At 71.1% G+C, this 115343-nt stretch carries 101 protein-coding genes and 1 pseudogene (2 of these 102 only partly in view); 56 read left to right on the top strand and 46 right to left on the bottom strand.

Annotated elements, in window-relative coordinates; translation table 11 throughout:
• Positions 1 to 327: the final stretch of a TetR/AcrR family transcriptional regulator gene (locus Q0Z83_RS07305; protein WP_317793038.1), read on the top strand. Its footprint begins 390 nt before the window's first position; the window shows 327 of its 717 coding nt (coding positions 391-717); its start codon lies off the left edge, out of view; it ends in the stop codon at positions 325 to 327.
• A gap of 296 nt (positions 328 to 623) precedes the next feature.
• Positions 624 to 1577, top strand: a complete 954-nt coding sequence (locus Q0Z83_RS07300) for a GNAT family N-acetyltransferase (protein ID WP_317793037.1) — start codon at positions 624 to 626, stop codon at positions 1575 to 1577.
• Between the two features lie 134 nt (positions 1578 to 1711).
• On the opposite strand, the gene Q0Z83_RS07295 is transcribed toward Q0Z83_RS07300, so the two are convergent.
• Positions 1712 to 2011: a hypothetical protein gene (locus tag Q0Z83_RS07295; protein WP_317793036.1), complete on the bottom strand. Its 300-nt coding sequence runs from the start codon at positions 2009 to 2011 to the stop codon at positions 1712 to 1714.
• Here Q0Z83_RS07295 and Q0Z83_RS07290 point away from each other — a divergent pair.
• On the top strand, positions 1995 to 3146 hold the full coding sequence (locus tag Q0Z83_RS07290) for a DedA family protein (RefSeq protein WP_317793035.1): 1152 nt from the start codon (positions 1995 to 1997) through the stop codon (positions 3144 to 3146). The genes Q0Z83_RS07295 and Q0Z83_RS07290 overlap by 17 nt on opposite strands.
• Positions 3147 to 3215: 69 nt before the next feature.
• The gene (locus Q0Z83_RS07285) at positions 3216 to 4877 is read left to right on the top strand and encodes a polysaccharide deacetylase family protein (protein ID WP_317793034.1); all 1662 of its coding nucleotides are present in this window, start codon (positions 3216 to 3218) and stop codon (positions 4875 to 4877) included.
• A 1-nt stretch (position 4878) separates the two neighbouring features.
• Here the strand turns inward: Q0Z83_RS07285 and Q0Z83_RS07280 are convergent, their stop codons facing one another.
• A complete protein-coding gene (locus Q0Z83_RS07280) occupies positions 4879 to 5436 on the bottom strand; it encodes a TetR/AcrR family transcriptional regulator (protein ID WP_317793033.1) in 558 nt (185 codons plus the stop codon).
• Between the two features lie 101 nt (positions 5437 to 5537).
• Between Q0Z83_RS07280 and Q0Z83_RS07275 the strand changes: the two genes are divergently transcribed.
• Together Q0Z83_RS07275 and Q0Z83_RS07270 are read left to right on the top strand one after the other, a co-directional pair.
• Complete coding sequence (locus Q0Z83_RS07275) at positions 5538 to 6707, top strand: MFS transporter (protein ID WP_317793032.1); 1170 nt, start codon at positions 5538 to 5540, stop codon at positions 6705 to 6707.
• Positions 6708 to 7073: 366 nt separating this feature from the next.
• Positions 7074 to 8228: an oxygenase MpaB family protein gene (locus Q0Z83_RS07270; RefSeq protein WP_317793031.1), complete on the top strand. Its 1155-nt coding sequence runs from the start codon at positions 7074 to 7076 to the stop codon at positions 8226 to 8228.
• A gap of 123 nt (positions 8229 to 8351) precedes the next feature.
• Here Q0Z83_RS07270 and Q0Z83_RS07265 read toward each other — a convergent pair whose 3' ends face one another.
• The 3 genes from Q0Z83_RS07265 to Q0Z83_RS07255 all read right to left on the bottom strand — a co-directional run bounded on the left by Q0Z83_RS07265 (position 8352) and on the right by Q0Z83_RS07255 (position 12422).
• Positions 8352 to 9515: a TetR/AcrR family transcriptional regulator gene (locus tag Q0Z83_RS07265; RefSeq protein WP_317793030.1), complete on the bottom strand. Its 1164-nt coding sequence runs from the start codon at positions 9513 to 9515 to the stop codon at positions 8352 to 8354.
• 82 nt (positions 9516 to 9597) lie between these two features.
• Positions 9598 to 11217, bottom strand: a complete 1620-nt coding sequence (locus tag Q0Z83_RS07260) for a YncE family protein (protein ID WP_317793029.1) — start codon at positions 11215 to 11217, stop codon at positions 9598 to 9600.
• 26 nt (positions 11218 to 11243) lie between these two features.
• On the bottom strand, positions 11244 to 12422 hold the full coding sequence (locus tag Q0Z83_RS07255) for a cytochrome P450 (RefSeq protein ID WP_317793028.1): 1179 nt from the start codon (positions 12420 to 12422) through the stop codon (positions 11244 to 11246).
• A 197-nt stretch (positions 12423 to 12619) separates the two neighbouring features.
• On the opposite strand from Q0Z83_RS07255, the gene Q0Z83_RS07250 reads away from it, so the two are divergent.
• The 5 genes from Q0Z83_RS07250 to Q0Z83_RS07230 all read left to right on the top strand — a co-directional run bounded on the left by Q0Z83_RS07250 (position 12620) and on the right by Q0Z83_RS07230 (position 17942).
• Positions 12620 to 13240, top strand: a complete 621-nt coding sequence (locus Q0Z83_RS07250) for a permease-like cell division protein FtsX (protein ID WP_317793027.1) — start codon at positions 12620 to 12622, stop codon at positions 13238 to 13240.
• A 14-nt stretch (positions 13241 to 13254) separates the two neighbouring features.
• Positions 13255 to 13797, top strand: a complete 543-nt coding sequence (locus tag Q0Z83_RS07245; RefSeq protein WP_317793026.1) for a SigE family RNA polymerase sigma factor — start codon at positions 13255 to 13257, stop codon at positions 13795 to 13797.
• Positions 13798 to 14020: 223 nt separating this feature from the next.
• On the top strand, positions 14021 to 15535 hold the full coding sequence (gene mmsA / locus Q0Z83_RS07240; protein ID WP_317797048.1) for a multiple monosaccharide ABC transporter ATP-binding protein: 1515 nt from the start codon (positions 14021 to 14023) through the stop codon (positions 15533 to 15535).
• On the top strand, positions 15532 to 16827 hold the full coding sequence (gene mmsB, locus Q0Z83_RS07235; RefSeq protein ID WP_317793025.1) for a multiple monosaccharide ABC transporter permease: 1296 nt from the start codon (positions 15532 to 15534) through the stop codon (positions 16825 to 16827). The genes mmsA and mmsB overlap by 4 nt, the downstream gene beginning before the upstream one ends.
• Before the next feature lie 8 nt (positions 16828 to 16835).
• Positions 16836 to 17942, top strand: coding sequence for a sugar-binding protein (locus tag Q0Z83_RS07230; protein WP_317793024.1), 1107 nt, complete (start codon positions 16836 to 16838; stop codon positions 17940 to 17942).
• Positions 17943 to 18015: 73 nt separating this feature from the next.
• On the opposite strand, the gene Q0Z83_RS07225 is transcribed toward Q0Z83_RS07230, so the two are convergent.
• Positions 18016 to 18300: a hypothetical protein gene (locus Q0Z83_RS07225; RefSeq protein WP_317793023.1), complete on the bottom strand. Its 285-nt coding sequence runs from the start codon at positions 18298 to 18300 to the stop codon at positions 18016 to 18018.
• 376 nt (positions 18301 to 18676) lie between these two features.
• Here Q0Z83_RS07225 and Q0Z83_RS07220 point away from each other — a divergent pair, with 376 nt between their 5' ends.
• On the top strand, positions 18677 to 18880 hold the full coding sequence (locus tag Q0Z83_RS07220; protein ID WP_317793022.1) for a cold-shock protein: 204 nt from the start codon (positions 18677 to 18679) through the stop codon (positions 18878 to 18880).
• Positions 18881 to 18972: 92 nt separating this feature from the next.
• On the opposite strand, the gene Q0Z83_RS07215 is transcribed toward Q0Z83_RS07220, so the two are convergent.
• Positions 18973 to 19533 (bottom strand): TetR/AcrR family transcriptional regulator, encoded by a 561-nt coding sequence (locus Q0Z83_RS07215; protein WP_317793021.1) that lies wholly within the window; start codon positions 19531 to 19533, stop codon positions 18973 to 18975.
• 48 nt (positions 19534 to 19581) lie between these two features.
• On the opposite strand from Q0Z83_RS07215, the gene Q0Z83_RS07210 reads away from it, so the two are divergent.
• On the top strand, positions 19582 to 21009 hold the full coding sequence (locus Q0Z83_RS07210) for an MFS transporter (protein WP_317793020.1): 1428 nt from the start codon (positions 19582 to 19584) through the stop codon (positions 21007 to 21009).
• Here the strand turns inward: Q0Z83_RS07210 and Q0Z83_RS07205 are convergent.
• Positions 20978 to 23224, bottom strand: a complete 2247-nt coding sequence (locus tag Q0Z83_RS07205; protein ID WP_317793019.1) for an alpha/beta hydrolase — start codon at positions 23222 to 23224, stop codon at positions 20978 to 20980. The genes Q0Z83_RS07210 and Q0Z83_RS07205 overlap by 32 nt on opposite strands.
• A 9-nt stretch (positions 23225 to 23233) precedes the next feature.
• Positions 23234 to 26047: an AfsR/SARP family transcriptional regulator gene (locus tag Q0Z83_RS07200; RefSeq protein ID WP_317793018.1), complete on the bottom strand. Its 2814-nt coding sequence runs from the start codon at positions 26045 to 26047 to the stop codon at positions 23234 to 23236.
• 288 nt (positions 26048 to 26335) lie between these two features.
• On the opposite strand from Q0Z83_RS07200, the gene Q0Z83_RS07195 reads away from it, so the two are divergent.
• Entirely contained in the window at positions 26336 to 26989 is a 654-nt protein-coding gene (locus Q0Z83_RS07195) for a ThuA domain-containing protein (RefSeq protein ID WP_317793017.1), read from the top strand.
• Here the strand turns inward: Q0Z83_RS07195 and Q0Z83_RS07190 are convergent.
• The 3 genes from Q0Z83_RS07190 to Q0Z83_RS07180 all read right to left on the bottom strand — a co-directional run bounded on the left by Q0Z83_RS07190 (position 26986) and on the right by Q0Z83_RS07180 (position 29774).
• Entirely contained in the window at positions 26986 to 27978 is a 993-nt protein-coding gene (locus Q0Z83_RS07190; RefSeq protein ID WP_317793016.1) for a LacI family DNA-binding transcriptional regulator, read from the bottom strand. The two genes, Q0Z83_RS07195 and Q0Z83_RS07190, sit on opposite strands and share 4 nt — an antisense overlap.
• Before the next feature lie 177 nt (positions 27979 to 28155).
• Positions 28156 to 29346, bottom strand: coding sequence for an MFS transporter (locus tag Q0Z83_RS07185; protein ID WP_317793015.1), 1191 nt, complete (start codon positions 29344 to 29346; stop codon positions 28156 to 28158).
• Positions 29343 to 29774: a MarR family winged helix-turn-helix transcriptional regulator gene (locus Q0Z83_RS07180; protein WP_317793014.1), complete on the bottom strand. Its 432-nt coding sequence runs from the start codon at positions 29772 to 29774 to the stop codon at positions 29343 to 29345. Before Q0Z83_RS07180 ends, Q0Z83_RS07185 begins: the two co-directional genes overlap by 4 nt.
• 90 nt (positions 29775 to 29864) lie before the next feature.
• Between Q0Z83_RS07180 and Q0Z83_RS07175 the strand changes: the two genes are divergently transcribed.
• From Q0Z83_RS07175 to Q0Z83_RS07165, 3 genes are all read left to right on the top strand, one after another.
• Positions 29865 to 30500 carry an FMN-dependent NADH-azoreductase gene (locus Q0Z83_RS07175; RefSeq protein ID WP_317793013.1) on the top strand — a complete coding sequence of 212 codons (636 nt, stop codon included), beginning with the start codon at positions 29865 to 29867 and terminating at the stop codon, positions 30498 to 30500.
• 76 nt (positions 30501 to 30576) lie between these two features.
• A complete protein-coding gene (locus tag Q0Z83_RS07170; protein WP_317793012.1) occupies positions 30577 to 31917 on the top strand; it encodes a hemolysin family protein in 1341 nt (446 codons plus the stop codon).
• Complete coding sequence (locus Q0Z83_RS07165; RefSeq protein ID WP_317793011.1) at positions 31914 to 33038, top strand: hemolysin family protein; 1125 nt, start codon at positions 31914 to 31916, stop codon at positions 33036 to 33038. The genes Q0Z83_RS07170 and Q0Z83_RS07165 overlap by 4 nt, the downstream gene beginning before the upstream one ends.
• Here Q0Z83_RS07165 and Q0Z83_RS07160 read toward each other — a convergent pair.
• From Q0Z83_RS07160 to Q0Z83_RS07135, 6 genes are all read right to left on the bottom strand, one after another.
• Positions 33027 to 33347, bottom strand: a complete 321-nt coding sequence (locus tag Q0Z83_RS07160) for a hypothetical protein (RefSeq protein WP_317793010.1) — start codon at positions 33345 to 33347, stop codon at positions 33027 to 33029. The two genes, Q0Z83_RS07165 and Q0Z83_RS07160, sit on opposite strands and share 12 nt — an antisense overlap.
• Positions 33348 to 33394: 47 nt before the next feature.
• Positions 33395 to 34036: a TetR/AcrR family transcriptional regulator gene (locus Q0Z83_RS07155; protein WP_317793009.1), complete on the bottom strand. Its 642-nt coding sequence runs from the start codon at positions 34034 to 34036 to the stop codon at positions 33395 to 33397.
• A 175-nt stretch (positions 34037 to 34211) separates the two neighbouring features.
• Entirely contained in the window at positions 34212 to 35285 is a 1074-nt protein-coding gene (locus Q0Z83_RS07150; RefSeq protein WP_317793008.1) for a HEAT repeat domain-containing protein, read from the bottom strand.
• A gap of 92 nt (positions 35286 to 35377) precedes the next feature.
• Complete coding sequence (locus tag Q0Z83_RS07145) at positions 35378 to 36730, bottom strand: flavin monoamine oxidase family protein (RefSeq protein ID WP_317793007.1); 1353 nt, start codon at positions 36728 to 36730, stop codon at positions 35378 to 35380.
• A complete protein-coding gene (locus tag Q0Z83_RS07140) occupies positions 36727 to 37734 on the bottom strand; it encodes an agmatine deiminase family protein (protein ID WP_317793006.1) in 1008 nt (335 codons plus the stop codon). The genes Q0Z83_RS07145 and Q0Z83_RS07140 overlap by 4 nt, the downstream gene beginning before the upstream one ends.
• Positions 37731 to 38645 carry a nitrilase-related carbon-nitrogen hydrolase gene (locus Q0Z83_RS07135; protein WP_317793005.1) on the bottom strand — a complete coding sequence of 305 codons (915 nt, stop codon included), beginning with the start codon at positions 38643 to 38645 and terminating at the stop codon, positions 37731 to 37733. Before Q0Z83_RS07135 ends, Q0Z83_RS07140 begins: the two co-directional genes overlap by 4 nt.
• 95 nt (positions 38646 to 38740) lie before the next feature.
• On the opposite strand from Q0Z83_RS07135, the gene Q0Z83_RS07130 reads away from it, so the two are divergent.
• Positions 38741 to 39358 carry a TetR/AcrR family transcriptional regulator gene (locus tag Q0Z83_RS07130; RefSeq protein ID WP_317793004.1) on the top strand — a complete coding sequence of 206 codons (618 nt, stop codon included), beginning with the start codon at positions 38741 to 38743 and terminating at the stop codon, positions 39356 to 39358.
• Here Q0Z83_RS07130 and Q0Z83_RS07125 read toward each other — a convergent pair.
• Genes Q0Z83_RS07125 through Q0Z83_RS07115 form a run of 3 tightly spaced genes read right to left on the bottom strand, consistent with a single transcriptional unit; the run spans position 39343 to position 41867 of the window.
• Positions 39343 to 40587, bottom strand: coding sequence for an exo-beta-N-acetylmuramidase NamZ family protein (locus tag Q0Z83_RS07125; protein ID WP_317793003.1), 1245 nt, complete (start codon positions 40585 to 40587; stop codon positions 39343 to 39345). The two genes, Q0Z83_RS07130 and Q0Z83_RS07125, sit on opposite strands and share 16 nt — an antisense overlap.
• A gap of 34 nt (positions 40588 to 40621) precedes the next feature.
• Positions 40622 to 41584, bottom strand: a complete 963-nt coding sequence (locus Q0Z83_RS07120) for a hypothetical protein (protein ID WP_317793002.1) — start codon at positions 41582 to 41584, stop codon at positions 40622 to 40624.
• A gap of 28 nt (positions 41585 to 41612) precedes the next feature.
• On the bottom strand, positions 41613 to 41867 hold the full coding sequence (locus Q0Z83_RS07115; protein WP_317793001.1) for a hypothetical protein: 255 nt from the start codon (positions 41865 to 41867) through the stop codon (positions 41613 to 41615).
• Positions 41868 to 41926: 59 nt separating this feature from the next.
• On the opposite strand from Q0Z83_RS07115, the gene Q0Z83_RS07110 reads away from it, so the two are divergent.
• Complete coding sequence (locus tag Q0Z83_RS07110; RefSeq protein ID WP_317793000.1) at positions 41927 to 42559, top strand: TetR/AcrR family transcriptional regulator; 633 nt, start codon at positions 41927 to 41929, stop codon at positions 42557 to 42559.
• A 4-nt stretch (positions 42560 to 42563) separates the two neighbouring features.
• On the opposite strand, the gene Q0Z83_RS07105 is transcribed toward Q0Z83_RS07110, so the two are convergent.
• Positions 42564 to 43163: a M23 family metallopeptidase gene (locus tag Q0Z83_RS07105; protein ID WP_317792999.1), complete on the bottom strand. Its 600-nt coding sequence runs from the start codon at positions 43161 to 43163 to the stop codon at positions 42564 to 42566.
• Positions 43164 to 43316: 153 nt separating this feature from the next.
• On the opposite strand from Q0Z83_RS07105, the gene Q0Z83_RS07100 reads away from it, so the two are divergent.
• Complete coding sequence (locus Q0Z83_RS07100) at positions 43317 to 44876, top strand: FMN-binding glutamate synthase family protein (protein WP_317792998.1); 1560 nt, start codon at positions 43317 to 43319, stop codon at positions 44874 to 44876.
• Positions 44877 to 44981: 105 nt separating this feature from the next.
• Entirely contained in the window at positions 44982 to 46430 is a 1449-nt protein-coding gene (locus Q0Z83_RS07095) for a GGDEF domain-containing protein (protein ID WP_317792997.1), read from the top strand.
• On the opposite strand, the gene Q0Z83_RS07090 is transcribed toward Q0Z83_RS07095, so the two are convergent.
• Complete coding sequence (locus Q0Z83_RS07090) at positions 46382 to 47197, bottom strand: alpha/beta fold hydrolase (protein WP_317792996.1); 816 nt, start codon at positions 47195 to 47197, stop codon at positions 46382 to 46384. The two genes, Q0Z83_RS07095 and Q0Z83_RS07090, sit on opposite strands and share 49 nt — an antisense overlap.
• A gap of 56 nt (positions 47198 to 47253) precedes the next feature.
• Here Q0Z83_RS07090 and Q0Z83_RS07085 point away from each other — a divergent pair, with 56 nt between their 5' ends.
• Positions 47254 to 47664, top strand: coding sequence for a MarR family winged helix-turn-helix transcriptional regulator (locus Q0Z83_RS07085; protein WP_317792995.1), 411 nt, complete (start codon positions 47254 to 47256; stop codon positions 47662 to 47664).
• Between the two features lie 174 nt (positions 47665 to 47838).
• Entirely contained in the window at positions 47839 to 49086 is a 1248-nt protein-coding gene (locus Q0Z83_RS07080; protein ID WP_317792994.1) for an IS256 family transposase, read from the top strand.
• 207 nt (positions 49087 to 49293) lie between these two features.
• On the opposite strand, the gene Q0Z83_RS07075 is transcribed toward Q0Z83_RS07080, so the two are convergent.
• Complete coding sequence (locus Q0Z83_RS07075) at positions 49294 to 50160, bottom strand: hypothetical protein (protein WP_317792993.1); 867 nt, start codon at positions 50158 to 50160, stop codon at positions 49294 to 49296.
• Positions 50161 to 50178: 18 nt separating this feature from the next.
• On the bottom strand, positions 50179 to 50727 hold the full coding sequence (locus Q0Z83_RS07070; protein WP_317792992.1) for a TetR/AcrR family transcriptional regulator: 549 nt from the start codon (positions 50725 to 50727) through the stop codon (positions 50179 to 50181).
• A gap of 52 nt (positions 50728 to 50779) precedes the next feature.
• On the opposite strand from Q0Z83_RS07070, the gene Q0Z83_RS07065 reads away from it, so the two are divergent.
• Entirely contained in the window at positions 50780 to 52522 is a 1743-nt protein-coding gene (locus Q0Z83_RS07065) for an ABC transporter ATP-binding protein (protein ID WP_317792991.1), read from the top strand.
• Between the two features lie 769 nt (positions 52523 to 53291).
• Here the strand turns inward: Q0Z83_RS07065 and Q0Z83_RS07060 are convergent.
• The 3 genes from Q0Z83_RS07060 to Q0Z83_RS07050 all read right to left on the bottom strand — a co-directional run bounded on the left by Q0Z83_RS07060 (position 53292) and on the right by Q0Z83_RS07050 (position 60517).
• Positions 53292 to 54326, bottom strand: coding sequence for a WD40 repeat domain-containing protein (locus Q0Z83_RS07060; protein ID WP_317792990.1), 1035 nt, complete (start codon positions 54324 to 54326; stop codon positions 53292 to 53294).
• Positions 54327 to 54504: 178 nt separating this feature from the next.
• Positions 54505 to 59382: a diguanylate cyclase domain-containing protein gene (locus Q0Z83_RS07055; protein ID WP_317792989.1), complete on the bottom strand. Its 4878-nt coding sequence runs from the start codon at positions 59380 to 59382 to the stop codon at positions 54505 to 54507.
• Positions 59383 to 59476: 94 nt separating this feature from the next.
• Complete coding sequence (locus tag Q0Z83_RS07050) at positions 59477 to 60517, bottom strand: DMT family transporter (RefSeq protein ID WP_317792987.1); 1041 nt, start codon at positions 60515 to 60517, stop codon at positions 59477 to 59479.
• Positions 60518 to 60590: 73 nt separating this feature from the next.
• Here Q0Z83_RS07050 and Q0Z83_RS07045 point away from each other — a divergent pair, with 73 nt between their 5' ends.
• Complete coding sequence (locus Q0Z83_RS07045; RefSeq protein ID WP_317792986.1) at positions 60591 to 61574, top strand: LysR family transcriptional regulator; 984 nt, start codon at positions 60591 to 60593, stop codon at positions 61572 to 61574.
• Here the strand turns inward: Q0Z83_RS07045 and Q0Z83_RS07040 are convergent.
• Positions 61554 to 62438, bottom strand: a complete 885-nt coding sequence (locus tag Q0Z83_RS07040; protein ID WP_378078479.1) for a dihydrodipicolinate synthase family protein — start codon at positions 62436 to 62438, stop codon at positions 61554 to 61556. The two genes, Q0Z83_RS07045 and Q0Z83_RS07040, sit on opposite strands and share 21 nt — an antisense overlap.
• A 43-nt stretch (positions 62439 to 62481) precedes the next feature.
• On the opposite strand from Q0Z83_RS07040, the gene Q0Z83_RS07035 reads away from it, so the two are divergent.
• Entirely contained in the window at positions 62482 to 63351 is an 870-nt protein-coding gene (locus tag Q0Z83_RS07035) for a LysR family transcriptional regulator (protein ID WP_317792985.1), read from the top strand.
• A 5-nt stretch (positions 63352 to 63356) separates the two neighbouring features.
• Positions 63357 to 64904, top strand: a complete 1548-nt coding sequence (locus Q0Z83_RS07030; RefSeq protein ID WP_317792984.1) for a cation:proton antiporter — start codon at positions 63357 to 63359, stop codon at positions 64902 to 64904.
• Between the two features lie 105 nt (positions 64905 to 65009).
• Here the strand turns inward: Q0Z83_RS07030 and Q0Z83_RS07025 are convergent, their stop codons facing one another.
• Entirely contained in the window at positions 65010 to 65633 is a 624-nt protein-coding gene (locus Q0Z83_RS07025; RefSeq protein ID WP_317792983.1) for an FMN-dependent NADH-azoreductase, read from the bottom strand.
• Positions 65634 to 65748: 115 nt separating this feature from the next.
• On the opposite strand from Q0Z83_RS07025, the gene Q0Z83_RS07020 reads away from it, so the two are divergent.
• Positions 65749 to 66267 carry a MarR family winged helix-turn-helix transcriptional regulator gene (locus Q0Z83_RS07020; RefSeq protein ID WP_317792982.1) on the top strand — a complete coding sequence of 173 codons (519 nt, stop codon included), beginning with the start codon at positions 65749 to 65751 and terminating at the stop codon, positions 66265 to 66267.
• A gap of 169 nt (positions 66268 to 66436) precedes the next feature.
• Here the strand turns inward: Q0Z83_RS07020 and Q0Z83_RS07015 are convergent, their stop codons facing one another.
• The gene (locus tag Q0Z83_RS07015) at positions 66437 to 67324 is read right to left on the bottom strand and encodes a LysR family transcriptional regulator (protein ID WP_317792981.1); all 888 of its coding nucleotides are present in this window, start codon (positions 67322 to 67324) and stop codon (positions 66437 to 66439) included.
• 73 nt (positions 67325 to 67397) lie between these two features.
• Here Q0Z83_RS07015 and Q0Z83_RS07010 point away from each other — a divergent pair.
• A pseudogene (locus tag Q0Z83_RS07010) lies at positions 67398 to 68180 on the top strand (DMT family transporter); the annotation flags it as partial.
• Between the two features lie 59 nt (positions 68181 to 68239).
• On the opposite strand, the gene Q0Z83_RS07005 reads toward Q0Z83_RS07010, so the two are convergent.
• The 4 genes from Q0Z83_RS07005 to Q0Z83_RS06990 form a co-directional block, all read right to left on the bottom strand.
• A complete protein-coding gene (locus Q0Z83_RS07005) occupies positions 68240 to 69094 on the bottom strand; it encodes an NAD(P)-dependent oxidoreductase (protein WP_317792980.1) in 855 nt (284 codons plus the stop codon).
• A gap of 87 nt (positions 69095 to 69181) precedes the next feature.
• The gene (locus tag Q0Z83_RS07000; RefSeq protein WP_317792979.1) at positions 69182 to 70537 is read right to left on the bottom strand and encodes a CotH kinase family protein; all 1356 of its coding nucleotides are present in this window, start codon (positions 70535 to 70537) and stop codon (positions 69182 to 69184) included.
• Positions 70538 to 70573: 36 nt separating this feature from the next.
• Complete coding sequence (mptB, locus tag Q0Z83_RS06995; protein WP_317797046.1) at positions 70574 to 72094, bottom strand: polyprenol phosphomannose-dependent alpha 1,6 mannosyltransferase MptB; 1521 nt, start codon at positions 72092 to 72094, stop codon at positions 70574 to 70576.
• On the bottom strand, positions 72091 to 72687 hold the full coding sequence (locus Q0Z83_RS06990; protein ID WP_317792978.1) for a dihydrofolate reductase family protein: 597 nt from the start codon (positions 72685 to 72687) through the stop codon (positions 72091 to 72093). Before Q0Z83_RS06990 ends, mptB begins: the two co-directional genes overlap by 4 nt.
• 78 nt (positions 72688 to 72765) lie before the next feature.
• Between Q0Z83_RS06990 and Q0Z83_RS06985 the strand changes: the two genes are divergently transcribed.
• Positions 72766 to 73275 (top strand): winged helix-turn-helix transcriptional regulator, encoded by a 510-nt coding sequence (locus Q0Z83_RS06985; RefSeq protein ID WP_317792977.1) that lies wholly within the window; start codon positions 72766 to 72768, stop codon positions 73273 to 73275.
• A 4-nt stretch (positions 73276 to 73279) separates the two neighbouring features.
• Here the strand turns inward: Q0Z83_RS06985 and Q0Z83_RS06980 are convergent, their stop codons facing one another.
• Positions 73280 to 74077: a DUF6807 domain-containing protein gene (locus Q0Z83_RS06980; protein WP_317792976.1), complete on the bottom strand. Its 798-nt coding sequence runs from the start codon at positions 74075 to 74077 to the stop codon at positions 73280 to 73282.
• A gap of 153 nt (positions 74078 to 74230) precedes the next feature.
• Between Q0Z83_RS06980 and Q0Z83_RS06975 the strand changes: the two genes are divergently transcribed.
• Entirely contained in the window at positions 74231 to 74569 is a 339-nt protein-coding gene (locus Q0Z83_RS06975) for an STAS domain-containing protein (RefSeq protein ID WP_317792975.1), read from the top strand.
• Here Q0Z83_RS06975 and Q0Z83_RS06970 read toward each other — a convergent pair.
• Complete coding sequence (locus Q0Z83_RS06970; RefSeq protein ID WP_317792974.1) at positions 74453 to 75907, bottom strand: MFS transporter; 1455 nt, start codon at positions 75905 to 75907, stop codon at positions 74453 to 74455. The genes Q0Z83_RS06975 and Q0Z83_RS06970 overlap by 117 nt on opposite strands.
• Positions 75908 to 75980: 73 nt before the next feature.
• On the opposite strand from Q0Z83_RS06970, the gene Q0Z83_RS06965 reads away from it, so the two are divergent.
• The gene (locus Q0Z83_RS06965; RefSeq protein WP_317792973.1) at positions 75981 to 76823 is read left to right on the top strand and encodes a LysR family transcriptional regulator; all 843 of its coding nucleotides are present in this window, start codon (positions 75981 to 75983) and stop codon (positions 76821 to 76823) included.
• 64 nt (positions 76824 to 76887) lie between these two features.
• Here the strand turns inward: Q0Z83_RS06965 and Q0Z83_RS06960 are convergent, their stop codons facing one another.
• From Q0Z83_RS06960 to Q0Z83_RS06950, 3 genes are all read right to left on the bottom strand, one after another.
• Positions 76888 to 77889: a LacI family DNA-binding transcriptional regulator gene (locus tag Q0Z83_RS06960; RefSeq protein ID WP_317792972.1), complete on the bottom strand. Its 1002-nt coding sequence runs from the start codon at positions 77887 to 77889 to the stop codon at positions 76888 to 76890.
• 210 nt (positions 77890 to 78099) lie between these two features.
• A complete protein-coding gene (locus Q0Z83_RS06955) occupies positions 78100 to 78768 on the bottom strand; it encodes an enhanced serine sensitivity protein SseB C-terminal domain-containing protein (protein WP_317792971.1) in 669 nt (222 codons plus the stop codon).
• Between the two features lie 67 nt (positions 78769 to 78835).
• Positions 78836 to 79879, bottom strand: coding sequence for a hypothetical protein (locus tag Q0Z83_RS06950; protein WP_317792970.1), 1044 nt, complete (start codon positions 79877 to 79879; stop codon positions 78836 to 78838).
• Positions 79880 to 80039: 160 nt separating this feature from the next.
• Here Q0Z83_RS06950 and Q0Z83_RS06945 point away from each other — a divergent pair, with 160 nt between their 5' ends.
• From Q0Z83_RS06945 to Q0Z83_RS06930, 4 genes are all read left to right on the top strand, one after another.
• Entirely contained in the window at positions 80040 to 81215 is a 1176-nt protein-coding gene (locus Q0Z83_RS06945; RefSeq protein ID WP_317792969.1) for a calcium-binding protein, read from the top strand.
• Positions 81216 to 81290: 75 nt separating this feature from the next.
• Positions 81291 to 83147 carry an alpha-amylase family glycosyl hydrolase gene (locus Q0Z83_RS06940; RefSeq protein ID WP_317792968.1) on the top strand — a complete coding sequence of 619 codons (1857 nt, stop codon included), beginning with the start codon at positions 81291 to 81293 and terminating at the stop codon, positions 83145 to 83147.
• A gap of 94 nt (positions 83148 to 83241) precedes the next feature.
• On the top strand, positions 83242 to 83898 hold the full coding sequence (locus Q0Z83_RS06935; protein WP_317792967.1) for a TetR/AcrR family transcriptional regulator: 657 nt from the start codon (positions 83242 to 83244) through the stop codon (positions 83896 to 83898).
• On the top strand, positions 83837 to 85456 hold the full coding sequence (locus tag Q0Z83_RS06930) for a CocE/NonD family hydrolase (RefSeq protein WP_317792966.1): 1620 nt from the start codon (positions 83837 to 83839) through the stop codon (positions 85454 to 85456). The genes Q0Z83_RS06935 and Q0Z83_RS06930 overlap by 62 nt, the downstream gene beginning before the upstream one ends.
• Positions 85457 to 85601: 145 nt before the next feature.
• On the opposite strand, the gene Q0Z83_RS06925 is transcribed toward Q0Z83_RS06930, so the two are convergent.
• The 3 genes from Q0Z83_RS06925 to Q0Z83_RS06915 form a co-directional block, all read right to left on the bottom strand.
• Entirely contained in the window at positions 85602 to 85985 is a 384-nt protein-coding gene (locus Q0Z83_RS06925; protein ID WP_317792965.1) for a hypothetical protein, read from the bottom strand.
• 97 nt (positions 85986 to 86082) lie between these two features.
• Positions 86083 to 88926, bottom strand: coding sequence for a helix-turn-helix transcriptional regulator (locus Q0Z83_RS06920; protein WP_317792964.1), 2844 nt, complete (start codon positions 88924 to 88926; stop codon positions 86083 to 86085).
• A 146-nt stretch (positions 88927 to 89072) separates the two neighbouring features.
• On the bottom strand, positions 89073 to 90161 hold the full coding sequence (locus tag Q0Z83_RS06915) for a calcium-binding protein (protein WP_317792962.1): 1089 nt from the start codon (positions 90159 to 90161) through the stop codon (positions 89073 to 89075).
• A gap of 392 nt (positions 90162 to 90553) precedes the next feature.
• Here Q0Z83_RS06915 and Q0Z83_RS06910 point away from each other — a divergent pair, with 392 nt between their 5' ends.
• The gene (locus Q0Z83_RS06910) at positions 90554 to 91174 is read left to right on the top strand and encodes a PilZ domain-containing protein (protein WP_317792961.1); all 621 of its coding nucleotides are present in this window, start codon (positions 90554 to 90556) and stop codon (positions 91172 to 91174) included.
• Between the two features lie 38 nt (positions 91175 to 91212).
• Here Q0Z83_RS06910 and Q0Z83_RS06905 read toward each other — a convergent pair whose 3' ends face one another.
• Positions 91213 to 94914, bottom strand: a complete 3702-nt coding sequence (locus Q0Z83_RS06905) for a GH92 family glycosyl hydrolase (RefSeq protein WP_317797045.1) — start codon at positions 94912 to 94914, stop codon at positions 91213 to 91215.
• Between the two features lie 206 nt (positions 94915 to 95120).
• Between Q0Z83_RS06905 and Q0Z83_RS06900 the strand changes: the two genes are divergently transcribed.
• Genes Q0Z83_RS06900 through Q0Z83_RS06885 form a run of 4 tightly spaced genes read left to right on the top strand, consistent with a single transcriptional unit; the run spans position 95121 to position 98350 of the window.
• A complete protein-coding gene (locus Q0Z83_RS06900; protein ID WP_317792960.1) occupies positions 95121 to 95582 on the top strand; it encodes a (2Fe-2S)-binding protein in 462 nt (153 codons plus the stop codon).
• Positions 95579 to 97555, top strand: a complete 1977-nt coding sequence (locus Q0Z83_RS06895) for a xanthine dehydrogenase family protein molybdopterin-binding subunit (protein WP_317792959.1) — start codon at positions 95579 to 95581, stop codon at positions 97553 to 97555. The genes Q0Z83_RS06900 and Q0Z83_RS06895 overlap by 4 nt, the downstream gene beginning before the upstream one ends.
• Before the next feature lie 5 nt (positions 97556 to 97560).
• Positions 97561 to 97974, top strand: coding sequence for a MarR family winged helix-turn-helix transcriptional regulator (locus Q0Z83_RS06890; protein ID WP_317792958.1), 414 nt, complete (start codon positions 97561 to 97563; stop codon positions 97972 to 97974).
• Positions 97975 to 97981: 7 nt separating this feature from the next.
• A complete protein-coding gene (locus Q0Z83_RS06885; protein WP_317792957.1) occupies positions 97982 to 98350 on the top strand; it encodes a hypothetical protein in 369 nt (122 codons plus the stop codon).
• Positions 98351 to 98374: 24 nt separating this feature from the next.
• Here Q0Z83_RS06885 and Q0Z83_RS06880 read toward each other — a convergent pair whose 3' ends face one another.
• Entirely contained in the window at positions 98375 to 99319 is a 945-nt protein-coding gene (locus Q0Z83_RS06880) for a saccharopine dehydrogenase family protein (protein WP_317792956.1), read from the bottom strand.
• A 71-nt stretch (positions 99320 to 99390) separates the two neighbouring features.
• Here Q0Z83_RS06880 and Q0Z83_RS06875 point away from each other — a divergent pair, with 71 nt between their 5' ends.
• The 15 genes from Q0Z83_RS06875 to Q0Z83_RS06805 all read left to right on the top strand — a co-directional run bounded on the left by Q0Z83_RS06875 (position 99391) and on the right by Q0Z83_RS06805 (position 114973).
• Positions 99391 to 100341: a GlxA family transcriptional regulator gene (locus Q0Z83_RS06875; protein WP_317792955.1), complete on the top strand. Its 951-nt coding sequence runs from the start codon at positions 99391 to 99393 to the stop codon at positions 100339 to 100341.
• Positions 100342 to 100615: 274 nt separating this feature from the next.
• Entirely contained in the window at positions 100616 to 101485 is an 870-nt protein-coding gene (locus Q0Z83_RS06870) for a sulfotransferase domain-containing protein (protein ID WP_317792954.1), read from the top strand.
• Between the two features lie 327 nt (positions 101486 to 101812).
• Positions 101813 to 102634, top strand: a complete 822-nt coding sequence (locus tag Q0Z83_RS06865; RefSeq protein ID WP_317792953.1) for a transglutaminase-like domain-containing protein — start codon at positions 101813 to 101815, stop codon at positions 102632 to 102634.
• 194 nt (positions 102635 to 102828) lie between these two features.
• On the top strand, positions 102829 to 104286 hold the full coding sequence (locus tag Q0Z83_RS06860; RefSeq protein ID WP_317792952.1) for an FAD/NAD(P)-binding protein: 1458 nt from the start codon (positions 102829 to 102831) through the stop codon (positions 104284 to 104286).
• Entirely contained in the window at positions 104283 to 105512 is a 1230-nt protein-coding gene (locus tag Q0Z83_RS06855; RefSeq protein WP_317792951.1) for an ATP-grasp domain-containing protein, read from the top strand. Before Q0Z83_RS06860 ends, Q0Z83_RS06855 begins: the two co-directional genes overlap by 4 nt.
• Positions 105509 to 106429 carry an EamA family transporter gene (locus Q0Z83_RS06850; protein WP_317792950.1) on the top strand — a complete coding sequence of 307 codons (921 nt, stop codon included), beginning with the start codon at positions 105509 to 105511 and terminating at the stop codon, positions 106427 to 106429. Before Q0Z83_RS06855 ends, Q0Z83_RS06850 begins: the two co-directional genes overlap by 4 nt.
• Positions 106426 to 107259: a class II fructose-bisphosphate aldolase gene (locus tag Q0Z83_RS06845; RefSeq protein WP_317792949.1), complete on the top strand. Its 834-nt coding sequence runs from the start codon at positions 106426 to 106428 to the stop codon at positions 107257 to 107259. Before Q0Z83_RS06850 ends, Q0Z83_RS06845 begins: the two co-directional genes overlap by 4 nt.
• On the top strand, positions 107256 to 108071 hold the full coding sequence (locus Q0Z83_RS06840) for an HAD-IA family hydrolase (RefSeq protein WP_317792948.1): 816 nt from the start codon (positions 107256 to 107258) through the stop codon (positions 108069 to 108071). The genes Q0Z83_RS06845 and Q0Z83_RS06840 overlap by 4 nt, the downstream gene beginning before the upstream one ends.
• 13 nt (positions 108072 to 108084) lie before the next feature.
• Positions 108085 to 109047, top strand: coding sequence for a pyridoxal-phosphate dependent enzyme (locus Q0Z83_RS06835; protein ID WP_317792947.1), 963 nt, complete (start codon positions 108085 to 108087; stop codon positions 109045 to 109047).
• Complete coding sequence (locus Q0Z83_RS06830) at positions 109044 to 110192, top strand: hypothetical protein (RefSeq protein ID WP_317792946.1); 1149 nt, start codon at positions 109044 to 109046, stop codon at positions 110190 to 110192. Before Q0Z83_RS06835 ends, Q0Z83_RS06830 begins: the two co-directional genes overlap by 4 nt.
• Before the next feature lie 95 nt (positions 110193 to 110287).
• Complete coding sequence (locus Q0Z83_RS06825) at positions 110288 to 111256, top strand: chlorinating enzyme (protein ID WP_317792945.1); 969 nt, start codon at positions 110288 to 110290, stop codon at positions 111254 to 111256.
• Complete coding sequence (locus tag Q0Z83_RS06820) at positions 111253 to 111537, top strand: acyl carrier protein (RefSeq protein WP_317792944.1); 285 nt, start codon at positions 111253 to 111255, stop codon at positions 111535 to 111537. The genes Q0Z83_RS06825 and Q0Z83_RS06820 overlap by 4 nt, the downstream gene beginning before the upstream one ends.
• A gap of 4 nt (positions 111538 to 111541) precedes the next feature.
• Positions 111542 to 112297: a thioesterase II family protein gene (locus tag Q0Z83_RS06815; protein ID WP_317792943.1), complete on the top strand. Its 756-nt coding sequence runs from the start codon at positions 111542 to 111544 to the stop codon at positions 112295 to 112297.
• Positions 112290 to 113861 carry an amino acid adenylation domain-containing protein gene (locus Q0Z83_RS06810; RefSeq protein ID WP_317792942.1) on the top strand — a complete coding sequence of 524 codons (1572 nt, stop codon included), beginning with the start codon at positions 112290 to 112292 and terminating at the stop codon, positions 113859 to 113861. The genes Q0Z83_RS06815 and Q0Z83_RS06810 overlap by 8 nt, the downstream gene beginning before the upstream one ends.
• Positions 113858 to 114973 (top strand): acyl-CoA dehydrogenase family protein, encoded by a 1116-nt coding sequence (locus Q0Z83_RS06805; protein ID WP_317792941.1) that lies wholly within the window; start codon positions 113858 to 113860, stop codon positions 114971 to 114973. The genes Q0Z83_RS06810 and Q0Z83_RS06805 overlap by 4 nt, the downstream gene beginning before the upstream one ends.
• A gap of 17 nt (positions 114974 to 114990) precedes the next feature.
• Here Q0Z83_RS06805 and Q0Z83_RS06800 read toward each other — a convergent pair whose 3' ends face one another.
• Positions 114991 to 115343: the 3' end of a benzoate/H(+) symporter BenE family transporter gene (locus tag Q0Z83_RS06800; protein WP_317792940.1), read on the bottom strand. It continues 883 nt past the right edge of the window; 353 of the gene's 1236 nt are visible here — the last part of the coding sequence; the start codon falls outside the window, past its right edge — the gene reads right to left on this strand; it ends in the stop codon at positions 114991 to 114993.

The following is a 115343-nucleotide window of genomic DNA, read 5'->3' as shown; positions in this document are numbered from 1 at the left end:
GTGGCGGCTGAGCAGGTCTGGGCCTGGCTGCGCGAGCCGCGGCATAGGCCGTTGCTTCGGCTCTGGGCGGAGGCCTATGCACGGTCGCTGATCGAGCCGGACGGGGCCTGGGCCGGGTTCGCTGCGGCGACCGTCAGCGACTGGCTCGATCTGCTCGCGTCGCGCCAGCCCGATGCGCAACGGGATACCGCCGACGGTGTGGCACGGCGGACTGCGGTCCTTGCCGCCCTTCGGGGCTGCCTGCTCGACCTGCTGGCCACGGGTGATCAGGATCGGGTCGACGCCGCGCTTCACCTCCAGCTCGACCTGATCAGAAAGGACAGGTGAGGACGACCGTCACGGCACCATCTCGGGGCTCCTTGGGACGGGCGTAGACGGATGGAAGCGTTCTGGTGGTTTGATACGTCGGTTTCCGTACCCGATGGTCCGTAGTCTCCACGACGGCGCCGGTGTCGCCGATCGAACCTGTACGCCCGCGGCGAAGCCTCGCGGCAGGCGCATCGAAGGATTCCGTACTGATCGATGGGGCCGGGCGAGACGGTCGTGACCGGCGTCGAGAAGAGTGGAACGGGTCCAATATCGACTCGACGGCCCGGCCGACTTCTGACACAGTGGCGCACACCATGACGAACCTCGAGCTTCTGACGGCCGCGGACGTGCAGCTCATGCAGGGTCTGGCGCAGCGCGTCACAGCGACGAATCCGGAGATGATCAACTCCGAGGCCACCTACGGCGAGCTGGCCTGGAACTGGGGCAAGAGCCACGCGGCGCACGGTTCGACCTGGCCGCGCCGACTCTGGTTCGCGGGTGGCCGGCTGGTGGCCTGGGGATGGGCGCAGCTCCCCCATCGGGTGGTCCGCAGCGACGGCCAAATCAAGGAGATCACCAACGCGAATCTGGTCTACCAGGTCCACCCGGATCACGCCGACCTGATCGACGAGGTCATCGACTGGTACGACCGGATCGCCGCCCACGTGGAGCGCACGGTCGTCCCGACGGCCTCGGACGGGTTCGCTTTGAAGGAGTGGGCGGCGCGCGGTTACGAGACCGATCCGGTGTCGCTCGGTGACACCGGGTTCTGGACCCAACTCAATCAGCGTGACCTCGGCGATGTCGAGGAGCCGGTGCTGCCGGTGGGGTTCCGGTTCCGCAGTGCCGACGAGGCCGGCGCGGAGGCGGCGGTTCGTGCGCATGTGGACGCGTGGACGCCGTCGACATACTCGGCCGAGGCCTACCAGGGTGTCCGTCAGACCGCCGGATATCGCGGTGACCTGCATCTGCTGGTCGAGGCGCCGGACGGGACGATGGCCGCGTCGACGATCATGTGGCTGGACGAGGTGAACCGTACGGCGGAGTTCGAGCCGGTCGGTACCCATCCGGATTTCCGGCGGCTGGGGCTGGCGCGGGCGATGATGCTGTACGGCATGCGGCGGGTCCGGGCGATGAAGGCCACGCGCGCGACAGTCGCCTGTCTCGGTGCGCCGGGTCATCCGCGGGCCCGTGGCCTCTACTTCGGCCTCGGTTTCCGAGAGATCTCCCGGGACGCCCCCCTGATCCGGACACTCCCTCAGGAGTAGCCGACGCGGCTTCAGGGCTACCTGCCTCGGGATCAGGGCTACCTGCCTCGGGCTCAGGGCCACCTGCCTCGGGCTCAGGGCCACCTGCCTCGGGCTCAGAGATACCCCCTGACTCAGGGATACCTGCCTCTGACTCAGGAGTACCTGACGCGGACGATCACGTCGCCGTTCCGGATCTCGGCGCTGCGGCTCACGTATCCGGGATCGGTCAGTGTCGGCAGCAACTCCTCCGCCTTCTCCAAGCCCAGCTGTCGTTTCAGTTCCTCCGGCGACATCCCGGTCGGCGGTCGCAGGGTGAGCCGCCACCAGCAGCCACCAGACCCGCAGTCCTTGTCGTTCTCGAGGATGCCGACGCGGGGCGGCACCTCGGGGATGCGCCACTCCGGAGGCAGCAGTCCTTCCTCCTTGAAGAGCAGGATGAAGACGAAGCTCAAGCTCCACAGACAGCCGCCCACGATCACCGATGCGGCGGCCGCGCGGGTCAGCCATCGGGTGGTCCTGGTCGTCATTGCGGCGAGGCTACCGAAGACGATCAACCACGGAGAGTGTCGAACCGACACCATGCTCCTGGCGTATCTCCACGGCAGAGGTAGTGCTAACCCCACCACTAGCGGCGAGGTGGCACCATTCAATGGCTTCGCCGGGACCCGTACGGTCAAGGACAGGCGCAACGGGGAGGACGACGAACGCATGATGGATCACCTGATGCCACTGATCTGCTCGCCGTGGCTCTATGTGATCGTCTTCGTGGCCGTGACGGTGGACGGGTTCTTTCCGATCGTGCCGTCCGAGACGGTGGTGATCAGCCTGGGCGCCCTGTCGGCGACCGGGTCGCCCCATCTGCCGGCTCTCGTGGCGGTCGTCGTGGCCGGTGGCATCGCCGGTGATCGGGTGTCCTGTGTGCTCGGCCGAAAGGCGGGCAACCGCATGAACACGGGCCGTCGACCAGGCGGCCGAATGGACGGCGGCGGCCAGAAGACCGCGGGCGGCCGAATGGACGGCGGCGGCCAGAAGACCGCGGGCGGCCAGACAAACGCGCGCGGGCAGAGGACCGCGGGCCACAGGAGAAGCGCGACCGGCCAGCGAAGTGCAGGCTGGAGAAGCGCGACCGGCCGGCGAGGCGCAGGCTGGAGAAGTGCGGGCGGCTGGATGCGCGAGGGCCGACTGACGGGCGCGGGAGCGGGCAAGCTGGCGGCGGCCCGGAGGCGGGCGGAGGGCGCGTTCCGGCGCTATGGGGCGGTGACCATCCTGGTGGGACGGTTCCTGCCGTATGGGCGGACGGCGACCGGCATGATGTCCGGCTCGGTGGGGATGCCGATCGGCCGGTTCTCGCTCTACAGCACGTTCGCGAGCGTGGGCTGGGCGATCTATGTGATCGGACTGGGCCGGCTCGGTGGCATGGCGTTCTCCGATTCGCCGCTGTTGGGGACGGCGTTCGGACTGATGATCGGGATGAGCCTGGCGGGGGTTTGCGCGCTCGTCGAGAAGCGGTGGACCGCGGCACGGCAGCGCAGGCGGCTCCCCACCGTGGAGCCGGTGCAGCGCCCCGTTCCCGCCGCCACGCGATAGCATCGACATTCATCAACGGATGAGCCTCCCTCCGCCACCGACATGGGAGCGCTCCCAGAAGGGATGCCGATGAAGCACCTCGCCGCCCTCATCGCCGCCACCGCCCTGGTGATCGTCGCCCCCGCGCCCGCCGACGCCGGCCGTTCCTGCTCCGGATACGTCGGGCTCACCTTCGACGACGGTCCCACGCCCGGCAACACCCAGGCCCTGCTCGACGCGCTGCGCAAGGCCCGGCTGCGGGCCACCATGTTCAACACCGGCCAGAACGTCGAGGCCGACCCGGCGCTTGCCAAGGCCCAGGTCGCGGCCGGCATGTGGATCGGCAACCACAGCTGGGACCACCCGTTCATGACCCAACTCCCGGAGGCCGAGCAGGCCGCCCAGATCTCCCGCACCCAGGCGATCGTCCGGCAGGTGACCGGCGTGACGCCGACCCTGTTCCGGCCGCCCTACCTGGACACGAACGACGCGCTGCGAACGGTCGAGAAACGGTTCGGCCTCACCGAGATCAACGCCGACGTCGACGCGAAGGACTGGGACAACGCCTCGGTCGAGCAGATCGTGGCGGCCGTCGCCCGACTCCGCGACGGCGACGTGATCCTGCTGCACGACTGGCCACCGAACACGGTGGCGGCGATCCCGCAGATCGCTACCACGCTTCGCGAGAACGGCCTCTGCTCGGGCAAGATCTCGCCGGTCACCGGCCGGGCCGTCGCACCGCACGCGCGGGCGCTGGCCGGTGTGCACACCGTCGGGCGGGTCGACGACCGTGACTCGGGCGTGCGTTACACATGGCCCGGTGTCTACTTCGAGAGCCGGTTCCGCGGGACGAGCGTCGGGATCGTGCTCGACGACGCGATCAACGACTACGAGGTGCAGATCGACGGCCGGACCGCGGCCACCCTGGTCACGCCGGGGCGGACCACCCATTGGATCCGCGACCTGAAACCGGGCGTGCACACCGTCCGGCTGGCCAAGCGGACCGAGAGCCCCTGGACGCCGGGGCAGTTCGGCGGGTTCACCGGTGACCTGCTCGGCAAACCGACGGCCCGCAGCCGACAGATCGAATTCATCGGCGACTCGTGGACCGCCGGCTACGGCAACGTGTCGGCCGGGCGCGACTGCAGCGCGACGGGCATCGACCGCAACTCCAACGCCGACCAGACGTTCGGCGCTCTCACCGCCAGCGCGCTCGGCGCCGACTACCAGCTCAACGCCTGGTCCGGTATGGGCATGGTCCGCAACTACGACGGCGGCAACCCCACCGTCGACTACCGCACCTATTACGACCGGGTCCTGCAGGCGGCCGACGAGGCGAGTTGGGTCCGCCCGGCGACATGGAAACCACAGACCGTGGTGATCGGCCTGGGTATCAACGATTTCTCCACGCCGGTGCACGCGGGCGAGAAATGGCCCGACGAGGCTGCCCTCGCCGCCGATTTCCGGGCCGCCTACCTCGATTTCCTGCAAAAACTCAGGCAGCGGTACGGCCAGCGCACCCAATTCGTGCTGACGTATCCGTCGATGTGGAACACCACGGCGCTGGCCGACTCGGTGCAGGCCGTGGTCGCCGAGCGTAACGCCGCGGGCGATCGCCGGGTGAGTTCGCTGCACTACGACAACGCGGCCCTGGGCCTGGACCTGCTCGGCTGCGACTGGCACCCGTCGGCTCGTGACCACCAGCTACTGGCCGGTGCGCTGACCACCTACCTGAAAGGACTCGGACGCTAGCTCAGCGGAGCCGCTCGGCCACGGCCGTGACCGTCTCGCGGACCAGGTCCCGGTCGAGCGGCTCACCCTCCCATGCCTGGTGCATGGGCCAGCCCTCGATCAGCGCGTCGACGGCGCGGCACGCCCGCTCGGAGAAGTGTCGGGCCAGACTGGCCCGGCTGCGGCGCAGCCACTGCCGCAGCGTCTCGGCGACGGTGCCGTTGTGGTTGGCGTAGGCGTACATCTCGTGAAGGAGGGTCAGCTCGCGGGGTGTCGCGTATTCCTCGCCGCAGATCAGGTCGGTGACCGCCGCGCAGGCGGCGGCCTGGTCGGGCGCCGCGGTGAGGGCCGCGTGGTAGCGCTCGGACATCGACTCGGCCATCCGCGCAAACGCCTGCTCGATGATGTCGCCGAGCGAGTCGAAGTGGTAGGTGAGCGAGCCGAGCGGCACCCCCGCCTCCCCGGCGATCCGGCGGTGAGTGGTGCCGTGCACCCCGTGCTGGGCGATGACGTTCAGAGTCGCGTCGAGGATGCGCTGCTTACGCAACGGATCGTTGGCGACCCGGCGTGCTCCGCCCATGTGATCCTCCTCGCGGCCCACGGCAGAAGCACTGCCGGTTCGGCCCATTCTAGGGATCCTTGAAAAGTGTGTACGTTCGTACGCACTTAGAGAGGGTAACCATGGAACACAGCATCACCCACCGCCGAATCGCGCTGTTCGCGCTCTTCTTCCTGCCCGGCCTCGGCATCTCGTCGTGGGTGACCCGCACCCCGGACATCCGTGACCTGCTCGGCGCCTCGACCGCCGAGATGGGCCTGATCCTGTTCGGCATCTCGGTCGGCTCGATGATCGGCATCCTCGGCTCGGGCGCACTGGTCACCCGCTTCGGCACCCGGCCGGTCGCGACCGTCGGGATCGTCGCCACCACACTGAGCATCCCGGTGATCGGGGCGGGTGCCGCGCTGCACCAGAGCGCACTGGTCGCGGCCGGGCTGTTCCTGTTCGGGATCGGCATGGGCGGCGGGGAGGTCGCCATGAACATCGAGGGCGCCGACGTCGAGCGCCTCCTGGAGCGGCCGGTACTGCCGACCATGCACGGCTTCTTCAGCCTCGGCACGGTCGTCGGCGCGGCGATCGGCATGGTCCTCACCGCGGTCGAGTTCCCGGTGGTCTGGCATCTCGCCCTGATCGGGCTGGTCAGCGTCCCGGTGGCGCTGGTCGCGGCGAGTCGCCTGCCGTCCGGTGTCGGGCGGCAGGCGACGGCGGAGGCGAAGGGCGCACCGGTCTGGCGCGACCCGGTGTTGCTGCTGATCGGCGCGATCGTGCTGGCCATGGCCCTGGCCGAAGGCGCCGCGAACGACTGGCTGCCACTGATCATGGTGGACGGTCACGGCGTCGACCCGGCGCTCGGCTCGGCGGTGTACGTGGTGTTCGCCGCCGCCATGACGATCGGCCGGTTCACCGGTGACGTCTTTTTGAAACGTTACGGTCGCGCCACCGTGCTGGCCGCCAGTGCCGTGATCGGCGCGATCGGCGTGGCCCTGGTCGTCTTCGTCGACAACCAGATGGTGGCCGGCGCCGCGGTACTGCTGTGGGGTCTGGGTTCGGCGCTCGGCTTCCCGGTCGCACTGTCGGCCGCGGGCGACTCGGGCGACGACCCGACCGCCCGGGTCTCGCTGGTCGCCACCGCCGGTTATGTGGCCTTCCTGGTCGGGCCGCCGGCGCTCGGCTTCCTGGGCGAGCACTACGGCCTGCGCGCCGCGATGATCACCGTGCTGACCCTGCTCGCGATCGCCACGGTGGCCGCGACGACGCTGCGCCGCTCGACCACCCCGGCCCTGTCCCGCTGACCACCCCGACGCTGTCCCGCTGACCACTCCGGCCCTGCCCCGCTGACCACCCCCGGCCCTGTCCCGCCGGCCCCTCCATCCCGTCCCGCCGACCACACCGACCCCGTCCCGACCGGCTCTCAGTGCCGTCTCACGCCCGTTGAGACAGCACCGAGAGCCGGCTTGGTTGTGGCCACGGACCGCCCGAACATCCAGCCTTGCCGATGCGCTCAAGGGTCGCTATGTTAATGGGAAATCACACACTGACGAACTTTGAAACATGCTCGAAGCCCAGCATGAGCCGCCGTCCGAGAAGTGGGTAAGCGAATGCAAAATCTCAGTAGAAGAAGCGTTCTGACTCTGGGTGCCGCACTCGGCCTGGCCGGCGTGGCAGACCCGTCCAAGGCCTGGGCGTGGTCGTCGGCCGGCTCGATCGCCGCGACCGACACGATCACCGACCCGTGGGGCGTCTGGGACGACGAGACCGACCCACTGCTCGCCTCGCTCCTGCAGAACGGGCAGATCCCGGCGGTCAACACCGCGTTCGAGTCGTGGGTCGACAACGGCGACGCGCTGCCCGCCGGCGTCCCGGCCGCCCTCACCACCTGGATGCAGACGCACAATCGACTGCCGTCCTGGGCCGACCAGACCAAACTCGACCGGGCCGCCCAGTTCAACAAGCGCATGAGCATGTATCTGTTCCTGCTCTACGGCCTCGGCAGCGGCATCATGAGCACGGTCATCCCGCGCGAGGCCCGCAACGTGTACTGGTCCGAGGGCGGGGCCGTGATGAAATCAAGAGCGGCCAAGACCTTCACATATGGGTACGATCTAAGCGCCCTCGACGCGTTCAAGCCGACCGGTCACTTCGTCGTCACGTCGAACAAGACCCGCCTCACCCACGCCGCGGTCCGGCACCTGCTGCCGCAGTCGTCGCACTGGCGGGCGGTCACCGACGATCAGGACTTCATCCCGATCAGCAACGGCGACATCCTGATCACGTTCCACAGTCTCGGGACGTTCGTGTACGGGAAGCTGAAGTCCTGGGGCATCCGGATGTCGGCCGCCGAGGAGGAGGCGTTCCTGCACATGTGGCAGGTGGCACTGCACCTGCTGGGCGTGCGTGACGACTTCATCCCGGCGTCGTGGGCGGCCGCGAAGGCCCAGTCGGCCTACGCGCTGACCCCGCTGATGGCGCCGACCCCGGAGGGCATCGACCTGGCCGACATCCTGCTCAACCTGACCTCGGCGGTCGACCTGGGCGTGACCCGGGGCTTCCAGCGTGAGTTCGCCCGATACCTGCTCGGTGACAAGGTCGGTGACTGGCTGAAACTGCCGCGCGACTACGCCTCCCGCACGGTCATCGAGGTGGGCTGGCCGGCGTACGTGGCGTTCCGCGAGGGGCTGTCGCCGATCATCCCGACCACGTTCTCGCTGTTCGACCGGTTCATCCGCGGTCTGGCGATGCTGTTCCTGAACAACGGCACCTCACCCACGTACACCCCGATCACCATCCCGACCGGCAACCGCGCCGGAACCTGACCCCCAGGACCCTCCGCGATCTTGTGGGCTGCCAAGATCGCGGAGGGGTGGGTAGGTGCGGAGGGACGGGGCAAGCGCAGCGCGGCAAGACCGAGCGCGGCGCGGGAGGCGCCGGGCGACGGTCTAGGTGCCCAGGGCGCCCATCACCAGGGCGGTGACCGCGTCTCGGTTGGCCGGGGTGTCGCGCCAGCGCAGGGCACGGCCGGCCTCGACCACCACGCCCAGGCCGGCATGGGCCAGCAGGCGGGCCTGGCGGCGGTCGAGGTCCGGGCGGGCCAGGCGCAACTGCTGTTCCCAGACGGCGATGTGTTCCCGCTGGGCGAGGATCAACGGTCGCTGGAGATCCGGCGGCAGCCCGACGATCTCCGCCTCGGCGACGCTCGTCAGGGCGTTGTGCTCGAAGCTGTACGCGACATAGGCCGCGGTCAGCGCCACCACCGCCGAGCGCGGATCGGTCGCCTGGTGCAGGCTGCGATCGACCGCCTGGGCCAGCAGCCCGGCCGCCTGGAGACACGCCGCGACCAGGATGTCGACCTTGCCGGGATAGTGCCGGTAGATCGCCGACGGGGCGAGCCCCACCGCCTGCGCGATCTGCCCGTTCGTCACGTTGGCGAACCCGTCCCGGGCGAACAGTGGAATCGCCGCCGCCAGGATCTCCGCCCGCCGGGTTCGCGGGACCGGCTGCGCGGGCAGCTCGACCAGCCCGGCACTGCCGGCGGCGGCCGCCGGATCGGTCGCCGCGACCCGGAGCGCCGACGCGACGAGCATCTCCTCGACCCGGCGCTGCGCGATCGACGTGTGGTGCATGGTGACCGAGCCGATCGCCCCGAGCGCCGCCACCGCCCGCAAGCCCTCCTCGGGCAGCCGGAACTCGCGGCCCACCAGCTCGGTGACCCGTCCCACCACCTGCCCGAACTTCGCCCGCAGCAGCCGCCTGTCGTCGCGGTCCAGGTAGCGGGCCTCCCACCGGTACAGCCCGCCGGAAGCCCGGTGCGCGACCGTCACCCGGGCCAGCGCGGCCAGCACATCGGGCAGCGCGGCCTCCGGGGGCCACTCGTCGAGGGCCGCGACGAGCCGGTCGACCATGATGTTCGCGCACTCGGCGAACAGCGCGTACTTGTTCGGGAAGTGGCGGTAGAGCGCGGCCGCGCTGATCCCGACGCCGGCGGCGATCTCCTCCATCGAGGCCGCGTGATAGCCACGCTCGCTGAAGACCTGCCCGGCCGCCTCGACGATCAACTGCTTGCGGTTGTGCGGCCGGGTGGCCGAGGCGGGCCCAGCGGTCACCGGATCACCCGGGCTGACGAGGGCGCACGCTGGACCATGAGCGCTAGTCAATCACAGCGCGAACAACGGACCGACCCGGCGGCTACTTGATGATGATCGCCGCTGAGGTGGCCGACGAGGCCTTCCCGTAGGCGTCCCCGCCGAAGCGCACGGCGAACCGGAGCTGGATGTTCTTCGACGCCTTGACCAGCGTGTAGTAGTCGACGCCGGAATCGGGCAGCGCCGCCGGCATCGACTGCGCCTTCTTCCACTTCCCACCCGACTTCCGCTGCAACTCCATGGTGATTCCGCGCTGTGGTGCGGGCGCGGCGACCGAGACCGCGGCGACGACGTCGGACTTCTTGTGGAAGTAGGCGACCTTCTTCACCGTCTTGTACTGGCCGGTGAGCTTGATCCGGGCCTGGGTGGGCGCCTTGAAGTTCGCCGAGGCGGCCGACGCGGAGCTGGTGTCGCTGCCGTCGTAGTAGGCGGTCACCGTGCCACCGGCGGGCGAGGCGAGCCAGGCGGTGGCGGTGCCGCTCGCGTCGGTGGTGGCGGTCACCGTGGCGGTGGCCCCGGGACCGGTCCGGACGAACCGGACGGGCACCCCGGCCAGCCCGGCGACGGTGGCCCTGGCACCCACCTTGGCGCCGAACTTCGCCGGAGCGGTGACCGTCAACCGGATGGTGGTCGGTGCCGGGACGAACACCTCCTCGAACCCGGTGGCCAGCCAATAGGTGTGTTCCCCGTTGTCCGAGTCGTCGAGCAGCGTGTAGAGCCGGCTGTCGTCGGCCGACCAGGTCAGCGTGCCCTTGACCGGGTCCGGCTGGTTGTAGACGGCCTTCGGGTGGGCGTCGCCGGACAGGATCGATCCGCCGGTGGTCACGTCGAACGCGGTCACGTTGCCCGCGCCGTGCGCGCTGACGCCGCCGCCGAGTTTCGTGCCGTCGTGCGAGTAGGCGACCGAGGCCGGATAGGGGCCGGTGTCGAAGGTGCCGGCCGGCGCCATGGTGGTGGCGGTGTACTGCGCCAGGTGGTACGGCGACCCGGACGCCGTGGCGACCGTGGTTCCGGCCGGGTTGACCGAGATGCCGCCCAGGTTGGAGCCGGCCTGGGCGTTGGCCAGCGGCGTCACGGCCGCGCCGTCGACCCGGAAGGTGTAGACGGTGGCGGGACTGAGGCCGGGCACCCCGACGGCGAGGGTGCTGCCACCGCCGGCCAGCAGCGGGGCGGTGTAGTAGGAGAGGCCGGCCGCGGTCTGCGGGTCGGTCCCAGTGGCCGCGTCGACCGAGGCCAGGCCACCCTTCCAGTCGTTCGCGCAGCCGTAGCCGTAGAACAGCCGGGTGCCGGCGAACGCGAGATGCATCGGGCAGTTGCTCGTCGTCCACCGGCCGACCTCGGTCAGGTCGCCGGTGTCGATGACGGCGATCGCGGCGGCCTGGCTGAGCGCCACGAACACCTTGTCACCGCTGCCGGAGGAGACGACGTCGGCGGCGCCGAACATCCCAGTGAGGGTCTTCACGGTGCGGCCGTCGGTCCCCAGCACCGCGACGCTGTTGCCGTCGGCGACGAACAGCTTCCCGTTCGCCGCCGCCATCGACTTCGGCGCGGTCAGGGTGGTGATCGAGGTCGGTACCGGAGTCGTCGCCGCGGACGCGGGCGGAGCAGGCGCGAGAGTGGCCACGATCAGCCCGGCCAGCACGGCCGCAAGCTTCGGGAGCATGCCGCAATTCTAGACAAATGCCCTGCTCAGTGGCGGGCCAAACGGACCGGCAGGTGGGCGTAGGAGGGGATCAGCACGTTCCGGCGGTAGCCACGCTGATGGATACGCCAGGCCCGGCCGGGCGCGAGCAGCGTCTGTAGCAGGCCGGTGATCTCGGCCCGGGCCACCGGCGCGCCCAGGCACAGGTGGCGGCCCGCGCCGAACCACAGCTGGCGCTGGTCCGGCTGGTAACCACGGTCCAGGTCGAAGGCGCCCGCCGCGTTGTTGGCGGTCCAGGTCAGCATCAGCACCCGCTGCCCGGCCCGCAGCCGGCGGCCCTCGACGTCGACGTCGGCGGCGACCGCCCGGCCGATCACCGGAGCCGGTGACGTCACCCGCAAACCCTCCCGGACCGCGTCGGGCAGCCTTTCCGGTTCGGCGCGGAGCCGGTGCTGGGCACCGGTGTCATGCAGGATCGCGACGGTACGGGCCATCGCGCTCGCCGCGGTCTCGGTGCCGGCCACCATGAGCAGCGTCGACAGTCCTTCCGCCTGGCGCTGTTCGAGGCCCAGATCCCGGCAGCGGCCGAGCACCGTCTCGGGCGCCGCGGTCCGCCACGCCTCGGCCACGTTCACGGTGAGCCGGGCGACGATGGTCTTGGCCCGCGCGATCGTCTCCGGTGCCAGGTGGGTGGAGGTGGTGGTGCCGAGCGCGAGGGCCGCCAACTCCTCCCCCACCGCGAAGATCTCCCGATAGGCGTCGTCGCGGTCGGCCACCCGCAATTGCAGCAGGTCGGCGACGATCCGCCCGACCAGTACCCGGCCCAGGTCGGCGACGTCGACGGCCCGACCGGCGGCCAGTTCGGCCCCGGCCTGCGCGAGCCGTGGCCCGATCACCCGGTCGGTGAGCTGCCGGGCGTTGTCGTCGGTGAACAGGTCCCGGGTTCGTTTACGCAGCTGGTGGTGGCCGGGGCCGTCGAAGATCTCGTTCACCCAGTCACCGAGCACCTGCGCCCAGAGGTGACCGACGCCGCCCTCGCCGAGCAACGTGAAGTGGGCCGGGTCGTTGAGGATGCGCCGGGCCACCACCGGATCACAGGTGACCCAGCCGATCCGGGGCACCCGGCTCAGCTTCCCGGCCAGCCGCCCGGCGGTCAGCAGCACGGGCAGGCTCGGCTTGGCGGCGGCCAGGACCCGGAACTCGTGGCGGCGCGCAGTGTCCAGCATCCCGACATCCTCACCCCGGCGGCCCACCGGGCGCTGCCTGATCCCCGACCCGCGACCGGGCCCGCAACCGGGCCCACCGAATCCCGGCCGCCCACCCGGCACTGCCCGATCCCCGATTCTGGAGAGGGGTGTGACCGGATCACCGGCCCGGTCAGTCATACCTGCAGAGACCGAGCAACGTAGTGAGGAGCATGGCTGTGAACAGGGATCTGCGCGATCGGTTCGACGGTGCGGTCGGTGGCGACCCCGGCGTGCCGCCCGGCGTACTGGCGATGGCCGCGATCACCGAGGGCAGCCGGATGCGGCGGCGCCACCGCATCGTGTCCGGCGTGATGGCGACCGCGGTGGTCCTGACCGCCGGTGGTGTGGCCGCCGCGAATCTGCCGTGGGACCGGGCCGATCCGGCGGCGCCGCAGCGGGTGACGGTGGCCGCGGCGATGATGCCGGCCTCGGCGCCGTCCTGTGCGCTGGAGCCGGTCGATCACGACGCCACCGACCTGGCCGTCTTCCTCGACGCCGGAACGACGGCGGCGCAGCGGACGGCGCTCGACACGGCGCTGGCCGACGACGACCGGGTGAGCGCCGTGCAGTTCGAGACCCGCGAACAGGCGCACCAGAAGTTCCGGATCCGGTGGGCGCACGAGCCTGATCTGCTCGCGGTGGCCCGGACCGAGGACTTCCCGGAATCGTTCCGGGTACGCCTGACGTCGCCGGCACACGACGCCGCGGTCCGTCAGCGGTACGCGGGGATGGCCGGGGTCCGGCTGATCATCGGGCGGTCGTGCTCGCCGGACGCCCCGGTCGGCGGAACCCTGTGACCGACGCTCCCCCGGTGACCGCGGGCCCGGCCGCCTGGACGCGCGGCCGGCGGCGCGCGAAACAGGCCCGCGACGAGGAGTTCACCGCGTTCGTCGAGGCGTCCGGCACCCGGTTACGCCGTAGTGCCTATCTGATGTGCCGGGACTGGCATCTCGCCCAGGATCTCACCCAGCACACCCTGGCCAAGATGTACGCGGTGTGGGATCGCGTCCGCACGAACGCGAGCCTGGAGGCGTACAGCCGCCGGGTCTTGATGAATGTGGTCTTCGACCAGCAGCGGCGGCGCAGCGGCTCGGAGGTCGTGCTGGCCGACTTGCCGGACCGGCCCGAGTCCGGCTCCTCGGGGGCGCCGGAACTACGGCTCACGCTGGTCGACGCGCTGGCCCGGCTGGAGGTGCGCGACCGCGCCGTGCTGGTGCTGCGGCACGCCGAGGATCACAGCGTGGAGACCGTGGCCACGATTCTCGGACTGTCGGTGTCGGCGGTGAAGATGCGCAACGCCCGCGCCCTGGAACGGCTACGCACCGTGCTCGGCGAGGACTTTCTGGACCGCTGACCCGCCGGCCGCCGCCCGACCTCGGTGATCATGGATTGACCTGCATGTTCACTGTCGTCGGGCGGCCCGTTTCCAGTTTGTGATCAAGTTCCGGAACCAGGAAAGGCCTTGCCCGGATAGCGGGAACTCCTAATCAGATTTACAGTGCGGAAACGTCAGCTTCTCGGGAAGTTGATCTTTTCGGCTGTACCGGGGGTTGCACGTGGGCAACGCACTGCTGGAGATGCGGTCGATCACCAAGGAGTTCCCGGGCGTCCGCGCACTGTCCGATGTGAGCCTGGTGGTCGAAGCCGGCGAGATCCACGCCATCTGCGGGGAGAACGGGGCCGGCAAGTCGACGCTGATGAAGGTGCTCAGCGGCGTACATCCGTACGGGACCTACTCCGGGGAGATCGTCTACCAGGGACAACCGTGCCGGTTCGGTGACATCCGGGCCAGTGAGCACGCCGGGATCGTGATCATCCACCAGGAGCTCGCGCTGGTACCGGGGATGTCGATCACCGAGAACATCTTCCTCGGCAACGAGCCGCGCCGGTGGGGCCGCATCGACTGGAAGGCGGCCAACCACAAGGCCCTCGAACTGATGCGGCTGGTCGGGCTCGAGGAGGACCCGGACACTCTGATCAAGGACATCGGGGTCGGCAAGCAGCAGCTGGTCGAGATCGCCAAGGCGTTCGCCAAGGACGTGAAGCTGCTGATCCTGGACGAGCCGACGGCCGCGCTCAACGAGAACGACTCCCAGCACCTGCTCGACCTGCTGCGCGGGTTCAAGCAGCGTGGCATCACCTCGATCATGATCTCGCACAAGCTCAACGAGGTGGAGGCGGTCGCCGACGCGATCACCATCCTGCGCGACGGGCGGACCATCGAGACGATCAAGGTCGCCGGCGGAGACGTCGACGAGGATCGGATCGTACGCGGCATGGTCGGCCGTGACCTGCAGAGTCGGTTCCCCGAACACGAGCCGAAGATCGGCGAGGTGTTCTTCGAGGTTCGCGACTGGACGGTGCGGCACCCGATCTCGGCCGAGCGGCTGGTGTGCAAGAACTCCAACTTCACGGTCCGCCGTGGGGAGATCGTCGGGTTCGCCGGGCTGATGGGCGCGGGGCGGACCGAGCTCGCGATGAGTGTCTTCGGGCGGTCGTACGGCGTACACCTCGGGGGAAAGATCTTCAAAGACGGTCGCGAGGTGGACATCAGATCGGTGGCCGACGCGATCAAGAACGGTCTCGCCTATGTGAGCGAGGACCGCAAGGCGATCGGCCTGAACCTGCTCGACGACATCAAGACCTCGGTCGTCGCGGCCAAGCTGTCGAAGATCACCAGACGTGGCGTGCTGGACGAGGCCGCGCAGTACCACGAGGCGGAGAGCTACCGGAAGAGCCTGCGGATCAAGACGCCGACCGTGGACGAACCGGTCACCCGGCTCTCCGGCGGTAACCAGCAGAAGGTCGTCCTGGCCAAGTGGATGTTCACCGACCCGGACCTGCTGATCCTCGACGAGCCGACCCGGGGCATCGACGTCGGCGCCAAGTACGAGATCTACGGGATCATCCAGCGGCTCGCCGACGAGGGCCGAGGCGTCGTGCTGATCTCCAGCGAACTGCCCGAACTGATCGGCCTCTGCGACCGGATCTACACGGTCGCCGAGGGCAGGATCACCGGTGAGGTCGCCCGGCGCGACGCCGACCCGGAACTCCTGATGAAGCGGATGACCTCGACCCGGAGAAACGCATGAGCCGGCTGAAAGACCTGCAGAAGAACCTCTTCGGGGGTACGACCTCCAACGCCCGTCAATTCGGGATGATATTCACGCTGGTCGCGATCATCGTGTACTTCCAGATCGCCACGAACGGGCTGACCCTCACGTCGGGCAACCTGATCGCGCTGACCCAGCAGTACGCGTACATCTCGATCCTGTCCATCGGCATGCTGATGGTGATCGTCGCCGGCCACATCGACCTGTCGGTGGGTTCGGTCGCCGCGTTCGTCGGCATCGTGGTGGCCAAGGCCATCCACGAGTACGACGTGCCGTGGCCGGCCGGCATCGTCATCGGCCTGGCCGTCGGCGCGCTGATCGGCGCGTGGCAGGGCTTCTGGGTCGCCTACATCGGGGTGCCCGCGTTCATCGTCACGCTCGCCGGCATGCTGCTGTTCCGCGGCGGCAACCAGTACATCGGGAACGCCGACACGGTTCCGGTGCCGGAGGGCTTCCGGACCATCGGTGCCGGCTACCTGCCCGAGGTCGGCCCGGCGACCGGCTACAACAACCTGACCCTGCTGCTCGGGCTGCTGCTGTGCGCCGCGGTGGTCTGGCGGGAGTGGCGCTCCCGGCAGGTACGCCGGCAGATGGAGGGCGCCGAGCCGGCTCCGCTGTGGATCTCGGTGCTCCGGCTGGCGATCATGCTCGGGGTCATCGTCTTCGCCACGCTCCGGTTCGCCGGCGGGCGGGTCGGCACCAGCTTCCCGGTCTCCGGCATCATCCTCGCCGTCCTGGTGATCGCCTACTCGTTCTACACCCGCAACACCGCCGGCGGCCGGCACATCTACGCCGTCGGCGGCAACGCCCGCGCCGCCGAACTGTCCGGTGTGCAGCTGCGCCGGGTCAACTTCCTGGTGATGACCAACATGGGGCTGCTCGCCGCACTGGCCGGGATGATCTTCGTGGCCCGGTCCGCGGCGTCCGGCCCGCAGGACGGTCTGAGCTGGGAGCTCGACGCCATCGCGGCGGTCTTCATCGGCGGTGCCGCGGTCTCCGGCGGCCTCGGCACGGTCAGCGGCTCGATCGTCGGTGGTCTCGTCATGGCCGTCCTGAACAACGGCCTTCAGCTCATCGGCACCGGCTCCGACATGGTCCAGATCATCAAGGGCCTGTTCCTGCTCGGGGCGGTCGCCCTCGACGTCTACAACAAGAAGCAGGGCCGCTTCTCGATCATCGGGTCGCTCACGCGCCCGTTCCGTCGTGAGGATCCGCCCACCCCCGCCGCACCGGCGGCGCCCAGCCCCACCGGTTCCCTTTCGAGAAAGTGAGCTGTTTGATGCGTACAACTTTGGCAAAGGTCCTTGCCGTCGGTGTTGCCGCGGCGATGGTGGCCGGCGGCTGCAACAACGACCGGGAAGGGTCCACCCCGGCCGGCGGCTCGTCCGCTCCGGCCGCCGGCTTCGCGAAGGACGCGCTGATCGGCGTGGCCCTGCCGTCGAAGACGTCGGAGAACTGGGTGCTCGCCGGTGACCTGTTCACCAACGGCCTCAAGGACGCCGGTTTCCAGTCCGACGTCCAGTACGCCGGCGCCTCCACCACCGTCGCCGACCAGCAGGCCCAGATCACCGCCATGGTGACCAAGGGCGCCAAGGTGATCGTGATCGGCGCGACCGACGCGGCCCAGCTGTCCACCCAGGTCGAGCAGGCCAAGCAGTCCGGTGCCGTGGTCATCGCCTACGACCGGCTGATCACCAACACCACCAACGTCGACTACTACATCGCGTTCGACAACTTCAAGGTCGGCCAGCTGCAGGGTCAGGCTCTGCTGGACGGCATGAAGGCCAAGAAGGCGACCGGCCCGTGGACGATCGAGCTGTTCTCCGGCTCGCCCGACGACAACAACTCCGGGGTGTTCTTCAACGGCGCCATGGACGTGCTCAAGCCGGCTATCGACAAGGGTGACGTGATCGTCGGCTCCGGCCAGACCGACGTGAAGCAGACCGCCACCCAGGGCTGGAAGGCCGAGAACGCGCAGAGCCGGATGGACTCGCTGCTCACCTCGACCTACACCAGCAAGACCCTGGACGGCGTGCTGTCGCCGAACGACACCCTGGCCCGCGCGATCATCACCTCGGTGAAGGGCGCCGGCAAGCCGGTCCCGGTCGTCACCGGCCAGGACTCCGAGGTCGAGTCGGTCAAGTCGATCGTCGCCGGGGAGCAGTACTCGACGATCAACAAGGACACCCGCAAGCTCGTCGCCGAGACGATCAACATGGTCAAGACCCTGCAGACCGGCGCCACCCCGCAGGTCAACGACACCAAGTCGTACGACAACGGCGTCAAGGTCGTCCCGGCCTTCCTGCTGGCGCCGGTCATCGTGACCAAGGCCAACGCGGCCGAGGCGTACGCCGACGACCCGAAGCTGGCCCCGCTCACCAAGTAACCCGCCCCACCGACCGCGGCCCGGCACTCCCTCTTCACGAGGAGGTGCCGGGCCGCGGCCGTCACGGGCCCTGCTACGACGCGGAGCTCTCCCGTGGAGGCGAGAGCTGCACGGTCCATGTCCGGGCCGTCCCGACACTCTCGATGGCCCGGCAGAGCAGATCGCAGCCGAGCTGTGGGCTGCCCTCGGCGAAGCCGCGGTTGATGAAGTTGATCGCTCGCGGATGGTCTCCGGCCTGGAGTGCGTCCTCCAGGCCCGCGGTCAGGGCGGCGGCGAGAGCGGCGTGGAAGTTGGCCGCACCCTTCTCCCGAAGAGTCATCGCGGGCTGGCGCACGGGTCGGGTCGATACTGACGTCACGTACAACTCCGGGGTGTCGGTGGTGCTCGGTCGCGCAGCCGCATCCGCACCGGTCCTCCGCAGGACCGGTGGGGGGTGGCGGACGACGGCTGGATGTCAACCATGCCAGGGATCGGGGCGGTCCAGCCAACGACATTACGGCGTCAACCACTGTGACGGACCCCCCAAAATGCCGGTGGCCCGGCGAAAAAGAAATTCTGTGCTACCGTTGCCGGGTTGCAGTTTTGATTTCCGTAGACGTTCTCAGCGCCTGCCGGGTTTCAGATGACCCGGCTAGGCGCTTTTCGTTTTTCGTGTCGTTCCGGCGCGGGTTATCAACGCCGCGGCGTGCTGGTCCGCACAGTGCGGGCTCAAGCTGCCTGCGAAGGAGCAGACAATGGTTACAGGTACCGTGAAGTGGTTCAACGGCGACAAGGGCTTCGGCTTCATCGCCCAGGACGGTGGCGGCGCCGACGTCTTCGCCCACTTCTCCGCGATCTCGTCGAGCGGCTTCCGCAGCCTCGAGGAGAACCAGCGGGTGGAGTTCGAGATCACCCAGGGCCAGAAGGGCCTGCAGGCGGAGAACATCCGCACGATCTGATCCACATATCTTCGAACGGCGGCCCGACTGGTTCAGCGGGCCGCCGTTCGTCATTTCCGGAAACTATTCGTGAAACAATTTCTCCGAGCCTTTCACGGGCGGGGGCGCAGGCCGTCCAGGGCGATGTCGAGGACTCGGCGGCGCTGGTCGTCGTCGACGAAGGCGGCCGAGCTCAAGCCGGAGACCAGGCGCAGGACGTCGTCGAAAGCCGCGTCGGAGCGGACCTCGCCGGCCTGCTTGGCCCGGTCGAACAGCGGTTCGCCGGCCGCATACATGACGGCACGGCAGGCGCCGAACATCTCCGAGTCACGGTTGAGCAGGTCGATGATGGCGCGCTTGGTCGCCACGTAATCGACGAAACGGCCCAGCCAGGCACGTAGCGCAGGCCATGGTGGCTGGTCGGCGACCGCGGCGGCGGCGTCGCTGAGCTGGGTGACCTCCTCCACGTACACCGCCTCGATCAGGTCCTGCCGGGTCGGGAAGTTGCGGTAGAGGGTGCCGACGCCGACGCCGGCCTTCTTGGCGATCTCCTCCAGTGACGTGTCGGCGCCGTTGGTGGCGAACGCGTCGCGCGCGGCGGCCAGGAGCGCGTCGAAGTTGCGCCGGGCGTCGGCTCGCTGGGGCCGGCGCACGGTGATCGGCGTCTCGGTCATCCGAATATCCCTTGCGAAGCGGAGGCTAGCCTCCGGTAATGTGGAGGCATGCCTCGACTTTACCAGGCCAAGCCACGGACGACCTTCGCGGTACTGGCCGCGGCCGCTGCCGCGTTCGCGCTGATGCAGAGCCTGCTCACCCCGGTCCTGCCGACCATCCGGCAGGACCTGCACACCTCCACCGGCACGGTCACCTGGGTGCTCACCGCCTGGCTACTCGCCGCCTCGGTGGCCACCCCGCTGATGGGCCGGGTCGCCGACATCATCGGCAAGGACCGCACCCTGCTCGTCGCGCTCGCCGCCATCGCCCTCGGCTGCCTGGTCGCCGCACTCGCCCCGAACATCGGCGTGCTGATCGCCGCCCGCGTGCTGCAAGGGCTCGGCGCGGCCGTCTTCCCGGTCTCGTTCGGGATCATCCGAGACGAGTTCCCGCCGGACCGGGTGGCGTCCGCGATCGGCACCCTGGCCGCGGTGATCGCCACCGGCAGCGGTGTCGGCATCGTGCTGGCCGGGCCGATCGTCGGGTTCCTCGACTGGCGCTGGCTCTTCTGGATCCCGATGGCCGTGGTGACGGTCGTCGGCGTCGTGGCCTGGCGGGTCGTCCCCGCTTCACCGGTACGCAGCCCGGGGCGGATCAACATCGGGTCGGCGATCCTGCTGGCGGGCTGGCTCGTCGCACTGCTGCTGCCACTCAGTAAGGGCGCCGTCTGGGGATGGGGCTCCGGCCGTACCCTCGGATTGTTCGCCCTGGCCATCGCCTTGCTGGTCGGATGGATGGCGGCCGAGTTGCGCGCCGCCGAGCCGTTGATCGACATGCGGATGATGCGCCTGCCCGCGGTCTGGACCACCAACCTGGCCGCCATGCTGTTCGGCGCCGCGATGTTCGGGGTGTTCGCGTTCCTGCCGCAACTCATGCAGGTTCCGGCGGCTTCCGGGTACGGGTTCGGCGCCACCGTCACGGAAGCCGGCCTGCTGATGGCCCCGATGCTGGTGGCGATGGCGGTCTTCGGGTCGCTGAGCGGCCCGCTGACCCGGTGGGTGAGCAACAAGGCGCAGCTGCTGTGGGGTTCGGCGATGGGCACCACGGCCTGTCTCGTCCTGGCGCTGGCCCACGATCAGAAATGGACGGTCTCGCTGGCCGCCGCGGTGTTCGGCATCGGTCTCGGGCTGATCTACTCGTCGATGATCAACCTGATCGTGCAGAGCGTCCCGCGGCACCAGACCGGCGCGGCCAGCGGCATGAACACCAACATCCGCACCATCGGCGCGTCGATCGGCACCGCCCTGGTCAGCGCGATCGTCACCGCCCATCCGGGGGCGCACGGGCTGCCCGCGGAGACCGGCTACACCATGTCGTTCCTGCTGCTGGCGGTGGCGAGCGCGGCCGCCTTCGGGGTGTCCCTGCTGGTCCCGGGACGGGCGGCGGCACCCGCCCCGGCCGAGGTCACACCGGAGAGTGAACCGGTCCCGGCGTGATCGGCGTCGGGCCGTCGACGAGACGCTTGGCCACCGTCTCGTCGATGTGGGCCCACATCGCGTCGTCGGACCAGTAGCCGGTGTGACGGCGCATCGGCGGCAGCGGCTCCCCGGCGATGTACCAGGAGGTCGCCGGGTCCGGCAGCGGAATGTCGACGCCGCCGCAGCCGACCGGGCCGCCGATGTAGTCGGTGCGGTAGGAGAAGTTGATCCACTCCCCCTTGATTCGGCCGCACAGGTCGCCGTTGATGTAGGCGGGGAACCCCCAGCCGTAGAGCGAGGTCAACGGGGAGCCGAAGGTGATCAGGACGGTGTCCGTATCGGGCTGCTGGGCCAGAGCGGTGGCCGCCAGGACACTGCCCTGGCTGTGGCCGACCAGCACCACCTGGTTGCCGTTGTCGCGCAGCCAGCGGATCCGGCGCTGCAGGTCGGGGACTGCTCGTTCGGCGTAACACGGCGGGGCGAAGGGGTGGAAGGCTCGTGGCCAGAAGGTGCCGACGTCCCACAGGACGCCGAGCCACCGGCGGGCGCCGGGTCGTCGCCAGCCCCAGCGCAGCAGCAGGACCCCGGCGCTCGGGATCATCACGGCCAACCCGACGGCCAGGTTTTCGGCGATGTCCGGGAGCTCCTTGACCCCCAGCACGTAAAGGGCCGGGAGCGGCAGGGCGACCAGCACGGTTCCGGCCGTCAGGTAACGGATGTCCGCGGCGAAGGTGGCCGTCTTCCGGGCTCGGGCGATCGAGCGGATCCATCGCGATGCCTGCTCGCGGCGGTACGCCGACATGCCGGGATTCGGCAGGGCACTACGGCGCCACACGTCCCAGGGCGGCTCCGGCGGAGGATCGGCGTCGGCCCGCCCGGTGTACTCCGCCACGACCGGCCCGGTGTTCCGGTCCCGTCCGGCGAGCGCGCACCGCAGCAGTTCGGCCAGCAGGAACACCGCCACCACCGCGAGCGGAGCCAGGGTGAGCCACGGGACGACCGCCGGCAGGAACGGGAACATGGCCAACTCGTCGCCGGAGTGCTCGAGTTCCCAGACCACTGGACCGAGGCTCTTGCCGATGGCGATCAGGCTGCCGAGCCCGACGGCGTTGATGCTCAGGACGCTGAGCACGGCGACCATGAACGGGGCCGCCCGCCACTTCCGGTCCACCGGAGGCCCGTCGGCCACCCCACGGCGGAACCCGAGCCGCCGCAGCAGCACGATCAGCGGCATGACGAGCACTCGTGCGACCACCAGGACGCCGATCAGGGCGAACGTGGCCAGGACGGCCTCCCGCATGTGCTGCAGATGAGAGGTCTTCTCCTTGATCACATCCGCCGTCCACACCCATACCGCGACGACGACCAGCAGCAGCGCCGCCGCACCGGTCAACGGCAGGGTCAACCGGTCACCGGCCGCCTCGCAGGCGATCAGCACGGTCGCCGCGACGAGCACCGCACCCGCCAGGCCCACCAGCCAGAAGTCGAGCCGATCGTCGCGACCGATCCAGGCCAGCAACAGGGCCAGCCAGGCCACCCCGGCGCTCAGGTGCAGGCGGGCCAGCCGCCACACCGTGCACTGACCGTCGTAGAACCGCGGATCGCCGACGCCGTCCGGCAACGCCGCCGCGCTCCCCCGCACCGGTTCGCGGACCGGCGCACCGACCGGAGTGACGTCCTCGTACCGGCTGCGGGTCCGGTCGGCCAGCAGCGCGATCACCAGGAGGTTCGCCAGCACCAAGGCGGCACCGAGGACGACGCGCGGGCCCGGCTCCAGACCGGCCGGCAGATTCAGCACCCACTTGAGCCCGGTCGACGAATCGGGCCGTTGCTGATCGCAGAACTGGTACGCCCAGACGTCCATGGCGGCCATCGCGGCGATCAGCAGCAGGTTGAGGGTGACCGCCAGCGCCGCCAGCCGCCCGCACGCCCGATGGACCGCGAACATCCACCGGTCCCGGCGGACCCGGGCCGAACAGGTCCAGCCCGCGACGTTGGCCAGCATGAACGGGAACAGCAGCAACCACAGCACCCGGGCGCTGCTGCGGGAGGTCATGCCACCCCAGCAGTACGCCTCGACGCGCCGCCCGCGCACCTCGGAGTCGGCCGCGTAGAACCCGGCGATCCGATCGCCCCACACCTGTCGATGGGCGGTCGTGCCGAGCAGAGCGTCCGGTGAGGCGCCGCCCACGCCATGCACCCGCAGTTCGACCACCGGCCGAATAGCTACCATATGTCCATATTATCCGGGCTGGGCAACACCACATCGGGCGAGACTCGCCGTAGCTCTGGCCACCGCGTACGGCTGCCGCCGCTTCCGGGCCGCCGCGAGGGACCGTTCGTACTCGGCACGGGCCGCCACCACGTCGCCGGACCGGAGCAGCGTGGTCGCGTAGTCGTGCCGGAAGTCCGCCTCGTCGTTGACCTCACCCGCCCGTCGGGCCACCTCCAGCGCCCGGCGATGCTGGTCGAGCGCCTCGCCGTACCGTCGCTGCTCGGTCAGGACGTTGCCGATCTCCACCCGGGTCTCCGCCTCGAACAGGACCAGCCCCTGCCGGACGGCCATCCGCAGCGCCACCTCGAGATAGCGTTCGGCGGCCTGTGGGCTGAGCTCGCCGAGCGCCCTCCGGCTGCGCTGGATGCCGACCAGCGACCCGGCCCGCAGGTGCTCGTCACCCGGACGTAGAGCGCCGAGCAGCCCGAGCCGATCCATCCGCAGCGCCTCGCGCCACCGACCGAGCCGCTGGTAGGCGATCGACAGCTGCATGGTGACCGGTGGGCCGACCCGCATCCGGGCGAGGCTGCGCAACCGCAGGCACTCCAGTCCGGCGTCGACCGCGTCGGTGAACCGTTCCATGGCCACGTGCAGGGCGGCCAGGTTGCCGGTGAGCACCGACAACGCCCGCAGGTTCCGCTGCCGCCGCCGGATCTCGATGCCCAGCCGCAGGTGCTGCAGCGCCTTCTCGTACGACCCGGCCCGGTAATGCGAGGACGCCACCAGGTTGGACATCTGCGCCAGCGCCTCGTCGTCGCCGTGCTCACGGGCGGCGGTCAGCCCCCGTTCGTTGAGGGCGGCCACGTCGTCGTTGTAGCCGCGGTAGTAGAGGGCGTACCAGGCGGCCCGGGGAATCCACCAGGCGTAGTGCGGTTGTCCGGCCCGGACCGCGGCGTCCAGATATCGGGGCAGGTCACCGCGGACCCGTTCGAGCCGGCCGGCCGGATCGCCGACCGCACGGACCAGGTCGGGACGCAGCAGCGGCATCGCCTCCAGATCACGTTCGACGAACCGGCGGTACGACTCGGTCATCGTCGCCATCAGCGCGTGCGTCTCCAGGTTGAGCACTCCGAGCACGGCCGCCCCGGTCGGGCCGGGCAGCGCGGCCGCGTACTCACGCAGCAGCTCGTGCAGCCGGTAGACGCCCGGTTCGGGTTCGTCGACGAGCCGGGCATCGGCCAGTTCGGCCAGCAGTGCCGTCCCGTCGGCGAGCGGGAATCCGGTCAGGGCGGCCGCGGCGAGCGCGTCGACGGTCGTGCCGGGATGGGCGCCGAGCAGCCGGAACAGCAGTTGCGCGGGGGCGCTGAGGTCGGCGTAGGACAGGGCGAACGCGCCGATCACGGTACGGTTCTCCACCGCCAGTTCGGGCAGGGCCGCCGTGGTCAGCCGGGCCAGCAGGTCGGCGACCCGCCAGCGGGGCCGGTGCGCGAGCCGTGACCCGGCCAGTCGGACCGCCAGCGGCAGGCCGCCGCAGCGCCGGACCACGTCGGCCGCCGCCTCCGGTTCGGCCCGCACCCGGTCTCCGGCGATCCGTTCCAGCAGCGCCACCGCCTCACCGGTGGCCAGCAGCGGCAGCGACTCGCGGTGCCCGCCGGGCAGCCCGTGCAGGCGACGACGGCTGGTCACCACGGTCAGGCTGCCCGGGGTGCCCGGCAGCAGGCCGACGACCTGGGCGACCGACGCGGCGTCGTCGAGGACCACCAGCAGCCGACGGCGGCCGGCTTCGGCCCGCCAGCGGGCGGCCCGGTCGGCCTGGTCGGCGGGGATGTCGTCGGCGGGCAGACCGAGCTGACGCAACAGCACCTGCAGGGCGGCGGACGGATCCAGCGGGACCTGTTCGCTGTGCCCGTGCAGGTCGACGAAGAGATGGGCATCGGGGAAACCGTCGCCGACCAGCGTGGCCAGGTGCAGGGCCAGGGTCGTCTTGCCCGAACCGGGCATCCCGTCGACCGCCACCACGGCGGGATCCGTGGCGAACACCCCGGTTTGTAGACGCGTCAGAACCTCATGTCGACCGGTGAAGTCGACGACCGTACGCGGAAGGCATCGGATCGGACGGTGAGTGACGGAAACCGTGCCGGACAGGATCTCCCGGTGCGCCGCCTGTAGATTCTCGCCGGGTTCCATGCCCAGTTCGTCACGCAGCGTGTCGGACGCCCGATGGAATTCGGCGAGCGCGTCGTTCGGCCGGCCGGCGCCGTGCAGCGCCAGCATCAGCCGGCCGCGCAGCCGCTCACGCAGCGGGAACCGCGCCACCAGCGACGCCAGCTCGGCCACCAGGTCTTCGGCGCGGCCGTCGGCCAGCTCCAGATCGACCCAGTCCTCGACCGCGAGGGTGTGCTCCTCGTCGAGCGCCGCGGCGGCCTGACGGACCGGCGGCGCGTCGATTCCGGCGCAGGCTTCGCCGCGCCACAGATCCAATCCCATCCGGTACGCCGTCCGCGCGGCGTACTCGTCGGAGGAGGCCCGTGCGGCCGCGACGAGCCGCATGAAGACCACACTGTCCAGGTCGGCCGGCCCGGCCTGGATCCCGTAGCCGGCCGGATCGGTGAGGATCGCGTCGGCCGGCAGCACCCGCCGCAGCCGGGAGACGCAGTTCTGCAGCTGGTTACGTGCCGTCGCGGGCGGCCGCGGCCCCCACACCGCCTCGGCCAGCTCGCTGAGCGCGACGATCCGGTTCGGGCGCAGCAGCAGCATGGCGAGCACGGTCCGGTCCCGACCGGCCGTCACCTGCCGCTCGCCGTCCATGACGGAGAGCGGCCCGAGGATGCGGTAGCGCACGGTCGGCCACTGTAGACCTCCATCGGCCACCGGTGGGGGCGGACCGGCCTGCCACCCTCGACACACTCCCGGGCCGTCTACGCGATACGCGAGCGGGTCCCCACCTGCTCGGCTCCGGTCGTGCGAAGGGTCCCCGTGGGCAGCGGGCCGGCCCCCACCGCACCTCGCGGCGCAGCGTCCGCCCATCATGCCGGGCCGCGCTCTCACTCCTCTCTCGTTTCGCTGCTCCCCCGCTCCCGCCGCCGTCCGGTACGCCTTCCGACCTCCCATGCGGCATGATCGAGACTCATGAACGTTCTGATCGTGCGCGGCGGCTGGGACGGCCATCAGCCGGTGGTCTGCACCGAACTGTTCCGCGAACTCCTCGAGTCACACGGCGCGACGATCACCGTCGCCGAAACCCTCGACGTCTACACCGACCGGGCCGTCCTGGACGCCACCGACCTGATCATCCAGTGCTGGACCCGTGGCGACCTCACCGCCGAACAGGAGAACGGCCTGGTCGACCGGGTCCGGGCGGGCGCCGGATTCGCCGGCTGGCACGGCGGTGTCCTCGCGTTCGGGTATGCGGCGGCCCGCTACCAGTACATGGTCGGCGGCCGGTTCCTGCACCACCCGGGCGGCCTGATCGACCACACCGTCGACTTCACCGGCACACACCCGATCACGGCCGGGCTGACCTCGTTCCGGGTGCACACCGAGCAGTACTACTGTCACGTCGACCCGAGCCTGGAGGTCCTGGCCACCACCACGTTCGACGGCGGCCACGACGAACCCGACACCGCCGGTGTGGTCATGCCGGTCGTCTGGATCCGCCGTTTCGGCCGCGGCCGGGTATTCGTCTCCACGCTCGGCCACTCCCCCGCCGACCTGCGGATCCCCCAGACCCGGACGCTCACCGAACGCGGCCTGCTCTGGGCCGCGACGCCGGTGGTCACCTAGACCGGCGCGGTGCTCTCCCGCACCACCAGCTCGGTGGCGAGGACGCCGCCCTCGGCCAGCCCGAGTGCGCTGCGCACGGCGAGCGCCCCCATCTCCCGCAGCGGCTGGCGGACGGTGGTCAACGGCGGTGCCGCCCACCGAGCGCCCGGCAGGTCGTCGAACCCGACCACACTCAACTGATCCGGAACGGACACCCCGCGAATCCGAGCGGCCTCGTAGACCCCGATCGCCATGAAGTCGCTCATCGCGAAGATCGCCGTCGGCGGCGCATCCCGATCCAGTAGCCGTCCGCCGACCGCCATCCCGGAGGGAAAGTCGAACTCCCCGCGCACGATCAGCTCCGGATCGGGCGACAGCCCGGCGTCGTCGTGCGCGGCGAGAAACCCGTCGAGCCGGGCTCGGCTGCACATCAGCTCGGCCAGTCCGGCGATCAACCCGATCCGCCGATGCCCCAGCCCGAGCAGATGGGCGGTGGCCGCCCGTGCCCCGGCGAAGTTCGCGGCGTCCACACTGAGCAGGTCCCCGGCCGTCCGGCAGGCCGGATCGAGCGCCACCACCGGAACGTTCAGCCTGCCCAACGCCGTCACCAGCGGCCCGGCGGCGGTCAGCGTCGCCAGAATCGCCCCATCGGTACGCCCGGCTCGCAGCCGCTGCAGCAGCTGCCGCCGAGCCGTCTCCCCCCGATCGAGCGACGACACCACGATCCGGACCCCGGCCTCGTGCCCGGCCGCCTCGATGCCGCGCAGATGCTCGCCCTCCCAGGCACAGTCGATCTCCGAGAAGATCACGTCGATCGTGCCGGCGGGCTCGGCCGCCCAGGCCCGCCGCCCACGGTAGCCGTGCACCCGCAGCACTTCCTCGACCCGCTCCCGGGTCCGGTCGGAGACGTCGGAACGCCCGTTCCACACTTTCGAAACGGTGGCCAGCGAAACCCCCGCGGCGTGGGCGATCTCGGCCATCGTCGCGCGGTCACCGTCGGCGTCGCTCATCACCGGTCAACCCCTCTCGCGGTACGCCCAGCCGGCTCGCTCCCACCCGTATCCGGGACGGCCCACTCACCATACCCACGCCCTCCATCGATTTCCCGCCCAAGATCCACTCGTGTCCGGCCGGCTGTCGGGGCTTTCGCGGCATGCCGGCGGAGACCTGCCGGCCGGCCGGAATGATCAGCGGGGGCGGATCCACCACCAGACGGCCGGGGCCAGGACCGCGGTGACCAGAGCGGACGCGGCCACCCCGCCCCGGGCGCCGAGAAGGGTGACCACCGGCCCGCCGACGCCGAGACCGAGCGGCGCCGCCAACGCGATCCCCGCCGCGTAGATGGTGAGGATCGGCTGGTGGTCGGCTTCGTCGAGGTTGTCCTGCAGCAGCGTGTAGGCGACGGCCAGGAACGGGCCGTACAGGAATCCGCCGACGAGCAGCGCCCCGGCCGCGATCGGCACCGTGGGCGCGACCGCCAACAACACCATGGCGACCGCCCAGCCGCCGATGATGACCACGACGGTCGCCTGCGGCCGGAACCGCTGCAACCGTCGGGTGAGTACCGCTCCGCCGAGCGCCCCGGCCCCGAAACAGGTCCAGAGCGTGCCCAGCGCCCCCGCCCCGGCCCCGAGGTCGTCGGTGACCAGCAGCGGCAGCGCCACCTCGACCGGGCCGTAGAACAGGTTGAACAGGAAGTCCACGACGAGCAGCCGGTACGCGACGGGGTTGCGGCGCAGCACCGACCATCCGGATCGGGTGGGCGCCGAGGTGTCGGCCGAGGTGCCGCGGGCCAGCGCCGCACAGACGATCAACGACAGGTAGGTGCATCCGCCGACGGCCACCGCGATCCCGGGTCGGGTGACCGCGGCGAGCACCCCGCCGACGGCCGGGCCGACGACGTACATGGCGAGGCTGTCCGACGTCCCGAGCAGCCCGTTCACCGACAGCCGCGCCCGTTCGCCGGCCATCCCGGTGGCCAGCAGTCGCCGACCGCTGGCCGACATCAGGCGCAGCCCGGATCCGACGGCCAGGGCGAGGATCAGCGGCGCGAACGAGATCCGCCCGCTGTCGGCGAGCCACCCGCACACCACGAACGTGGCCGCCCGCAACCCACCGTCGAGGGCGACGACGAGCCGGGCCCGGAACCGCCGCCGTCCCGCGCCGAAATACAGCGACAGCGCCATGGCCAGCACGTACGGCGCCGAGATGATGATCGAGACGGCCGCGGCCGGGCGCAGGCCGCCGTGCATCTGGAGGGCGAGCAGCGGCAGCGCGACGAACAGCATGCCGTCACCGAGCTTGCCGACGGCGTCGCCGGCGATCACCCCGGAGAGCCGCCCGCTTCGCAGAACCTCGAGGTAGGAGACGCCCGTCACCGTGCGTCGAGGATTTTTTGCAGAGCAGAGGCGATGGTACGGGACTCGTCCGCCGTGATCAGGCTGGTGAAATGCCGACGGATCCCGTCGAGGTAGACCGGCGCGGCGGCCCGGAATCGTTCCCGTCCCATGTCGGTCAGTGTCGCGTAGGCGGACCGCCGATCGTCGGGATTGCTCTCACGAGTGACGAGTCCCGCCTCGGCGAGGGCGTCGACGACCCGGCTGACCCGGGTGCGGCTGACCACCGCCCGCTGGCCGAGCTCGCCCATGCTGAGCCGCCGGTCGGGCGCGTAGTTCAGTTCGAGCAGTACGTCGTACCAGGTCACGGGTAGTGAGCAGGCAGCCTGCAGCTCGCGGTCGAGAACCGGGACCACCGCGGCGTGGACCCGCAGCAGTGCCGCCCACGCGGCCACGTCGGTGTCGCTCATCACCGGAGCGTACCCAATTCTTGTGCGTGCGCACGCAACGGAGTAGGAATGTGCGTGCGCACGCATTCACTTCTCGATAGGGGAACACCCGTGAAGCTCCTGCACATCTCCGCCTCGCCGCGCGGCCGCGACTCCGAGTCGCTGGCCGTCGCCGGCACCTTCCTCGACACCGTCCGGGAGGTGAACCCGGCCGCACCCATCGACCAGTGGGATCTCTGGGACGGCACGCTGCCGCCGTTCGGCCCGCCCGCGGTGGCCGCGAAGATGACCGTCTTCGCCGGCCGGGAGCCGTCCGGCGAGGCCGCCCACGCCTGGGCGGCGGCGGTCGCCACGTTCCGCCGCTTCGACGCCGCCGACACCTACCTGTTCAGCGTCCCGATGTGGAACGCCGGAGTCCCGTACATCCTCAAGCAGTTCATCGACGTCGTCAGCCAGCCCGGACTCGCCTTCGGCTTCGACCCGGACAGCGGCTACACCGGGTTGCTGCGGGGCAAACGCGCCGCGGTGGTCTACACCAGCGCGGTGTACGGCTCCGGGCGCCCGCCCACCTTCGGTGCCGACTTCCAGGCCCCGTACTTCGAGGACTGGCTGCGCTGGGCCGGAGTAGCCGACATCACCTCGATCCACTTCCGCCCCAACCTGGCCACCGCCGATGCCGCCTCGGCCCGTACCGAAGCGCACGCCCGGGCCCGGGAGGTGGCGAAGCTCCTGACCGCGGCCCCCTGACGCGGGCAGAGCGGGTGGCCCGTCGGGGACCTGCTAGGTTACGGAACGTGGTTGATCGTTGGAGCGGTGACTGTTCGTGCTGATCACGATCGGCATTGTGGCCATTGTCCTGCTGACCGCGGCGACCGGCTATTTCGTGGCCCAGGAGTTCGCCTACGTGGCGGTCGACCGGGAACGCCTGCGGGTGATGGCCGACGAGGGCGACGCCGCCGCGAAACGCGCGCTCGGGGTGACGCAGCGGCTCTCGTTCGTGCTGTCCGGATCGCAGGTGGGCATCACGGTGACCGCCCTGCTGGCCGGTTATGTCGCCGAACCCTACCTGGGCGAGGGCACCGCCGAGTTGCTCGGTGCGACCGGCCTGCCGGAGTCGGTGACCACGTCGATCTCGATGGTCTTCGCGCTGCTGTTCGCGACGGTGGTGCAGATGGTGCTGGGCGAGCTGGCGCCGAAGAACCTGGCGATCGCCAAGCCGGAGGCGGTGGCCCGGGCGCTGTCCCGGTCCACGGTGATCTACCTCGCCGTCGTCGGCCCGCTGATCCGGGTGTTCGACGCGACGGCGACGCGGCTGCTGCGGGCGGTCGGCATCGAACCGGTCGAGGAGCTGCCCCAGGGTGCCACCTCGGAAGACCTGGACCGGATCATCGAGACGTCCCGGACGCACGGCGCGCTCGACGCCGAGGCGGCCCGACTGCTCGATCACGGGCTGGACTTCCGCAGCCGGACGGCGGCCGAGGTGATGCGGCCCCGGGTGGACGTGACGTCGATCGGGGCCGCCGAACCCGCCTCCCGAGTGGTGGAGCTGCTGGACACCGGGCATTCCCGGTTCCCGGTGATCGGCGACGGGCTGGACGACGTGATCGGCGTGGTGTCGATCAACGACGTGGTCACCCTGGACCCGACGGTCCGTGACCGTACTCCGGTGCGTGAGCTGGCCACCGCCCCGGTGGCGCTGCCCGAGTCGTGCACGCTGCCGACGGTGCTGGACCGGCTGAAGGCGGCGCACCGGCAGATGGCCGTGGTGGTCGACGAGTTCGGCGGGTTCGCCGGGATCATCACCCTCGAGGACGTCGCCGAGGAACTGGTCGGTGAGATCCGCGACGAGGACGACCTACCGGAACCGGTGATCGAGCGCGACGGGGACTGCTGGGCCGTCCCCGGCCGGGCCCGGATCGACGAGGTCGCCGAGGCCACCGGGGTGCGACTGCCCGAGGACGACCTCTACGACACGGTGTCCGGCCTGCTGATGACCCGACTCGGCCGGCTGCCGGCGGTCCGCGAGAGCATCGACGTGGAACTGACGCCGCTGCTCGACGAGGACGGCGAACCGCTGCCGCAGGGGGTGGCGACACTGACCGTGCTGTCGGTGCGCCGCCGGGTGCCGGACCGCATCGCGCTGACCGTGAAGGACGACGCATGAGCACCACCCCGGCCCTGCTGGTCTCGCTGCTGCTGCTGGTGTTCAACGGATTCTTCGTGGCCGCCGAGTTCGCCCTGGTCGCGGCGAAACGGCACCGCCTGGAAACGGCCGCGGCGGAGGGTTCGCGCGGTGCCCGGGCGGCCCTGGCCGGCACCCGGCGGCTGTCGCTGATGCTGGCCGGCGCGCAGCTCGGCATCACCCTGTGCACGCTGGGGTTGGGTGCCCTGGCCAAACCGACGGTGGCGCACCTGCTGGAGCCGGTGTTCACCGCGACCGGGCTACCCGAGGACGCCGCCTACGCGGTGGCGTTCGTGCTGGCGGTGGCACTCGTCGGCTTCCTGCACGTGGTGGTCGGCGAGATGACACCGAAGTCGTGGGCGATCAGCCACCCGGAGACGTCGGCGCAGCTGCTGGCGATTCCGTTCGTCGGGTTCACCACCATGCTGCGACCGGTGCTGACCGCGTTGAACGGGCTGGCCAACGCCGTGCTCAAGCTGGCCAAGGTGACCCCGCAGGACGAGCTCGCCCAGGTGCACAGCGCCGAACAGCTGCGGATGCTGATCGAGACGTCGAAGGAACACGGCACGATCCCGGACGCCGAACACGAGTTGCTGACCGCGATGCTGGCGGTCGAGTCGACGACGGTACGCGACGTGATGACCCCGACCGCACGGATCGTGTCGGTGCCGACCGGGGCCGACGCTCGTGAGGTGGAACTGCGCAGCATCGAGGCCGGGCGATCCCGGCTGGCGGTCACCGCCGCGGACGGGGCGATCGCCGGAATCGTGCACGTCCGGGAGGCGGCCAAGGCGGTCGCCGCGGCCGTTGGCACCACGGCAGCCGGTGGCACCACGGCGGGCGGCTCGGCCGCCGGCGCCACGGCGGGGCGGTTGATGACGTCACCGCTGCGGCTGCCCGCCGAGACCAGCGGACTGGACGCGATCGCGGCGATGCGCCGGGAGCGCAACCAGGTCGCGCTAGTCACCGAGGCGGACGAGGTGATCGGCCTGGTCGCCCTGGAGGACCTGCTGGAGCAGGTGATCGGCCAGTTCGACGACGAGACCGACCCGGTGATCGACGCCGCGCGCCGGGCCGGGCGGACCTCGCGGTCACGCGCGTAGCCACTCGCCGCCCGGGGTGCGCACCGAGAAGCCGTCGTCGAACCTGACATCGGGGCACCCGTCAGCGACCGCGCTCCAACCGGTGTCGGCCTCGTTGACGGCGTGCCGGCGGCAGTGCTTCTCGTCGACGAAACCCCAGGCCATCAAGATCGGCCGGCCACGGTACGAGTAACGGCCGACCGAGGCGATGCGGTCACCCTCCGGCCGCCGGTAGAAGTCGGCACGCAGGCCGGGAACGATCGTGCCCTCGAAATCGGCGTCAGGCGTCGAGCGATGCGGGGCATATGTGGTCAAATCGGGAAGAGACACGCTGGATAGTCGCTCGTACCGGGCGAATGGTTCCCGAGATTCACCGGTCAGGCTGTGGAGCCGTCCTTCAGGTGGCTCCGGATCCGTGACCGTAGCGCCCGCCGGGCCAGCGGACCCAGCTCGTCGACCACCTCGACCAGGACCGCGAGCTGGTCGAGCGCCGCCATCGCCTGCCGACCACCGTCATGATCCACACCCTCGTAGAGCTCCAGCCCCACGAACGCCGCCGCCACCGCCTTGGCCAGTCCGGGCAGGTCGGCGACCTCGGCCACCGGCGAACCGGCCAGCAGTCGCCGCAGCACCGACTCGATCTCGTCCGACCACATCCGCAACGCCGCCGCCGTCGGCCCGGCCAGCCGCTCCCCGGTCTGCGCGGCCGCGAGCATCTGCGCCAGCACCGAGACGTTGCCCGCCGCCAGTTCCGCTTCATGCAGCTCACTGCCCACGGCCAGCAGCTCGCGCAGCGACGTCACCGCGGCGAAGCGGTCCGCATAGGCGGCCACCCGCTCCCGGGTCGCCTGCTCACAGGCGGCGCCGAGCAGTTCATCGACCGAGCCGTAGTGGTAGAAGACCAGCGCCTGGTTGACCCCGGCGGCCGCCCCGATGGTCCGGGCCGAGACCCCGGTGACACCGTGTTCACGCAGCGCGGCCAGGGCACCGTCGAGAAGGCGCTGCTTGGTGTCGCTCATGACCGGACATTCTGCCTGAGCGCCACTCGCGGCGATGCGATCAGGTCACCGCGACCTTCTCGCTCGAAACCCGGCGGCGGTACGCCCGGAACAGCCCCAGCCCTGCCGGGCGCCGGTGGACGAGACCCAGTCGCGGAACTCCGGGCCGATGGCGGCGATCCGGCCGGGCCGGTGGTCAGGACTGGAAGCGGCCGTCCTTCGGCAGGCCGGCGGCGGCCAGCAGGGACACCACATACGGGCCGTCGCCCCAGGCGTCGGCCTCGATCAGGGCTCGTACCGCGGCCAGCTGCAGGTCGGTGAAACGGCTGATCAGCTTGTCGGTCCGGGGGAACACCGCGTCGACCAGCGCTCCGATCAGCTTGGTGCGCTCCTGGCCGGGGCGGGTGCGGCGGAGCCGGCCGATCAGCAGCTCGACACGGTCGGCGGCGGTCGACGGGTCCAGTCGGGACAACGCGAGGGCGGCCAGGGTGCACATGTCGCCTTCGAGGAACGGCCAGTTCGGCACCGGGTCGTCAGCCTCCAGGAGGCACTCGTAGACCTGGTCGATCACGTCCCGGGGCGGCCGGGTGTAGAGGATGGCGACCGAGATCGCCGCCGCCCACCGCTCGGTCGGCACCGGACCGCCCAGGCGCATGGCGAGCGCCCCGGTCAGCTGCCGGTCGGCGGCCACTCCACCGGCGAGGGCGGCGGCCACCGAGGCGACCGAGGCGACGTCGACGCTCTCGGCGGGCTCCGACGCGATCAACCTGGTCAGGGCGGGGACCACGACGTGGCGTTCCTCGGGGAACCAGGACAGCAGGTGCGCGGTGTGCATCCGGACCGCGGGGTCGTGGTCGTTCAGCGCCGCCAGAAATGCCGGAATCCGCGCGCGAACCGCATCATATGCCGCCATGTCCCACTGCTCGGGTGCCAGCGTCGCTCGCAGCACGGCCGGATCGGGGCGCTCGATCAGCCACAGCGTCTCGTCGCCGATCGCGATCAGCCGCAGCAGTTGGCAGGCGCCGAACCGGTCGGCGGCGGCCGGGTCGGCGATCACGTCGATCAGGAACGGGATGGCCGCGATGCTCGTCGGGAACCGGCTGCCCTGCTGGACGAGTGTGCCGGCCAGGTAGTTGTAGGCGCTGCGCCGGAGGAACTCGTCACTTGACCAGAGCGCGTGCAGGGCGGCGGGCACGCCCGTGGAGGCGCGGGGATCGCGCGTCAGGGACACCCAGTTGACGGCATCCACCATGTGCGAGCGCTCGGGCATACCCCGGAATCTAGACGATCATCTCCGCATACGACGCCCGCCCCCGGCAGCCTCAGCAGCGATCGGGGGCGGGTGGCCGTACGAAACCGGATTCAGGCGAGGATGCGGGCGGCGACCGCCTCGCCCATCCGGATGGCGCCGTCGACGTGCTGGAAGCCGAGGCCGGCGATGTCGCTGCTGGCGAAGGCCAGCGGGCCGACGTCGGAGCGGAGGTGCCGGCCGTATCGGGTGAGCGAGCCGATGTCGAAGGAGGTGCCGAAGGCGCCGACCGTCCACTCGTCGGCCATCCACGGGCTCTCGTAGTAGTGGACCGGTGTGAGCGCCTGCTCGCCGTAGTACGCGGCGAGCGCCTCCAGGACCTTGCGGCGGCGCTCCTCGGCGGAGAGCGCGAGCAGACCGTCGGCCTTGACGTCGGAGACGAACCCGACGAGCGTGCCCCGGGTCTCGCCCTCGACGTCCTCGTTGGTGTTGTCGTAGGCCTCGTGGACCAGCGAGTACGGGCTGAACGCGGTCCCGGACAGGCCGAGGTCGCGCCAGAACGGCGTCTCGTAGGTGATGTGCAGCTTGATCACCAGGCCGAACGAGATGTGCTGACGCATCTGGGCCTGCACCGGCGGCAGTGCCGGGATGTACTGCACCCGGCTGACCAGCGTCGGCGGGACGGCGAGCACCACGTGACGGCCGCGGTAGGCGCCCCGACCGGTGAAGACCGTCGCGCCGTCCTCGGTCCACTCGATCTTGGTGACCGCCTCGTCCAGCCGGACGGTCCCCTCGGGCAGCCTCGCGGCGAGCGCCAGCGGCACCCGCTGCAGGCCACCGACCACCCGCCGGTCCAGGATGAAGTCGGCGTCGACCAGGTGGCTGAAGCCGCCCGCGCTGGCCGCCATCAGCACCGCCGACAGCGCCGAGAACGAGTGCGCCGGTTTGGTCAGCATCGCCGGGCCGACGTAGAGGCCGACGTTGTCGCGGGCCTCCGGGTCGTCGGTCTGCTCGGCCAGCCAGGCGGCGAACGAGATCCGGTCGAGCTCCTCGGCGTCCGGGTGCTCCCACGGGCTCAGCGGATCCATCATCGCGGCGAGCCGGTCCAGCTCTTTGACCAGGCGTTCCACCTCGGCGGCGGTGGTCTCGGAGACCGGGAACTTCTCCCCCTCGAAGGTACGGCGTACGCCGTCGCGCCCGATGTAGACCGAGTCGCCGGCCCGGTAGCGGGAGTACATCTCCAGGTCCAGCTCGTCGATCAGCGCGAGCAGCGCGGCCTGGTCCGGGGAGACCCACTGGCCGCCGACCTCGAGACGGACGCCCTCGACGTCCTCGGTCAGCAGCCGGCCGCCGACGCGGTCGCGGGCCTCCAGGACGAGCACGCGGCGGCCGGCCGCGTGCAGGCGGTTCGCGACGGTGAGTCCGGTGACACCGGCCCCGACCACCACGACGTCGAAGTCGGTCACGACTCTCCTCCAGGTATAGCGGGTTCCTGCTGGGTGATGCAGTGGATGCCACCACCGAGCGCGAAGATCGCCCGGGCGTCGACGCCGACCACCCGGCGGCCGGGGTAGGCGGCGGCCAGGATCTCGAGCGCCTCGGCGTCCCGGGGATCGTCGAACGTGCAGGCGACGACACCGGCGTTGCACACTAGGTGATTGACATACGAGTGATCAACTGGGCCGCGGGCGTCCTCGATCCCCTCCGGAGCAGGCAGATCGATGATCTTCCAAGTGGGTTGCAGTGCGGCCCGGAGTCGGCCGGACAGCTCGTGGTCCGGATGCTTCGGCGACGGCTGGACGTGCAACAACACGGTCTCCGGGGCCGGGAAGGTGGCCACGATGTCGACGTGCCCGCGGGTGCCGAACTCCTCGTAGTCACGGGTCAGGCCGCGCGGCAGCCACACCACTTCACGGACCCCGAGGGTGCGTCGCAGCTCACCCTCGACCCGCTCCCTGGTCCACCCGGGGTTACGGCCCGGGTCGAGTTGCACCGTCTCGGTGACCAGCACCGTGCCGCGCCCGTCGACGTGGATGCCACCGCCCTCGTTGACCATCTCCGAACTGATGATCGTGGCGCCGGCCCACTCGGCGACCTGCCGGGCGATCTTCGCGTCCTTCGCCCACTGTGCCCAGCTCTGGCCGCCCCAGCCGTTGAAGACCCAGTCGACGGCGCCCAGGCCGTCCGGGCCGACGACGAAGGTGGGGCCGATGTCGCGCATCCACGCGTCGTCCAGCGGGGCCTGGAAGTATTCGACGGCGCTGCCCAGCCAGTCGTGGGCGTCCCGGATCGCGGACGGGTCGACCACCATCCGGACCGGTTCGAACTCGGCGACCGCGAGCGCCACCGATGCCCAGGCCTGCCGGGCCGCGTCGCCGTCGGCGTAGCCCGAGGACGGCCACGCCATCCAGGTGCAGGTGTGCGGCTCGGTCTCGGCCGGCATCCGCCAACCGCTGTCGGAGAGCGTCATGCCAGACCGCCGTAGGTGTCGGGGCGGCGGGTCCGCAGGAACGGGAACAGGGTCAGCCAGTCTCCGCGCTGGTTCAGGTCCAGGTCGGCGACCAGCACGGCCTCGCGGTCGCGAGGGGCCTGCGCGAGGATCCGGCCGTACGGGTCGACGATGAACGAGGAGCCGTAGAAGCTGATCCGGCCCTCGTCGCCGGTCCGGTTGGGCACCACGATGAACAGGCCGTTGGCGATCGCGTGACCGACGATGACCTGCTGCCAGAGGGGCTGGGTGTCGAAGTCGGGGTGGTCCGGTTCGGAGCCGATCGCGGTCGGGTAGGCCAGCAGGTCGGCACCCTTGAGCGCGTAGGAGCGGGCCACTTCGGGGAACCACTCGTCCCAGCAGGTCGGCAGCCCATATCCAACATTTCCGGAATAGTGGATGGGATACGCATCGTCGGCAGGGCCGGGGCGGAAGTACTTGTCCTCGACATAACCTTCGGTGACCGGAATGTGCGTCTTCCGAGTCCTACCGACAAGGCTTCCGGATTTATCGACCAATACCGCCGTGTTGTACCCCAGCCCGTCGCCCAGATCGACGCTCTCGTAGAGAGAAGCATGCACCAGGATGCCGTGCCGCCGGGCCGCCTCCGCCGCGAGCGCCACGGTCGGCCCGGTCGCCAGGTCCTCGGCCAGCGACACGGGTTTGCCGGCCGGTTCCTCGAACGCCGGGTACCTGGACAGCGTCAGCTCCGGCAGGAAGACCACCTCGGCACCGGCGTCGGCGGCCTGCGCGATCCCGCCGAGCAGCACCTCGCGCAACTCGGCGGGGTCCGGCCGCCAGTGGTGCTGGACCAGCCCGACCCGCAGCGGCGGCCGGGTCGGCTCGTCGACACGAGCCGGCGAGTCATACCCCGCGGACCGGATCAGTTCCATGGTCGTCCTCATCTTTCAGCGTGCCACCGCACTTTAACGAACGGCATTCGTTTTACTATGGTGGTCCGCCTCACCGGAACGCAAGGGGTTCGCCGATGGCTCGTCCCACCACGCCGAAACTGTCGGTGCCGAAGATCGCCGCGGCGGCGCTCGCCCTCGTCGACGCCCGCGGTGAGTTCACCATCGGCGAGATCGCGACCGCACTATCGGTCCGCCCGTCGTCGATCTACAACCATCTGAGCGGCAAGACCGAGATCATCGAGGCGATGCGAGCGCTGATCTTCAGCGCGGACCCGCCCGCCGACACCTCCGGGGACTGGCCCGACGCGCTACGGGCGCTGCTGCTGCGCTATCGGGACGCGTTCGCCCGCCACCCCCGGCTCATCCCGATGCTGACCGCGCACACCGTGTCCTCCCCCGACGTGGTGCACATGTACGACGACATCGCCACCGTCCTGCACTCGGCCGGCATCCCGACCGGGCAGCTGCTCGACGTGATCACGGTGCTGGACAGCTTCGTGATCGGGTCGGCCCTCGACATCGCGGCACCCGACCAGGTCTGGGATCCCACCGAGGCCCGCACGCCGGTGCTGGTCGCCGCGATCGAGGCGGCCGGCCGGGGGCGGGAGCGCGCCGATCGGGCCTTCGCCCTGGGGCTCGGGCTCATCCTCGGCGCGCTCACCACCTTCGCCGCGGATCAGGGGCGCGGGTAGATCAGGTACGGCTTGCGCTTGCGGTCGAAGGCGGCCAGCTCGTCCGCCCAGGCGCCGGTCACCTCGGCCAACGGGGCACCGGCGTCGATCATCGTGCGGAACCGGTCCGAGCCGGCCAGCTTGTCCACGAAGTGCGGGATCGGCCACGGGTCGGTTCGCCAGGTGAAACCCGGGTAGCGCTTGGCCTCGATCAGCATCGCGGTGGCCGTACCCACCGGGTCGAAGACCCTGGGATCACCGACCCGTACCTCCACACCCACGCAGAGCCGATCGACGAACTTACCGACCCGGGGTTCGAAGTAGGCCTCCCGGAACTCGACGCCCGGCAGATCGAGCCCGGCCAGCCGGTCCCGCCAATGGAAGTCCAGGTTCGGCGCGCCGGCCAGCTCGAACGGGCGGGTCGTCCCCCGACCCTCGGACAGCGACGCCACCCCCTCGAACAGGCAGGTGCCGGCGTAGACGAGCGCGGTGTCCGGAGTCGGCATGTTCGGGCTCGGCATCACCCACGGCACGTCGGTGTCGGCCGCGAACAGGTCGCCGCGCCAGCCCTCGCACTCGATCACCTCGAGGCGCACCTTCGGCAGCCACTCACCGCGGTAGAGACGGGCCAGTTCGCCGATGGTCATACCGTGCTGCTGGACGATCTCCTTCTTCCCGATCGCGGACACGAACGCCGGTTTCAGCATCGGCCCGCGGGCCCGGCCCCCGATCGGGTTCGGCCGGTCCAGGACGACATAGCGCAGGTTCAGCGCGGCGGCCGCCGCCATCGAGTCGAACAGCGTCCAGATGTACGTGTAGAACCGCGCCCCGACGTCCTGGATGTCGAAGACCACCGTGGTCACCCCGGCCTCGGTGAACATCTTCGTCCAGCCGTCCAGGGTGGCCAGGTAGCCGTCGTACACGCGCAGGCCGGTCCGCGGGTCGGTGGCGATGCCTTCGTCCCCGCCGACCGGCGCGGAACCGCGGAACCCGTGCTCGGGCCCGAAGATCGCCGCGATCCGCACCCCGTCGGCGTGCATCCGGTCCACCAGGTGCCGGTATTCGCGGTCGACGGCGGTCAGGTTGGCGACCACACCGACCTTCTCGCCGTCGAGGGCGGCCCATTTCGCGGCGGCCAGCCGGTCCATCCCGGTGCGCACCCGTTTCCGGGCCGGGGCGGCGTCCGCCCGCGTCGGGATCGCCAGCCCGGCCAGTGCGCCACCGGTCGCGGTCAGAAGATTTCGTCTCATCACGGCCGCAAATCGTATTATACGGACATAGCACTCACCCGAAGAGCAGGTCGATCAGGCGGTCGCTCGCCGCGAAGTAACCGCTGGGACCGTTGGCCGGCTCGGCGAGGATGCGCCGACAGCCATCGCCCTCGACATTGAGGGTGCCGCCCGGCTCCAGGTGGACCACGGCGAACCGGCTCGCCGGAGTGTTGCAGGTGGCGACCCCGGGAGCGGCCGACTCGACCTCCGCGCGGATCGCCGTCCAATCGGCCGCCGACAGCAGGCCGCCGTCGCGGAACTCGCCCGCCGGTTTGCCGGTGCCGCGCTCCTTCACCGGCACGTCGTAGACGCATCGCCGCGCCGAGGTGGTCGCGGGCAGCGGCGCCAGAGTGGTCTCCTGCACGTTCTCAAGACCGCCACTGGCCCATGTCATGTCGCCGTACTGCTGCGAACACCCGGCACTGGCGGCCTCGTCCGATTCGAGCTGCGCCACCACCCGGCTCTTCACGGTGACCGTGGTCAGCTTCTCGTACGCCCGCCGGAACTCGATGCGGGGCTTGGTACAGGAGTCGATCGGGATGCCGGGACGGATCCACCGGCCGTCCTTGTCGATCAGCGCCAGCCACGGCACCGCGGGCAGGTCGGCGGTGCAGGCCTGAGCGGTCTGCGCCTCGTCGGGCAGGCGCAGCGCCGGCAGGAGCCCGGTCAGGTCGTCGGCGCGGGCCTCCACGGCGGTCATCTCGCTGCCGCCGCCCGGCCGCTCCCGGATGCCGTTCCGGCAGATCACGGCGGCCACCGGCGCGAACGTGTCGTCGAGGCGAGGCAGGGTGAGCGCATCCTGGGCGTCCGCGTACTCGGGAGAGGCCACGTCACAGGACTCCCAGCGGGTGTTGACCACGGGCGGCGCCCCGCTGGGCAGCGGCTGGGGATCGGTCCCGCCGATGTCGGTGTCGGGCCGGGCACATCCACCGGCCAGCAGGGCGATGAGCACCAGGGTCGTCACGCGTGCGCGCATGGGTTTCTCCTCCGTGTCGGCTCTTCACTCAGACGGGACGACTCCCCCGACGGTTGCCGCCTTCGGTATCGAGGCACACCTGCACGTCATAGAGCAGCCGGACCGGCACCCCGTTGCTGACACCCACGAAAACCGGATCAGCCGCCGGGGTACGGCCACAGCGCCACACCTCCTCCCGGGCGGCGTCCACCGACACCCGGTGGACCCGGCCGGCCAGATGCAACTCCATGACCTTGCGTGCGGTCGTGCGATCACTGTCCAACTGGACGCGGAAGACCGGCACGGGGCCACCTCCTTGAACGCCGGTAACCTGACTTACCAACGTTAACCTAAGATGGGGCGGTGACCTCGATCTGGCTGCGCGCCGAACCGGAGCGGCCTCGCCGCACCCCCCAACTGACCAGGGACCTGATCGTCGCGGCGGCGGTGGAGCTCCTCGACTCCGCCGGTGCCGAGGCGCTCACCATGCGTCGCCTGGCCGAGCGCCTCGGTGTCACGTCGACCGCGCTCTACTGGCACGTCCGCACCAAGGACGACGTTCTCGACCTGGCCGTCGACGAGGTGTTCGGCGAGGTGCCGCTCCCGGCTCCGGGCGCCGACTGGCGGGCCGACGTCCGCGGGCTGGTGCACGGCTGGCGCGCGGCGATGCTCGCCCACCCGTGGACGCCGGCGCTGATCGGTCGCCCACTGATCGGGCCGAACGTGCTGGCCCGCACCGAGTTCCTGCAGGCCGCACTGGTCCGGGGTGGCCTGACCGGCGAAGCCCTGGCGGTCACCACCCACCTGATCGCCGACTTCGTCATCGGCTCGGCGGTCACCCGACAGGCGGCCGGGGACGGCGCGCGCCGGCGGATCACCGCCGACCCGGACGTCTATCCGCATCTCGTCGAGTCGGGGCACCTCGACGAGTCCCGGTGGAGCGGTGACCTGCTGTTCAGCGGTGGGCTGGAGGCGATCCTCGGCACGGTCGGCTGATCGGTCAGGGCGGGCAGTTGCGGCTCGTGCGGCGCACCTCGTACTCGCTGTCGTCGTCGGTGATGCCCGAGGGCTCACCGGCGAAGATCGCCTCCCGTTTCTCCCCGGCCGCCCGCTGCTCGTAGTGCAGGTGGGGCGCGCCGGACTTGCCGGTACTGCCGATCCGGCCGAGCTGCTGGCCCCGCGTGACCTGGTCACCCTCGGCGACCATCGGCGGTTCGAGCATGTGCAGGTACTGGGTCTCCCACAGGCCGCCGTGGTCGATCTTCACCCAGTAGCCGGCGCCACTGCCGTACGGGCCCTTCGGGTTGTCCGGGGTGCGGGAGCCGAGGGTGCCGTTGACGCCCGCCTCGACCACCGTGCCCGCGAACGAGGCGTGGATCGGGCGGCCCCAGGCGCTGCCCGACGACGGGAAGAAGTCGATGTCGAAGTCGTCGTGGCCCGGGTAGGTGCCGAGGATCCAGGTCTCACCGCACGCCACCGGCAGCTGGAAGTCGGGACGAGGGCCGGGGGTGCGCGTGCGCGGGACCAGCACGACGAGCAGTGCGGCGACGGCCAGAAGAGCGACGGCCACGGCGATTCCGGTACGGGTGCGGGCTGTCACCCGGCCGATCCTGGCAGAGCGTGTCAACGCGCTCCCCGGCAGTCTGTTCTTTCCGAAGCACCGGTGACGGGCTGACCGCCTTCTGGTGTGTCCGGGGCGGGTGGCCGTACCCCCGAATGGTTTGACATCGCCGTCGGCGGCAAAATCGGGACCATGAAGCGGGGTCTTTGGGCGGCCGGAGCCGCCGTCGCCGCGGTGGCGGCCGTCGCGGTGCGTGATCTGACACAGCGCAGGCATGCACTGCTGCGCAACTTCCCGGTGATCGGGCACGGTCGTTATCTGATCGAGGCGATCGGTCCGGAGTTGCGGCAGTACGTGGTGGCGGCCAACGACGAGGAGCGGCCGTTCACCCGTGACCAGCGGCGATGGGTCTACGCGTCGGCGAAGAAGGAGAACAACTACTTCGGGTTCGGCACCGACAACGACATCGAGTACACCGCCGGATATCCGATCATCAAGCACCGCACGTTCGGGCGGGCGGTGCCTCGCTCGCATCCGGAAGCCGGATACGAGGCCTCGGTGCCGTGCGCGAAGATGCTCGGCGCCGCGCGCGGGCGGGCCAAGGCGTTCCGGCCCGCGTCGGTCGTCAACATCTCCGGGATGAGCTTCGGGTCGCTGTCCGGTGCGGCGGTGGAGGCGCTGAACCGGGGCGCGGCCATCGCCGGCTGTCTGCAGAACACCGGCGAGGGCGCCCTGTCACCGCACCACAGGTACGGCGGTGAGCTGGTCTTCCAGATCGGCACCTCCTATTTCGGGTGCCGGGACGAGCAGGGCCGGTTCGATCTGGCCAAGCTCAAGGCGGTGGTCGAGACGAACCCGATCCGGGCGCTGGAGATCAAACTCAGCCAGGGCGCGAAACCGAGCCTCGGCGGCCTGCTGCCCGGCGCGAAGGTGTCCGCGGAGATCGCCGAGACCCGCGGCATCCCGCAGGGCGTCGACTGTGTGAGCCCGTCGCGGCACGCCGAGTTCTCCGACACCGACAGCCTGCTCGACTGGGTGGAGTTGCTGGCCGACGAGACCGGGCTGCCGGTGGGCATCAAGTCGGCCGTCGGTGACCTGGACTTCTGGGAAGAACTGACCACGCTGATGGCGACCACCGGCCGGGGCGTCGACTTCGTGACCGTCGACGGCGGCGAGGGCGGTACCGGCGCCGCCCCGCTGATCTTCTCCGACTCGGTGTCGCTGCCGTTCCAGGTCGGGTTCGCCCGGGTCTACAAGCTGTTCGCCGAACGTGACCTCCACGAGAAGGTCGTCTTCATCGGCGCCGGAAAACTCGGCCTGCCGGACAATGCGATCGTCGCGTTCGCGCTCGGCTGCGACATGGTCAACGTGGCCCGCGAGGCGATGCTGGCGATCGGCTGCATCCAGGCCCAGAAATGCCACACCGACACCTGCCCGACCGGCGTCGCCACCCAGAACCGGTGGTTGACCCGGGGCCTCGACCCGGCGCTGAAGTCGGTGCGGGCCGCCAACTACGTCCAGACGCTGCGTCGCGACCTGCTCAAGGTGGCCGAGGCGTGCGGTGTCGAACATCCCGGCCTGATCGAGACGTCGTCGGTGGAGATCCTCGACGGGCGGACCACGGCCACCCCGCTCGACCGGGTCTACGACTACCAGCCCGGGTGGGGCCTGCCCTCGAAAGCCGACCGGGAGGCGGTCATCGCGCTGATGCTCGATGAACCGCAGGGCGGCAGCGCGCCTCCGTCACGTTAGATTCGCGTTGACGCGTCCTGTCGCCGGGGTGCGGGCGGCCGCTCTGGCCGACGGGCCACCCGCGATCCGGCACCTGCTGGACGTCTCGGCTGTTTGAATGAGCCGGTGAGGTCCGCGTGGCGCTGGTACGTGGTGATCCTGGTGGCCGCGGTGCTCGGGTATTTCCGGACACCGGACACCTGGCTGCAGACCGTCGTCTACGACTCGATCGCGGTGTCCGGTGTGATCGCGATGGTGATCGGCGTGCGCCGCAACCGGGCCGAGGCCGCCCACCTGTGGATCATGTTCGCCGGGTGCAAACTGCTCGCGGCCTGTGGCGACTTCGTCTACGCCTGGTACGCCCGCCATCTCGGCCTGTCCCTCTATCCGGCCCCGGCCGACGGGTTCTATCTGGTCGCCGGGGCGTGCGAGGTCGCGGTGCTGGTGTCGATCCTGCGTCGCCGCCTGCCGGCACGTGACCCGGGCGGGCTCATCGAGGCGGTGATCATCACCGGGTCGGTCTCGCTGATCGCCTGGGTGTATCTGCTGAAGCCGGCCACCCAGGACGACGAACTGACCGCCGTCGGCAGGATCGTCGCGATCAGCTATCCGATCCTCGACCTGCTGCTGTTCATGCTGCTGACCCGGATGCTGGTCGGCGGCGGCATGCGCAACGGCGCGTTCCGGCTGCTCGCCTGCGGCATGATGAGCTACCTGGCGGCCGACTACGCGTGGGCGTTCACCGACCACTTCCAATTCGACGCCGGCACCTTCGGCAGTCACCTGCTGGACTCCGGCTACCTGCTGGCCTTCGTCCTGTACGGCGCGGCCGGCCTGCATCCGGGCATCCGCGACCTGGCCGCGCCGGTCCAGGTGACCGAACGTGGCTTCTCCCGGTGGCGACTGGCGCTGCTCACCGGGGCCACCATGATCGCGCCGGTGCTGCTGGCCGCGCAGGCGTGGTTCGACGACAACCGGGTACCCGACGCCCAGGCCATCGCGGGCGGCTGCGTCGGCATGTTCCTGCTGGTGGTGGCCCGGATGACGGTGCTCATCAGACAGGTCGAACGGCAGGCGTCGAAGCTGGAGAGCCAGGCCGAGGAGCTCACCGAACTGGCCCAGCGGGACACCCTGACCGGCCTGGCCAACCGGCGGGCCTGGGAGCAGGCGCTGCCGCTGGCTCTCGATCACGCCCGCCGCGACGGGACCCTGCTCACCCTGGCGGTGCTCGACCTCGACCATTTCAAGCGGTTCAACGACCAGTACGGCCATCAGGCGGGTGACCGGCTCCTGAAGGAGGCGGCCGCGGCGTGGGCGAGCGGTCTGCGCGCCGGTGACCTGCTGGCCCGGTACGGCGGTGAGGAGTTCGCCCTGATCATCCCGTGCGGCGGGAGCAGACTGGCCGCGGAACTGCTGGATCGGCTGCGCCCGCTGACACCGTCCGGGCAGACCTTCTCGGCCGGCGTCGCGGTGTGGGACGGGCAGGAATCGTCGGAGGCGCTCTTCGCCCGCGCGGATGCCGCCCTCTATGAGGCCAAGGGAGCCGGCCGCGACCGGGTGGCGCTGGCCGCCTGAGTCTCGTCGCGCATGAACTCCCGGACCACGGCGGTCAACGCGTCGGGCGTTTCGATCTGTGGCAGGTGCCCGGTCTCCGGTAGCAGGGTGAACCCGGCGCCGGGGATCGCGGCGGCGAAGGCCCGGCCGAAGTCGGGGTCGCCGATCCGGTCCGCCTCGCCCCACACGACCAGGGTCGGCCTGGTCACCCCGCCGAGCCGGCCGGCCAGCGTCGGGTCGGTCATCGCCCGTCCCGCGTACACCTCGATGGTCACCCGATTACCGGCCATCATCTCCCGGACCGGCGGCGGCAGCCGGGCCGGGTCGACGCCGAACGTCGCCGGGTCGTGATAGCTGCGCTCGGCCAGCTCGGCCGGGCTGAGCGCGAAGAAGTCGGCGACCGGGTGGCCGGGGACCTCGATGCCCACCGCGTCGACCAGGACATACCGGCCGACCCGGGCCGGATCGAGCAGAGCCATCTCGGCGGCGATCCAGCCGCCGATCGAGTTGCCCACGACCGTGACGTCGGTCAGGTCGAGGGCGTCGAGCAGGGCGACATAGGTGGCGGCGAGGCCGCCGATCGAGTCGAGCGCGGCCGGGCGCGGGGTCGCGTTGAAGCCCGGGTGGGTCGGGATCAGCACGTGCGCGGCCTGCAGGTCGGCCCAGGGTGTGACGGTCAGCGGGCCACCGCCGCCGTGTAGGAGCAGGATCGGGCGGCCCTGGCCGCGCTCGGTGACGGTGACCTCGACCGGGCCGATGCCGTCGACGGTCAGCAGATGAGAAGTCATGTAAGGAACCTTAGATCAGGTTCCTTAGGTAAGCAACCTGCGATAACCTGGGCGGCATGAGCGCCTCGTTGCAGCAGGTCGGACTGGCCGTCAAACGCCTCCAATGGCGGCACCACCGCGAGGCCAACCGGCGACTGGCCCCACTCGGCCTGTCCCTCGTCCAGTGGGACACCCTGCGTCACCTGCACGCCGAACACGAGCCGTCACTGCACCGGCTGGCCGAGCTGACCTTCCAGACCGATCAGTCGATGGGCGAGCTGGCCCGGCGGATGGTCGATCGCGGTCTCATCGAGCGCGTCGAAGGCCCCGGCCGCAAAGTCCAGCACCGGCTCACTCCGGCCGGCGACGACCTGCGGCGGGCGGGGTCGGCCGCAGTCGACGAGGTGCTCCGGGAGTCCCTCGGCCACCTCACCGACAGTGAACGCGACACCCTGCACGAACTACTACTCCGGGCCACCGGCGCGTAACGGCTTCGGGCGGCCGTCTCCCCCGGTCGTTGCGTCGACGGTGGAGTCCCTGATAGTGGTGTAACGCGGTTGGCGTGATCGTCTGCGTCGGACATCCCGTCCGGCATAGAGCGCGGCCATCGCGTGATCTTTCGAGCGAACGTCTCACGGAACTCTCGAAAGGGAATCGTCACGATGGCCGCACCACACATCATCGACCCTGCCGGTCTGCTCGGCCAAGCCCTCGGCGACGCGTCACCGGATCTGATGCGTCACCTGCTGTCGACCGTCATCAACAGCCTGTTGTCGGCTGAGGCCGACGCGGTCTGCGGCGCCGAATACGGCGTGGCCGGCCCGGAGCGGGTCAACTCCCGTAACGGCTACCGCCACCGCGAGCTCGACACCCGCATCGGCACCATCGACGTGGCCGTGCCGAAACTGCGGTCCGGCTCGTACTTCCCCGAGTGGCTGCTCGAACGCCGCAAACGGGCCGAGGCCGCGCTGGTCAGCGTGGTCGCGACCTGCTACCTGCTCGGCGTGTCGACCCGGCGGATGGACAAACTCGTCCAGACACTCGGGATCACCAGCCTGTCGAAGTCGCAGGTGTCACGGATGGCCGCCGACCTCGACGAACAAGTCCACGCCTTCCGCACCCGCCCGCTGGGCGAGTCCGGGCCGTTCACGTTCGTGTCCGCCGACGCGCTGACCATGAAGGTCCGGGAGCAGGGCCGGGTCGTCAACGCCGTCGTGCTCGTGGCGACCGGCGTCAACGCCGACGGCCACCGCGAGGTCCTCGGCGTCAAGGTCGCCACCAGCGAGACCAAGCAGGCGTGGAACGCGTTCTTCGCCGATCTGGTCGCCCGCGGCCTGACCGGTGTCCTCCTCGTAACCTCCGACGCCCATGCCGGCCTGGTCGACGCGATCGCGGCGAACCTGCCCGGCACGTCGTGGCAGCGCTGTCGCACCCACTTTTCGGCAAACCTCATGGCCGTGACCCCGAAGTCGGCATGGCCGGCGGTCAAGACAATGCTGCACTCGGTCTATGACCAGCCCGATCCGGGGTCGGTCAACTCCCAGTTCGACAAGCTGCTCGACTCGATCGGCGCATCGTTGCCGAAGGTCGCCGCCTACCTCGACGACGTCCGCGCCGACCTGCTGACCTTCACCGCCTTCCCGCAACCCATCTGGCGTCAGATCTGGTCGAACAACCCCAACGAGCGCTTGAACAAGGAGATCCGCCGCCGCACCGACGTCGTCGGGATCTTCCCCGACCGCGACGCCGTCACCCGACTCGTCGGCGCTGTCCTGGCCGAGCAACACGACGAATGGACCGAAGGCCGCCGCTACTTCGCCCTCGAAATCCTCGCCAAGGCCCGCGACGGCGCCAAGACCACCACAGCCACCACCGAACTGCCCGAACTCGAAACCGCGACCAGTCTCTAACCAGCACAACTCGAAAGATCAGCCGTTACACCACTTCCAGGGGCTTGACCGCGTCGACCCGCCGCCGTCGCCTCTACGCGGCCGGCCTTCCTTACGTCGCTGCGGCGCGGGCCGCCCTCGTTATGTCGCTGCGGCGCGGGCCGCCTTCCCTATGTCGTTGCGGCGCGGGCCGCCCTCCTTACGTCGTTGCGGCGCGGGCCGTCCTCCTTACGTCGTTTCGGCGCGCAGGATCCGTACCGAACCGACCGTGGCGTAACCGCGCCACTCGATCGCCGCAGCCGGGCTGTAGGCCGGGAAATCGACCGCCCATCCGCCGTCCGGCTGCTGGCCGGCGGCCAGCCGGTCCAGGTCGGCGGCGATGGCCTCCTTACTGAACAGCGCCCGCGACGCCCTGGCGGCGTCCGGCGTGAAATCGAGCGGATGCAGCACTTCGCCGACGGTGCCGCCGACCGGCGTCGGACCGTCGGTCCGAACCATGGCCGCGACCCGTTCCAGCAGGCGACCCGGCTCCGGCACGGCGTCCAGAAAACGCATGACGAACATCAGCTCGTACGCGCTGGGCGCTCCCGACAGCCCGTCGATCACCGACAGGCAGTACCCGGTGGCACCGGTCAGCCACGGATGCCCGGCCAGGTCGGGCCGACCCCGGACCAGGCGGTGCGCCTGGGCGGCGAGCTGCGTGGTCATCTGGAGCGACGACGCGTCCGGGTCGGCCGTGGTCCAGTGCGGGGCGCTGCCGTCGATGTCGGCGAACGGCAGGGCGAACGGGATGCCGCCGTCGCCGAGGGAGTGCTCGGCCAGCCAGTCGAACAGCCGGGGCGAGCGCGAACCCGTGTCACCGACCTCGGCCAGCACCTCCAGCGCGTGCATGGCGGCGACCGGCTGACTCGTCACCGAACGCAGGTCGGGTTCGAGCGCCCAGCCGTACCCCCCGTCGGGGTTGTGATAGGCGTCCAGAGCGGTCAACACCTGCTCGGTGGTGGCGGCGCCGAGCAGGTGGCTCATCCGCCGCCAGTCGAGGGCACGGCCGTTCATCGCGACGAACCTGGCCGCTGCGTCGAGATCGAAGCTCATGCCCCTGATCCTGCCCGGTCAGGGATGCGGGCGCACGGCACCCGACACGCACCGCAGCACCAGCCGCAGCGTGTCGTGGCGGGACGCGCCGTGCTCGGACACGTAGCTCCAACCGGCGTAGAGCTGCGACCACACCAGATTGAGCACCCAGACCGGCGGCAGCTCCGGATCGATGCTGCCGTCGGCGTGCCCGCGCCGGACCATGGCGTCGAACCCGTCGTCGCAGCCGCCCTCGTCGGTCTCGACCTGCTCCCGGAAGAGCAACGACAGCACGTCGCCCAGATCGAAATATTCCTGGCAGAGCCGCACCAGGGCGGCCGCGCCGGCGCCCTCCTCGATCCGGGCCCGGGCGCCCGCACCGTCGACGCGGGCGATGGCCTCGGCCCGCAGGGCGGCGATCAGGTCGCTGCGCTCCGGAAAATAGCGATGCAGAGTGGTACGCCCGACGTCCGCCGCCTCGGCCACGTCACCGAGCGACGCGGCCGGATTGCGGGCCATCACCTCGATCGCCGCGTCGAGGATCGCCTGCCGGGTCCGGGCCCGGCTGCCGGATGGGACGCTTGTCACCGGCGCAGAATAACACTTGCCCAGAACGGAACATCAGTGTTCCACTATGGGCATGCCGGATCCCACGCGCCTGAGAACCCTCCTCACCGTGCTCCGCCCGCATCGCCGCACCATGCTGCTCGGCCTGGTCCTCGGCCTGGCCGCCAACGCCGCCGGTCTGGCCACCCCGATGGTCACCAAGTGGGTGCTCGACAGCTTCTCCAGCGGCCTCGATCTGGCCCGTCCGGTCGCCGTCCTGGCCGGCCTGGTCGTCATCGGAGCCGCCATCGGCCTCTGGCAGTGGATCCTGATGGGCACGCTCGCCGAGCAGATCGTCCTGGACGCTCGCACCTCGATCATCAGGCGCTACTTCCGGGCCCGGGTCCTCGACCTGCAGCGCCGTCCCACCGGCGAGCTGGTCACCCGGGTCACCTCCGACACCGGCCTGCTGCACGCCGCCTCCGGCAGCCTGATCGGCCTGATCAACGCGGGTGTCGGCCTGATCGGCACGCTGATCCTGATGGGCGTCCTCGACCTGACCCTGCTGGCCTGCACGCTCAGCGCGGTCGTGGTGGTCGGCGCCGGGATGAGCCGCCTGCTGCCCCGCATCGGCGTCGCACAGACCGCCGCGCAGGAGTCGGTGGGCCGTCTCGGCGCCAATCTGGAGGGTTCGCTGCGGGCCATCCGCACGGTCAAGGCGAGCCGCGCCGAGACCCGCCAGGGCGACCAGATCATCGGCAACGCCCAGGACGCCGCGACCCACAGCATCCGGGCCGCGCGGGTCTCGGCCACCGTGTGGACCATTTCGTGGTCCGGCATCCAGCTCTCGGTGATGCTGATCCTGGCCGTCGGGGCGTGGCGCGCCAGCCTGGGCCTGCTCGAGGTGTCCACACTGGTGGCGTTCCTGCTCTACGTGTTCCAGTTGATGGGCCCGATCAGCGAGCTGACGCAGAACCTGACGGCGCTCCAGTCCGGCATGGCCGCCGCCGCCCGCATCAACGAGCTCGACACGATCGGCCAGGAGCCCGCCGATCACTCCCCCTCCGCAACGGACGGTCCGGCCGTGTTCGCGCCCTCGGCGACGGCGGCGGGTGGGCCGGTCCTGGTGCTGCAAGGGGTCACCGCCCGTTACGGCCCCGATGTGGCGCCCGCGGTCCGCGGCATCGACCTGGAGATCCCGCGACACGGCCACACCGCCATCGTCGGCCCGTCCGGCGCCGGCAAGACCACACTGTTCTCGCTGCTGTTGCGTTTCCTGGAGCCGGAGCACGGCCGCATCCTGCTGGACGGCCGGCCATACACCGAGTGGAGCCACTCCGAGGTCCGCGGCCGGCTCGCCTACGTCGAGCAGGAGACCCCGGTGCTGCCGGGCACCATCGCGGACAACCTGCGGTTCACCCATCCCGACGCCACCGACGACGAGATCCGAACGGTGCTGACCGCCGTCCGACTGGACGGCGTCGACCCGGCCCTGAGCGCCACCGACCTGTCCGGCGGCCAGCGACAACGGATCGCCCTGGCCCGCGCGTTGCTGCGCACCCCCGAGATCCTCCTGCTGGACGAGGCGACCGCCCAGGTCGACGGTTTGACCGAGGCCGCCGTGCAGGACTGCATCCGAGAGCGAGCCTCGTCCGGCGCGGTGGTGACGATCGCCCACCGCCTGTCCACAGTCCTCGACGCCGACCGCATCATCGTCCTGGAGGACGGCCGGGTCCGAGCCCAGGGCACCCACACCGACCTGTATTCCACCGACGACCTGTACCGCCGCCTGGTGGAGGCCCTGCGAATAGCCGCCACCGACACGACCTACGCCTAGACACCTTCTGGGTTGGGGGTCTGGCGCAGATCCGCTGTGAGGCTTGCGGGTGATCGTGTCGGCAGGTGGGTGTCGGTTGTGCTGGTCGGTATGCGATTCGGCGATGGCGGCGGCGTTGACCAGGCCGAACGGGCACGACGGGAGCGAGTGCGGCGTCAAGCGGGGCAGACGTTCGCCGAGGGTAGATCGGCGGTCGAGTTCGCCGCCCGGCTGGAGGTGTCGACGAAGTCGGCCTACCAGCGGCGGGCCTGGGCTGCCGGTGGCGCACAGGCGCCGGCCTGGACTGCCGGTGGCGCGCAAGCGCCGGCCTGGACCGCCGGTGGCGCGCAAGCGCCGGCCTCAAAAGGGCCGGTTCCGAACGCCAGACCTGATCCGGCTGCTGGATGCCGCCCACCAGCAGCTCCAGACGCCGATCGTGCTGGGCTGGGACGGCCTGTCCGCGCACCGGACACCGGCGACGCGGGCGGCGATCGCCGCCCGGAACTGGCTGCGGGTCTACCAGCCGCCCGCGTACGCGGCGGAGCTGAACCCGGTAGAGCTGCCCGCGTACGCGCCGGAACTGAAAGGTCTGGTCGACGATGAAAGGCAGCCTCGCCAACCTCGCCGTCCACACCGCCACCGACCTGGCCGCCGCGGTGAAGAACCGCCTCAAACGCATGCAATATCGCACCCGTCTGATCGACGGCTACCTCACCGGAACAGGTCTATCTCCGCCATCACCAGCCAGACCCCGACCGCGAAAGGTGTCTAGAGCCGTCCTTCCCCTTGGCTACAACGTGGATTCGGGCGGCGCGCCGGTGTCCGGCTCCTCGTGGGCCAGGAACACGGCCTCCCCGCCGGCGAGGAACATCAGGTCTCCTCCGGCGGTGGCCGCCAGCCCATCGACCGGGACCTGGGCCGTCAGCTCATCGACGGTGCGGTGCTCGGCGACATCCCAGATCGTCACCCGGTGGGAACGGATCACACCGGCCATCAGCTGCCCAGCGGCGTCGAAACAGATCACCGGTCCGGGCGCTCCCGGCACGCAGCCACTCGTGGCGTCGAGTCCCCGGGGCGCGTCCTCCTCGATGCCGGCAGCCGACGGCGCGGTGTTGCGGCGGACGGCCGGAACCGTGGTAGCGGCCGGAATCCTGCTGGCGGCCGGAACCCCGGTGGCGGCCGGAACCCCGGTGGCGGCCGGAACCCCGGTGGCGGCCGGAACCCCGGTGGCGGCCGGAATGGGGGTCACCTGGAGGACGCCGTCAGCGTCTGCCGTCACGGTCACCGGGTGGCCGTCGAGGAAGACGATCGGGTGGGGTTCGAACTCGTCTCTGGCGACTTTCCGGCCGGAGGCCAGGTCGATCAGGACTCCCCGCCACTTGTCACCGGCCAGGGAAGCGATCAACCGGCCGCCGATCGAGACGAGACTCAGGTGGGAACCCCGGCGGCCGGTCAGTGACACCGAGGTCAACGGTTCGCCGGTGCGGCCGTCCCACAGTTGTAGGACGTTGCCGCGGTCGAGCGACACCAGGTAGGGCCGCCCGGCGTGATGACCGCAGGCCAGCGCCGTGAGGCCGGCCGCGCGGTCGGTGCGCCGCTCAGCGATCAGGCCGCCGTCGCGCCGGTAGAGACGTAGGCACCCGCTGCGGTCCCCGACCGCGAGCAGATCCGCCCCGGGCGAGCAGCCGACCGCGGTGACGAACCCGTCCGTCGACGAGCCGGTGTCGGCCACCCAGACGGGCCGCCATCGCGGCGCCGAGCCATCGGGCCGGACCGAGAGAGCCGACGCCACCTCCGGGGAACTCTTGACCAGCGCCTGCCGCACGGTGCCGCCCTTCCAGCGAAGTGACGCAGCCCATGGTAGTCCCCGACGGGACAGCGCCCACCACTGTCCACAGTTGATCTCTTGAGTTTGCGGAACGCCACCCATAGCACCGGCACTCTCCGCCGTCTCGCAACTCCGACCCGAAAGAGCCACCGTGGTAGGACGGAGGCGTCCCGGGTCAGGAGGCGGCGACCCGGTTACGGCCGGTGCGTTTGGCCTCGTAGAGGGCCTCGTCAGCCCACTTGATCAGATGGTCGGGCGGGACGCCGCCGGTGGGGGTCGCGCTGGTCACGCCCACGCTGATGGTCACGATGCCGCCGTCGGCCAGCACGTGCGACTCCCGCAGGGCGGCCACCGCCTGCACGGCCCGTTCGGCGACCGCGACGGCGCCCGGCGTCCCGGCGGCGGGCATGACGACACAGAACTCCTCGCCGCCGTACCGGGCGACCAGATCCGTCGTGCGAACGGCGTCGCGCAGCGCGCCTGCGACCCGGCGCAGGCATTCGTCGCCGCCCTGGTGGCCGTAGTGGTCGTTGTACTTCTTGAAATGGTCGATGTCGATCATGGCCAGGCCGATCGGGTCGCCGGAGCGCAGCGACTGCACCCACAGGGCGTCCAGCGTCTCGGTGAGGCGGCGACGGTTCGCCAGGCCGGTGAGCGGGTCGGTGAGGGTCAGCATCTCCAGGCGGCGGTTCGCCTCGCCGAGTTCCTCGGTGCGTTCGGCGACCCGCCGCTCCAGGGAGGCGTACACCAGGGCGTTGTCCAGGGAGACGGTGAGCTGCCCGGCGATCAGCTGGACCGCGTCCAGCCGGGAGGCGGAGAACGCCTGCCGGGTCAGCCGGTTCTCCAGCACCAGCATGGCCCGGGGCAGTCCCTGGCTGAGCACCGGCACGACCAGCAGCGAGCAGTGCGGCAGCCCGGCCAGGTACGGATCGCGGGCCACCCGGTCGTCGTGGGTGGCGTCGTCGACGAGCATCGGCTCGCCGGTGCGGTCGGCGTAGCGGACGGCGGTCACCGGCAGCAGGCCGCGTTCGCCGGCTTCGGCGAGGGTCAGCGCCGGCCGGACCGCCCGGACGTCGGCCGGCAGCATCCATTCGCCGGTGGCGTCGTCGCGGAGCAGGACCCGTACGGCGGTCGCCCCGGTCATGGCGCTGAGCACCTGTTCCACCCGGTGCCGCAGCCGGTCCAGGTCGGTCTCCGAACTCAGTGCCCGGGCCGCCTCCAGCACCGCCATCAGGTCGATCACCTCGGTGGACAGATTGATGCTGTGCGACGTGCGAACAGTCGGCGACGCCGGGGCCCCGGCATGGGCCGGCGGCGCGGCGAGGAACGGATGCTCCCGCTCCAGCAGGTGGACCTTGTGGTGCGCGCGCCAGACCGCATATCCGCGGTGGGCCTCGGTGAGCATCTGCCGGCTGACGTGCGGCATCCGGTGGGCGTCGAAGAACAGCGCGGCCCGCTCGGCGATCAGCGCCGCGTGCCAGGGTGAACCACCGCCGGAAGCGCCGGACACCGCGGCGTCGTAGGCGGTGGCCGCAGCGTCGAAGTCACCCGTCGCCCAGGCGCGTTCCGCGTCGGCGAGCCGGAGCAGGTGCCCGAAGTTGCCGGGCTGGTCGACCGCCCGCTCGGCGAGGAACCGTGCGCTGAGGTCCAGGTCGGCCAGGGCCGTCTCCCGGTCGCCGTCGCCGGTGGCGGTGCGGGCCCGTTCGGCCGCGGCGAGCGCCGCCAGGACGTGCGCCTGCGCGTTGCCGTACGTCGCGGTGATGCACGGCAACAGGGTCAGGGCGGCGGCGGTGTGCCGGTTCAGGACGTCGCGTTCGCCGAGAACGGCCGCGGCCACCGACCGTACGATATGGAAATTGACCGCCGCCGTCGGGTTTCCCTCGATCTCGGCCTCGTCGAGGCCGTCGTCGTCGGCCTCGCCGCGCAGTGTCCGGGCGAGCTGCCGGTGGGCCCGGAACGCCGCGTCGGCGTGGTCGTATCCGATCCGGCCGCACAGCATCAGCGCGGCGTCGGCCTCGGCGGCGTAGGCGTCCAGGTCCGGCCCGGCGTCCAGCAGCCCCGGCAGGGACGCGAAGTAGGTGGAGGCGGCGTTCTGCAGGTCGCCGCCGCGCAGCAGCCCCTCGTGCGCCTCCCGGGCGATGCCGACCATGTGCTGTACCGGCTCGAACCAGGCGACCGTGCCCAGCGCGTGCAGGAACTTCGCCTGTGACGTGTCCGGTTCCCAGCCGCGGGCCCCGCCCACCGCGAGCACCCGACGTACCGCCCGATACCCGGCCCGATAGTCGCCGCGCGCCGGGACGGTCACGAATCCGGCGTGGCTCAGCGGGCCGACGAGCGCGGCGGCCGGGCCGTGGGCCGCCCACAGCGCGCCCGACTCCAGCACCAGCCACGCCATCATGATCTGGTCGCAGAAGAAGGCCGGCGGGATCAGCCGGTTGATCACCCGGGCGATCGCGACCTGGCGGGGTTCGGTGAGCTCGGGGCGGGCCAGGTCGTCCTCGGCGTCGCCGGTGGCCAGCCATCCGTACAGGACGTCCAGACCGGCGCCGATCCGCGGGCCCAGTTCGTCGCGGCCGGGCACGGCGACCCCGAGCCGGCCCAGCAGGCGCAGCCCGAGCTCCAGCGCGTCCGGCATCCGGCCCCGGTTGGTGAGACCGACGATCTGTTCGCAGACCGCGCCCGCGTGTGGCACCGGATCGCCACCGGCCGCCTCCAGTGCCTGGAACACCTCGTCGGCCTCGGTGAACCGGCCGAGGCTGCACAGTGACGCGTGCCATTCCGCCTGCGCCTGCCGGTAGCCGCTGTCGGTCGCGGGCAGGAGCCGTACCGCCGCGGCCAGGAACGCCTGTGCCGCCGCATGGTTCACCACCAGACGGGCCGCTGCGGCGGCCCGGCGCAGTAGGGACGCGGCCAGCAGCCGCTCGTCCGGGTCGGTCAGCTCGTCCACGGCCGTCAGGTAGAGGCGGGCGGCGGCCAGGGCGTAGGCGGGTTCGGACGCCAGCCGGCGGGCCAGCGTCAGGCTCAGTCCGGTCCGGGCCGGTGCATCCAAGCGGGCGTACGCCGCCTGTTGCACCCGGTCGTGCCGGAAACACGCGGCCGGTGTGCCGTCGCGGTGCACCTCGACCAGGCCTTCGTCGGCTGCGGGCAGCAATTCGGCGTCGACCGTCTCGGCCGGGCGGCCGGCGGCGATCGGCAGGAGCGTCAGGTCGACCTCGCCGCCGAGGCAGGCCATCACCTCCAGCAGTGCGCGGGTCTGTTCCGGCAGCTCCTCGATGCGGGCGCCGAGCAGGTCCACGACGTCGCCGCGTGCGACGAACCGGCGTGCCGTCGCCGGGTCCCAGCGCCAGCCGTCGCCGTCAGGAACCAGCACCCCGTCGCGCCGCAGCGCGTTGACCATCTCGACGGAGTCGAACGGGTTGCCGCCGGTGTGCGCGGCGAGCAGCTCGGCCAGCGGCACCGCGGCCGGGTTCGGCAGGCGCAGCATCCGTGCCAGCAGTGTGGTCAGATCTCCGGGTGGCAGGTTGGCCAGCGGCAGCTCGCCGACGTTGCCGCCGGTGTCGCGCAGCCGGGCCAGGGTCGGAGTCAGCGGGTGCGCGGCGTCCACCTCGGCCTCCCGGAACGCGCCGAGGATCAGCACGCCGGGCAGGTCCGGTTCGGCGAGCACGGCGTCCAGGAACCCGAACGCGCCGGCGCTGGCCCATTGCAGGTCATCGATGAACAGGGTCACCGGTCGGGCGCTGGACGCGACGGCCCGCAGCAGGTCCAGGCCGACCTGGCGGAGCCGGGACGCGGCCCGGCGTGGGTCGTCGTCGCCCGGTTCCGGTGCCACACCGAGCAGCGCGGCGAAGGGTGGGAGCACGGCCGCGGCCAGTCCCGCGTTCGGGCCCAGACGCTCCGGCAGCCGCTCGCGCAGGCGGGCCACCTCATCGTCGGGTTCGGCGAGCAGCTGGTCGCCGAGGGCGCAGAACGCCTGCCGTACCGCGTCGGCGCCGAGATCGCGCCGGAACTGGTCGAACTTGCCGGCCACGAACCGGCCGCCGGCCGCCGCCACGGCCGGGCGCAGCCGGTCGACGAGCGCGGTCTTGCCGACGCCGGGTGGGCCGGTGATCAGCGCGACGCCACGGTTGCCGGCGGTGGCGGTGGCGAGCATCCCGCGCAGCGTCGCCAGCGGCTCCTCCCGGCCGACCAGTTGCCGGGGCGGGGCCAGGCGCATCGGGAAGTCCCGCTCCCCCAGCACGAACGCGGCGGTCTCGTCCCGCAGCCGGGTCAGGTCGTAGGCGAGCCCTTCGCCGCTCTGGTACCGCTGGTCGGGTTCCTTGTCGAGCAGCCGCAGGATGATGTCGGACAGCAACGGCGGAAGGTCCGGGTTCGACCGGATCGGCGGCGCCGGCACGCGGGCCAGGTGGTCGTGGACCAGGCGCAGCGGGTCGCCGTCGCGGCCGAACGGGGGCGCCCCGGTCGCGGCTTCGTACAGCACGGCCCCGAACGCGTAGAGGTCGGCGCGGTGGTCGACCGGGCGGCCGGTGCGGCCGGTCTGTTCCGGCGCCAGGTAGGCCAGCGTGCCGGCTATCACGTCGCCGGTCGTGCCGGCCGGGGCCGCGAGGTCCACGGTGGCCGTGGTGGCCAGCTCGAAGTCGATCAGGATCGGCCGGGCGTGCGGCGCCGGCTCGCCGTCCACGACGGGGATCAGCACGTTGGCCGGGCTGACGTCACGGTGTACGACGCCCTGGCGGTGCACGGCGGCGAGCGTGCCGGCCAGGTCGATCGCCAGGTCGAGCAGGGCGGGGACGAGCAGCGGCAGGGTCAGCGAGGCCAACGTGGCGGCCGGGGTCTCGGTGTAGCCGACGGTGCCGTCGGGGCTGTCCGGAAGGAGCCGGGGCACGCCGAGGGTGCCCTGGAGCCGGCGCAGGACGGCCAGCTCGTTGCGGAGCCGGTCGCCTGCGCCCGGCCCGAGCGGCTGTTTCTCGATGACGGCCGGCCCGCCGCCGTACGGCCGTACCCGGATCACCCGGGTGCGGTCGCTGTCGTACAGGACCTCCCGGACCGGTGACACGGAGTTCACCTGATCCTGATCGGCCGGGCCCACGCCACGCTGAGGGCTTCGGGCCCGGCCCTGTGCACGACGGTCACCGCCGGCGGCGGCGGGCTCAGAGCGTGGTGCCGCCGAGCCGTCGCGTGCCGCGCTGACCGCTGTCGACCTGGAGGCGATCCGCAACCTCGGCCTGGAACACGCGATCTACCGCTGACCGCGACGACTCGAATCTCGGCCGGTTCGCTGCGCGCTCGGCCGACGGAACCGGGGCCTGGGCCCGGGTGGCGCGGCGCGGGCGGAGCTGGACGACGGCTACCGACGCGAGCACCAGCACCCCGCCGGCGAGCTGGGCCGGAGTCAGGAACTCGCCGAGCGTCACGGCGGCCAGCGTGGTGGTGATGACCGGCTCGACGGTGGAGAGGATGGCGGCCGTCGAGGGCCCGGTTCGGCGTAGGCCGGCGAAGAACGTCAACGACGCCAGTACCGTGGAGACGACCGCGATGCAGGTCACCCAGAACCAGCCGGCCGGGCTGAAACCGAGGTCCACTCCCCCGGTGACCAGGGCTTTCCCGGCCAAGGCCAGCGCCGCTCCGGTCATCACCAGGGTGGCCAGCAGCATCGGCGGCACGCTGCGCAGCACGCGGTCCGAAGCGAGGATGTAGATGGTGTAGGTGAGGGCCGCCCCGAACCCGAGCGCGGCTCCGAGCGGGCTCAGCGCGCCGGCTCCGGCGCCGAGGAGGACGAGCAGGGTTCCGGCGGAGGCCACGGCCAGGGCGATGGCGCGGTTGCGGGTCATCCGGTCACGGCGCAGCAGCACCGCGGCGGCGGTGACCATCAGTGGGTACGTGTAGAGGATCAACGACAGCAGCGAAGCGTCCATCAGCCGCAGCGCCTCGAAGTAGAGCGTCGCCTGGGTGGCGAACCCGACCGCACCGAGCGCCAACGCGGCCGACACCGTCCACCCGCTGGGCCGCGACAGCGGTGCCCGCCCCGCGACGGGCCGGAGTGCGAGGAGACCGGCCAGTATCAGGGCGGCCATCACGAACCGCACCAGGAGCAGGGCGGACGGGGACACTCCGGCGTCGTAGGCGAACTTTCCGAAGATCGACATGGCGCCGAAACCGGCGGCCGACAGCAGGCAGAGCAGTGGACCCATACCGCAGAGCATCGGGCCTACAACTATGCAGGTCCAGTGACGATTCCTGGAGTTGAATGATAAGCATTTGTGCATGATTACGCTGGATCTGCGCCGACTTCGATTCCTGCGCGAGTTCGAGGAGCGCGGCACTCTGGGTGCCGTGGCGACCGCTCTCGGTTACAGCCCGTCGGCGGTGTCGCAGCAGCTCACGGTGCTGGAGAAGGAGGTCGGCACGCCACTGCTGGAGCGGGCCGGGCGTGGGGTCCGGCTGACCGACGCGGGGCGGCTGCTGGCGCAGCACGCCCGGGTGCTGCTGGCCGCGGCGGAGGCGGCGACGTCCGACTTGGCGTCACTCGGCGATCAGGTCAGGGGTACGGTCCGAGCCGGCGGTGTCCAGTCGGCCGCCCGGCACCTGCTCGTCCCGTCGCTGGCTCGGATGGCCGCGGAGCATCCCCTGGTCCGGATGGAGGTGTCCGAGCTGGAGTTGGAGCAGGCCCTGCCCGGCCTGCGACTGGGTTCGGTCGACCTGGTGATCAGTGACGAATACGACGGGCATCCCCGCCCACGACCGGCCGGTATGCGGTTCGAGCCACTGCTGTCCGAGCGGCTGCTGATCGTGCTTCCGGCCGGTCATCCGCTGGCCGTGCCGGACGGTCCGGTGGCGTTGGCCGACCTGCGGGACATGGTGTGGGTGTCCTCCGACGAGACCACCGGTCACCACGCGATGATCGTCGGAAACTGTCGGACCCTCGGCGGCTACGAACCGGACGTCCGGCACCACTCCAACGACGCCGACGTGCAATTGGCCGTGGTCCGGCACGCGGCCGCGGTCGCCCTGTTGCCGCTGCTCAACCTGCCCGCGGAGGACCCGACGCTGGCCTACCGCCAGGTGGCCGAGACCGACCTGGGCCGCCGCCTGTTCACCGTGACCCGCGACGGCCCGCTGTCACCGGCCCTGACCACGTTCCTGAGCGTGGTCGCCGACCAGGCCGCCGACCTGACCGCCGGCCCGGAGCGGGCCGGGCCCACCGAACCGACCGGCCCGGGGCCGGCCTCAGCGGGCGGGGCCGTCTAGGACCCCGGAGGTGAGTGCTTCGCACAGCGATAGGGCGGCTGCCACCGTGCTCCGCGCTGCCGGTAGGAGGGGTAGCCGTACCGCCGAGGTGGGAATTCGCCCTTGATCTTCTAGAACACCCTTGATCACGGTCGGGTTGGGCTCGGCGAACAGCGACCGCGACAGGTCGGCCAGCGGGCCGCCGAGACGTCTGGCGCGCGCGACGTCACCGGCCTGCCAGGCGGCTGCCAGGTCGGCGAATGCCCTGGTCGCGATGTGTGCGGAGGCGAGAATGCCGCCGTGCGCGCCGGTCGCGAGCATCGGCGAGATCAGCGGATCGTCGCCACCAAGCAGCGCGAATCCGTCCGGAAGGTCGCCGATCACCTCGATGGTGCCGGTCGCGTACTTCATCCCGATCACTCCGGAAATCGAAGTCAGTCGCCGAATCGTGGTGATCGACAGTTCCTGCCCGGTCCGGTACGGCACGTGATAAATCACCAGCGGGACACTTCCGGCGAGTGCTTCGAAATGGGCGACGACACCCGCCTCGCCGGGCCGCACGAACGGCGGAACCAGGCTCAGCGCCGCCGTCACCCCGGGCCGTGTCGCCAGGTCCGGCCGCGCCCCGACGATCAGCGGCACGTCGCGCTCCCGCGCCACCCGGGCCGCGACTTCGACCACATTCTCCTGCTCAGCGGGGGTCAGCGACCCCGGCTCGCCAGTCGTGCCGAGCGCCACCAGCCCGGCCGCGCCGTCGTCGAGGACCTCATGGGCGAGCCGCTCCAGCACGTCAAGGGCAACTTCCCGATCAAGACCGAAAGGCGTGATCAGGGGTACGAGAATCCCGCGCAGTTCCATGCCGAAAGCCTCGACCCGTTCGAGCATCAGGTCCAGTTCACATTCCTGAGGTGATACGTAAGCTGAACTGATGCTCGATGTGCGCCGCCTCCGCCTGCTCTGCGACCTGTCCCGCCTCGGCACGATCGCCGCCGTCGCGTCCGCACACACGTACACCCCGTCGGCCGTCTCCCAGCAGCTGTCCGCCCTGGAGCGGGAAGCCGGCATCGCGCTGCTCGAACGCACCGGCCGCCGGGTCGCGCTCACCGCCGCCGGTCGTCTGCTGGTCCAGCACGGCGAAACCGTCCTGACCGCACTGGAACAGACCGGCGCCGCACTGGCCGCCGCACGCACCGGGCTCACCGGCGAGCTGCGCATCGGCGCCTTCCCGTCGGCGATCCGCACCCTGCTCACCCCGGCCCTGATCACGCTCGGCAACCGCCACGCCGCCCTCGACCTGCAACTCACCGAATTGGACCCGGCCGAGGTCCCAGCCGCGCTACGGGACCGCCGCCTCGACGTCGGGCTGGTCCAGGACTATGACGTGGTGCCGATGGAGACCGGTCCCGGCCTGCAGAGCGTTCCGCTACTCGACGAGACCGTTCATCTGGCCGTCGCCGCCGACTCGGCCGCCGGCACACTGCGTGACCTCAGCCGGGCCGGGTGGATCCTGGCCGGCCCGGGCACCCTCTGCCACACCGCCACGCTCAAGCTCTGCGAGGCGGCCGGGTTCACGCCCCGCGCCCGGCACCGGGTGGACGACTTCGGGACCGTCCTGGCCCTGGTCGCCGCCGGTCAGGGCGTGGCGGTCGTTCCACAGCTGGCCACCGCCGGGTTGCCGTCCGGCGTACGACTGCTGCCGTTGCCGACCCGCCGACGCACCCGGGTCGCCTTCCGCCAGGGTGCCGCCGCGCATCCGGCCGTCGCGGCCTTCATCGCCGCACTCCCGCCACTAACCTGATCTCCGTGAATGGCGTCCAGCTGCTTCTCATCATCGGCGTCGGGATCGCGGTCACCTCGATCGCCCGGCGGCACCGCTTCGAGCCGGGCTGGGCGATCGTGGTGCTCGCGGCCGCGGCGTCGTTCCTGCCCGGCATGCCCGAGCTGGAGCTGGACCATGAGCTGATCATGGCGTTGGTCATCCCGCCGCTGCTCTATTCGGCGACCCGGGGCGCGTCGTTCGCGGCATTCGGTGCCAAACTGCGGGCCATCATCTACCTCGGTGTCGTCGTGGTGGTGCTGACCGCCGGGTTCCTCGGCTGGCTGTCGACGCTGCTGCTGCCGTCGATCGGGGTGTACGCGGCGTTCGTGCTCGGCGCCGTCCTCGCCCCGCCGGACACCATCACCACCGTCTCGCACGGTCACGAGATCGGGCTGCCCCGGCGGGCCACCTCGATCCTGACCGGGGAGAGCCTGGTCAACGACGCGACCGCGCTGACGCTGTTCACTCTGGCGGTGGCGGCCGCCGACGGGGCGCACACCACCTGGCAGGGCGGTCTGCGGGAGCTGCTGCGGGCCGCCGCGATCGGGGTGGGCATCGGTGCGGCGTACGCCCTGATGGGTTTGATCATTCGAAAGCGACTCGGGAACCCGACGCTGGAGACGGCGCTCGTGCTGCTGCTGCCGTTCACCGCGTTCCTGACCGCCGAGCAGGTGCACGCCTCCGGCATCCTCGCCGTGGTGATGGCCGCCTTCTCGATGAGCATCAACCTGACCCTCGATCCGAAACACCAGTACCCGGGCGGCTACCGCACCCGCCTTCAGGAGGAACAGGTGTGGCGGGTGCTCGACTTCCTCCTCGAGACGTTCGTGTTCGCGTACATCGGCCTGCAGTTGAAGTTCGTTCTCGAAGATCTCTCCGAGGACGGCGATCCGGGGCTGACCCGCACCCTGGTCGCGGCCGGGGTGCTGCTCGTGGCCGCGATGCTGTTCCGTTTCGTGGCGGTGTTCGCCCTGTTCGGACGGTGGCGGCTACGGCATCGGATGCTGCTGCGCCGCGCCGAGCGGGATCCTCGCTACCGGCAGGCTCGCGAGGCGCGGCTGCAGCGCCGTCGAAGCAGGCCGCTGCCCCCACCGTCGGTCAAGGAGACCGTGCTGGTCAGCTGGACCGGCATGCGCGGCATCCTCACTCTCGCCGCCGCGGCCGCCATCCCCGAGTTCACCAAGAGCGGCGAGCCGTTTCCGGGGCGCGACGCGATCCAGGTCATCGCGTTGATCGTCACCCTCGGCACGCTGCTCGTGCAGGGCACCAGCGTGGGCCGGCTGGCCCGGTGGCTCCGCTTCGACCTGGCCGCCGAGAACGCCGAGGAGGAACGACTCCGCTCGGTGGGACGGGCCGTAGTCGCCGAGGCCGCCGCCCAGCCGGCCGTCGATGTCGACGCGTCGTTCGAGGCTCGGCGGCTGGCGCTCGGGCGGGCGGTGCACGAACAGCGGCTCACCGAGGACGTGGCCCGTTCCCTGATCGAGGAACTCGACCTGCAGCAGGCGGCGCACCACACCACCCCGACCGGATGACCCGCCCGGTGTCCGGGCCCGTCAGCGGCTCGCGGGACGTTTCGGGCCCGGTCCGGCCAGCGGCCCGCGGATGCGATCAGGCGGGCCGGCGGCTCGCGGATGCGATCAGGCGCGCGCGGCGAGGGCCCGGCCGGCCTCGATGGCGGCCTCGTGGGCCGACTTGCGCATGACCGCGGCGGTCTCCTTGAACGCGTCCAGCGCCGGGTTGACGCCGACCAGGGTGAACTCGCGCTCGATCAGGGTCAGGTCGGCACCCCAGATGTCGCCGACGACGCGGCGCAGGTAGTCGGTGTTGTGGTCCCAGCCGTCACGGGGCGTGCCGGGTCCGTAGGAGCCACCCCGGGTGGTCAGGACCACGACCGGCTTGCCCTCGAGGAACTTCTCGCCGTTGTCGCCGCCGGCCATGGCCAGGTCGAACCAGGTCTTGACGTGCTGCGAGACGCCGTAGTTGTAGAACGGCAGGGCCAGGATCGCGGCGTCCGCGGAGCGCAGTTCGTCGGCCAGCTCACCGGCCAGGGCGACGGCGCCGTGCTGGGCGTCGCTGCGCTGCTCGGCGGGGACGTAGGCGGCCTGGATGGCGGTGGCCCAGGCGTCCGCGGGAAGCGGGCTGGCGCCGAGGTGGCGGCGGACGATCGGGGCGCCGCCCAGCTCCTTCTCCACGAGGTCGGCGAGCTCGGTGCTCGCGGAGTTCGGGCCCAGGATGCTGGCGTCGACACGCAGAACGGCCATCGAATTCTCCAAATTTCATGTCAAGTCCGGATCAGTTGGACTTGAACGTTCAAGACGAAGCATGACACCGCAAGTGTTGAACGTTCAAGTGGTTGATCGCGTATTCTTCTGATCCGTGAGCGATCCCACAGCCGCCCCCTGGCTCTCCGACGACGAGACGAGCGCCTGGATGGCGCTGACCGCGGTGCTCACCGCGTTGCCGCCGGCCATCGACGCCCAGCTCAAACGGGACGCCGGGATCAACTTCTTCGAGTACACGATCCTGTCGTCGCTGTCTCAGGCGCCGGGCCGGGCGGTACGCATGGGAAGCCTCGCCCACCTCGCCGCCGGATCACCGTCGCGCCTCTCACATGCCGTCTCCCGCCTGGAGAAACACGGCTGGGTCGCCCGCCGGGTCTCGATCGACTCGTCAGAGAACCGTTGCGTCGAAGCGGTTCTCACCGACGCCGGCTGGGACGCGGTCGTCGCCACCGCACCCGACCACGTCCGCGAGGCCCGCCGCCTGGTGTTCGACGCCCTCACCCCGGAACAGGTGGGCCAACTCGCCAAGATCGGCCGGCAGCTGCTGACCGCCGCCGCCCCCCACCTGACCTCCTGCCTCGGCGACAAGCCCACCCCACCCGAAACCTGCTGACAGACCACCGAGGCCGAAAGGTCCGAGGGCGAGAGGTCCGAGGCCGGGACACCGAAGGCGAGAGGTCCGACGGCGAGAGGCCCGAAGGCCAGAGGTCCGAGGGCGAGAGGTCCGAGGGCGAGAGGTCCGAGGGCGAGAGGTCCGAGGCCGAAACGGCCCGAGGGGCGGGTCAGGTCGCTATCGACTTCAGGGTTTCCAGGACCGTGCGGACTGCGGCGCGGTGCAGGGACTCCGGCCTGGTCAGGATGTCTATGTGGCGGGCGGCCGGGATGTCGGCGAGTGGGCGCAGCATCAACTGTGGGTGCGGGGTGGTCGTGCGGCCGGGTAGCAATGCCAGCACCTCGCCGGCCGCCACCACTGACGCGGTGACCGTGAACTCGTTGATCCGATGTCTGATGTCCAGCGGCCGGCCCGCCGCGGCGGCGATCGCTGTCAGCACCCCTTCCAGCGGGAACCCCTCGTGCACGCTGATCCACGGCCAGCCGACGACGTCAGCGGCGGTGAGCCGGGGCCGCTGGGCCAGTGGGTGGTCGGCGGACATCGCGACGTACAGCGGCTCCTCGATCAACGGGATCACCGTCAGCCGGTCGGCCGGCCACGGCGGGCTGTGCGCCAGCCGGTGTGCCACCACCAGGTCATAGTCACCGACCAGCGCCGGGAAATCGGCGTGTGCCACGTCCTCGTCGGCGCAGCGCACCGGCGGGCCGCCGGCCTCGGCGAGCCTGGTGATCAGCGGCGCGAACCAGGTCAGCGCGGCACTGTGGAACGCGGCCACACTCACCGGGGCGTCCGGGGCGTCGAGGTGGTCACCGACCGCGCGGGCGGCCCGATCTAAAGCGGTCATCACCTCGACAGCGGCGGCGGCGAGTGCCCGGCCCGCGCCGGTCAGGACCAGACGGCGACCACGACGCTCGGTGAGCGGCACCCGGGCCGAGCGCTGCAACGTGTTCAGCTGCTGGGAGACGGCGGACGGCGTGATGTGCATCGCACGGGCGACGGCGGCGACACTGCCGCGCTCGCCGAGCTCGCGCAGCAACCTCAGGTGATGCGGATCCACAAGCCCTCACTACATCGTCGGTTCACCAGATGACCTCTTGTCTACCGGATCGGCGGGCCGCAAGCTTGCCGCTGTGACCGGAGACCTCCTCCTGCTGGCCGTGGCCGCCGTCTGGGGCAGCAGTTATCTCGCCGCCAAGACCCTGGTGGCCGCGACCGGCGTACTCGTCGTGCTGGCCCTTCGTTATCTGGTGTCGATGTTCGCGATGCTGCCGCTGATGTTCCGGCGCAGGGTGCAGCGGCGGGAGCTGGCCGTCGGGATCCTGCTCGGCTGCACGCAGGCGACGGTGCTGGTCCTCGAGACGTACGGGGTGTCGCTCACCAGCGCCACCAACGCCGGAGTGCTGATCAGCCTGACCATCCTGCTCACGCCGGTCATGCAGGGCGGGCTGCCGAGACGGTTCCTGATCGCTGCGGCGGTCGCCACCGCGGGGGTGTTCCTGCTGGTGGCGGGGCCCGGGTTGCGTACCCCCTCGGTCGGAGATCTGTTGATGTTGATCGCCGCGGTGGTCCGCGCCGCGCATGTGACGCTCTCCGGAAGACTGGCCCGGCCGTCGTTCGACACGGTCACGCTGACCACGTTGCAGACGGTGGTGGGTGCGGTCGTGTTCACCGTCGCCGCGTGGCCGTTGGCGGTCGGCGACCTCGGCGCCGGTGAGTGGCTGGGCGTCCTTTATCTGGCGCTGGGGTGCAGCGTCTTCGCGTTCCTGGTGCAACTGTGGGCGATCCGGCGGACGTCACCGGCCCGTGCGAGCCTCCTGCTGGGCACCGAGCCGGTCTGGGCTGTGCTGATCGGAATCGGTCTGGGCGGTGAGCACCTGACGGTGCTGGCCGGGTTCGGCATCGCGCTGGTGCTGGCCGGAACCTACTGGGGGCAGCGGGTGGAACGTGAGCACCGGGCCGGCACCGGGCCGCGTCAACGCGCTTCCAGGGCGCGGATCACGGCGGCCATGTCCTCCCCACCGAAGCCCGCGCGGTCGGTCTCGAAATACAGCTCGCGGCACACCTCCAGCAGCGGTGACCCGAAGCCCGCCTCCCGCGCGGCGCCGAGCACCAATTCGTTGTTGTAGAGCACATCGCGAATCGCGGCCTGCACGTCGAAGTCGCGTTCGCACAGTTTGCGGCTCTTCACCCGGGACACCACGCTGGCCATCGGCCCGGCGTCGAGCGCCGCCGACAGCGTCCCCGGATCGAGCCCATGCCGCCCGGCGAAGTGGAACGCCTCGGCCAACCCGGTGACCATGCTGATCAGGAACGTGTTGACGGCCAGCTTCATCAGCAGCGCACCGGGCACGTCACCGCAGCGCACGATCTCCCGGCACATGGGCCGCAGCAGATCCTCGACCGCGGGCCCGCCTCCGGCGATCATCACCACCAGGTCGCCGGTCTCCGCCGGGCCGCGGGACCCCGAGACCGGAGCTTCGGCGTACGATCCACCGGCCGCGATCACATCCCGCCCGAGGCCGGCCGAATAGGCCGGAGCGGTGGTGCCCATGTGGACGACCGTGCGGTCGCGCACGAGTTCGCCGAAAGTGTCGGTCCCCCGCCCCAGGACATCGTCGATGACCCGGTCGTTGGCCAGCATCAGGATGACCGTCTCGGCAGCCGCGAACACCTCCGCCACGTCGCCGGCCACCGTCGCACCGGCCTGGCGGAGTGGTCCGGCCCGGTCCGGAGTCCGGTTCCAGACGATCAGTTCGGTCCCGGCCCGGGCGAGATTGAGCGCCATCGGCTGTCCCATCACCCCGAGCCCGACGAATCCCACGGTCACGCCTCGACGCTACGACTCCGGCCCACACGGCACCGCAGCCAATCCGAACCTTCTGGCCCACGCACCGCCGGCCGGCCCCGGCCGGGGTCAGGCGAAGAAGGCCTTGATGGCGTCGGACTCCGAGGTCACGGTGTCGGCGCTGATCAGGTCGGACGCCTCGGCGGTCAGCACCGCGGCCCGCGTCTGCAGGATCGAGGCCGCCTTGCCGCTGGTGAAGAGGGTGGCCTTGAGGTCGGTGAGCGCCTTGTCGTACGACGCCTTGTAGGTCTTGTCGGCGTTGAACCGGGTGACGAGGATGTTGCTGCGCCCGCCGGGACCACCGCCTCCGTTGCGGCGGCCCTGGCCGCCGTCCCCGGCAGGAGCGCCACCACCGGCCGGAGCGCCACCACCGGCAGGAGCGCCACCACCGCCTCGGTTGCCACCGCCGCCGCCCATCCCGCCGAACGCCAGGTTGTGGTCCCACGCGACCACGGTGAACTGATCCTTGTCGGTCGTGTACCGCAGGTACGAGTTGTTGCCGGGTCCGTCGATGTCGTCCGAGTTCTTGACCAGCTCCTGGAAGGCCAGGTAGGTGGCGAACGCGGCGACGTCCAGATGCTTGGACAGGTCGGCGGCGAACGTGGCGTCGTCGGACTCGTTGATGAACTTGAGGAACGCGGCGAGCGGTGCCAGGTTCGGATTGTCGCTGTCGGTCTCCTGGTCGAAGACGTCCTCGTATTGGGCGGCGTCGTCGCCCCGGTACGAGTAGTCGCCGCCGCTCTCCGCCTTGTAGAGGATGCCCGCCGAGGCGAAGTTGTCGGCGTCCCATTTGTCGGCCGGATTCTCGATGATCAGCCGGAGGACCTCGCTGCCGCCGTTCACGCTGAGCCGGGTCGACACCGACTTCTGGGTGGCGAGCCCGGCGACGGCGAGCAACTCCAGGGCGACGGCCTCGTTGAGGGCGCTGTCGGTGTTGTTGGAGCGGACCACGAACTCGTTGTATCCGCCGAGTTCCTGCCCGTCGGTGTACTTGTCGAGCCGGACCAGCCACGGCAGGTCCTGTGGCTTCTCGGCGGAGAGACTGCCACCGGGGCCGCCGCCCCGGTTGTCGCCGGTGCTCGCGGTCGCACCGGATTCAGTGAGACCACGCAGCGTCGAGTTGCCCTTGAGGCGGAGCCCGGCCTTCTCGAAGGTGGTGCCGTCGATCGTGACGGTCGCCTCCAGCCACTCCTTCGACTGGTCGTTGAGGTAGGCGTCGATCACCTTGTCGTAGGCGGCCTGGTCGAAGGTGAACTCGATGTCATGGACCTGGGTGGCGTCGAACAGGCCGCTGCCCGCGGTGGCGGTGGTCGACGACGAGGCCGCGGAGGACGAGCCGCTCGAACAGCCGCCGGCTACGGCCAGGCCGACGGCCCCGAGAAGGGCGGCGCCGAAGGACCGGCGGGACAGGGTGTGAGCGGGCATGCGGGCCATCCTTCGTCGCCATGGGAGCTGGACGACTCAAGGAAAGGTCGCTTGCTGAGGATCCGGTTGTGTCACGGCTGTGCGTCGCCTGTAAAAGCGGACCGCCAGCACGATCAGGAACACGGTCATCAGCGGCGCGCCGGGGAACTTCACGAACCGGGGCAGACCACCGCCGTCCGGCATCACCGAGAACGCGGCGACGATCGAGATCCACATGAAGGTGCTGGTCCGGAGCGTGACGGCGGCCAGCAGGGTGAGCGGCCACATCGCGTACCAGGGGTGGAAGACCGGCGACAGCAGGACCACGGCGGCCATCCCGAAGGCCGCTCCCCGCAGGGCGGCCCGGTCCCGGTCGGCGTCACGTAGGGCGGCCACGAACAGCATGACGAGTACGGTGGCCAGCGCCACGAGCGCGACGGCGCGTACCGCCGGTACCGCGTCGAATCCGGGGAACAGTGCCTGGCCCGCGTAGGTGAGGGTCATGCCGACCGCGGTCGGTGGCGAGGTGAACTGGATGATCGTGGTGCTGCCCTGCATGGCCGGCACCCAGCCGAAGCCGAGCCCACTGGCGACGGTCACGGCGAGTAGTGCCAGCACCGACGAGCCGCCGACGAGGGCGGCGGCCTTCGCCAGCGGCCCGATCTCGGTGCGCAGGCCACGCCAGCCGTCCGGGCCGGTCGCCTTACGCATGGCGATCAGGGCGGCGAACGGGATCACGACGATCGCCGTCGCTTTCACGGCGACCGCGAGTCCGAGCAGGACACCGCCGGTGAGCAGCGGGATCGGGCGGGCCTGCGCCCGTACGATCAGATAGAGACCGGCCACCAGCAAGCCGATCATGACCGCGTCGTTGTGTGGCGCGGCCAGCATGTGCGCGCCGACCAGAGGCCCGGCCAGCGCCACCCAGATCGCGCGCTCCGGCGCGATGCCGCAGCGGCGCGCCAGCGCCGGCAGGCAGGCGGCGACCACGACGATCGCGGCCAGGGTGATCAGGCGGAAGACGACGATGGTCCCGGTCAGCGTCTTGCCCACCGCGACCGCGGCGCCGGCGATCAGGATGAAGAGGGGGCCGTACGGGGTGACGGTGTCCCGCCAGATCTCGGCGACCGTGTTCAACCAGGTGCACGGCAACGCCGAGACGCCCTGCCGGTACGGGTCGAGGCCGTGCGTGAACATCTCGCCCTGGCAGGCGTAGGAGTACACGTCGCGGCTGCCCATCGGCGGCGTGAACAGGAACGGCAGCAGCCACAGTGCCGCCGTGACGAGCCCCCAGCGCAGTGTCGGAACCCGGTCGCGCAGGGTCCACCAGGCGTACGAGGTGATCGCGGTGCCGGCCAGCCAGAGTCCGATGATGATCGGCCCGTAGGGTCCGCGGGCCACGCTGAGTGGGGTGGCCTCCAGGTCCGCGCTGGGAAACGCCCCGCCGAGCCGACCGGCACCGGCCAGCATCAACGAACCGGCCAGCCCCAGCCACCGGAGGAAACCCACAGTCACGCGCCCCATAGCCGTCGAGCTTCGCGCATCGCGGCGGGCGGCGCCGCACCAGGGTGCGGTCAGCGAACCACGCGGTATTTGATGTGTGTGGTCAGCGACGCCGAGCGGGAGCCGATCTGCTCCAGTTTCAGCACGGGCACACCGTCGAAGAGCCGCTGCCCGGCGCCGAGGACGACCGGCGTGATCTGGAGGCTGAGCTGGTCGATCAGTCCGGCGGCGAGGAACTGGTTGACGGTCGCGGCGCCACCGGCGATCGCGATGTGGCCGTCGCCGGTGGCCTTGCGGGCCTGGTCGAACGCCTCGTGGATGCCGCCGGTGACGAAGTGGAAGGTGGTGCCGCCGGCCATCGGCAGGTCCTCGCGGGCGTGGTGGGTGAGGACGAAGACCGGCTTGTGGTACGGCGGTTCGTCGCCCCACCAGCCCTGCCAGCTCATGTCCCATTCGCCGCGGATCGGGCCGAACATGTTGCGGCCCATGATGAACGCGTCGGCGGCGACGATCTCGTCGAGCTCCGCCCGGTTCTCCTCGGGCGTCTCGAACATCCAGCGGTGCAGTTCGTCGACCGGGCCGTCGCCGAACGGTTTCTCGGCACTGAGGTTCACACCGGCGACGAAGCCGTCGGCCGACACGGAGATGGAGGCGGTGACGAAGGCCATGAGGTTCCTCTCGACCAAACCGGTTGCGGACAACAACCGATAGTAGGCTGCAATCGGTTTGCGAGGAACGAGGAACTCATGCCAGACACCGAAGAGCACCGGTCCGGATGCCCGATCAACCTCACCCTGGAGGTGCTGGGCGACAGATGGTCGCTGCTGATCATCAGGGACATGATGTTCGGCGACCGCCGGCACTTCCGGGCGCTGCTCACCGGCTCCGAGGAGGGCATCGCCACGAACATCCTGGCCGACCGCCTGCACCGGCTGACCCGGCTCGGCATGATCACCTCGGCGCCCGATCCGGGGCACAAGCAGCGGCTCCGGCTGAGCCTGACCGAGCCGTCGATCCAGCTGGTCCCGGTCCTCGCCCACCTGGGCGCCTGGGGCCGCCGCCACCTCCCGGCGTCACCCGAGCTGTCGATCCGGGCCGAGCTGCTGGAGCGCGGCGGCCCGCCGATGTGGTCCCGTTTCATGGACGAGCTACGGGAACTGCACCTGGGCCTGCCCCGCCCACCCGGCACCCCGTCGGTCCTCGACGAACTGACCACCGCCTACGAGACCGAAGCGGCCCGCGTCCGGGAGTCGTGAGGCGTCACACGATGGCGGCGACCTCGTCGCGGGTCAGGTGGCCGTCGGCGACCAGGACGGTGATCTCCCGGCTCAACGGGACGCCCGGCTTGATGGTCAGCGGGTCCGCCCAGGCCAGGGCGGCGCAGACACCGTTGTAGTCTCCCGGTTCGGTGCGGGCGAACCAGCGGTCGTCGCCGTCCAGGCCGGTGAAGACCAGGGTGTACGCGTCCTCGACGGACAGTGCCAGCCACGGGTCGGTGGAACCGTGCGGTTCGGAGCCGGACGGTGTGAACGTGACCGCCGAACCCTCGCCGGCGCGCCAGAAGAAGCCGCCGTAGCCCGCTCCCCCGGTTCGCCCGTTCGTGGCCGGGCTGCCGATCGTCACCTCCGACTGGGCGGGGGCGCTCAGTTCGTACCGAAAGAAGAGCCGCCAACCTCGCGCCGCCGGACGGGCCGTGACCGAACGCCGCTCTCTCAGCAGAAGCCCGCCGCCCGCGTCGACCCACCGCAGGTCTTCGGTGAAGCCGCCGGGCAGCGGCGTACGCCCGTCGGAGAGGACCCGCCCGTGGTCGTCGCGCCAGATGTAGCCTTGGTCGCGCACGTAGGTGCGGCCGCCCCAGACGTTGACACCGTCGACGTCCTGCATGGTGACCGAGACCCCGAGGTGCCACGGGTGGTCCTGCGGGAGCTCGCCGGTGACGACGGTGCCGCCCAGCGTGCGGACCGGGTGCAGGTAGGGACGGGGCGCGAGACGGATGTCGAGTTCGGGGGCGTCCACATAGGTGGCCACCCGGGTGCCGTCGACGTGCAGCTCGGTCATCCGTACCCCTTACCGGCAGGAAAGCGCTTTCCGGCAGCCTAGTGGCCTCGACCGGGGACGGGCAAGCGGTGGAAGTTTCCGCCATCGGAGTGATCTGGCCCCGCAACCCGCCGCCGGTGCCGGAGAATCGGGGCTTCGACGGAGGGAAGTGAGATGACCGGCCCGTTCACGGTGTGCAAGCACGACGACGGCGACGGCGGGGTACGGCTCGAGGTCGGTGGCGAGCTCGATCACGACGTCAGTGAGGCACTCAGTCTGATCCTGATCAACGCGGCCGAGCAGGAGGGGGTCCGTCACCTGGTGGTCGACCTCGCCGCGGTGCCGTTCCTCGGCGCGGCCGGCATGCGCAGCCTGCTCACCGGGCGTCAGGTGGCGTTACGGCACGGCCGTTCCTTCACCGTGCGCGACCCGCAGGCCAACGTCCTGCAGACACTGCGGGCGGCCGGCGTGGCCGGCATCCTGTCCCCGACCACCGAGACCGCCGTCGTCTGACCGGCGTGGCCCGGCATTCTGTCCCCGACCACCGAGACCGCCCTCGTCTGACCGGCGTGGCCCGGCATTCTGTCCCCGACCACCGAGACCGCCCTCGTCTGACCGGCGTGGCCCGGCATTCTGTCCCCGACCACCGAGGCCGCCCTCGTCTGACCGCCGCGGCCGGTGCGGGAACCATCCGCCCAGCGCCAGGGCCACGCCGATCTGCAGGAGGCCGGCCACCACCAGGGTCGGCCGGGCACCGGCGGCACCGATCACCGCGCCGCCGGCCAGCATGCCCAGCGTGGCGGCGCCGTCGTGGACGATGCTCTCGGCGGCGAACGCGGCCTGCCGTTCCGGGCCGGTGGTGCGGAAACTGATCAGGGCGTTCACGACCGCTATGCCGATCGGCATGGCCAGTCCACCGGCTGCGGCGAGGACCGCGATCAGCACCGGGGAACCGTCCACGGCGGCGATCGCCACGAACGCCAGACCGAGAACGATCCAGCTGAACGCCGCGGTGCGCACCGGCGGCAACCGCGTGGACAGGACGGGTGCGGCGACGGCGCCGGCCACCGAACCCAACCCGTAGCCGGCCATGCCCGCGGCGATCAGCACCCCCGGACGGCCGGTCTGGGCACCGAGCACCGCCAGACCGAGCACGAACGCGAACCAGACCGCGCCGCCCACGCCGCTCATCACGAAGACCCGCCGCAATTCCCGGTGCCGGCGCAGAACCGCGCGGATCCGTACCGGCGCATCGGTCTTGCGGGGTCGCCGCGACGGACGCACCGGCAAGGTGATCACGGCGGCGATCGTCAGACCGGCGGCCTCGCACCACAGCAGCGGGACCGGGCCGGTCGCCGCGACCGCGGCGGCCGCCAGCGGCGGCGCCAGGACCATACTGGCCCGATGCGCGAGATCCTGCCAGGCGAGCGCGCGGGCGGCGGCACCCGGCCCGAGACGATCGGCGACGTCGGCGGTGAGCGCCTGCCGGGCGGGCCCGGCCAGGGCCGCGGCCGCTCCCGACAGAAGACCACAGAGCCCCAGATGTACGGCTGAAATCGCCCCGAACAGCGCGGCTACCGGCACGATGAGCAGCCCCAGCGCCTGGCCGACCTGGACCACGGCGAGGGCCCCGCCGTCGGAGATCCGGTGCCGCAGGCCGCCGGCCCACCAGCCGGAGGTGAGCAGCGGAAGCCCGGCCGCACCGGCGACCAGCCCGGTGGTCCACACGTCGCCGGTCTGCGCGAGCGCCACCAGCGGGAGGGCGATCGCGGTGATCCGTTGCCCCATCCAGCTCAGGAAGGTGGCCGCGAGCAGCGCACCCAGGTCTCGTTTCGCCGTCGTCTTCAGCACATGACCGAGCGTGTCGGGTGACGGCGGTGGCGGGTAGCCGGCCGGACGCTGGTGGTGGTCATAGGCTGGGGCTATGGGTTCATTGCCGGAGGTCGAGGATCTGCGGCTGGTCAGCGCGGTCGCCCGGCTCGGATCGGTGGGGGCGGCCGCCCGGGAACTACTGATCAGCCAGCCGTCGGCCAGTCAGCGGCTGGCCGCGTTGGAACGCCGCGTCGGCGAACGGCTCTTCGTGCGCGACCCGACCGGGGCACGGCCGACCGGGGCCGGGCGGGAGATGGCCGCGCGGGCCGAGCACATCCTGCGGCACCTGGCGTCCCTGGTGGAGCAGACCCGGGCGGCGGTACGGGAACGGCCCCTCACCGTCGGCACCTTCGCCAGTCTGGCGCCGTTGCTGTTCCCGGCCCTGGGTGACGTGGCTCAGGTCGCCGACCACGGTGACCGGCTGATCGGGTGGGTGGCGGAGGGCTCGCTGGACGTGGCGGTCGTCGCCATCGCCGAGCAGGTCACACTCCCGCCGGGGGTGGTCGCCACACCGTTGGGGCGCGACGACTACGCCGTGCTGTTCCCGGAAGGCGTGGCCGGGGCGGACCGCGGGAAACGGCCCTACCGTGGGCGGCGGCTCGTCGCGTACACCTTTGATCTCGGTCTTGATCTGCTCGTCGGGCGGCTCGCCGCGATGGGCGCGCAGACCCGGACCGCGGCGACCGCGGAGACCGCCGTGCGTCTCGCCCGGGTCGCCGGGATTCCGGCGGTGCTGCCGCGCTGCCTGGCCCGGATGTATGTCACGCCCGGCGAGCGACTCGGCCCGACCCCGATCCGGCACGTGCTGCGGCTGGCTCTGGTCAGCCTCGGCCCGCCGCCGGAGCTCGGCTCCGATCTCGGCCGCCGCCTGGGCCTACGCGTCACGACCGTCTGACGCCGACACCGGATCCGGCCCGGCGGCGGCGAAACGGCGGTGCGGAGGTCGACCATCAGGTCGGTCAGCGCAGCGGTGCGGTGGATTCGCGGGTGATCAGGCGGACCGGGAAGGTTTCGACCCCGGAGGCCGCGGTGCCGTCCATGGCCGCGGAGAGGCGCTGGGCCGCTATCCGGCCGAGGTGTTCCAGGTTGAGGTCGATGGTGGTCAGCGGCGGCCGGGAGTTGACGGCGAGGACACTCCAGTTGTCGAAACCGATCACGGCGACCCGGGACGGTACGTCGATGCGCTCCTCGTGGAGGACGTCGAGGACACCGCGGGCGATCTCGTCGGAGCCGGCGAAGATGGCGTCGACGTCGGGGCATCTGTCGAGGAGCATGCGGGTCGCGCCGCGGCCCCACGCCTCGGACCACATGCCGAACCAGACCTCGCCACCGGCCAGGGTCAGCCCCTCCTCGGTGAGCCGGTCGACGGCGCCACGGGCCCGGTCCTGGGCGGCGCTGTAGCCGGGGTCGCCGGTGATGTGGGCGATCCGGCGACGTCCACATCGGATCAGGTGGTCGACGGCGGTCCGGCCGCCACCGGTGTTGTCGGTGATCAGCGACAGGTCGACCGGGTCGTCGGACGGCGCATACGCATAGACCACCGGAACGGGCAGGTCGCCGAGGGAGGGGCGGGTGTCGGGCCGGGCACCGACCACTATCAACCCGTCGACCCGCCGGGACAGCAACGCGCGCAGGTGGTGTTTCTCCCGGATCGTGTCGCCACGAGCGTCGCAGAGGAAGACCGAGGTCTGATCGGATCCGAACGCGTCCTCGGCGCCCATCAGGATCGGGATCGAGAAACGACCCTCCAGGTCGGACGTCAGCAGCCCGACCGTGCCGCTGCGCTGGGTGATCAGGCCCTGGGCGAGCGTGTTCGGCGAGAAGGAGAGCTGCTCGGCGGCGCGGATGACACGCTCCCGGGTCTCGGCGCGGACCTGCGGCTGCCCGTTGAGCGCTTTGGACGCGGTCGCGACCGACACACCGGCGAGCTTGGCGACGTCGCGAAGAGTGGCCCTTGACAAGAAATCTTCTCCCGCATGCCGTTCTTGAAAACCTTTTCGGCCCGCTGACCGTCTGGTCAGCCTAGCCCAGCCCTCGCAACTCCGAAACACACGTCCGGCTATGGCGCGCCCTTCACCACACCGGCATCCGGCACGGCTGCATCGAAGATCATCGCCGGAGGGGGTGCGTGAGAAGGAAGCGGACGCGCGAGGGGGCGCGGTGACCGGGCGTCAGCGGCGGGCGTAGAACGGGGCGGCCCGGTTCAGCATCCAGGTGGCCTCCGAGGACTGCTCGTCGAGCAGGACTATCTCGATGTCGTGGGCCACCGGGGTGAGGCGGGCGGCCTGTTCCACCGCGGCCCGGATCTCGCGCGGCCAGGTCGGGATCTGACGGTTGGGGCGGATGCCGATCATCAGGGTCTCCGGGCCGTCGTCGATGCGGCGCAGCGCCCGGCGGGCCTCCAGCACTCCGGCCACCGCCTGAAAACCACCGGCAAGGGCCTGGAGCAGGTGGTACGGCTCCGGATGCGGATTTCCGAGGAGGATGGCGGGCGCCCGGTGGCCACGAATCCGATCGATGTTGACGGCCGCGACCGGAACACTGGTGGCCGAGCCGGGGTTGACGGCGAAGCCCAGGTCGGCGGGGATGCGTTCGGCCAGCTGACGTCCGGTGAGTCGGATCTGACGGCGATGACCGGCACCGGCCCGCGCGAGTTGCTCGGCGGAGGTGTAGACGGTCACGTAGGAGGACCCGTTGATGGTGGTGAGCGGCAGCGGCCCGGTCGTCGGCAACGGCACCCAGACCGGCTCGTCGGCGAGCGCGGAGAGTAACGCCTCCGGTGGTGACTGCCCTCGGCGTACATGCAGAAGGGTGGTTTCGAGCGTGTTGGTGGGAAACATGATCGACTCCGTCCTGTCGGCGCCCCCACCAGCAGGTACGCGGCATCAGCCACGTCGGTTCACGTTTTCAGATGGCGTCTTGACGGGCGTTTTCACTGGTGGCGACGGGAGCGTTCCCACGCCGGTCGGTGACGGCACGAGCGAGTAGCGCGATCGGCCAGAGCAGCAGGACGAGGACGCCGAGCACGAGGTATTCGGCCATCGGGACCCGCAGAAGCTCGTGCAGGTTGGCGAGCCCGCGGTTCCAGTAGACCAGGGAGGCGCCGGCCAGCCAGCCGACCAGGAGCAGCCAGCGGGTGCGGGCGCTGAGCCCGAGCCCGTGCATCTGGGTGATCACGAAGACGGCCAGGAACCCGAAGAGGAATCGGGGCCAGGCGCCGTCCGGCCCGGAGTTCATCACCGCGACCAGGGTGCCGTGCACGGCGACCATGAGTTCGAGGCTGATCGTCCACCAGCGGTTGGTGTGCGCGGTGGTGAAGAACAGGCTGCTCTGCAACAGCAGCAGGAACATGTAGAAGAACCCGATCAGGTGCCCACTCGTGGTGACCATCGGGTGGTACCAGAACGTGTAGATGATCGCCCAACTGAACAGATAACCGTGATACCGGCGGACGAAATCGACCACGACGGCGGGGATGGGCGCGGGCTTGCCGGCGATCAGGCCGCGGCGGCGGTTCTCCATCAGCAGGACGGCGACCAGCAGGAGTACGACCGAACCCTGCGAGCTGAAGATCGAGACGTCCTGCGCGAGCCCGTCGTAGAACACCTGCGTCTGGATCTCGTGCAGGGCGATGAACCCGAGGTTGGCCCCGATCGCGACGACGTTGACCGTCTTGAGCCCACGGGTCCACTGCCGCGAGCGGGTCTGCGCGTAGTAGATCAGCCCCCACGACACGATCTGGTGGGCGGCGTATCCGGTCCACGCCGACAGCCGGGTCCACGCGGTGGGTTCGGGCAGCTTCCACTCATACCAGGCGGCGCCCTGATCGGGCAGCAGCGCCACGCTCGTCAGGCCCTGGCCGAGGATCCACACCAGGCCGGTGAGCAGCGCGACCGCCGGCACACCCCACAGCAGGACCCGCTCACTACGCACCGCCGTGTCGTCGACCACACGGCGAGTATGGCGGATGTTCAGCAGACTGAACAATGGGCAGCCATCGATGGGTGGCGCCGGCTTCGCCGTTCGGCGCCGCGGTTCGGCCGTTCGTGTTACCCAGTTCTCGCCATACCGGCGTGGGCCCGGATCGACCAGGCTCTCCGACGCTGTGACGGTGACGAAGGGAATCGAGATCATGTACACCACTCGTGCCTTGCGCGGCGCGTTGCTGGCCGCGGCAACCGCTGGTGCGGCAGTGCTGGCCGCGCCGAACCCGGCACACGCCGCCGGGGGTGGCCAGGTGTGGGTGTATCCGGGAGGGACCGTCTATTACCTGGCCGCGGCGGGCGACCCGAACAACGTCGTCGTGACGCAGACCCCGACCGCCTACGTCTTGGACGACATCGTCACCATCGTGCCCAGGACCGGGTGCCGATACCTCGGCGACGACCTCACCGTCGTGGCGTGCGACCGGACACAGGTGACGTTCCTGCAGGTGGACACCAACGACGGTAACGACACGATCGTCAACGAGACGGCTCTGCCGGCGATTCTGACCGGCGGCCCGGGGGCGGACGTCCTCAAGGGCGGCACAGTCCGCGACCTGCTCTACGGCGGACTGGGCGACGACGATCTGCAGGGCCGCGACGGGAACGACTACGCCACCGGCGACGGCGGTCTGGACAGGATGGACGGCGGCGCCGGTCCGGACGAGATGTACGGCGGCCCGGACCGCGACAGTCTCGACGGCCGCGCGGGCGCGGACACGCTGTACGGCGGGTCGGACACCGATGTGATCAACGGCGGAGACGACCCGGACTCCGTCTACGGCGACGCCTCCGGGGACTTCCTCGACGGTGGTCGCGGGGACGACACGGTCTACGGCGGCGAGGGGAACGACGAGGTGTGGGCCGGCAGCGGCGGCGACTACGTCGAAGGCGGCGCCGGAGCGGACGTCCTCTACGGCGGCACGGACAACGACACCATCCTCGGTGGCAACGACGGTGACCTGCTCAGTGGTGGCGACGGCGCCGACTGGATCAGCGGTCAGGCGGGCGACGACGTCCTGAACGGGGACGCGGGTGACGACCTGATGATCGGCGAGGGAGGCGTGGACGTCCTGCAGGGCGGCGACGGCGCCGACACGCTGGGTGGTGGCCTGGGTCGCGACAAGTTGTTCGGCAACGACGGCGCGGACGACCTGTCCGGCCAGGAGGACGCGGACACCGTATACGGCGGATTCGGCGACGACTTCCTCGCCGGCGACGCCGCCGATTACCTCAACGGGGAGTCGCACGTGCTCGGTGACGACTGCGGCATCGGCCGGGTCGTCGTCAACTGCGAGTTCTGATGGATCCGGACACACCGGGCCGCGCCACCAGGAGGCGGCGTTAGCCTGGCGAGGGCCGGCATCGAGGAGACGACCATGACCGTACGCCGAGTGGCCGACGTGAACTTCGCGCAGCTCGTCGATCGTGACTTCCATCCGTCACCCGCGGCGTGGGAGGACCAGGTTCTGTACTTCCTGATGCTGGACCGGTTCTCCGACGGGCGGGAGCGCGACTACCTCGACAACGACGGCGAGCCGGTGGCCACCGGTACGACGCCGCCGCTGCGAGCCGCCGACCACGGCAACGCGATCACCACTGATGCGGACCGGGCGCGCTGGGCGGCCGCCGGCGCGGACTGGGCCGGCGGCACCCTGGCCGGCCTGCGGAGCAAGCTGGGCTACCTGCGCCGGCTCGGAGTCACCGCGATCTGGATCAGCCCGGTGCTGCGGCAGGTGCCCGGCTCGGACAGCTACCACGGGTACGGAGCCCAGAACTTCCTCGACGTCGACCCGCACTTCGGTTCCGCCGACGAGTTGCGCGATCTGGTCTCCGCCGCACACCGGCAGGGTCTCCGGGTCATCCTCGACGTGGTCGTCAATCACGCCGGCGACGTGTTCGGCTACGACCCCGACCGTTACCTCACCGAGCAGGACGGCGTCTCGTTCTTCGACCCACGCTGGGACGGCCGCCCGTACCGCGTCGAGGGTTTCCGGGACGTCGGCGGCAAGCCGCTTCTTCCGTTCGGGCCGGTAGACGACACGGCGTGGCCGGACGGCGCGGTCTGGCCCGCCGAGTTGCAGCAGCCGGGCACGTTCACCGCCCGGGGCCGGATCGTCGACTGGGATCACCATCCCGAGTTCGTGGAAGGCGACTTCTTCGGGCTCAAGGACATCGCGCTCGGCACCGGGCCGGTCGACCGGTATCAGCCGTCCCCGGCGTTACGCGCGTTGACCCGCGTGTACCAGTACTGGATCGCCTTCGCCGATCTGGACGGTTTCCGGGTGGACACGGTCAAGCACATGGACCCGGGCGCGGCCCGCTACTTCGCCTCGGCGATCCACGAGTTCGCGCAGAGCATCGGCAAGGACAACTTCTACCTGATCGCGGAGATCACCGGAGACCGGGGGTTCGCGTACCGGACGCTGGAGCAGGTCGGGATGGACGCCGCGCTGGGTATCGCCGACGTGCAGGACCGGTTGGAAGGGCTGATCAAGGGAGTCCGCGACCCCGCCGAGTACTTCGGGTTGTTCCGCAATTCCTTCGAGATCGGCAAGGACTCGGCCACCTGGTTCCGGAACCGCGTGGTGACCGGCTACGACGACCACGATCAGGTACGCAAGGGCGACCGGAAGGCACGCTTCGCGGCGGACGGCGACGGCGGGCGCCTGGCCCTCGCGGCGCTCGCCCTGAACGCCGCCACACTCGGGATCCCGTGCGTCTACTACGGCAGCGAGCAGGGCTTCGACGGCGCCGGCGGCAACGACCGATACATCCGGGAGGCGATGTTCGGCGGCGACTTCGGGCCGTTTCGCAGCCACGGCGGACACGCCTTCGACGAGAACCACCCGACGTACCGCCAGTTCGCCCGGCTCCTGGCGATGCGGCGCCGGATGCCCGCGCTGCGGCGCGGCAGGCAGTATCTGCGGGAGATCTCCGGCGACGGCCGGAACTTCGGACTGCCGCGGGTCCTCGGCGGGCGGATGTCATCCGTCGTGCCGTGGTCGCGGATCCTGGCCGACGACGAGGTTCTAGCCGCCGTGAACACCGATCCCGACCGGCCACGCACCGCCTGGGTCACGGTCGACGCCGGCCTGCACGCCGAAGGCGGCGCCATGACGTGCCGTTTCAGCACCGATCCCACCGAGGAGGGCCGGGCGGTCGAGGTGGAGTCCCGCAACGGTAAGGCCGTCGAGATCACGGTCCCGGCCGGCGGCTTCGTGCTGTACACCTGACGCGGCGCCGGCGTCGTCCGCGACCGGAGCCGCCGGCGGCACGCGCCGATCGAGAACACTTGAGTTTTTAGTAACAGGTGTGCAGGATCTTGGCATGGTTCTTCCCACGCCGCAGCCGGCGACGGATCGGCGGGTCCGCCGCACCCGTTCGGCTCTGATGAGCGCGGCGGTGGCCCTGGTCGCCGAACGAGGCACCACCGCGGTGGCCCTGTCCGACATCGCCGAGGCCGCCGACGTCAGCCGCCGGGTCGTCTACCAGCACTTCGGTGACCGGGACACGCTGCTGCTGGAGGCCGGCCTCGACCTCGCCCGCCGCGAGTTGCTCCCCGCGCTGACCGACGAGGCGCCGGTGGCGAGCCGGGAGCGGGCGCTGCCAGTAGCCCGGCATTTCGCCCAGCACCGGGCCTTCTACCGCGCGCTGCTGACCGGTTCGTGCGCGTTCGCCTTGGACCGGGGCCTGTTGCGGCTGATCCTGCCGGTCAACCGGCACGGGCTGCAGACGGTCCACGGTGACCGGCTGACCGCGCGGGCCGTCGAGGATCTCGCGACGTTCGTGACCGGCGGCGTGGGCGCGCTCGTCACCAGCTGGGTGGTGGACGGCCCTGATCCGCTGGATCCCGAGGAGTTCACCGACCGGCTGCTGGCGGCGACGTCGGTGATGATGACCGCCCTGAACGAGAGGATCGTCGATGAGCATCCTGAGCCGGATCATCCAGCGGCGCCTGCAACTGCCTCCGCCGATCACCCGTGACCTGCGGGTTCACCGTGACCTGCGGACGCCTATGCCGGACGGGACGGTGCTGCTGGCCGACCGGTGGGAGCCACGCGACGGTGAGCGGGGCCTGCCGGTCGCGTTGATCCGCACGCCGTACGGCCGTCGCGGCCCGTTCGGGGCGATACTGGCCCGGCCGCTCGCCGAACGTGGTTTTCAGGTGCTGATCCAGAGCGTCCGCGGTGGTTTCGGGTCCGGCGGCACCCTCGATCCGATGCGGCAGGAACGCGCCGACGGCCTGGCCACTCTGGACTGGGTGATCGGGCAGCCGTGGTTCGGCGACGCCATCGTGCTGTACGGCCTGAGCTACCTCGGGTACGTGCAGTGGGCCATGGCCGGTGACCTGCCGCCGGCGGTGAAGGCGATGATCCCGCAGGTCACCGAGTCGGCGTTGACGTTGGAGTTCCTGCGCGCCGACGGCCTGTCGCTGGAGACCCCGTTCGGCTGGGGTGCGCTGGTCGGCACCCAGGAACGGCCGCTGGCGATGCTACGGCAGTTCGCCCAGGCCCGCCGGACGGCGCGGGCGTTGTGGACGTTACCGCTGGGCGACGCCGACACCGCCGCGATCGGCACGCGGTCGCCGTACATCCAGGATGTTCTCGCCCACGACGCGGCGTCGCCGCGATGGGCAGACCTGGACCACCGCGAACGTGTCGCCCAGGTGGGGATCCCGGTCAGCTCGATCGGCGGCTGGTACGACATCTTCCTGCCCGGTCAGCTGCGTGACTTCCGGGCGCTGCAGCAGGGCGGCCGGCCCGCCCGGCTGACCGTCGGGCCGTGGACGCACACCGAGATGACCGGTGTGCCGGTCCGTGAGGCTGTCGAGTTCGGCCTGGCGTACGCGCGCGGCGAACAGCCGCCACCGCGGCCACCGGTGCGGCTGTACGTGACGGGCGAGGAGGAGTGGCGTGACTTCGCGTCGTGGCCGCCCGACGGGTACGCACCGCAACGCTGGCATCTGCAGCCCGACGGCGGCCTGGCGGTGCATGCGCCCACGCCGTCGCCGCCGGACCGGTACCGCTACGACCCGGCCGATCCGACGCCGGCGGTCGGTGGGGTGCGCCTGGTCGCCGACGCCGGCCGGGTCGACAACACCGCCCTGGAGGCCCGGCCGGACGTGCTGGTCTACACCGGTGCCGTGCTCGACGAGGACCTGGAGATCGTCGGTGAGGTCGGCGCGGAGATCTGGTTCGAGTCGAGCGCGGAGTTCGCCGACGTGTTCGTGCGGCTCTGCGACGTCGATCCGCAGGGCCGGTCGGTGAACGTCTGCGACGGTCTGACCAGTGTTTCCGGGGCGGGCACGGCAGGTCGGGTCGAGGTACGGCTGTGGCCCGCCGCGCATCGTTTCCAGCGCGGCCATCGCATCCGGGTGCAGGTGTCCAGTGGCGCGTTCCCGCGGTACGCCCGCAATCTCGGGACCGGGGAACCGCATCCGGTGGCTACCCGGATGGTCGCCGCGGACCAGGCCGTCCATCATGATCCGCAGCGACCGTCATCTGTCGTCCTGCCGGTTCGTGCCGGCAGAGCGTCCGGATGATCTGCCCGCGCCGGTAGGACACGGCGGGTCGTCCGACAGGGCGCCCGCCGCGGCCGGGGCGGGCGGCGGAAGCACACCGCTGTGCTGCGCGACGCCGGGTTCCCGACCCCGTCGAAACAGTCTCGACGTGTCCTGGTCGCCTGCTTCAGCCCCACCGGCCGTGGACCTTGTTGGTCCCCACGTTGAGGGTGCTGCCGTCGGGTAGCCGGACCGTGGCCTTGGCGTAGATCTCGTCCCCGGCGCCGGGGTCCTCGTTGAGCCTGCCCCCGTCGACGATGATCTCGTAGCCGTCACGTTGGGTGAAGAGCCAGTCGTCGTCCCACACGTCGGAACCGTGCACCGAGAAACTGACCACGTTCCCCACCGTGCAGCCGACGTGCAACAGGTAGTAGCCCTGGTAGGGCGGGTACGCGGCGCCGATGGTGAGGGTGCATACCGGCGTCACGGCCGCCGCCGCGGGTACCGCCGGGAGAGCACCGGTAGCCAGCCCGAAAGCCGCGGCCAGCCCGACCGCTCGAGAGAAGCGCATGATCTTTCCTAACGTCGGTGATCGTGGTGGATCCGCCGACCAGCCTTCCCGATCAGGTTCCGCGCCGATATTCCTAGAACTGGGTATACCGGCGCGGTCAGCCCTCGCCGTCCGCGGCCACCAGGCCGAGTGCTCGGGCCCGCAGCACGGTGGCGAGCCGGTCGCCGGTGCCCAGCTTGCGGTACAACGCCGCGAGGTGCTTGTGGACGGTGCCGGCGCTGATCCCGAGCCGGCGTGCGATCGCGGCGGCGGTCAGCGACTCCGCCAACAGGGCCAGCACGTCGCTTTCCCGCACGGTGATCCCGTACGTCTTCGCCGGATCGTCGCGTCGGGCCGGCGCCTCGTCGTCCAGGGCGATGCCGGTCGCCCGGGCCAGCCAGTGCGGCCGGGCACCGCAGCCGGCGAGCTTGAGCCGGGCCGCTACGACGGCCCGCGCGGCCTCATCGGGATCGCCGATCTCCCGGTGCGCGACAGCGGAGTAGAAGAGCGCCTGCGCCGTACCGAGCCGGTCCCCGGCCCGGGTGAAGAGAGCCGCCGCACGCACCGCATGCCCGGCCGCCGCCTGCGGGTCGACGTGCAGTCCGGCGTGGACCTGAGCCATCGCGATCATGCCGGCCCGCCGGGGACGGCCCGCGATGGCCGGCAGGCGGGCCGCACGGGCCGCCAGATCCGCGGCGCGCCGACGGTCGCCGGCCGCGGCCGCCGCAGCGGTCAGCACCTCGAACCATCGCGGCTGCCAGAGCGGCCGGACGGCGGGCAGATCGGGTCCCCGGCCCGCCTCCAGCATCACCTCGGAACAGCCGTCCGGGTCGCCGGCGGCGTATCGGGCCCAGCCCAGCATTCCTTCCGCGACCGCTGACTGCCAGTCCTGCACGCTGCGGCCGCGGGCCAGCGCCACCGCCTGCTCACCCAGGGTCAGCGCTTCGTCGACGTCACCGGTCCAGACCCGGGCCCAGCACTGGTAGCCGAGCACCCGGGGATACGCGTCCCGTCCTCCGGTGAGCACGACCGACTCCATGGCGTCGTCGAGCGCCGACAACGCGCGGGGAAGGTCGCCGGTGGCGCAGTGCGCCACCGCTTCGATCGTCTGCAGGGAACCGATCAGGTGACTCTGGCCGGTCGCCCGCGCGACGTGCAACGCGCGCTGCAGGTGGCGCAGCGCGGCCGGGTAGCGTTCCAGGTAGAGCTCGCCCCACCCGAGGAACAACGCGGTGTCGAGGCGCTGGGCCACCTCCTGGTCGGGCATCGCGTCGATCAGCTCCGCCGCCTCGTCCAGCCAGGCTCGGGCCTGGCCGCCGGGCCTCCCGAACGCCTGACTCGCCACCACTCCGACGCCCAGGGCGGCCGCGAGCAGGGCCCGGCTGCCGGTCTCCCGGGCGGTGCCGATCGCGGCCTCGACCGCCGTGTCCTCGGCCGGCCCGGACATCAGCGTGGTCAGTGCCTGGGCGACCCGCAGCGCACCGGCGGCGGCGGCGCTGCCGTGGTCGGGCCACTGCTGCATTTCGCGCAGGACGAGCGCGCGGGCCTCGCCGTGTTCGCCGAGCAGGTGCTGGACCATGGTCAGGAAACTCACCACGGCGACCCGGGGCTCGGTGCCGGATGGCAGCATCGCGAGGATCTGGCCGAACAGTTCGCGGCTCTCGGCCAGTCGACCGGTGATGCCGAGCGCCTGGGCCCGCAGGTTGAGCAGCTCGAGCCGGGTGTCGACGGTGCCGGGCTCCCCCGGCAGCAACCGCAGCGCCGCCTGCAGCCAATGCGCGGCCGCGGCCGGGGTGATCCGCATGGCGTCCATCGCCGCCGCCTGCAGCAGGCGCACCGCGGCCAGGTCGCCCACCGGTGCGGAGGCCTGGACGTGCGTCGCCCGGTCGGCGACGGGTGCGCCGCGCCGTCCCAGTTCCCGCGCTGCGCGGGCGTGCGCGGCCAGCCGCCAGCCCGCACCGGCCTGCTGGTATGCGGCGCTGCGCAACAGCGGATGCCGGAACCGGAAGGCGCCACCGGTCCCGTACGGCCGGATCAGGTCTCGGCCGGTCAGATCGTCCAGCGCGGGCAGCACGTCGGACAGCGGCAGGTCGGCCACGGCCGCCAGCAAGCCGACGTCGACGTCGTCGCCGGCCACCGCCGCCGCGTACAGGATTCGTCGGTGCAGGCGGTCCAGCCCGCTGAACTCGCCGGCGAGGGCGGCCGGCAGGGCGGCCTCCCCGTCGTCCGGGCCCCGGGCGAGCAGTTCCAGATGGAACGGGTTGCCCGCACTGGCCTCGTAGAGTTGCCGGAGCCGGGACGGGCTCAGCCCCGCCGGCAGCAGCGCATCGGCTTCGGCTCGGCTGAACGGGCCCACCGTGACGACGGTGGCCAGCCCACGCTGCACGGCCGCCGCCACCGCCCGGCCGAGCCGCGCCTCGACCTGCCGCGGCCGGTAGGCCAGGGCCACCAGCACGCCGCCTCGGGGTGGATGCCGGAGCAGGTGATCGAGCAACTCCAGCGAACCCTCGTCGCTCCAGTGCAGATCGTCGAGGATCAGCACGAGCCCGCTGTCGCTCGCCATCGCCTCCAGCAGCGCCCGGACCGCCCGGTGCACCCGGTACCGTTCGCCGGGCAGCAGTGGCGGCCCGGCGGTGTCGTCGGGCCTGACCAGTCCGGGGAAGACGGTCCCCAGCAGCCGGACGTCGGCGTCGTCGAGTGCCTCCGACCAACTGCCGACGTGGTCGGCGAGGGCGTTCTTGACCGTGCCGAACGGCACCTCCCGCTCGAATTCGGCCGCCCGGCCCGCCAGCACCAGGCAGCCACGGCGGCTTCCGTCCGCGCCGAGTTCGCCGAGCAGCCGGGTCTTTCCGATGCCTGGATCCCCGCTGATCGCGACCACGACCGGGCCGCGCGCGCTCCGGTCCAGCGCGGCGCGCAGGACCGCCAGCTCCGCCTGCCGCCCGACCAACGAGTTTTCCACTCGCACCCTCCCGGCTTACGCATCGGCCCCCCGATGCGCCGGGCGATCCTATCGATGACCGTGAGAGCCGGATCAGCGCGGTCCGGGGTCGCCGTGCCGGCGGCGTCCCCGGACCGCTTCACCTGACGTCGGCCAGGCGCGGTGCTTCAGACCAGGTCACAGCCACTCTTGCTGAGCGTGCCGGAGCCACGGCAGGTGTCGGTGCCGGTGCCGCCGTTCAGGGTCTGCGAGGTGCCGGCCTGGGCGTCGAGCAGATCGTCGCCGCCGTTGCCGTACAGCTTGTCGTTGCCGCCCCCGCCGTAGATCTCGTCGGGCTCGCCGTTGCCGGAGATCCGGTCGCCGTTCGGGCTGCCGATCACCCGTTCGAAGTCGCCGTGCACGTTGTGCTGGGCGGAGGGTACGGGGCAGCCGATCCAGTCGTCGCACGCGGCCGCCTCGGAGCCGTCGTTGGAGTTGCCGTCCAGCGAGACGTAGACCGGGATGGTCCAGGCGGTGTAGTTGAGGGTGTCGTATCCGTCGTCGCCCCAGATGTCGCCGGTGCCCTGGTGCCGGATGTAGACCGTGTCGTCGCCCCAGCCCCCGTCGACGAAACGACTGTCCTGGATGGTGTCGTTGCCGAAGCTGCCGAGCAGCCGGTCGTTGCCGTCGGCGCTCTCCAGGGTGTCATTGCCGGCCTCGCCGTGGACCTCGTCGACGCCGGACCCACCGTCCATGACGTCAGCGCCGTCGCCGCCCCAGGTCCGGTCGTCACCGGCGCCGCCGAACACGAAGTCGTGGCCGCCGCGACCCTCCAGATGATCGTCGCCTGCGTCGCCGTAGATCCCGTCGTAGCCGCCACCGCCGAGGATCCGGTCGTCGCCGTCGCCGCCGTGCACGCTGAGCCGCCGGTCGGTGTCGTTCTGCACGTAGTCGTCGCCGTCGCGGGCGTCGACGGACAGGATGAGCACCGAGAGCGGGCAGCTGATCATGCTGGACGTCGCCGACACGCAGCCACCGGACCGGCCCGGGTCCAGCAGGACGGCGCCGTCGCTGTCGTAGAAGTGGAAGACGCCTGAGCCGCTCCGGACGTAATAGTTGTTCACGACACCGTAGGCGGCCTCGACGGTCAGTCGGTTGCCGTCGACATAGGCCCACGATGTGCCGGCTGCTCGGGCGGGCGTGGCCGTGACCAGCGCCGCGGCGGTTCCCACCGCCACCGCGAGCGTCCCGGCGGCGGTCTTGCGCACTCTGGTCATGCTTCTCCTCGAATCATCGGGGTCGCACGACGGCGGTCCACCGGCCGACGTCGATGTGCGCGCTACCCCCCCAGCCCGCACATCGACGTCGTCATCGGCGCGAGTGCGCCGCAGGACCGTTCCCATGCCCCCCAGGAACCGAATCCCCGGCGGTCCTCCCCCGCCGGACCGCGGCAAGCATGCCGTCTCGCGGCACCCGCGGACCATGGGCAGAAATAGGTAGTACGAACAGGCACGCCGGATGATCATGCGCAACCCGGCCGGGAAGACTCCGCCGGGCCTTCTGCTTCAGATCGCCCCGCTGCTGCCGACATGGTTGATCGCCCACAGGCGGGTCGGCGACCGTGTAGTCGGCGGGACCGATGCCGCAAACTCCCCCGAAAGGCACCGTCATGGTCGAGTTTCCGCCGGTCGGCACGCCGGTATTTCTCACCGCCGATGCGGAGGCGACCTACCGTTCCCGGCTGGAAGAGGTCGACGGCATGCAGATCGCGGTCGCGGCGCCGCTGGAGACCACCGACCGGATCACCCTTCAGCCAGGGCAGAAGCTCGACCTGTTCTGGGCGCAGCCGCGTTCACGGGCTGTCCTGCCCTGTCGACTGGTGTCCGCCGGTGACGATGCCTCGTCACGCTGGGTTCTCGAGGCCGTCGGCGCTCCGGCGATCAGCAACCGCCGCCAGTTCGTCCGCGGTGGGGGCGGCGGCGCCCTGCACCTGATGGCGGACGAGCAGGGCCCGCTCGGTGCCCGCCTGCTGGACATCAGCGAGGGCGGACTGCGGTGCTGGACGGAGCATGCGGTGCAGGCCGCCGTCAACGACCGGATCCAGGCCGCGGTGTCGCTGCACGGCGGCAAGGTCGAGATCGACGGTGTGGTGCACGCCGTCCGGGACGCCTGGGACATGCCGGGATACAACGTGGTGATGAGGTTCCAGGCCGAGGAGCCCCTGGCGCAGTCGATCAGGCAGCACATCTTCGCGGCGGAGATCGCCGAGCGCCGCCGCGGTCAGGACTGACCCGGCCCGGTGGAAGCCACCGAGCCGGGTCCGGCGGCCTAAGCCAGCAGCTCCAGCTCGGCCACGGTGGCCGGGCCGGTGAACTCCATGCGGTAGTGGGTGTACGCGCCGGGCGACGCGACCGTGAACGGGCGGGTCTGCCGCCGCCACGGGAACGCCTGCTCGGATCGGGTGTCGAGTTCGGTCCAGGTGGTGCCGTCGGCTGAGCCGAGCAGTCGCCAGCCGGCCGGGTCGGCGCCTGCCGCCGTCGCGGAGGTGATGGTGTACTGGCCGACCTCGGCTGCCGTGGGCAGCGTCCACTCCTGTGCCGTGACGGTCGCCTCGGTCGCCGAGGAGTCGTCGGCCAGGGCGGCCGCGGTGACCGTGCCGGTCACGTCCTTCCGCGGGCGGGCCGGTTCGGACCCGGAGGTCAGCGACGGCGGCACCGCCTTCGCCCCGGTCGCCCACTTCGACGGCTTCGAGCCCATGGTGAAGTCGAGGGTGGCGCCGCCGGCGAGGATCGAGTGCGGCAGGTTCGTGGAGTTCCACGCCCGGCCGTTGACCTTCAGGGACTGGACGTAGACGTTCCGCGACGAGTTGCCGGAGGCCCGGATGACGACCTTCCGGCCGTTCTCCAGGTTGATCGTGGCCTTGGTGAACAGCGGCGAACCGATCACGTAGTCGGCGCTGCCCATCCGCAACGGGTAGAAGCCGAGGGCGGCGAACACGTACCAGGCCGACATCTCACCGTTGTCCTCGTCGCCCGGGTAGCCCTGGCCGATCTCGCTGCCCAGGTAGAGCCGGTCGACGATCTCCCGGGTCAGGGCCTGGGTCTTGGCCGGCTGCCCGGTGAAGGTGTACATCCACGGGATGTGGTGCGAGGGCTGGTTGCTGTGACCGTACTGGCCCATCCGCACGTCCCGGGCCTCGGTCATCTCGTGGATGACACCGCCGTACGATCCGAACTTGAGCCCGGTCTCCGGCGTCGAGAAGAACGTGTCCAGTTTCCCGGCGAGGGCGTCCCGCCCGCCGTACAGGGCGGCCAGGCCCTGCCCGTCCTGCGGCACGTGGAAGGCCATGTTCCAGCCGTTGGTCTCGGTGTAGTCGTAGCCCCACACCTCCGGGTCGTACTGCGACGGGCCCCACCGCCACTGCCCGGCGGAGTTCCTGCCCTGGAAGAAGCCGACCGACGCGTCGAACTGGTTGACGTAGTTGAGGGCGCGCGACCGGTAGTAGGCGGCCTCCTCGGTGTGGCCGAGAGCCTGGGCCATGTTCGCGATGCCGAAGTCGTTGATGTACCCGTCCATCGCCCAGGACATCGCCTCACCGGTGGCGTCCGACGGCGTGTACCCCTTGAAGATCGAGGTGGTCAGGCCCTTACGGCCGACGTTGTCGTTCGGCGGCGCGACCGAGGCGTTCTTGACGGCGGCCGCATAGGCGTCTTCAAGATCAAAACCTTTCACGCCCTTGAGGTACGCGTCCGCGAACGCCACGTCCGAACTCGTGCCGACCATCAGGTTCGCGTAGCCCGGCGACGACCAGCGGGAGATCCAGCCGCCGTCGCGGTACTGCTGCACGAACCCGTCCACCATCTCCCCGGCCAGTGTCGGAGTGAGCAGCGAGTAGGCTGGCCAGGTGGTGCGGTAGGTGTCCCAGAAGCCGTTGTTGACGTACACCTTGCCGTCCTTGACCTCGGCCCCGGTCTGCGTCGGCGTGCTCGGCGGTGAGGTCGTCGACGACTGGACCGCGTGCCGCCACACCGGTGCCGCGTTCGTGCCGGTGTTCTCGTGGGCCGAGTTCGGGTAGAGGAACAGCCGGTACAGACTGGAGTAGAGGGTGACCAGCTGGTCCCGGCTCGCGCCCTCCACCTCGACGGTCCGCAGCTTGGCGTTCCAGGCGGTCTCGGCGCGGTGGCGGACCGTCTCCAGGGTGTCCGCGGCGGCGATCTCCAACTCCAGGTTGTGCCGGGCCTGGTCGACGCTGAGCAGGGAGGTGGCCACCCGCAGGTTCACCGTCTCGGCGCCGACGGTGACGTATCCGGTGGCGGGCCGGTTGCCGGCCGGCAGCAGGCCGCCGCCGAGCACCGGGGCGTCGACGGTGGCGTAGAGGAACATCCGGGACGCGCCGTTGGACAGGCCGCTGCGCACGTCGGTCCATCCGGTGATCGTGCCGGTCGCCGCGTCGACGGTCAGGCCGGCGCTGTCGTTGACGTTGTCGAAGATGATGTTGCCGCCGTCGCCGGTGAAGGTGAACCGCAGCAGGGCGGCGTGGTCGGTGGGCGCCATCTCCGCCGAGAGTCCGCTGTCGAACGTGACACCGTAGTAGTGCGGCCGGGCGGTCTCGTTCTCGTGGTGGAAGGGCAGCGCGCGGGCGGTCCGGTCGGCGTTCGGGACACCGGTGCCGTCCTGCGGCATGAACTGGAAGGTCTGCCGGTCCGCCATCCACGGGCTCGGCTCGTGGCTGACCGACAGCGCCTGCAGCTGCGGCAGGTTCGCCGCGTTGTTGGCCTTGTGGTATTCGTACAGCCAGTTCAGGGTGGACGCGTCGGTCACCGGGGTCCAGAAGTTGAAGCCGTGCGGCACGGCGGCGGCGGGGATGTTGTTGCCCCGGGAGAAGCCCCCGCTCGACTGCGTTCCGCGGCGCGTCTCCACGTACCCCGCGAGGCTCTTGATCGGCTTCTGTTCCCTGACGTCGGTCAGGGTGATGTCGTCGAACCAGGCCCGCCAGGCGCTCTGCGGGCCGGACGGCTTGTCGTAGGCGACGAGGATGCGGTCGACGGTCTTGCCGCGGGCGACCGCGCCGATCCGCGACACGATCTTGTTCCACTGGTTCGCGGACAGTTTCTTCGCCGCGCCCTGCGCCTGCGGGCTGACCACGGTCCCGTGCTGGTCCCGGGCTTTCAGCGCGCTCAGGTACGTGCCGTCGGTGAAGGCCAGATCCACCGCGGTGTAGGTGGCCGGATAGCTCAGGTCACCCCGGCTGAACTCGGGGAACACCAGGTAGGAGAGCTCGGTGTCCGGCCCGATCTTCAGATCGACGTCATAGATCCGGTTGTACGTGTACCCGCGACCGTCGGTGGCATGACGTCCGGCGAACTCCAGCGAGGCCAGGCCGGAGTAGCCGACCCGCGCCTTGGCGGCCGGCGCGTTGGACGGCCCGGTGCCGATCGCGCTACGGGCCGGTTCGGCCGGTGGCGGCGTGTCGTCGCCGTTCGACAGCTGCAGGTCGGCCAGCTGCACGATGGTCGCGCCGCCGTTGGCGGTCACGGTCAGCCGGTAGAAGCCGTAGTCGCCGGGTGTCGCCACGTCGTAGGTGGTCGTGGTGCCGCGTTCGCCGAGGGCCTGCCCGGTCCGGGTGTCGACGGTGGTCCAGGTGGCGCCGTCGGCCGAGCCCTCGAGGCGCCAGTCGCGCGGGTCGCGGGCGGGCACGTCGTTCGCGGCGGTCAGGGCGTAGCGGACGACCCGTACCGGTGCGTTCAACCGGTAGGTCACCCAGCCGGTGCCGGCGAAGACCAGCCACTTGGTGTCCGGGTCGGCGTCGAGCAGGTTCTCCTTGACCTCACCGCCGCCGGTGTTCTCGCCGGACGCGGTGACCGCGGTGACCCGGTCGTTGACCGAGCCGGGGATCCCGGTTCGCAGCCGGCCGTCCACGCCGGAGACGCGTTCCGCGGTGTTCTGCCAGGTGGGCGGTGGGTCCCCGGTCTCGAACGAGGTGCTGAACCGCGGGCCCGGGGCGGCCGCGGCCGGTCGGCTCACCGCCATCGACCCCCCGGCCAGCACGAGCGACAGCAGAGCGGCGATCGGGGTACGACGCATGGGACCTCCATCGATGAGGATGATCACCCGCCATCCTCAATCGCCCGATATCGATCTGTAAAGGTCTCTTAACAGAAAGAGTGTCGCGGTGCCCGTTGTCACCGGTGTTCAGCAGACTGAACAATGGGCGTTCATCGATGGCTGGAGGCAGCGTGGATCGGTACCGCTTACACGTCAACGGACGGCGGCAGACCGTCGAGGTGCCCGGCGACACGCCGCTGCTGTGGGCGCTGCGGGAGGAGTTGGGCCTGACCGGGCCGCGGTACGGCTGTGGCGTCGGTGCGTGCGGGGCCTGCACGTCACTGGTCGGCGACCGGGCGGAACGGCCCTGCGTACGGACCGTCGCCGAGTCCACCCGCGACCGGATCACCACCATCGAGGGGCTGTCCGCGGACGGTGACCATCCGGTGCAGCGGGCCTGGCTGGAACTGGACGTGGCCCAGTGCGGCTACTGCCAGCCGGGCCAGATCATGACCGTGGTGGCGCTGCTGGCCGCGAACCCCGAGCCGACCGATGCCGAGATCGACGAGGCGCTGCGGGACAACGTGTGCCGCTGCGGAACGTATCCACGCATCCGGGCGGCCGTCCGGCGAGCCGCGGAGCTGGCCCGATGATCACCCGGCGCGGCTTCCTGGGCGCGGCACTCGTGGTGGCGGTTCCGCTGAGAACGGCGCTTCCCACCCGTACCGCCGAAGATCTGGTCAATGTCTTCGTCCGCGTCGACCACCGGGGACGGGTGACCGTCACGGTTCCGCGCCCGGACACCGGGCAGGGGGTCCGCACGATGGCCGCCGTCCTGGTCGCCGAGGAACTCGCCGTCGGGGTCGACGACGTGCGACTCGAACAGGCACCCGGCGACACCGCCGTCTACGGGTCGCAGGCGGTCGCCAACTCGACGTCCAGCCGGATGATGGCCGAACCACTGCGCACCGCCGGCGCCACCGCCCGCTGCCTGCTGATCGCCGCCGCGGCCGCCCGCTGGGCCGTCCCGGCCGCCGAGTGCACCGCCCGCGACGGCCGGATCAGGCATCCCGCGCATCGCCCGCTCCCCTACCGTGACCTGGTCGAGGACGCCGCCGCGATCGACCCGGCCACGGTACCGGTCACCCTCACCCCGCCGGAGCGGTGGCGGCTGATCGGACGCACCCGGGCCGGCCGCGCCGACGCCCGCGACATCGTCACCGGCAAGGCCCGCTACGGCGCCGAGCACGCGCCGCCGGGCAGCCTGATCGCCGTGGTCGCCCGCCCACCGTGGATCGGCGCGAAGGTCGCCACCGTCGACGACACCGCGGCCCTGGCCGTGCCGGGCGTGACCGCCGTGGTGACGTTGACCGCCGGGCAGGGCGGCGTCGCGGTGATCGCCCGCACCACCGACACGGCGCTGCGGGGCCGGGCCGCCCTGGCCGTTACCTGGACCGGAGGCACCCCGGCGGCGGACAGCCGGGTCTGGCTGGACGAGTTGGAGGCCGCGCTGCCCGCGGTCCCCGGCACCCCGGACGTGCAGCGGGTCTACCGGATGCCGCTGCTCGCGCACGCCCCGATGGAACCGATGAACGCGACCGCGCACGTCACCGACACCGCGATCACGGTGTGGGCGCCGGTTCAGGACCCGGGTGGGCTGCGCAATCAGCTCGGCGCGCAGGCCGTGGTGCATCCGACGCTCGCCGGTGGCGGGTTCGGGCGGCGCATCGAGACCGACGTGGTGATGGAGGCGGTGGCCTGTTCCCGGGCGGTCGGGCAGCCGGTGAGCGTGCGCTGGACCCGGGCCGACGACACCCGGCACGACTCGTACCGGCCGATGTCGGTGCACCGGCTGGCCGCGACCCTGGACGCCGACGGGCTGCCGGTCGGCCGTACCCATCAGGTGGTGACCTGGCCGTTGACGGTGAGTCCGCCGTTCGCCAACCCGGTCGTGGTCCGGGCCAGCGGTGACCACTTCCCCTACACGGTGCCCGGCGGTGTGAGCGTCACGCTGCGACCGGCGCCGCTGCGCACCGGATTCTGGCGGGGCGTGTACGCCGGGCAGTTCGGGTACGCCGAGGAGTGTTTCCTCAGCGAGATCGCCGAGCGGGGCGGCCACGACCAGGTCGAGTTCCGGCGGCGGCTGCTGCCCGCCGGCTCCCGGCTACGGCGGGTGTTGGACGCGGCGGCCACGCGGGCCTCCGGTTCCGGGCGGACCGGGGTGGCGTGTCATCTCGACTACGGCTCGGCGATCGCCGTGATCGTCGAGGCCGATCCGGGCGCCCGCCGGGTACGCCGGGTCACCGCCGCCGTCGACGTCGGGATCCCGGTCCATCCGTCCGGGGTCAAGGCGCAGGTGGAAGGGGCGATCCTGGACGCGTTGTCGACGGTTCTCGGCGCGCAGATCACGGTCCGTGACGGGGCGGTGGTGGAGTCGTCGTTCCGGGACTACGCGTGGGCCCGGATCACCGACTGCCCGGAGACCGAGGTGATCGTGGTGGCGTCCGAGGCTCCGATCGGCGGGCTCGGTGAACTCGCCTATCCCCCGGCCGCCGCGGCCATCGCGTCGGCGCTCGCCGCCGGGGAACCGGTCACCGGGATGCCCTATGGAGTGCCAGTAGGGTGACCGGCGTGCAGGACGACGTCGAAACCTGGCCGACCGGGCGGCTGCTGTCGGTGGCCGCCCGGATGGTCGAGGGCCGCTTCGACAGGTTCCTGGCCGGGCTCGGGCTCACCCACGCCGGGCTGATCGCCCTGCACCACCTGGCGGGCGGGCCACTCTCCCAACGCGAGTTGGCCCACCTGTGCCGGGTCACCGATCAGACGATCAGCCGTACCATCGACCGCCTGGTACGCACCGGCCACGCCGGGCGTGCCGCCGACGACCGGGACCGGCGCCGCACCGTCGTCACCATCACCGTGGCCGGCGCGGAGGCGCTGGCCACGGCACGCCGCGAGGAGCAGGAGTCGGAGCAGTTGCTCGGCGCGGTCGAGGACTACCACCACTTCCGCCGGCAGCTGATCACGCTGATCTCCCGGGCATGATGTCGCGGTGTCACACGCCGATCTGACCCAGCACGCCTGGAACGAGTTCTCCGACGAGGCCGCCGGTGAGTGGGGCCTGAGCGGCACGCCGCTCGACTTCATCACCGCCGCCACCTCTCCGGCCCGCCGGGTCACGCTGCCGGCCCGGCTCGTCGCGGTCCGGGCCCGGCCGTCCGAGGAGTTCGCCGACGACGAGGGCGACGGGCACGAGTGGGTGATCGCCGGTCTGCGCTCCTCCGGCCTGTGCCCGCCGACCCCGGACGAGTGGGAGCACGCCTGCGGTGCGGGTGCCACCACCCTGTTCCGGTGGGGCGACGACTACCCACCGCCTATCGGGAGCCGGAGCCGGCCGAGACGGTCTACGACGGCGGGCTGACCGAGGAGACTCCGGTCCGGCCGGTCATCGAGATTCCGTGACGACCAGGTTGTCCCGACCGAGTGCGGCCAGGAAGGCGAGCGGGTCGAAGCGGGCGCCCAGGGTCGCCACGCCGGCCGCGGCGCCCTCGCCGGCGAGGAGCCGGACCGCGGCCTCGACGACGAGCGGTGCGGTGATCGCGTAGATGTCCCGGCCGCTCGCCGTCACCCGTCGCTCCTGATCACCGGACCGGGCCACCACCTCGACCAGGAACGTCTGCGTGGACCGGCCCGACCCGTCGACGGCGACCGGTTCCGGTGCGTCCGGGTCGCGTAGATCGGCGACGGCGTTCGCGGTCATGAACGAGTGGATCACCGGGGTGCCGATGTGCGAGGGGATGGTGGCGCTGTCCGCGGTGACGAACTCGCCGACGACCGCGCGGCGACCGATCGGGGCGGGGAATTCCCACTCGGCGCGGGGCGCCTCGCCGTCTCGGACCCGCAGGCGGTGGTCGACGAAGGCGATCCGGTTGCCGTCGCGGCGGGACGTCGAGACCTTGCCGGTACGGCGGGTGCCGCTCGTCGGATGCCAGCTGCTCAGGGCGTACGCAATGGTCAGCTCGTCGACCGCGACGAACGGTGCCGTGGCCGCGGTGGCCAGCAGATCGCCCAGGCCGCCGTAGAAGGCGGCCGCCGGAACGATCGGGATGCCCGCGTCGCGGAAGGCGGCGAAGGTGTCGCCGACCACCTCGACCTCTGCGGTCACGTCCAGGTAGGGGATCCCGGCCCGGATCGCCGCCTCGATCGCCGGCCCGGCCGTCGTGTTGAACGGACCGGCACAGTTGAGCACCGCGTCGGCGGCACGGAAGGCCTGGTCGAGGTCGGTGCCGCGGCCGCACGGGATCGGGGTGAGGCCGCGCCGCTCCAGCTCGGCGACGACGAAACGTCCGGTGTGCCCGGCGGCCCCGAGGACCGCGATGCGCTTGTTCATGCCGTAGATGTTCGCGGTCCGGACCGCCTGGGGACAGCGTCCGGAACGCCATCTCCCGTACAGTTTCGGACATGCACCGTGTCGCTCTGCCGGTCACCGACGGCACCCCGCTCTACGAGCTGGCCGCCGCGTGCGAGGTGTTCGGCGCCGACCGGGAACTCGCCGACACCTGGTATGAGCTGGTCATCTGCGGTGAGGACGGCGCGGCCGTCGGCGGCTGGCTGACCGCCGGTGTCCGGCACGGCCTGGAAGCGCTGGCCACCGCCGACACGGTGCTGATCACGTCCTGCCGCGACCCGCTCGAACCGCCCGCGCCGGCTCTGGTCGAGGCGGTCCGCGCCGCCCACGCCCGGGGCGCCCGGGTCGCGTCGCTCTGCACGGGCGCGTTCACGCTGGCCGAGGCCGGTCTGCTGGACGGGCGGCGGGCGACCACCCACTGGGCGCACACCGACCTGCTGCAGTCCCGCTATCCGTCGGTGACCGTCGACCCGGGTGTGCTCTACATCGACGACGGTGACGTGCTGACCTCGGCCGGGAAGGCCGCCGGCATGGACCTGTGCCTGCATCTGGTGCGCCTGGACCACGGCACCGCGGTGGCGAACGCGCTGGCCCGGACCCTCGTCGTGCCGCCGCACCGGCCGGGCGGGCAGGCCCAGTTCATCCCGGCCGCGGTCGGGCACGGCCGCACCCACGTGCTGACCGGTGTGATGGCGTGGGCGCTGGCCCGGCTCGGCGAGCCGCTCTCGGTCCGTGACCTGGCCCGCGAGGCGGGCATGAGCTCCCGCAACCTGGCCCGGCACTTCCATGCCGTGACCGGCGGCAGCCCGCTGCGCTGGCTGCACGATCAACGGGTCCGCCGGGCGCAGGAGCTGCTGGAGCTGTCCGACCTCAGCATCGAGCAGATCGCCACCAGGACCGGCATGGGTACGGCCACCACGCTCCGACGTCACTTCAGTCAGCAGCTGGGCGTCCCACCGGAGACGTATCGGCGCACGTTCCGGACGTCCGCTGCCGGTCGTTGACGTTCACGCAACGTTCAACCTGTGAGTTCGTTCAGCTTCCGGCCTCGCGTGACGAATCCGGCGCTCGATCGTTTGTGCAGGTGAGGCGAGCTTGGGCTGGACCCGGGCGGAGGCCCGGCCCAGGCTCCTCCAAGCCTTTTCACAGCCTCGAGGTTGTGGCCGAGACGAGACACTCTCGTAACGATGTCAATGTTCTTGTAAAGTGCCCCCAACGCACGACGGCGTGTGCGACGTCGGCGTGCCGTTCCGCCTGGCGAGGAATTGGACTTTGACGATGCTCAATCGCACCGTGATGTTCGCAAAACAGCACACGCCCGATTCCGTGCGGGTGCTCGGGCGACGCGCCCTGCTCGAGGCGCACAACGCGAAACTGCGGATCACCGTGCCGGTCGAGGACCGCAGCCCATTCGTCAACATCTACCACTGCGCGGTCCGCAAGACGGCCAGCCAGTGGGTGAAGTCGGTGTTCAGCGACCCGATCGTCTATCGCCGTTCCGGGCTGGTCACCTACGACCCCCGGTACTACGGCTGGAAGGACCCACGGGTCTGCCCACCGCAGCGGATCGGGCTCTCGCTGTATTTCCCGTACAAGCGTTACAGCAAGATGCCGAAACCCGCGGAGCACCGCACCTTCTTCATCTACCGCGATCCTCGTGACCTGCTCGTCTCCAGTTACTTCTCGACCCGCGACTCACACACGCCGATGGGTGACGTGCTGGCCGTCCGAGCCGCCCTGCGGGAGCGGTCGCAGAAGGACGGAATGCTCTATCTGATCGAGAACCTGACCCGGAAAGGCATGTTCAACGCGGTCCGCTCGTGGGTCGAGGCGCCGCCGTCGGAAACGATCAGGCTGGTCCGCTACGAGGACCTGACCGGCGAGGACCAGGCGGCCGAGATGGACGCGCTGATGCGCCATTGCGGAATCGTCCTGCCCCCCGAGGAACTCACCGCCCTGCTGGAGAAGTACAGCTTCTCGCGAATGAACGAGCGCAAGAAGGCGGGCGGGATCTCGCACTACCGCAAGGGCAAGTCCGGCGACTGGCGCAACCACTTCGACGACGACATCGACCAGGCCTTCCGGAACGCGACCGGGAATCTTCTGGACATTCTCGGCTACTCACCGACGGACGCGACGACCCGGTAGACCCTCATACTCGGCACAGAACTCATCCGTGGGTGAGTAGGCCGCCCCCACCCGAAACCACTAGCGTGAACGCTCGGTGAACCAAGCGCACACGCTGCGTATCCGGCAGGTGGTACCGAGGGGTCGTCCCGCCGGAGGTTCCGGGAGCGGAGGGAGCTCGGCATGGCCAAGAAGTCGAAGAAATCCAAGAAGGACAAGAAGTCCAAGAAGGACAAGAAGAAGTGACCGAGCAGGGCCGCCGGCGGACTCCGGCGGCCCTGCTCGGCTTCATCGGCCGGCTCTCGGACGGGCCGGGAAGTGTCGGACCCCGCGCCTACGATGCGGGACATGACGACGACGATCGATTACGCGGCAGGTGGTCCACTCACCGACCTCTCGTCGGTCGGGCGCGGCGCGCTCGCCGACCTCCCCGAGGATCCGATCGCCATCTCCCGGCTCGTGCACCGGCTGGTCATCCAGCCCCATGACGCCGGCCGGCTGGAGCTGCCACCGGGTCGTTTCGACGAGAATCAGATCCGCCCCGCCGCCCGCCTGGTCCGGACGCTTCTCGACCTCGATCCGTCCCCGCTGACCGTGCCCCGGCCGCCGGAGCGCCGGGTGATCGGCACCTGCCGCCACTTCGCCGTCCTGGCCTGCGCCCTGCTCCGCCACCGCGGCATCGCGGCCCGCGCCCGCTGCGGCTTCGCCACCTACTTCCAGCCCGGCCTGGGCCTGGACCACTGGGTGATCGAGTTCTCCACCGACGGGCGGTCATGGGTCCGCGCCGACCCGGAGGCGATGGGCCTCACCGTGCTGCCCACCCCGGAGGCCCTGGTCCCCGGCCAGTTCCTGACCGGCGGCGAAGCGTGGGCGGAGTTCCGGGCCGGCCGCCTCGACCCGGCGAGGTTCGGCGTGTGGGGCACCGAGAACTTCGGTCCCGGCGAGATCCGCGGCAACGCCATCCGCGACCTGGCCGCGCTCAACCGGGTCGAGACCCTGCCGTGGGACGAGTGGGGCCGGATGGAGGCGTCCTATCAGGGCCACACCGGCGCCGACTACGACGCCCTTCTCGACACCGTCGCCGCCACGTGCGCCGCCGACGAACCGGCCGGGACGGCCGCCCTCTACCGGACCGCCGACCTGGAGGTGCCAACCGCCCTGATCGCCTGACCACACCGCCGCGACGGACCGGCCGGCGCCGGATCAGACCTGGTCGGGAGCGGGGTGACCGCGCGCTCACCGGCCGCGCGCCACAGCCGAGGACATCGCGAGGATGCCGTGAGGACGGGCCCCGCCAGAGTCATGACAGCAACGGCGGCGCCGATCGGCGCCGCGCCGTCATGACGACACGGGAGCAGCGGCCAGTGAGACTGTCATCGACCACGCCGGGCGAGCAGGTGGTGATCATCGGCTGCGGGATGACCGGTGTGAGCGCCTACCTCCAGCTGGTCCGGCACGGCGTCGTCCGCGGTGTCACGCTGATCGACCCGCATGAGCCGGGTTTCGGACCGGCCTTCGGTTCGGCGCACGTGCACGCCCTGTGCAACACGCCCGCCGGTGACACCTCGCTGTTGCCGGACCGGCCCGACGACCTCTGTGACTATCTGCGCGGCCGGGGCTGGCCGCAGCACCGGTCCGCGTTCGTGCCGCGCTTCCAGGCGGCCCAGTATGCGCGGACTCGTTTCCTGGAACACCGCCGGATGGCCCAGGCCCGCGGTATCACCACCCGGCACGTGCGGGACCGGGTGTTGCGGGTCGCGGTCGGCCCCGACGGCGGTTATCTGGTCCACCTCGCCTCCGGTGGCGTGCTGCCCGCTTCGGAGGTGCTGGTCTGCGTCGGCCTGGGCGAGCCGATCGTGCCGATGCTGATGACCCCGTATGTGGGGCATCCGGCGTTCGTGCCCACCCCGTATCCCGCGGCGTCGATGCTGCGCCAGGTGCAGCCGGGCGGTGACGTCCTGGTGCTGGGCAGCCGGCTGTCGGCGATCGAGACGGCGCTGCTGCTGATCGACTCCGGCCGGCGGGTGGTGATCAGCTCGCCCTCCGGTGAGCTGCCGGCGGTCCGGACCCGTCTGGCCCGGACCGAGCCGGCGGCCTGGCTGGCGCAGGAACTGGGTCGACTCGCCGGTGACCTTCCGGATCCGGCGATGGATCGCGAGGCGGCGCACCTGCTGGTGCGGGCGATCCGGCGGGTCAGACCGCTGGCGCTGCGCCGGCAGATCGTCCGGGCCGGTGATCCGCACGAGCGGCTGCGCCGGGAGACGGCTCTGGCCGAGGCCGACGACACGCCGTGGCAGGACGTGGTGGCCGGCGTCATCGACGGGCTGAACGAGTGGCTGCCGCAGGCCGGCCCGGCCCGGGCGTCGGCGTTCATGAAACGGCACCGGTCGCTGATCGGCCGGTACGTGTCGGCGATCCCCCTGGGCAGTGCCCGCCGCCTGCTGGACGCGATCGACGCGGGCCGGCTGGTGGTCCGCACGTACCCGGTCGCCGTCGAACCGACCGCGACCGGCGGGTGGACGGCGACCTGGGAGGACACGTCCCGGCGGTTCGACACGGTGGTGGCGGCGGCCGGCAACCACAAGCGGACGGTGCACGTGGACGGTGATGCCCTGCACCTGGACGGGACACCGGCCGCCGGACCGCTGCGGCCGGCGGCGGACCTGCGGGTGGTGATCCGCCCACCGGCGCGGGAGCGCATCTGGCTGGTCGGCCCGTCGACGCACGCCCGCAGCCCGATCACGAACTATCTGCATGCCGCCGCCGGTCAGGCGGGCACGGTTTTCGTCAACTTCCTCGACCAGGTCGGAGCTTCGGTGTGATCGCCCTCGTCAATCCTGTGTCCAGCGGCGCCGAGCTGGCCCGCGCCTTCCACGAGCGGGGTGCCGCGTGCGTCCACGTGTACGGACCCGGCGTACCGGTCGGGCCGTGCCCGACGGGTGTCCGGGTGATCTCCTATACCGACGTCGCCGTGGCCGCTCGGCAGCTGCGCGCGCTGGGTGTGTCGGCCGTGGTCGCGGCCAGCGAGTTCGGGGTGCGACCGGCCGACGAGCTGGCCCGCCTGCTGGAGCTGCCCGGTAACGACTACGCGCTGTCGGCGGCGCGCCGGGACAAGGCGCTGATGATGGAGCGGCTACGGGAGCGGGGTTTACGAGCCACCCGGACCGCGGTCGTACGAACCGCGACGGAGCTCGACCAGGTGCTGGCCGACTTCCCGTTCCCACTGGTGGTCAAGCCCCGAGACAGCGCCGGCAGTGACGGCTGCCGGGTGTGCGCCGATCCGGAACAGGCACGGGCGGCGTTCGGTCAGGTCATTCACGAGCGCAACCTGATGGGCCGTACCAACGACGCGGTCCTGGTCCAGGAGTACCTGGACGGTCCGCAGTTCATCGTCAACACCGTCAGCGTCGGCGGCCGGCACACGCTCGGCGAGCTGTACGCGGCGCACATCGACCGGCAGGTCGGCGGGGCACCGGTGTTCCGGCACATGATCTCGGCGCGGACGTTGGACGGGCCGGACAAGGAGCTGGTCGGTTACGTCTTCGACTGCCTCGACGCGCTGGGGGTGTCCGAGGGCGCCGCGCACACCGAGGTACGCCGTACACCGGACGGGCCGTGCCTGGTCGAGGTGAACGCGCGGGTGATGGGCCCCTGCCTGGCACCGGACGCCTACTTCGCCGCGTTCGGCTACTCCCACCAGCATCTGGTCGTGGAGAGCATGCTGGATCCGGCCGCGTTCGCGCTGCGCGACGCGGCCGGCTACGGCCCGGACCGGCATGTGGCGAAGGTGTTCCTGCGGGCGCACCGGGACGGCGTGATCCGGGCGGCGCCGGGGCTGGACCTGCTGCGACGCCTGCCCGGGTTCCACAGTGTGGCGCGGCTGGCCGGGATCGGCGACCCGGTTCCGGACCGGCTGCTGACCACCGGCGCCTCCGGCATCGCGTTCTTCGTGCACGAGGATCCGGCGACGATCGAGAACGCGCTACGGGTCCTGCACGAGCTGGAGGACGCCGGGCAGTTCTACGAGCTGGAACCGGTGAGCCGGTGAACGCCCCACTGGCCCTCATCGGCGTGGCGGTGCTGCTGCAGGCGGGCAGCAGCGGATTCCTGTCCGGCCGGCTGGACGGCGCGCAGAGCCTGCTCTTCTCGACCATCGCGTTCGCTCTGGCCACGGTGGTCTTCACGGTGATCGACCGGGTCCGTCGGGGCCCCGGCCGGGGCGTGCTGCGGGCGCACGGCCGGCTGATGGTGACGGCGAACGTCCTGACCGCCGTCACGTTCATCAGCTTCTACCTGAGCCTGGTGTACGTACCGGCCGCCCTCGCCGTGTCGATCGAGACGGCGATCGGACCGCTGGTGATCGCCATCGCCGCCGGGCGGGCCGCACGGATCGGTGACCATCTGGTCGGCTGGGTGCTGATCGGCTGCTCCGGCGCTCTGGCGCTGCGGTTGTCCGGTGACGCGGCCGGCGCCGTACCGATGGGCCGGCTGGTCACCGGTGTCGGACTGGCATTGCTGGCCGGGCTGGGTGCGGCCGGGCTGGCGCTGCTGTCGAAGCGACTGGGTCGGCTGGCGGTGCCGCCGGTGACGGTGACCGCCAACCGGTTCCATCTGACCTATCTGGCGGCGCTGGTGCTGCTGGCGCTGGACCCACCGGCGGTCGCCGAGGTCCGTACCCGACTGCCGCTGCTGGTGCTGGTCGGCCTGGTCGCCGTGGTGGTGCCGCTGTACCTGCTGCAGGTCGGTCTGCAACGGGCCGACTCGCTGGGTGCGATGACGCTGATCACGACGATGCCCGGCCTGACCTATCTGGCGCAGGTGGCGTTCGGCGCCCCGTTCGACCCGTGGGCCCTGGCGCTGACCGTGGTGATCACCGTGATCGCCGTCGGGTACGCCCGGATGCCGCGCCCAGCCGATCCGGAACCGGCCGTGGTCGTGTCGCTGCCGCAGGGGTCGGGCCGATGACCGCGCGGCACACCCTGGGGTCGCTGCTGCGGCGGGCCCGGGCGGAGGGGTACGCGGTACCGGCGTTCAACGTGGTGGACGAGGCGACGATGGCGGCGGTGCTGGACACTGCGGCCTCGGCCGGGTCCCCGGTGGTGGTGCAGACCTCCGCCCGTACCGCCGCGTTCTGGGGCGCGGCGCCGCTGCGAGCCGCCTTCGAGGCCCGCCGGGCCGCGTCGGGAGTGGCCGCGGTGCTGCATCTGGATCACTGCACGGATGCCGACCAGGTCCTCGACTGTGTGCGGGCGGGCTGGGAGTCGGCGCTGTTCGACGTGTCGGACCGGCCGTTCGCGGAGGCGGTGGCGGACACCCGACGGGTGGTCGCGGAAGCCGCCGGACACGGCGCGGAGATCGAGGGCGAATTCGAGCGGATCGCGCGGATCGGCGAGACCACACCGGTCGTCGCGGCGGCGTCGTACGACCGGAGCCGGGAGTTCGTGGCCGCGACCGGTGTGCTGTGCCTCAGCCCGGATCTGGGCACCCGGCACGGCCACTACGACGCGGATCCGCCGATCCGACTGGACCTGGCGCGCCGGCTGGCCGGCACGGTGCCGGTGGTGCTGCACGGCGGCAGCGGGCTGTCCGCGGCGGCACTCGCGGCGACGGTGGCCGCCGGCGTCTCGAAGATCAATTTCTCGTCGGCGGTGAAGACCGAGTATCTGGCGACGGTCCGGGACCTCGCCGGGTCGGCCGAGGAGCCGCTGGACCTGCCGCGGGCCCTGCGGGCCCGGGTCGGCGCGGTCTGTGACACCTACATCCGTCGGTCGGGCAGTCGGGGGAGGCAGACATGACCCGTGCGCTGATCTTCGACTGCGACGGCGTGGTGGTCGACCTGGAACTCGGCCGGCACCGGCGGGCGTTCAACCAGATGTGGCGTGAGCAGGGCATCGGCTGGCAGTGGAGCGATCAGCAGTACGCCCGGGCGCTGGCCATCTCCGGTGGCCGCGAGCGGCTGGCCGCGCTACGCGACGATCCCGCGTTCCGGGCGGTGTACGAGACGCCGGCCGACCCGCGGGTGTGGGCCGCCACGGTGGCCCGGTGGCATGCCCGTAAGACGGAGATCTACGCCGATCTGGTGCGGACCGGTGTGACGGCACGCTCCGGGGTGCGGCGGCTGGCCACCACGGCGCTGGCCGCCGGGTGGCGGGTGGGGGTGGCGTCGGCCGGCGCCCGCGCGTCGGTGCTGACCGTGCTGCGGTGTGCCGTCGGCCCCGATCTGACCGCCGCGATGTCGGTGACGACGGGCGAGGACGTCAGCGCCAAGAAGCCGGCACCGGAGGTGTACCACCTGGCGGCACGCCGGATGGGCGCGAACCCCGCGGACTGTGTCGTGGTCGAGGACACCCGCAACGGCATGCGTGCCGCGGTGGCCGCCGGGATGACGTGTGTGGTCACCCCGACCCGGTTGACGTTCCACGACGACTTCGACGAGGCGGCCCTGGTGGTGACCGGTCTGGGTGATCCCGGCCGCCCGCCCGAGGTGGTGATCGGCGGCCGGTGCTGGTCCCCCGCCCGGCCGTACCTGAGTCTCGGTGATCTCGCGGCGTTGACCGGTACCGGCTCCGGCGCCCGGCTGCCGCTGACCGTGGGCCGGCAGCGGTGAGAGAGGACCTGTGATGATCCGCGATTCGGTCGTCGACTGTGTCGGCGGCACACCTCTGGTGCGGCTCGCCCGGCTGTTCCCGGAACCCGGTGTCGAGGTGATCGCCAAACTGGAGGCCCTCAACCCGAGCGGCGACGGCAGTGACCGGGCCGCACGGCACATCATCGAGCAGGGCCTGCGCGACGGGCTGTTCACCGCCGACACCCGCCTGGTGGAGAGCGTCGGCGGGGACGCGGGCGTCGGCATCGCGATGGTGGCCCGAATCTGCGGGCTGCGGCTGACCGCCGTGGTGGACACGACCGTGCCGCCCGCCGACGTGGCGGTGATGCGGCTGCTCGGCGCCACCGTGGACACGGTCCCGGGTGACGACGACCCGGCCGGGAACGCGCGGCGCCGGATCGAACGGGTCCAGGAGATCCTGCGCGCCGATCCGCACAGCCGGTGGATCAACCAGACCGGGAACGCGCTCACCGCGGACGCCCACTTCCGTACCACCGCCCGGGAGATCGCCGACGCGGTCGGCGACCGGCTCGACGTCCTGGTCGCGGCGGTACGCACCGGGGGCACACTGACCGGCTCGGCCCGCCGCCTGCGAGCCGAGTTCCCGGCGCTGTCGGTGGTGGCGGTGGACATGGTCGGCTCGACGGTGTTCGGCGGGCCGCCGGGCACCAACCGGTGGCGTACGGCCGGCGGCGGTCCGCGGCCGGAGCTGCTGGAACCGGCCGGGATCGATCGGGTCGTCCACGTCACCGAGGCGCAGACGGTCGACGGTTGTCGACGACTGCTGCAGGCGGAGGCGATCCTGGCCGGCCCGGCGTCCGGTGCCGTGGTCGCCGCCCTGGACCGGATCCTGCCGCTGCTCACCCGCCCGGTCCGGGTGGCCGCCGTGCTGCCCGACCGCGGTGACCGTCACCTGCACGACATCTTCGCGCCCACCGGGCCGGAGACCCCCCGACCCGGAAGGCAGAACCCGTGACCGACCAGAACCCGGCAGACCAGCCCCTGATCATGGTGATCGGCAACGGCGACCTGTCGGCCCGGCTGCTGTCCATGCTGCTGGCCGGCGAACACACCGCCCGCGTGATCCTCGCCGGGCGGGACGCCACCGCCCTGCGACTGCGCGCCAACCTGGCCCGGTTCGCCGCCGCCAATCTGGGTGTGCCGGCCCGCGCCGACACCGTCGAGCTGGACCTGCGCGACGTCTCCCGGACCGCCGCGACACTGGCGGCGATCCGCCCGGACATCATCTTCATGGGCGCGTCCCTGCAGTCCTGGCGGGTGATCACCGAGTTGCCCCCGACCGTCTTCGCCGAACTCGACGAGGCGCAGCTGGGTCCCTGGCTGCCCATGCACCTGACGCTGAACCACCTGCTGATGCAGGCGGTCCGGGAGTCCGGGATCACCACGACGACGGTGAACGCGGCCTTCCCGGACGCGGTCGGCCCGGTGCTGAAAGCCGTCGGCCTGGCACCCGACATCGGCATCGGCAACGTCGCCAACATCGTCCCGGCGCTGACCTTCGCGGCCTCGGCCCGGACCGGGCTGCCGGTCACCGACCTGCGGGTCCGGCTGGTCGCGCAGCACTACTTCAGCCACTACGTGCCCCGGTTCGGCACCGGCCGGCCGGACACGTACCGGCTGGCGGTGACGACCGTGGACGGGGACCGGCCGGTGGAGGTCGACGCCGACGAGCTGTTCGCGATGCTCACCGGCCCGTTGAAGCGGCTCGGCGGGGTGGCGGGGCAGTTGCTGACCGCCTCGTCGGCGATGAGTGTGCTCGCGGCCGTCGCCGGTGACACCGGCCGACTGGTGCACGCCCCCGCGCCCGGCGGCCTGCCCGGTGGTTATCCGGTCCGGGTCAAGCGTTCCGGCGCCGCACTGGACCTCCCGGCCGGGATGACTCCGGCGCAGGCGGTCACCGTCAACGAGGCGGGGCTGCGGGCCGACGGCATCGAGCACATCGACGCCACCACCGGGACGGTCACGTTCACCGAGCCGGAGATGGCGGTCATGCAGCGGATGCTCGGCTACCACTGCCGCACGATGAAACTCGCCGAAGCCGCCGATCACGCCGCCGAACTGGGCGCCCGGTACCGCGAATTCGCGAGGCGCCATGCCTGACGGCGGCGGGACCCCGCGACGATCGCGCGCCCCTCCGGGCGTACCCCTCCCCCTCGGTTCTCTTGACGGACATCAAACGATGAGGCGGTTTCGACGTGACAACACAGCAACAGCAGACCCGGTTCTCCCTCACCGGCGCCGAGTTGGAGCTGTTCCACGAGCAGGGCTACATCGGCCCGTTCGACCTGTACGACGCCGACGAGATGCAGGCCAACCTGCAGCGGCTGCGTCCCAAGCTGCTCGACACCAGGTCCGCCATCTACAGCGGCGGCAAGGCTGTCTCCGGTGTCACCAACCTGGCCAACTACGACCGGCACCTGGACGTCGACTTCCTGGCCGAGCACATCACCCGGCCGGAGATCGTCGACCGGGTGTCCAGCATCCTCGGCCCGGACACGCTGTGCTGGCGCTCCGAGTTCTTTCCGAAGTACCCCGGCGACGAGGGCACCGACTGGCACCAGGCCGACAACTTCTCCAACGTCGCCGGGTCCAAGCATCCGCAGATCGTCTGGCCGGAGGACGCCGACTTCGGCGGCACCATCACCGTGTGGACGGCGTTCACCCCGGCCACCGAGGACATGGGCTGCCTGCAGTTCATTCCCGGCTCGCACAAGACGATGAACTACGACGAGTCGAAGACGATGACCTACGACGCCGACTCGGTGAACCAGGTGGAGAAGGACGGCGTCCGTCGCGGCTTCTTCGGCTACGACTACCGCCAGCTGCAGAAGGACCCGAACTGGAAGCCGGACGAGTCGAAGGCCGTGTCGCAGGTGATGCGGCAGGGGCAGTTCATCGTCTTCTGGTCGACGCTGATGCACGCGTCGCATCCGCATGCCGGCCTCACCGACCAGATGCGGCTCGGGTTCGCGGGCCGTTACCTGCCGACCTCGGTACGGGTCTACCCGTACTCGGACTCGTTGGAGGAGTTCGGCGGCGGCGCGAGCCTGGCCAAGTTCGGCAACGTGCTGACCTCCGGCACCGACACCTACCAGCACAACCGGTTCGTCGACCGGACCGTGAACGGCTTCCGGTTCCCGACGCGGGACGGGGAGCAGCGATGACCGACCAGGCGACCACGCCGGACGTGACGGCGATCCAGGAATGGCTGCTCGGCACGTGCCGGGATCTCGGCCTGCAGGCCACCGAACCCGGACACGACTTCTTCGAGACCGGCGGCACCTCACTGACCGCGATCAAACTGATCGCCAAGGTCGAGGAGCGGTACGGCGACGGCGCGCTGCCGCCCGACGATCTGTTCACCCAGAGCAGCATGCGGGGTATCGCGGCGTCGATCGGCCGCAACGCGACAGTCACCGGCACACCGGGCGAGCCCCGGGCGTGATCGCGTGACCGGCACGGACAGGTGGGTCCTGCGGCTGCGCGGGCCCCGGACGTCACCCGGCGTACGGCTGATCTGCATTCCGTACGCCGGGGGCAGCCCCGAGGCGTTCCGGGCCTGGTCGAACGACCTGGCCCCGCACGTGGAACTGCTCGCGGTCCAGTTGCCCGGCCGCGGCGCACGGCTGCGGGAGCCGTTGTACGAGCACTGGAAGCCGCTGCTGGACGACACGTTCGCCGCGCTGGAGCCGTACCTGGGCGAGCCGCACGCCTTCTACGGGCACAGTTTCGGCGGCCGGCTGGCGTACGAGCTGACCCACCTGGCCGAGGCCCGCTTCCCGGGCCGTACCCGGCGGCTGTTCGTCGCCGGGTGCCGCAGCCCGGACGTTCCGCAGCGGACGCCGTTGCTGCACACCCGATCGGACGAGGACTTCCGGGCCGCGCTGCGGGAGATGGGCGGCAGCCCCGCCGAGGTGCTCGACAACGACCTGCTGATGGCGATGCTGCTGCCGACGATCCGCAGCGAGATCCGGCTCGCCGAGATGTGGCAGGACTGGCATCCCGGTGGGGTGTCGGCCCCGATCACGGCCGTCTACGGGCGCGACGACCCGATCGACAGCCACCCGGAGATGCGCCACTGGCCCCGGTACAGCCGTTGCCGCGGCGAGGTCGCCGAACTGGCCGGCGGGCATTTCTTCATGACGAGCCACGGCCCGGAACTCGTGCACATCATCAACACCCGGCTGGAGGACGGCGATGGATAGGTTGCGGGCCGACGACGCGGCGCGCGAGGCACACCGGCGGATCAACCGGACGGCGACGCCGTACCCGGCCGACCAGGGTGTGCCGGAGCTCTTCGCCCGGCAGGTGGCCCGGGGGCCCGAGGCCACCGCGGTGGTACACGGGCGGCAGCGCCTGACCTATCGCGAGCTCGACCGGGCGGCCGACGTGGTGGCGGCCCGGCTGGCCGCGCACGGCACGCGGCCCGGCGACCCGGTCGGGGTGTGCGTGCGGCGGTCGACGGATCTGGTCGTGGCACTGCTGGCGGTCCTCAAGTGCGGGGCCCACTACGTACCCTTCGAGGCGTCCTGGCCGGACGGGCGGCTCAACGGCCTGTTCGAGCAGGCGGGCGCCGGTGTGCTGTTGACCGACCGGGCCGGGGAGCTGACCGGCCGGTTCCCCGCGGCGACGGTCGTCGCGGTGGACACCCGACCCGGCGACGAGGCCTCCGGTCCCGATGTCACCGTCGATCCCGGCACGCTGGCCTACGTCAACTTCACCTCCGGGTCGACCGGCCGGCCCAAAGGTGTGCCGATCACGCATCGGGGCATCACCCGTCTGGTGTTCGGTGCGCGGTACGCCGACCTGGACTCCGGGGCGGTGGTGCTGCACACCGCGCCGGTCACGTTCGACGCGGCGACGTTCGAGATCTGGGGGCCGCTGCTGCACGGCGGTGTCTGTGTGCTCTATCCGTCGCAGCATCTGCGCTGCTCGGAGCTGCGCACGGTACTGACCGAGCACGGTGTGACGGTGGTCTTCCTGACCACCGCGCTGTTCAACACGATCGTCGACGAGGCGCCGGACACGCTGGACAGCGTGCGCACCATCCTCACCGGCGGGGAGGCGCACTCGATGCGGCACATCGGTGCGGCTCTGGCCCGGTACGGCCCCGGCCGGCTGGTCAGTGTCTACGGCCCGACCGAGTGCACGACCTTCGCGACGTTCTACCCGGTCGACGCGCTCACCGACGGGGAGGAGTCGCTGCCGATCGGCCTGCCCATCCAGAACACCCGGGTGTACGTGGTCGACGGTGACGAACTGTGCGCCCCCGGCCGGGCCGGGGAGATCCTGCTCGCCGGGCCCGGACTGTCCCCGGGTTACCTGGCGGCGCCGGAGCTCAACCGCGACCGGTTCCTGCTCCGCGACGTCGACGGTGTGCCCGAACGCCTGTACCGGACCGGCGACCGGGGCGCACTGCGCGCCGACGGTGTGCTGATGTTCCACGGCCGGGTCGACGACCAGGTGAAGATCAACGGGTATCGGATCGAACTGGGTGAGATCTCCTACCATCTGGGTCGGCACCGTGACGTGCGGCAGAACTTCGTGACCGTGGTGGAGACCGCCGCCGGTGAGAAGTCACTGGCCGCGTTCGTCGTCACCGAGGACGCGCGGTGCACACCGGCCGGGTTGCGCGACTATCTGAGCGGTCTGCTGCCCGGCTACATGGTGCCCGGTCAGATCCGGTTCTGTACCGAGCTGCCGCTGTCGGCGACCGGCAAGGTGGACCGGCGGGCCCTGCTGGCCACGGCCTCGGCAGACGCGCGGTGAGCGCCCCGACCGTCGTGGACGTGCGGGCCCGGATCCGGGAGACGCTGGCCCGGGCCGTGCTGCCGTACGCCGAGCAGTGGGAACGGCAACGGCACATCAGCACCACCGGCTGGCGGGACATGGGCGCCGCCGGGCTGTTCGCACTCGCGCACTCCGGGCCCGGATTCCTGGACAGCGCGGTGCTGCTGGAGGAACTCGGGAACACCGGTTACGCCGGGATCCGCGCCGCGGTCGGGGTGCACGCCTACATGGCGGCCTCCTATCTGGAGATGTTCGGCTCTGCGGAGCAGCGGGCGGCGTACCGGCCGGGCATGCTGGCCGGTACGACGGTCGCGGCCCTGGCGATCAGCGAGGACGCGGCGGGCTCGGACCTGCGGCACCTGAGCACGGTGGCCACCCCGGACGGGGTCGGCGGCTACCGGCTGACCGGTGTCAAACGGCATGTCGCCAACGGTTCCCGGGCGGGTGTGTTCGTGGTGCTCGCCCGTCTCGACGGTGCGGTGTCCGGCCACGGCCTGACCGGCGCGGTGCTGCTGCTGGTGGACGCCGACCGGCCCGGAGTGACCCGGGAACCGGAGGCGATGGTGGGCTGGCACTCGGCCGATGTCTGCCGGGTCGGTTTCACCGATGTCCCGGTGGCCGGGGACCGGGTGATCGGCCGTCCGGAGCGCACCCTGCTCTACCTGATGCAGGCCCTGAACGCCGAACGGCTCGTCGCCGGGCTGCTCGCGGTCGGCGGGGTGGCGTACTGCGTCGAGCTGGTCGACCGGTTCGCCCGTACGCATCTGATCAGGGACGCGCCGTTGAGCGCCAACCAGAGCGTCCGGCATCGCCTCGCCGACCTGCACGCTCAGCTCGACCTGGTACGGGAGTACGGACGCCACGCCGCCCGGGCACACAGCCGTGGTGAGCTGGACGTGCGGACCGCGTCGGTGTTGAAGCTGCAGGCCACCGAGCTGGCGGTCAGTGCCGCGCAGACCTGTGTGCAATACCACGGGGCACGCGGCTATCGGGAGGAGTCGGCGGCGGCCCGGCTCTACCGCGACGCGATGGCCGGGACGATAGCGGCCGGTGCCAGTGAGCTGATGCGCGAAATGATCTTCGAGGGGTGACCGCACCCGGGCGGACGTCAGGAGTCACTGCGCGACGCCGCCACGGCCGGCTGGGCGGCCGGGGCGGCGTCGGCAGCGGGCTGTCGCGCCTGGGCGGGGCGGCGATACAGCACCAGGGCGGTCAGGGCTCCGGCGACCAGGCCCCAGAAGGCCGAGCCGATACCGAGGATGGTCATGCCGGAGGCGGTCACCACGAAGGTCACCACGGCGGCCTCCCGGCCCGAGGGCTCGGTGACCGCGCTGGCCAGCGACGAGCCCAGCGCCGGGATCAACGCGAGCCCCGCGACGGCGATGACCAGGACCGGTGGCGAGAGCAGCACCAGGGCGGTGGCGAGGCCGGCGCCGAGGCCGAGGGTGAGCTGGCCGAGGC

The sequence above is a fragment of the Actinoplanes sichuanensis genome (genome assembly GCF_033097365.1).
GTDB classification, from domain to species: domain Bacteria; phylum Actinomycetota; class Actinomycetes; order Mycobacteriales; family Micromonosporaceae; genus Actinoplanes; species Actinoplanes sichuanensis.
Note: the sequence above shows the minus strand (reverse complement) of the source record. Positions and strands in the feature narration are given on the sequence as shown.

Coding starts and splice junctions, on each gene's coding strand:
- Q0Z83_RS07080 (WP_317792994.1), top strand. CDS start 47,839: ATGGCCGCACCACACATCATCGACCCTGCCGGTCTGCTCGGCCAAGCC.
- Q0Z83_RS06935 (WP_317792967.1), top strand. CDS start 83,242: ATGGTTCTTCCCACGCCGCAGCCGGCGACGGATCGGCGGGTCCGCCGC.
- Q0Z83_RS07150 (WP_317793008.1), bottom strand. CDS start 35,285: ATGCCCGAGCGCTCGCACATGGTGGATGCCGTCAACTGGGTGTCCCTG.
- Q0Z83_RS07165 (WP_317793011.1), top strand. CDS start 31,914: ATGAGCACCACCCCGGCCCTGCTGGTCTCGCTGCTGCTGCTGGTGTTC.
- Q0Z83_RS06990 (WP_317792978.1), bottom strand. CDS start 72,687: ATGGCCTTCGTCACCGCCTCCATCTCCGTGTCGGCCGACGGCTTCGTC.
- Q0Z83_RS07215 (WP_317793021.1), bottom strand. CDS start 19,533: ATGACCGAGACGCCGATCACCGTGCGCCGGCCCCAGCGAGCCGACGCC.
- Q0Z83_RS07210 (WP_317793020.1), top strand. CDS start 19,582: ATGCCTCGACTTTACCAGGCCAAGCCACGGACGACCTTCGCGGTACTG.
- Q0Z83_RS07090 (WP_317792996.1), bottom strand. CDS start 47,197: ATGACTTCTCATCTGCTGACCGTCGACGGCATCGGCCCGGTCGAGGTC.
- Q0Z83_RS06925 (WP_317792965.1), bottom strand. CDS start 85,985: ATGCGCTTCTCTCGAGCGGTCGGGCTGGCCGCGGCTTTCGGGCTGGCT.
- Q0Z83_RS06940 (WP_317792968.1), top strand. CDS start 81,291: ATGACCGTACGCCGAGTGGCCGACGTGAACTTCGCGCAGCTCGTCGAT.
- Q0Z83_RS06865 (WP_317792953.1), top strand. CDS start 101,813: ATGACGACGACGATCGATTACGCGGCAGGTGGTCCACTCACCGACCTC.
- Q0Z83_RS07205 (WP_317793019.1), bottom strand. CDS start 23,224: ATGGTAGCTATTCGGCCGGTGGTCGAACTGCGGGTGCATGGCGTGGGC.
- Q0Z83_RS07085 (WP_317792995.1), top strand. CDS start 47,254: ATGAGCGCCTCGTTGCAGCAGGTCGGACTGGCCGTCAAACGCCTCCAA.
- Q0Z83_RS07155 (WP_317793009.1), bottom strand. CDS start 34,036: ATGAGCGACACCAAGCAGCGCCTTCTCGACGGTGCCCTGGCCGCGCTG.
- Q0Z83_RS06905 (WP_317797045.1), bottom strand. CDS start 94,914: ATGGCGGTGAGCCGACCGGCCGCGGCCGCCCCGGGCCCGCGGTTCAGC.
- Q0Z83_RS06835 (WP_317792947.1), top strand. CDS start 108,085: ATGATCCGCGATTCGGTCGTCGACTGTGTCGGCGGCACACCTCTGGTG.
- Q0Z83_RS06810 (WP_317792942.1), top strand. CDS start 112,290: ATGGATAGGTTGCGGGCCGACGACGCGGCGCGCGAGGCACACCGGCGG.
- Q0Z83_RS07180 (WP_317793014.1), bottom strand. CDS start 29,774: ATGAGCGACACCGACGTGGCCGCGTGGGCGGCACTGCTGCGGGTCCAC.
- Q0Z83_RS06910 (WP_317792961.1), top strand. CDS start 90,554: ATGGTCGAGTTTCCGCCGGTCGGCACGCCGGTATTTCTCACCGCCGAT.
- Q0Z83_RS06955 (WP_317792971.1), bottom strand. CDS start 78,768: ATGTTTCCCACCAACACGCTCGAAACCACCCTTCTGCATGTACGCCGA.
- Q0Z83_RS07275 (WP_317793032.1), top strand. CDS start 5,538: ATGGAACACAGCATCACCCACCGCCGAATCGCGCTGTTCGCGCTCTTC.
- Q0Z83_RS06870 (WP_317792954.1), top strand. CDS start 100,616: ATGCTCAATCGCACCGTGATGTTCGCAAAACAGCACACGCCCGATTCC.
- Q0Z83_RS07140 (WP_317793006.1), bottom strand. CDS start 37,734: ATGACGCTCTCCGACAGCGGTTGGCGGATGCCGGCCGAGACCGAGCCG.
- Q0Z83_RS07130 (WP_317793004.1), top strand. CDS start 38,741: ATGGCTCGTCCCACCACGCCGAAACTGTCGGTGCCGAAGATCGCCGCG.
- Q0Z83_RS07065 (WP_317792991.1), top strand. CDS start 50,780: ATGCCGGATCCCACGCGCCTGAGAACCCTCCTCACCGTGCTCCGCCCG.
- Q0Z83_RS07220 (WP_317793022.1), top strand. CDS start 18,677: ATGGTTACAGGTACCGTGAAGTGGTTCAACGGCGACAAGGGCTTCGGC.
- Q0Z83_RS07300 (WP_317793037.1), top strand. CDS start 624: ATGACGAACCTCGAGCTTCTGACGGCCGCGGACGTGCAGCTCATGCAG.
- Q0Z83_RS07285 (WP_317793034.1), top strand. CDS start 3,216: ATGAAGCACCTCGCCGCCCTCATCGCCGCCACCGCCCTGGTGATCGTC.
- Q0Z83_RS07260 (WP_317793029.1), bottom strand. CDS start 11,217: ATGCTCCCGAAGCTTGCGGCCGTGCTGGCCGGGCTGATCGTGGCCACT.
- Q0Z83_RS06820 (WP_317792944.1), top strand. CDS start 111,253: ATGACCGACCAGGCGACCACGCCGGACGTGACGGCGATCCAGGAATGG.
- Q0Z83_RS06880 (WP_317792956.1), bottom strand. CDS start 99,319: ATGAACAAGCGCATCGCGGTCCTCGGGGCCGCCGGGCACACCGGACGT.
- mmsA (WP_317797048.1), top strand. CDS start 14,021: ATGCGGTCGATCACCAAGGAGTTCCCGGGCGTCCGCGCACTGTCCGAT.
- Q0Z83_RS07075 (WP_317792993.1), bottom strand. CDS start 50,160: ATGAGCTTCGATCTCGACGCAGCGGCCAGGTTCGTCGCGATGAACGGC.
- Q0Z83_RS06915 (WP_317792962.1), bottom strand. CDS start 90,161: ATGACCAGAGTGCGCAAGACCGCCGCCGGGACGCTCGCGGTGGCGGTG.
- Q0Z83_RS06875 (WP_317792955.1), top strand. CDS start 99,391: ATGCACCGTGTCGCTCTGCCGGTCACCGACGGCACCCCGCTCTACGAG.
- Q0Z83_RS07190 (WP_317793016.1), bottom strand. CDS start 27,978: ATGAGCGACGCCGACGGTGACCGCGCGACGATGGCCGAGATCGCCCAC.
- mmsB (WP_317793025.1), top strand. CDS start 15,532: ATGAGCCGGCTGAAAGACCTGCAGAAGAACCTCTTCGGGGGTACGACC.
- Q0Z83_RS07000 (WP_317792979.1), bottom strand. CDS start 70,537: ATGCCCGCTCACACCCTGTCCCGCCGGTCCTTCGGCGCCGCCCTTCTC.
- Q0Z83_RS07100 (WP_317792998.1), top strand. CDS start 43,317: ATGAAGCGGGGTCTTTGGGCGGCCGGAGCCGCCGTCGCCGCGGTGGCG.
- Q0Z83_RS07230 (WP_317793024.1), top strand. CDS start 16,836: ATGCGTACAACTTTGGCAAAGGTCCTTGCCGTCGGTGTTGCCGCGGCG.
- Q0Z83_RS06895 (WP_317792959.1), top strand. CDS start 95,579: ATGATCACCCGGCGCGGCTTCCTGGGCGCGGCACTCGTGGTGGCGGTT.
- Q0Z83_RS07195 (WP_317793017.1), top strand. CDS start 26,336: ATGAACGTTCTGATCGTGCGCGGCGGCTGGGACGGCCATCAGCCGGTG.
- Q0Z83_RS07045 (WP_317792986.1), top strand. CDS start 60,591: ATGATTACGCTGGATCTGCGCCGACTTCGATTCCTGCGCGAGTTCGAG.
- Q0Z83_RS07280 (WP_317793033.1), bottom strand. CDS start 5,436: ATGGGCGGAGCACGCCGGGTCGCCAACGATCCGTTGCGTAAGCAGCGC.
- Q0Z83_RS07290 (WP_317793035.1), top strand. CDS start 1,995: ATGAAGACGAAGCTCAAGCTCCACAGACAGCCGCCCACGATCACCGAT.
- Q0Z83_RS06845 (WP_317792949.1), top strand. CDS start 106,426: ATGACCGCGCGGCACACCCTGGGGTCGCTGCTGCGGCGGGCCCGGGCG.
- Q0Z83_RS06965 (WP_317792973.1), top strand. CDS start 75,981: ATGGGTTCATTGCCGGAGGTCGAGGATCTGCGGCTGGTCAGCGCGGTC.
- Q0Z83_RS06985 (WP_317792977.1), top strand. CDS start 72,766: ATGCCAGACACCGAAGAGCACCGGTCCGGATGCCCGATCAACCTCACC.
- Q0Z83_RS07135 (WP_317793005.1), bottom strand. CDS start 38,645: ATGGAACTGATCCGGTCCGCGGGGTATGACTCGCCGGCTCGTGTCGAC.
- Q0Z83_RS07125 (WP_317793003.1), bottom strand. CDS start 40,587: ATGAGACGAAATCTTCTGACCGCGACCGGTGGCGCACTGGCCGGGCTG.
- Q0Z83_RS07050 (WP_317792987.1), bottom strand. CDS start 60,517: ATGGGTCCACTGCTCTGCCTGCTGTCGGCCGCCGGTTTCGGCGCCATG.
- Q0Z83_RS06980 (WP_317792976.1), bottom strand. CDS start 74,077: ATGACCGAGCTGCACGTCGACGGCACCCGGGTGGCCACCTATGTGGAC.
- Q0Z83_RS06930 (WP_317792966.1), top strand. CDS start 83,837: ATGAGCATCCTGAGCCGGATCATCCAGCGGCGCCTGCAACTGCCTCCG.
- Q0Z83_RS07035 (WP_317792985.1), top strand. CDS start 62,482: ATGCTCGATGTGCGCCGCCTCCGCCTGCTCTGCGACCTGTCCCGCCTC.
- Q0Z83_RS06975 (WP_317792975.1), top strand. CDS start 74,231: ATGACCGGCCCGTTCACGGTGTGCAAGCACGACGACGGCGACGGCGGG.
- Q0Z83_RS07120 (WP_317793002.1), bottom strand. CDS start 41,584: ATGCGCGCACGCGTGACGACCCTGGTGCTCATCGCCCTGCTGGCCGGT.
- Q0Z83_RS07255 (WP_317793028.1), bottom strand. CDS start 12,422: ATGCTGGACACTGCGCGCCGCCACGAGTTCCGGGTCCTGGCCGCCGCC.
- Q0Z83_RS07040 (WP_378078479.1), bottom strand. CDS start 62,438: ATGCTCGAACGGGTCGAGGCTTTCGGCATGGAACTGCGCGGGATTCTC.
- Q0Z83_RS07025 (WP_317792983.1), bottom strand. CDS start 65,633: ATGGCCGTTCTGCGTGTCGACGCCAGCATCCTGGGCCCGAACTCCGCG.
- Q0Z83_RS06840 (WP_317792948.1), top strand. CDS start 107,256: ATGACCCGTGCGCTGATCTTCGACTGCGACGGCGTGGTGGTCGACCTG.